Origin of the sequence: Paenibacillus sp. FSL H3-0286 (assembly GCF_045040705.1) — a bacterium.
GTDB classification, from domain to species: domain Bacteria; phylum Bacillota; class Bacilli; order Paenibacillales; family Paenibacillaceae; genus Paenibacillus_AQ; species Paenibacillus_AQ odorifer.
Genome location: NZ_CP150285.1, coordinates 6,219,135 through 6,334,477, shown reverse-complemented (window position 1 = coordinate 6,334,477; position 115,343 = coordinate 6,219,135). Strand labels below are relative to the sequence as shown.

The window sequence follows — 115,343 nt, the reverse complement described above, 5'->3', positions numbered from 1 at the left end:
TAAGGCAGACTGTTCAACTTTTTGGAGGAAATAAAACATATTATTTAGCGTTCAATTCATTTTTAGCAAATTTATAAGTGGAAGCACCAGAGGACAAGTCACTTTTAATATGTGATTTGTCTTTTTTATTAGAATTCTCAGCACGAAATATTCAATATTTTGGAAGGTGGATGGAATGTTGAAAGCGAATTTATACACGTTAGTTCAACCTGTTATGCGGAGCAGGCAGACAATCCGAGGAGACTACGACCCGGTGCTGGAACGCCTTAAGCCACTAGTATTCCTGAACGCGGAAACGTTTAAGAGGTCAGGGTATTGCTGCGATTCTAGATGTCAGAAGAAAATGTATTACGCATTTGCAACTGCAAGTGTCGTAAACGCAACCTCAATCATATAGCATAGACTCTATTGTTTTTCTATAATTAAGGCAAGATATAGCAAAGGAGAGCAAGCAAATGTCTTTCAGTGAAAAATTGTTGCAACTTAGAAAAGAAAAAGGTTATTCCCAGGAAGTGCTGGCCGAAAAACTGTGCACAACCAGACAGGCAGTCAGCAAGTGGGAAAACGGACAGGGGTTCCCCGAAACCGAAAAATTGCTAATGATTGGAAACCTGTTCGAGGTGTCCATTGATTATTTGCTAAAGGAGGGCGAGGTAAAGGGCGGCGTTGAAGAGCGTGGGTATTATGTCAGCCAAGAGATGGCGGAAGGGTATTTGATTCATCAGCGAAAGTCATCCAATCGCATTGCGACAGGTGTGTGCCTTCTAATTATGTCTTTTTTGCCGTATTTGATGCTTCGGAAGGAACAAGTCATTTATTCTTTTCTTATTATCATTTTGTTGGCGGCAGCGGGTGTCGTTGTTCTTGTGTCCGCCATACTGAAAGACGAGGAAAGGTACCATGTGCTGGATAAAGAGGCTCTTATGCTGGATCAAGGTTATGTGAAGCAATTAACAGAACGTTTGAATAGATTGAAGAGTAGGTACGCAACTGTGATCATTGTGGGTGCTGGCATGTTGGCGGTAGGTGGAATGGGCTTTTTGCTAGAGAGAAAGGGGATCTCCAAAGGCGTGTTAATCCCTTATTATCCTATTTGCGTCATTTTGATTGCTATAGGCACATATGTAATTATTAGAACATCTACTTTGTTGTCCTCCTATAGTCTGCTGATCTACAATGAGAAGCATATTAATCGAAGGAATGACGGCTTTTGGAGTAAAATAAAAAAGAAGTTGGCAGAATAATAAGTTAGGCTCTTAAATCAATGTATAATATTTGACAGATGTCTATTGTTAACAATATGTAACGAATCCTGATTAAGAAAGCAAATAAGTTAAGGAATATTATGTAATGGGGAACTTTAGTTCAATGAAACAGCGACAGTTTAGGACTTTATTTTCTCGTCCATTGCTGTCGCTGTTTCAATTTCTAGGGTCAGTTTAAAACTTATTTTATGAAGTCAGACGGTATAATAATTAGAAGAGCAGCGTGGAATGGAGAGCCTATAAGACGCTAAAGAGTTTGATGATACTAAATTCATACAACAAGATTAATCTATGAGGCTATTGCGGAGATAATAAACAATCCAAGGAGAGGAACCTATGAACAAATTAAAGGTAATCATAGTTCCGTTATTCTTAATCTTTTTATTTGGATGTAGTAAGGAGCAAATTAGCGATAATTCAAAAAAAGAATATAGCAAAGCTGAACAATTTATTACCGATATGGGCTATCTGATCATTAGTAATGAAGGAATTGTTTCTGAATATTTATTAGATAAAAAACTGCTGACGGAAATGCCATACATACAATATTGGAGTGTTCAAAGTGTTGATCCAGTCGATTATATAGGCAAGGAAATAACTACAAGTAAGTTCATCGTTAAAAATCACCCCTTAGATAATAAGAAGGATAATACAAAAAAACAAACCCTGATTTTTCTGCTAGAAGCAGACGATCAAGTGATAGGAGGCTATAGTTTTCCTGATTTCGATGAATTACATATGGGCTGGGTTTATACCATTGATGGGAATACACTCGAAGAATTGACCGGAGAAGCTTTCCCGAAATGGTCTAAGGAGTGGAATTTAAGATATAAATAATGGCTGGGGAGTATTTATAAAGGAGCAGATATGAAAAAACTAATCCTAGTACTTGTAGCTGTGGTTATTATTTCGAATGCGATATGGAGTTATTTATATTTCAATAAAGAGGTCGAAACAAATTTAAACACTGGTGTTCAAGTATATACACTTAAGGGTACAGGGGATACATGGGATGTTTTAGATTACAAAATAATAATTTCATCTAATAAAATTTTACGGGGACATGGGAAGTTAGTGTTCAAGGGAGACCCAAGCGCTTTAGTGAATAGTAGCTATTATAAGTATGAAGTCAATGAAAAAAACAATAATAATAAGGATGAAACAGTTCTTGTAAATGAAGCTAGGTCAACGGATGGACCCGTTTCAATATTAAGTAACACTGATATCGCGTCTATAACAGGTCCGTATTCGTATGACGAATTAAATAAAAATAGACAAAATTATGAAAATACCACTTTATCTATTACATGGAATGATAATGAAGGGGAGATTCATTCCGAAACAATAAGTTTAGATATTGAGAGTGAAATTTCTCTTAAGGATGATCTTTAAGGGTGATAAATCCAAGAGACTAAGATTGAATCTCAACGGACTGAAGGAAGATCCTCTACGCCCCAAAAGCCTGCCGGTACTTCACAGGAGACATGCCTTCAAACCTTCTGAACACTTTAATGAAATAGCTGGACTGGGCAAAACCGGACTGAGTCGCAACCTGAGCAATGGAGAGTCCTGTGGACACCAGTAAAAGCTTGGCTTTAGCCAGCCGACAATCGGTTAAATAACGGTTAGGTGTTTTACCCATAACCACCCGGAACAGCCTTAGAAAATGATAGCTGCTGTACCCGGTCAATCTTGCCATCGATTCCAGAGACCAAGGGCTGGCACATTCGACATGGATGATATCTGCAGCACTGCGGATGGACTGCCTAACCTCGTGCGGTACTGAACCGTGAAGCGGCTCGGAGTTCTGCAGCAATTTTACTAGAAGCTCATACAGCAGAGCAGATAGTCTTGGCTCACTACGGATCACGTAGGAAGCGCTTAGTATATACATTTCCTCGAATAGTTCGTCCAGCTTAGCATCCAAATCAAAAGTGAACAGGTATGCACGAGACTGGTCCACTTCTTCTAATAAGGGAAGGACAATTTCAGTGTTAAAATGAACCCAGCGGACATCCCAAGGCTCGCCTGGGTCAGAGCCGTATTGCTGATAAGCCCCTTTGGGGTACAGAAAACCTCGTCCTCTACTCATCGGAATACGTTCGCCCTCATGGAATACATAACCCTCCCCACCAAAGATCAAATGCAGGTTATAACTCCCCAGAAACCCTTCGCTTCTTCTCTCTGTATGTTGTGGAAAGTGAGTGTAATGTCCCAAAAATTCAGGATAACAGACATATTTTGAAAAAGCCGGTGTCGGCAAATACCATTGTTTCTTCATGTTTGGCAGCACCCATTTCTGTAGCGCAACAGAGCGCAAGTTGGATTAAGGCAATGAACGCAAGATTGTTATATGATAGCAATATTTTGTTATATAAGACCTCTTATCATTGATACTACAATAGAATTATATAATATTGAAAGCATATTTTTAATACTTTGGAGGTAATGATGAAGAAACCTGTCGCAACTGAAAAATTCGAGCTTGGCGTCTGTTATTATCCGGAGCACTGGCCAGAAAACATGTGGGAGGACGATTATCGCCGGATGCGTGAACTCGGCTTTACGATCATTCGGATGGGGGAGTTTGCTTGGTCTATTTTTGAACCGGCAGAAGGGCAGTTTCAGTTCGGGCTCTTTGATCGGGCGATTGATCTAGCACATAAATATGGTCTTCAGGTTGTACTTGGTACTCCGACGGCGACGCCTCCAGCTTGGTTGACTGATAAGTATCCCGAAGTTTTAAATGTAACCTACGAAGGTGTTACACTTCAGCATGGCATGCGCCGTCATTATAATTACAGCAGTCCTAAATACCGGGAACTGTGTGCGCGTATTGCAGAACAAATGGCTGAACATTACGGCAATCATCCGGGTGTAGTTGGCTGGCAAATTGATAATGAGCTCAACTGTGAGATCAGTGAATTTTATTCGGAGAGTGACCATAAGGCTTTCCGGGAATGGCTACAGCAGAAATATGTTACACTTGAGCATTTGAACGAGGCTTGGGGAGCTGTTTTTTGGAATCAAAGCTATAGTGACTGGTCTCAGGTCTATCTTCCACGTCCGACTCCAGTACCGAAGCAACCCAATCCTCATCAGGCATTGGATGAAAAACGGTTTATTTCGGACAATACAATTTCTTTTGCCAAAAACCAAGCGGATATCATCCGTAAACTTGCCCCTAAGCAGTGGGTAACCACGAACGGTCTGTTCGGGCATCTCGATAGCCATGAAATGACGGATGAACTGCTGGATTTCTTCAGTTATGATTCCTATCCTCAGTTCTCTACTATTTTTTATGACCCGAATGAGCAGAATCCGCTGAATGATAGAGGCTGGGGATTGTCGTTATCTGTTGTTCGTTCGATATCCCCGAATTTCTGCATTATGGAGCAGCAGTCGGGCCCGGGTGGCTGGGTGAACCGGATGGATATGCCTTCTCCAAAGCCCGGGCAGATGCGGTTATGGACTTATCAGTCGATCGCTCATGGAGCAGATATGGTGTTATATTTCCGCTGGCGGACAGCTACGATGGGCAATGAAATTTATTGGCATGGAATCAATGACTATCATAATCAGCCTAACCGGAGAGTACGGGAAGCGGGGCAGATCGGTCAGGAGCTGGCAGCAGCAGGTCATGCGTTTGTCGGTACTCGTAATCAGGCTAACATTGCTATTGTTCGTGATTATGACAATGAGTGGGATGGAGAATACGATGTTTGGCATGGCCCGTTTATGTGGAAGAGCAATAAGGAGTGGTACAAGGCGCTTCAGCGGAAGCATATCCCGAATGACGTACTCTATTTACGCAAAAAAACAACGCTGGAGGAGCTTGCAAGGTACGACGTGCTTATCTATCCTCACCCAGCGATTATGACAGATGAGACAGCAGCACTGCTGGATGAATATGTTCAGCAAGGCGGCAAACTGATCTTCGGCTGTAGAACTGGCTATAAGGATGAGCGCGGTCAATGTTATATGCGTCCTTTCCCAGGTGCTGCTAAGGATCTATGCGGGATCACAGTTGAAGAATTCACAATGGTTAAGGGCAGTCGTCAGCCAACAACAATTAGCTGGTCGGGCGTGACCGAAGTCGTTACAGGAGCAGATGACTTTAATGATATTCTCAAAATAGAGGAAGCTTCGGTTGAAGTGATGGCGGTTTACGCCTCTGATTATTATGCGGGAAAACCGGCGGTAACTAAAAATCGTCGCGGCAAGGGTGAGGTTTGGTATTACGGAGCCGTATTTAATGAACAGGCAGCGGCTGAGATCATAAATTTAATTGATCTACAATCGCCAGCAGATTGGCTGGAGCTCCCAGAAGAGGTAGAGCTGCAAGTCCGTACCGGAGCTTCTTCCAGTTATGCTTTTTTGCTTAATTATAGTGAGACTCCTGTCACGATCCATCTTCGTGAGACCAAAACAGATTTACTGAGCGGCACAACATTGTCGGGCGAGGTGCTTCTGGAAGGATTTGGGGTATTGGTGTTAAACTAACGTATACATTGATCTCACATTTGAGTAGATTTGGATAATTCTCTCTTTTCGGTTATACTTTGAAGTAGCAATTATATAGTCACGGGAGCTTGGTGGGACCAGGCTGAGAGGATAGTTATAACTATCGACCGTCAAACCTGATCTGGATAATGCCAGCGGAGGAAATGGAGCTCTATTTCTATTTGTCTACTCTAAGGCCGCATCTTATACAGATGTGGCCTTTTCTATGTGTGGGGAGTAGACCGTCTCCGCTTGATCAAATCACCTTATAGGAGGAATTGAGATGACAAGCGAATTGAACAACGATCCAATCAATCTATCAGCTTTTCCAGCAAGTCAAAAAGTGTATGTAAAGGGTTCACGGTCTGATATTCAGGTGCCTATGCGGGAGATCTCACTTAGTCCAACTGCGGGCATAGACGGCGAAGAGGAGAATGCCCCAATTCATGTTTATGACACAAGCGGGGCTTACACGGATGCTAATATTCATACTGATATTCGTCAGGGGTTAGAGCCCAATCGTCTAAGCTGGATTGAGGAACGAGGGGATGCAGAAGCGTACGAAGGAAGAACCGTGAAGCCTGAAGATAACGGAAATGCAACGGGAAAAGCTGTGGCGGAAGTGTTTCCAGCGCTCCATAGAAAACCTTTGCGAGCGAAAAAGGGGCGTAATGTCTCTCAAATGCATTATGCACGCAAAGGGATTATTACTTCGGAAATGGAATACGTTGCGATTCGTGAGAATGTGGCACCGGAATTTGTAAGAGATGAAGTAGCCCGCGGCCGCGCCATCATTCCAGCGAATATCAATCATCCAGAGAGTGAACCAATGATTATTGGACGCAATTTTTTAGTGAAGATCAATGCCAATATAGGAAATTCCGCAGTATCCTCATCCATAGAGGAAGAGGTAGAGAAGATGAGATGGGCCACCCGCTGGGGTGCAGATAATATAATGGATCTCTCAACAGGTAAAAACATTCATACGACACGCGAGTGGATCATCCGTAATTCTCCTGTTCCTATTGGAACGGTGCCTATCTATCAAGCGTTGGAAAAAGTGAATGGGAAAGCGGAAGATTTAACGTGGGAAGTATACCGTGATACGCTCATTGAGCAAGCGGAGCAAGGGGTTGATTATTTTACCATTCATGCGGGGGTTCTGCTTCGTTATATCCCGTTGACTGCACAACGTATGACAGGCATTGTTTCAAGAGGTGGCTCCATCATGGCGGCATGGTGTCTTGCGCATCATCAAGAGAACTTTTTATATACACATTTTGAAGAGATATGTGAAATCATGAAGCTGTACGATGTTTCTTTTTCCCTAGGCGATGGATTACGTCCGGGTTCGATTGCTGATGCGAATGATGAAGCACAATTTGCCGAGTTAGAGACGTTAGGTGAATTAACAGCTATAGCTTGGAGTCATGATGTACAGGTAATGGTAGAGGGTCCAGGACATGTGCCGATGCACTTGATTAAAGAGAATATGGATAAGCAACTTGAAACCTGTAACGAAGCCCCTTTTTATACATTAGGTCCACTGACTACAGATATTGCGCCTGGTTATGATCATATTACCTCTGCTATAGGTGCAGCGATGATTGGTTGGTTCGGTACAGCTATGTTATGTTACGTAACTCCGAAGGAACATCTTGGCCTGCCTAATAAGGAAGATGTACGTATAGGGGTCATTACTTATAAAATAGCGGCTCATGCCGCAGATTTGGCGAAAGGGCATAAAGGAGCACAAGACCGGGATAATGCTCTTTCGAAAGCCCGTTTTGAATTTCGTTGGCGTGATCAATTTCATTTATCGTTAGATCCTGAGCGAGCGCTCGAATATCATGATGAGACATTGCCTGCGGAAGGCGCTAAAACAGCTCATTTCTGTTCCATGTGCGGGCCGAAATTTTGCAGTATGAAGATCTCTCATAATATCCGGAATACGACGAGAATTGAATCAGGAATGCAAGAGAAGGCGCAAGAGTTTCTCCAAGGCGGGAGCCTCATTTATAGATAACTTTTTCTGCTAAAAAGAAATATCTAAAAGAAGTCGTCATTGGCGGCTTCTTCTTTTATACTTTGAATAGATAGGAGTTGATGAAATGGAAGCGATTCGTTCAGAGGAAGCCATTTTAGAGGATTTAAGTAATAGTTTCTATCATTTTTTTGGATTGAAAGTCCTTCATGCTACCCCAATAAAACGTGGCTGGTTAAATCTTAAATGGAAAATCATAACGGATTCAGGACCATTTCTACTTAAACAATACAACAAAAAAAGATATAAATTGTATAACCCAGAAGAGCTGAACTTTGCTTTTTCTCAACAGAAAAGACTGTATCTACAGGGGCTCCCATGTCCCGAATTGTTGGCTTATAACCATAAAGTTTTATTGGAATCAGATATGGGAGAGACGTTTATGGTTATGGAATATTGTGAAGGGCGTGTCATAGAGCCGGGCAAAATTAACATCCTTCAAATGTTTGATTTGGGTCGTGCCACAGGTAAAATGCATCGTTTATTAAATGATGGGACCCTTAGTTTGAAAAGAACCCCACAATTTATTCCCCAAAGCCCTGAGGAACGTTTAGAACATTGGAATGTACTCCTACAACAATCAAAGGAAATGGGCAAAACTTCACTCATCACTGACCTAGAGATACAACTGAGAGCGACTGAAGAAATAGATCCGGAAATATTCGAAGGACTTGTAGCTGGATGGGCACATCGTGATTTATGGGTTGATAATCTTTTATTTCAAGATAGCCAATTGTCTGCAATTCTAGATTTTGATCGGTTCAAATATGATTATCCGCAGCTTGATGTAGCGCGAGCAGTGATGTCATGTGCTTTAGATGAAGATTTAGATGGAGCACTAGCTTCAGCATTTATTGACGGATATCGTGAGGAACGAACGGTGGAGCAGGGGTATTTAACAAAATCATTGCAGTTGTTGTGGTATATGGAAAGCCCGTGGTGGATTAATGCCGCGATGGACAAACATAGTGTACCTCCAAAACGTTTTGCAAAAGAAATGAATTGGCTGGCTAAGAACCTGAACAATTTACCTGCTATCTTAGGGAACTTATAGTGAAAACGATTGAATTATAGCCTAAAAGATGCATTGACCAGCAAAAGTTTGGCGCCTATAATCTTAACAAGGAAAATCCATCAGATATAGAGCTGTTTGTAAACGCATACAATGAGTTTTTTCCTTATTAATCATTGAAGGAGGAGATCAAACCTATCAAGTATTTCTTTTTTTTTCATTTTTGCAAACGTTTGCACCCCACGATGGCGCTTAAAATCGTAAGCTGCACTTAAAATTATGAGGAGGTTATTTACTTGGTATCCAAACAATCCAGGCGTTATATTTCGTGGTTAATTATTTTTTCACTCATTTTTAGTTTATTTGGTTTATCGGGTGGAGCATCGGCCAGCAATACGGATCATACAGTCACCTATACCAATCCTACAGCGGCAGCTGTGACCTTACATTGGACTACGAATAACTGGGCTAATACTACGGACACGGTGATGACCAAAAATGGAACCACGTTCATCGCCAACCTCAACGTTCAGGAAGGCGCCACCCTAATTTATTGTTATCACATCACGGCTCCAACGGATAGTTGGGACAATAACGGCGGGAAGAACTGGACGGTTGTTATTCCGGTCGCCGGGAAATACGAAGCAGAGAGTGCATCCCTGTCTGGTGGTGCAAAAGTAAATACGAATCACACCGGATATTCGGGCACTGGTTTTGTTGATGGATATACAACTACAGGAGCAGCCACCACTTTTAACGTCCAGGCTTCCGCAGCAGGGTCCTATAATGCCACGCTTCACTATGCTAATGCATCCGGCAGTGCTAAAAAAGTGTCCATTTATGTCAATGGAATAAAGGTTACACAGACAACATTAGCCAACCTGACCAACTGGGATACATGGGCAGACCAAACAGAAACACTCTCTTTACAGGCAGGAAATAACACGCTTGCTTATAAATATGACTCGGATGATAGCGGGAATATTAATATCGACTATGTGACCCTTTCGGCCGGAGCTACACCAACACCAACGATAACTCCTACCCCAACAGTGACACCAACACCTACGGTAACTCCTACCCCAACAGTGACGCCAACACCTACGGTAACTCCTACACCTACGGTAACTCCTACACCAACAGTGACGCCAACACCTACCATAACACCCACACCAACGCCAACGCCAACAGTGACGCCAACACCTACACCTACTTCAGCGGGGCTAACCGTTCACTTTAAGAAACCAGCAAGCTGGAATGCAGCGATCCGCATCCATTACTGGAATCTGAATCCGGCAACCGTTCCGACTAGTGGAGCATGGCCGGGAATACTGATGAAATCGGACGGGAACGATTGGTATAGCTATACTGTTCCAAATGCTACAGGGGCAAGCCTGATCTTTAATGACGGCAATGGCAAACAGACGGCTGACTTATCTCGCAGCGTAAAAGAGGGCTGGTATAACTCAGATAACGTATGGTATGACGCCAATCCAGACGTTCCTAAGGTTCCGGTGATATCCGTCTCGCCTGTGCCCAAAACCTATGATTCTGCCCAAACGGTGACCCTATCCAGTACAAATAGCGGCGATAAAATTTATTATACGACCGACGGATCAACACCTACGACAACCTCAACGTTGTATACGACTCCAATCCAAGTACCTTCTTCTTTGACTATCAAAACATTCGGCGTTAACTCTATAGGGCAAGCGGGTAATGTAGGCTCTTTTGCTTATGTGATTGATCTGAATGCCGATTTGCAAGCTCCGATTATCACTGCGAATCTGCCTGTTGGGAATTCGAGCTCAGCGGTTTCCATATCTTTTAATATAAAAGACAACAAGGCGGCAACGACCACAGCATATTACACAGATAATGGTACGGAACCAACAACGAGTTCAAAAGTCTATATTTCAGGCAATGCACTGACATCTCTTACCGGACCGTCTATCTTGATTAACAAGACGACAACCTTAAAATTCCTTGTGATCGATGGTGCCGGAAATGAAACTAAACAGAGTTTTGTTTATAACATTGGTAATAAGGGCGATTTTCGTGAAGATACGATTTATTTTGTAATCACTTCCCGGTTTTATGACGGTGATCCGAGTAACAACGAACATGCATGGGAGGATGCCAAGGCAGGAAATCCGGACTCTGATCCAGCTTGGCGAGGGGATTTTAAAGGACTGATTCAAAAGCTCGATTACATTAAAGCACTAGGCTTCAGTGCCATCTGGATTACACCTGTGGTGCAGAATGCCAGCGGTTATGATTATCATGGGTACCATGCAATAAATTTTGCAAAAGTAGATCCAAGATATGAATCCGCAGGGGCATCTTATCAGGATTTGATCAATGCAGCACACGCTAGAGGGATAAAGGTTATTCAAGATATTGTCGTCAATCATACCGGTAATTTTGGAGAAGAAAATCTGTTCCCGATGTTCAAAAAAGATCCAACGGCGGCGGACACCGTGAGTAACATGCTCAAAATTACGGATAAGCTGCCAGCTAACTATGATTCCATGACCCCGGATCAGCAATATCAGGCAAGACTTGCCTTAATGAAGACTGCGGAGACTAACAATAATATTTACCATACGGAAAAAAGTCTTTCTTGGGAGTCTTACACCGTCCAGACAGGACAGATTGCGGGAGACTGTGTGGACTTAAACACAGAGAATCCTCTAGTGAATCAGTATCTAATCGACAGCTATAATCAATATATTGATATGGGTGTGGATGCTTTCCGGGTCGATACTGTAAAGCATGTAAGCCGGTATATTTTTAACAAATATTTTGTGCCGGCATGGAAAACAAGAGGGGGCTCAGACTTCTTTGTCTTTGGGGAAGTGGCTACTCGGTACAGAGATGTGTGGAACAGTGGAATTCCGGCGATATCAACACCATTTTATACTTGGAAAAGCTCAAAACCCTATCCAGGTGACGGTCAAAATGACTACGCTTCCAACAAGCTATCGGTGGAACAAGAGTGGGCAGATAACTCTACTACAGCAGGACAACCTACCTCGAACAATGCTTTTTTAACAGGAAATACTTATCATACGCCTGATTATTCGAAGAAATCGGGTATGGATGTTATTGATTTTCCAATGCACTGGGCTTTCAAAACTGCTCAGGAAGCATTCAGTATGAGAAGCGGTGATCAATTCTATAATGATGCTACCTGGAATGTAACTTATATTGACTCTCATGACTATGCACCTGACCAAGCACCAGAAAATCAAAGATTTGCTGGCACACAGGACACTTGGGCTGAGAATCTCGCGCTGATGTTCACCTTCCGAGGAATACCTGCGATCTATTATGGTTCTGAAATTGAGTTCAAAAAAGGATCAGTCATCGATGTAGGTCCAAATGCGCCGTTAAGTACAACAGGCCGTGCTTACTTTGGCGATCATATTGAGGGTAGTGTTACTGTTCAAGATTACGGTAAATATACCAATGCTACTGGCACACTTGCAGACTCGTTAAATTATCCTCTGGCGAAACATATCAGACAACTTAATTTAATTAGAAGAGCTGTTCCTGCTTTGCAAAAAGGCCAATATTCTACAGAAAATGTATCAGGTGATTTGGCATTTAAAAGAAGATACACTGATAGTAGCAAAGGAATCGATAGCTTTGCTTTGGTTACGATCTCAGGAAATGCAACATTCACCGGAATTCCTAACGGAACATATGTGGATGCGGTCACTGGTGATACCAAAACCGTTACCAACGGTGTGATCACAATCAACTGCTCCGGGAAAGGAAATGCACGGGTGTATGTATTGAACGGTAGTGGTGGAATCGGAGAGTCAGGAACCTATCTGAAGTAGAACCTTGTATCCATTTCATAGTTAAAAAGAAGCAACATCAGCTCGGATTCCGCAACTGATGTTGCTTCAATTTCATATATGTGGAGAGATATTATGCATACTATAGACGTCGATTTAGTAGCAAGATTAATAAATGAACAATTTCCTGAATGGTCCGATTTAGAGATCAGACCTGTGAAATTCAGTGGGCATGATAATCGGACTTTTCATTTAGGTGAACAGATGAGTGTGCGATTACCAAGTGCAGTCGCTTATGTTCCTCAAGTGGAGAAAGAACAACAATGGTTACCTTTTTTAAAGAAAGGACTGACGTTACCTATTTCAACACCATTAGCGAAAGGGACACCTACCAAAGAATATCCCTGGCCTTGGTCTATTAATAATTGGCTAAAGGGAGAGACTTTATCCCATGAGAACATTAATGATCTCAATCAATTTGCGAGAGACTTGGGAAGCTTTTTAATTGAATTACAGTCTATTGATGCTAGTGGGGGACCTTTAGCCGGAGAGCATAATTTTTATAGAGGTGGGTCCTTAACTGTATATGATGAGGAATCTAGAAATGCGATTGAGCATAATAAAGATATTTTTAATGAAGGTCTATTGAAAAAGATCTGGGAACTGGCATTAGACTCTGAATGGGAGTCAGAACCAGTTTGGGTTCATGGTGATGTCGCACCTGGAAATATATTAGTCAAAGACGGACAGCTTTGTGCAGTCATTGATTTTGGCATATTAGGGGTGGGTGATCCTGCTTGTGATGCTGCAATGGCGTGGACTTTTTTTGATCAGGCTAGTAGAAGGATCTTTAAAAAGGTATTAAACATGGATGCACAAACGTGGAATAGAGCAAGAGGGTGGGCTTTATGGAAAGCACTGATCACCTATAATGGAAATCGATATTATTCTAACCCAACAGTAGCGGAAGAATCCTTGAATATTATCAATCTAATAGTAGAAGACATCGAATTGTAGAAATTGAACTACATAAAACATGTAAACTAAACCATAATAGTCAATAAGCACGAATGAGCATCAGTCAGATGATAAAGTGTTGTATTTAAATCCGAAAGAAAGGAATTTGTATGAACATTTAGCGACTGACAACGATTATCATATTAGAATTATTATAAATAACTTGACAGGCCTTAATTTGGTTAATTATAATAATTATAAATAGTATCCACTCTATTCATAAATTAAACCCAAAGGAGATTAAACAATATGTCATTAATCGGAACAGAAGTACTACCATTCAAAGCAAGCGCATTTCAAGATGGGAAATTTATCGATGTTACAGAAGAAAACTTCAAAGGTAAATGGAGTGTAGTTTGCTTTTACCCAGCTGACTTCACATTCGTATGCCCAACTGAACTAGAAGATTTGCAGAACCAATATGAAACCCTCAAACAACTAGGTGTTGAAGTATATTCCGTTTCTACTGACACACACTTTACACATAAAGCATGGCATGAAAGCTCCGCAGCAATTGGCAAGGTGAAATACATTATGATCGGCGATCCTTCCCATGTGGTTTCCCGCAACTTTGATGTATTGATCGAAGCTGACGGTCTTGCTGATCGTGGTACATTCATCATTGATCCAGACGGTGTTATTCAAACTGTTGAGATTAATGCTGGTGGTATCGGCCGTGATGCTAGCGCTCTTGTTAACAAAATTAAAGCAGCGCAATATGTACGCAATCATCCAGGTGAAGTTTGCCCAGCGAAATGGTCGGAAGGTGCAGAAACTCTTAAACCAAGTCTCGATCTTGTAGGTAAGATTTAAGGAGCGAAAGCTAAATGAAACTAGATCAAGAAATAAAAGCTCAACTAGCGCAATACCTTGAACTCTTGGAAGGCGATGTAGTACTGAAACTCAGTGCAGGCGCTGACGAGGCATCACAAGAGATGACCGAACTAGTTGATGAAATTGCCAAAATGTCACCTAGGATTACGGTGGAAAGAACCGAACTGTCTAGAACCCCAAGCTTTAGTGTAAATCGTGTGGGTGAAGATACGGGCGTAACCTTTGCCGGAACTCCGCTTGGACACGAATTTACTTCATTAGTATTGGCTCTGTTGCAGGTTAGCGGAAGAGCTCCTAAGGTTGAGCAAAGTGTAATTGATCAGATCAAAGGCATTAGTGGTGAATATAAGTTTGAAACTTATGTTAGCCTGAGCTGTCATAATTGCCCTGATGTTGTACAAGCACTGAATCTTATGAGTATCTTTAATCCGGGCATTACCCATACGATGATTGACGGTGGAGTATTCAAAGAAGAGGTAGAAAGCAAAGAAATTATGTCTGTTCCAAGCGTCTACCTTAATGGTGAATTTTTCGAAAGTGGTCGTATGACGGTTGAAGAAATTTTAGCTAAAATGGGCAGCAGTGTGGACGCATCTGAGTTTGACAATAAAGCTCCATATGATGTGCTTGTTGTCGGCAGCGGCCCAGCTGGTGCAAGTGCAGCCATTTATGCGGCACGTAAAGGTATTCGTACAGGTATTGTTGCTGAACGCTTTGGCGGACAGGTTAACGACACGCTTGGTATCGAGAACTTTATTAGTGTGAAGTACACTGAAGGTCCTCAACTCGTAGCTAAACTTGAAGAGCAAGTAAAAGAGTATGGCATTGATGTGATGAAATTGCAGCGTGTCAGACGTCTAGACAAAAATGACTTAATTGAAGTTGAACTCGAGAACGGTGCTGTTCTAAAGAGTAAGACGGTCATTCTGTCTACAGGTGCTCGTTGGCGGAATATGGGCGTGCCTGGTGAAGCTGAATTCAAGAACAAAGGTGTAGCCTACTGCCCACACTGTGATGGTCCTTTGTTTGCAGGCAAAGATGTTGCAGTTGTTGGCGGCGGTAACTCAGGTATTGAGGCAGCTATTGACCTTGCAGGTATAGTGAAGCATGTAACGGTTCTGGAATTTGCTCCAGAGCTCAAAGCTGATGCTGTACTGCAAGATCGTCTCTATAGCCTTCCTAACGTTACTGTTCTTAAAAACGTGCAAACTAAAGAGATTACCGGAACTGATAAGGTAAATGGTATTTCTTATGTTGATCGTGCGACAGAAGAGACTCACCATGTTGAATTGCAGGGTGTATTTGTACAGATCGGTCTGGTTCCAAATACAGAATGGCTAGGTGACACAGTTGAACGTACTCGCGTAGGTGAGATTGTTGTAGATAGCCATGGTGCTACTAGCTTACCAGGAGTATTTGCTGCTGGTGACTGCACTAATAGTGCTTATAAACAAATCATTATCTCGATGGGATCCGGTGCAACTGCAGCGCTAGGAGCATTTGATTATCTGATCCGTAACTAATCGATATTATTAGTAACAGCAAGAGAACGAAAGCCCTCACTTTTCACAAAGTGGGGGCTTTTTTTATCTTTTGTGAGAGAGAAATGGGTGTTTGTAAACTTTTTTGGAGGATTTTATGAAGATTTTCGCGAATACATATCTAAAATATGAATTAAGCAAAATTAAGGATTTAGATTAAATGCATGTCTGCAAGGCATAATCTGGTTAGACTTGGTGCGCTATAAATAACGTTTTGCTGGAATGGAGACTATATTTCTGTGATTAACAACATTGAATCTTTAGACAAATTTATCTCACTTATACCAATTATAAAATTATCTATCCCCGCTGATTTATCAATAGCGATATGTGATTTGGAACGGTTCGTTGCTTATTTTCCTGGCGACACCATAAATTTAAACATTAACGAAGGACAACCTTTACACAAAGAAGAACCACTTTACTTAGCGATACAAGAGAATCGTACCTTGAAGTCCGATGTTCCAGCCCACTTTTATGGATTTGAGTTTACAGGTACAGCAACACCTCTTCACGATCAAACGGGACAAGTCATTGGCGGGATTGCAGTTCAGATTCGAAGACAAAGTGAATTAAAAGCCATTGTAGAACAAATCTCGGAATCATTATCCCAAGCCAATGAGCAAATTAATAAGATTTCCTATGGCGTAAGTTCGCTTTCGGATCACTCTCAGGAACTACTCATTCAATCTCAGCAGGCTGGAAAAGATGTGGAGAATACAACAGAAGTCCTATCCATTATAAACAGGGTTGCTGATCAAACGAATTTACTTGGGCTGAATGCTGCAATAGAAGCAGCGCATGCAGGTGAGAAAGGTAGAAGTTTTGAAGTCGTAGCCAAGGAAATCCGGAAATTTTCAAGGGAAACCGTCGCCTCGACGCAAAACATAAATAAAACCATGTTACAGATTAAGGGAATTACGAATCAAATGGCTAATTCGATAGAGAAGATAGCAGCTATCGGCCAAGAACAGGCGGCATCTGTTCAGCATACTTCTACATTTATTGAGGAAATAAAAATAATGTCCCAAAAACTTAATGAGTTTGCTAATAAATTATAAAAAGAGATTCAGTAGCAGTATTTTTGTCGCAATAAAAGAAAATTTTAAACGTATATTTAAAATCATGAATGGTATAGTAAGATAGTAATGAGTAATCAACATAGGAGGAATAAATTATGTCAACGCCGCACAATGCAGCACAAAATGGTGAAATCGCCAAAACAGTATTAATGCCAGGAGATCCTTTGAGAGCGAAGTATATTGCAGAAACCTATTTGGAGAACCCAACCCAATTTAATACGGTACGTAATATGTTTGGATATACAGGAACTTATAAAGGCAAAGAGGTTTCGGTAATGGGTTCGGGAATGGGAATGCCAAGTATCGGTATTTATTCTTATGAACTATACAAAAACTATGGTGTGGAAAACATCATTCGTATCGGTAGTGCTGGAGCATACACTGATAAATTGAATTTATTTGACGTGGTGTTGGCGGATAGCGCGTGGAGTGAATCTACATATGCCTATGTGCAAAGCGGTGTAGAAGGAGATATCCAGCTGCCAAGTAAAGAATTGAACGAAGTCATTGAAGCAGCGGCTACAAGTATTAACAAGCCAGTTCTGACGGCGAGAATTCATTCCAGCGATGTATTCTATCATGAAGACAATGTGCCTGGAGTTAATGAATTTTACAATGAACATGGCTGTGTTTGTGTAGAAATGGAGAGTTATGCGTTGTTCCATAATGCGAAAGTGTTAGGTAAACAAGCTGCATGTATTCTTACCATTTCCGATTCGTTAGTTACTCATGCTGTAACCACGGCAGAAGAAAGACAAAATTCTTTCAACGGCATGATGGAAGTAGCTTTAGAAGCAGCGATTTCTATTTAATAAAAAAGATTAATCAGCTTAAAAAGTTCTACGAGAAAAAGCTTGAAAGCCTATTAAATTCAGGATTAAGTCCTGATATTTAATAGGTTTTTTTCTCATTTGTAAGGTTGTGGAAATGGATAGGTGAAGCGTGTAAATTATTGTTGTTTTTAATCAAAATTTAATGTTAAATTCGTAATAATTCTCTCGGATTATACCGATATAAAAATCAAACCAAATGGCTACAAATCTTAGAAAAGACATCTAATCTCCATATGGTGGAAGTATTTATATTTTGGTGTAATGCCAAAGGGGGAAAATTGTGATTAAGCGGAGTGGCAATCTTTTATTAGCAATAAGTTTAGTATTCTCTATCGTCAGTTCTCTGTTTATGCCTGCAGTAATTTATGCAGCACCCAGCAATAGCAATATCATAGATCAAAGCTCCACATCAGCTGGAAATTTGAGCAGTGTTGCTTTTGGTAACAATGTTTTTATAGCGGTGGGCCAAGGAGGGATATCTACATCATCAAATGGCGTAGATTGGTCTATCTCAAAAAAGGCGGGGAACCCCAAACTAACTTCTATTGTGTTCGCTAATGGGCTGTTCTTAGCTATTGATGGTAGCGAAAAGGCAGTATACAATTCACTCGATGGTGAAAATTGGACAAAAAAAACGTTAGCTATCACACCGGAAAGGTTGAAAGCGGTCAATGAAAAGTTTTTTGTATGGCAGTCAGTATATAAACCTGGCACCAATCCACCTTCTTATGATGTAACTCTACTACAATCCTCGGATGGCATTAACTGGACAGACACAGGAATCACTTCTACCAATGCAATATTCGGAATGCAAAGCTTAACGGATATTGCTTATGGCAACAACAAATATGTGGTCTCTGCTAACAATGCTGTCTATTATACCTCAACGAATCTGATCAATTGGACAACGGTCACCTTAACCGATCTTGTGATCAACCACTATAACTCTAGTTGGCCTTATGTTACGAATGTAATCTATTTAAATAATCGTTTCTTTAGTTATATCGTGACTCCTTATGCTAAAAAAGTATTCACCTCTACAGACGGTGCTAATTGGACCGTTGATGCCTCATGGGATAACAAGCAATTTTATGGGGGAGGTTCTTTAAATGGGAGCTATTTGTTGTTTGGGCAGGGTGTAATTTATAAATCTTCTGCGGCTCCGCTGGACAGCACCCAGTGGACATCTTCGGATACCCATACAACAATGATGATGAACAATATGGTTTACGGAAATGGAAAATATGTTGCTTCAGGGGGCAACGGCTTACTGGTTTCTTCTGACCTATCGGCGTGGAGTAATGTCAGCGGTAATCTGAAAAGTATTGCTAAGGATGGTAATGGCAATTATGTTGCCGTCTCATCCGGGGAATATGGCTCTATTTACAAATCTAATAGCTCCGCAGTATGGAACGATGTCACACCCTCCAAGCTGCCGGGAATGAATGCGGTCACTTATGGAGCAGGGAAGTTTATTGCGGTTACAGATAAAGAAAACTACAATCTTAACGCCAAAGTGGTGACCTCGACCAACGGTGATACTTGGACTATGACAGATACCGGAGTGCAGGACAATCTGACTGGCGTTGCTTTTGGCACAAATCAGTACGTTGCTGTTTCCGATTATGGCGGAATTTATTCTTCAGTTAACGGAACCTCATGGACAGAGAGATTTAAAAATGGGGATTTTGCATTTAATACAGTAGCTTACTTGAATAATCAATTTGTAGCTCTTGGGATGAAATACAATAGTACTACTTATGAGCAAGAGAGCGTTGTTATCGCAAAATCATCAGATGGAATACAGTGGAATGTGCCCTTAGAGATTGGGTTCCCCAATACTTCTTTAAAGGGAATTGCCTATGATGGTAGAGCTTATATTCTGGTTGGAGAAGATACACTTAGCCAGCAGGCAGTAATTCTAACCACAGAAGATTTGGTAACTTTTACGAAGGTTACAATGTCAGCTAGCGCACTAAATAATATCAGCTTTGGTAATGGAAGTTTTCTGGCTGTTGGATTGAAGGGGGAGTTATTCTCTTCGGCAGACGGATCCACGTGGACTCAGGAAACATCTGATCTTACCTCTAATCTTAATGGCATTATTTACGATGGTACTAACTTTAAGGTCGTGGGGGATTATTTCACTAAAATGACCCTGAACCTAGGACCTACTCTTGCATATAGCATCACCGCCTCAGCGGCGACGTTGACACCTGTCGTAGGTGTGGATAATGGGATTACGCTGACCGTGAAAAATTCGCTGGGCGATACGGATACAACGTTCACCGGAACGAAAGAAGTGACGGTAACGGGTTATGGTGTTGCGCCGGACGGAACGTACGGAAGCTTAGGAAGCACCGCTTTAGCGGCTTCACCGAGCAAGATCAACGTTAATTTCGTTGAGGGTGTAGCACAGGTGAACCTGAAGCTGAATAAAGCGGGAGCACAGGCTGTTGTGTTCAGCCAAGCAGGCGTAACCTCGCCAGCAGCAACAGGGCTGAACATTACACCTGTCGCAGGTAGCACAGCGACAATGAAGCTGACCACAGGCGTAAGTGCTCCGCAAGCCAATGGCGGCAGCTTCGCGCAGCAGCCAGTAATTACTTTGCTGGATCAGTTTGGGAATGTAAACCTTGGCGACAACAGTACGGTTGTTACTGTGTCGAAGAAGGACACTGGAAGCTGGACGTTGACGGGGAATACGACATTGACGGCAGTAGCGGGTGTCATTTCCTTTACGGATCTGGGAGCTACGAATGCAGCTGGAATCACCGGAGCGCAACTGGCATTTGATGCGACAGGACTTCCACAGATCACTAGTGTAGCGTTGAATCTTCCACAGCCACAGGGAGCACAAAGCATCACCGCCTCAGCAGCGACCTTGACGCCTGTCGTAGGTGTAGATAATGGCATTACGCTGACTGTGAAGAACTCGCTGGGCAATATGGATACAACGTTTACCGGAACAAAAGAAGTGACGGTAGCGGGTTATGATGTTGCGCCGGACGGAACGTACGGAAGCTTAGGAATCACCGCTTTGGCAGCTTCAGCGAGCAAGATCAACGTTGATTTCGTTGCGGGTGTAGCACAGGTGAACCTTAAGCTGAATAAAGCGGGAGCTCAGGCTGTTGTGTTTAGCCAAGCAGGCGTAACCTCGCCAGCGGCAACAGCGCTGAACATTGCACCTGTCGCAGGTAGCACAGCGATAATGAAGCTGACCACGGGCGTAAGTGCCCCGCAAGCCAATGGCGGTAGCTTCGCGCAGCAGCCAGTGATAACGCTGCTGGATCAGTTTGGGAATGTAAACATTGGCGACAACAGTACGATTGTTACTGTTTCGAAGAAGGATGCAGGAAGCTGGATGTTGACGGGGAATACGACGTTGACGGCAGTAGCGGGTGTCATTTCCTTTACGGATCTGGGAGCTACGAATGCAGCTGGAATCACCGGAGCCCAACTGGCATTTGATGCGACAGGACTTCCACAGATCACTAGTGTAGCGTTGAATCTTCCAGAGCCACAGGGAGCGCAAAGCATCACCGCCTCAGCGGCGACGTTGACACCTGTCGTAGGTGTAGATAATGGCATTACGCTGACCGTGAAAAATTCGCTGGGCGATACGGATGCAACGTTCACCGGAACGAAAGAAGTGACGGTAGCGGGTTATGATGTTGCGCCGGACGGAACGTACGGAAGCTTAGGAAGTACCGCTTTGGCAGCTTCACCGAGCAAGATCAACGTTGATTTCGTTGCGGGTGTAGCACAGGTGGATCTGAAGCTGAACAAAGCTGGCGCGCAAGCGGTTGTGTTCAGCCAAGCAGGCGTAGCCACGCCAGCAGCAACAGCGCTGAACATTACACCTGTCGCAGGTAGCACAGCGACAATGAAGCTGACCACAGGCGTAAGTGCGCCGCAAGCCAATGGCGGTAGCTTCGCGCAGCAGCCAGTGATAACGCTGCTGGATCAGTTTGGGAATGTAAACCTTGGCGACAACAGTACGGTTGTTACTGTGTCGAAGAAGGACACAGGAAGCTGGACGTTGACGGGGAATACGACGTTGACGGCAGTAGCAGGTGTCATTTCCTTTACGGATCTAGGAGCTACGAATGCAGCTGGAATCACCGGAGCGCAACTGGCATTTGATGCGACAGGACTTCCACAGATCACTAGTGTAGCGTTGAATCTTCCAGAGCCACAGGGAGCGCAAAGCATCACTGCCTCAGCGGCGACGTTAACGCCTGTCGTAGGTGTAGATAATGGCATTACGCTGACTGTGAAGAACTCGCTGGGCAATACGGATACAACGTTTACCGGAACAAAAGAAGTGACGGTAACGGGTTATGATGTTGCGCCGGACGGAACGTACGGAAGCTTAGGAAGTACCGCTTTGGCAGCTTCACCGAGCAAGATCAACGTTGATTTCGTTGAGGGTGTAGCTCAGGTGAACCTGAAGCTGAATAAAGCGGGAGCACAGGCTGTTGTGTTCAGCCAAGCAGGCGTAGCCACGCCAGCGGCAACAGCGCTGAACATTACACCTGTCGCAGGCAGCACGGCGACAATGAAGCTGACTACGGGCGTAAGTGCGCCGCAGGCTAACGGCGGCAGCTTCGCGCAGCAGCCAGTAATTACTTTGCTGGATCAGTTTGGGAATGTAAACCTTGGCGACAACAGTACGGTTGTTACTGTGTCGAAGAAGGACACAGGAAGCTGGACGTTGACGGGGAATACGACGTTGACAGCAGTAGCGGGCCTCATTTCCTTTACGGATCTGGGAGCTACGAATGCAGCTGGAGTTACCGGAGCGCAACTGGCATTTGATGCGACAGGACTTACAGAGATCACTAGTGCAGTTATTGACCTTACCTGGCCTGAACTTGCTGCGCCAAGTATTGAGTCTGTAACAGCAGGAAACGGACATATTCGTATTACTTGGAGTCCCGTATATGGTACCGATAGTTACGCTGTATATCAGTCTACAGCTTCAGGTGTTTATGGAGCTGAGGTAGCTACTATAAGTGGCTCTGAGAACAGTTACGATGCTGTAGGATTAATTAATGGAACTGCTTATTATTTTATTGTTAAAGCTGTTAATCCTGATGGTATCAGTGCGGCTTCCAATGAAGTAACTAGAACGCCTCAGGTTCCAGCGCCGGGCGCGCCAATACTTCATTCACCTGTGGCAAGTAATGGCCTCATCGGCTTAACATGGGATCCGGTGAAGGGTGCGATTGGATACACTATATATCAAGGTATCACTTCTGGAATCTATGAGACCCAAGTGGCTACAGTAAGCGAATCTGTCTACAACTATGATGTGACAGGGTTAACTAATGGCCAATCTTATTATTTCGTAGTTAAGGCATCTAATCCGGGCGGGGAGAGTGCAGCTTCTAACGAAGTCAGCACGAAACCAAGAACATCACCATCTGCACCTACGGACTTAATAGCGGTAGCGGGAGATGGCGAGGCGACTGTGACATTTGCAGTTCCTGATTCGAACGGGGGAACTCCAATTACGAATTATGAGGTTACTGCTTCTCCGGGTAATATCGTAACGGTTGGGGCAACAAGTCCAATAACGGTAACAGGTCTAGCGAATGGAACCACTTATTCGTTTACAGTTAAAGCGATTAATAGCGCTGGTAGTAGTGTAGCTTCTGAAGTTTCGAACTCCGTGACACCGAAGTCATCAACGGAGGTTGAGGTTACACCTACACCGCCAACACCAACGCCAACGCCAACGCCAACAGAATCACCGACATCAACACCGACTGCACCACCTTCAACAACTGCACCAACTGCAACAGCAGGATCCACTGCTACAGCTACAGCTACACCATCTAGCAGCATGGTTGAGGTATTGGTGAACGGTAAGGTTGAAAATGCCGGAACAGCAACGATATCTGAGCATAACGGGCAGACGGTTACCACGATTGTTGTAGATCAGGCAAAAATAGAGCAACGTATCGAAAAGGAAGACCAGAATGCAATTATAACTATCCCTGTGACTGCGACTTCAGATGTGATTATTGGCGAGCTTAATGGCCAAATCATCAAAGATATGGAGCAGAAGCAGGCGCTGCTAATCATTCGTACTCCAAAAGGTACTTATACAATATCAGCAGCACAGATTGATATCAGTGCAATTTCAAAACAGTTTGGCACAGACATTGCTCTACAAGATGTGAAGGTGCAAATTTCAATTTCTGTTCCGACTGCGGATGCACTGAAAAGAATAGAAATGTTGGCAGCCAATGAAAAGCTAACGTTGGTAGCTCAGCCATTAGATTTCACGGTGAAGGTTACTTACGCTGGGAAAACTGTTGAACTCACTAAGTTTAATACCTATGTGGAAAGAACTATTCCTCTAGCGGATGGTGTAGACCTTAAGAAGATCACGACTGGGCTAGTGCTTGAAGCGGGGGGGACATTCCGCCATGTACCCACACAGATTGTTGCCATTGATGGCAAACACTTTGCGAAAATACACAGTTTAACGAACAGTACGTATTTTGTAGTTCAAGATCCACAGAACTTCAAGGATGTCGCCACCCACTGGGCTAAGGACATTGTCAATGAGATGGCTTCCCGTAAGGTTATTAATGGAGTCGGCGACGATTTGTTTAACCCTAATCTGGAGATTACACGTGCAGAATTTGCGGCGATTATCGTACGTGGATTGGGATTGAAGTTGGAAAGCGGGACAACATCCTTTGCGGATGTAAAGGTCTCAGATTGGTATAATGATGCGGTGCAGACAGCTTACTCCTATAAGCTAATCAACGGTTTTGAAGATGGAGCGTTCCATCCAACAGACAAGATTACTCGGGAACAGGCGATGAGTATTATTGCTAAAGCTATGGTGATTACCGATCTGAAGACAAAACTTCCGGCCAAAGAAGCAAGCGAGCTGCTGAGCATTTACACGGATGCGAATGAAGCATCAGACTGGGCGAAGAGTGGCATCGCAGACAGCCTGCAAGCAGGAATCATCACGGGCAGAAGCGGAAATGTACTTGCCCCACAAGCCTTCATTACGAGAGCAGAAGTTGCGGCTATCATCCAAAGATTGCTGCAACAATCAGATTTGATTTAATACACGGTTCTGATTCGAGAGGATCCTTCATGCAGGAAGAGCTGCGGAGGGTCCTCTTTATTTTATTAGGTCAGAGACAATCATTTGTTGCTTTTTTATTGACAAGAAGAAGAATCCAGTTAATAATAACATATGAACACATGCTCATATGTTATTATTAACTGGAGCTTTTGAATGTAACTGCGCAGGGCTACGAATACTATCTAGCTGAAGGTAATAGGAGGTTAAGCATGATGAACAAGAAGAACAAACGCAATCATCAGGTCGAGAATGTACACGGGCAACAGTCCAATCACGATCACAGTAACCACGACCACGCTCATGAAGGACACAGTCACTCCCATGGTTCTCACGGGCATCAACATTTTGATCCTAGTGGAAATAAAAAAGGGCTTTTGATTGCGTTGATCATTACGGTTGGAATTATGTTTTTGGAGTTTTTTGGTGGGTTGATTACTAACAGCTTAGCCCTGTTATCGGACAGTGGGCATATGCTAAACGATGCAAGCTCTCTAGCATTAAGCCTAGTAGCGGTCTGGTTTGCAACTAAACCTGCTTCTCCGAACAAAACGTATGGTTTTCATCGATTTGAAATTTTGGCGGCACTCTTAAACGGAGTTACTTTATTTGTAGTTGCTGGATTTATCATTGTAGAAGCTTATGGGCGGTTTTTTGAGCCGCCGACAGTTGCCAGCGGATCTATGATGCTGATCGCAAGTATTGGTCTTTTAGCCAATGTGGCTAGTGCATGGTCGCTTATGAGAAAAGGGGATGTGAAAAATAACATTAATCTCCGTAGTGCTTATCTCCATGTGCTTGGTGATGCTTTAGGTTCAGTAGGGGCAATTATTGCCGGTTTAATCATGATGATTTTTGGCTGGTATGTTGCTGATCCAATCATAAGCGTACTGGTTGCTCTATTGATTCTTAGAGGGGCATGGGGAATTATCAAACATACCGTTCACGTCCTTATGGAAGGCACCCCGATTACAATTAATCCAGCTGAAGTAAAGGAAATCCTCGAAAGCATTGAGGGGGTTAAAAATGTCCATGACCTGCATATCTGGACCATAACTTCGGGATTAGATTCACTCAGCTGTCATATCTTAATTGAAGAGGAAGCAGATGACCAACGCATTTTGCAGCAAGCGATTCGGTTAATTGCCGATCATTTCAAAATTCAACATACAACCATTCAGGTTGAAACTTCAGCTATAGTTCATGAAGAATTGAAAATCTAATCAATGATTTATTTTTTGAATAGAATAGGGGGGCTATAGTATAATAAAAATACGAGGAAAGGGGTGATCGGTGCATGGATAATCTGACTCACGAGCATGAATCATGCAGTACGGATGAGCGGAAAAGTCATCACTCAGATAAAACTAAAAAGAATTTGATTAGCCGGCTCAATAGAATTGAAGGTCAAGTTAGAGGGCTAAAAGGGTTAATTGAAAAAGACACCTATTGTGATGATGTGTTGCATCAAATCTCCTCGGTCCAATCTGCATTGAACGGCGTGGGCAAGCTTTTGCTGGAGCATCATATGAAAAGTTGTGTAGTGGAACGTATCCAGGAAGGTGAGAACGAGGTACTGGATGAACTATTAGTTACCATCAATAAATTAATTAGATAATTGATCAATCGGAAGGATTCCCCGGAATCCTTTTTTATTTGCTCAAATTGGGTATATATAGAGTAGGGGACTATCCTAATTAATGAATTGAGAGGAGAATGTGTTATGGCACATCAAAACTACAAAGAGTGTATCGATGAGTGTTTAAAATGTATGATAGCTTGCAATCACTGTTACTCAGCTTGTTTGGATGAGGATCATGTGGGGATGATGAAGGAGTGCATTCGCCTGGATCGTGAATGTGCAGATATATGCGAGTTTGCAGCTCATGCCATGTCGATGAACAGTAAATATGCAAAAGAGATTTGTTTAGCTTGTGCAGAAGCTTGTGAAGCCTGCGGCAACGAATGCCAAAAGCATGATCATGAACATTGCCAGCAATGTGCAGAAGCTTGCTTAGCTTGTGCAAAAGTTTGCCGTGAAATGGCGGCGTAATTTAAAGCTTGAAACTGAAAGGGCTGCTGCGGCAGCCCTTTATTCATGAATAGGAAGCCAAATCTAAGGGCAACTAGTGAGGTTTTGTAAAATTATTAAGCAATATAGGTAAATATAGTGTTAAAATTTATTGAAATAATACCTTTATAATCAAGAGATATAGATGCCATAGGGGATGGCTGAGAAAAATAAACAGTTATGAGAGGGATGTTAACGACGGTATGATCAATCTTAGTCCAGAACGACTCCAGCAAGTTAGCTATATAGGGATTACTGAGGCTGATTTAGAATTATTAAAAAGCAAGGAGAAAGAATTTAACTTAATCGTTAGCTCATTGGTTGAGGAGCTGTATAAACAGATGACGATGGAGCCAGAGCTGCTCCACATCATTGAGCAGCACAGTACACTGGATCGATTGAAAGAAACACAGCAGTGGTATTTTTTATCTATGGCCGCTGGTGTGATCGATGAAGCATTTATTGAAAGACGTTTGCTTATCGGGAAAACCCATTCCCGTATTGGATTAACAACGAATTGGTATTTGGGGACGTACATATTATATCTGGATTTGGCTACTGCTTATTTTGAACGGATATTACCAAACGAATGGAAGCCTGTTATTCATGCCTTAACCAAGATGTTTAATCTCGATTCACAGCTCGTTCTTGAAGCCTATGAAGTGGATGAAAAAGCAAAAATAGAAAACTTGCTGGAGAAGCAAAATCACCTGCTTACAGGAGTGAGTTCAGCCGTTCAGGAGCTGGTATCTTTGATGGTTCAATTAAAGGATAGCAGTGAATCGATAGAAAGTTTAGCTAGTAAAAATGCTGATTATCAAGAGAAAACGCATCAAACGGTATTATATTTGGACAAAGAGGTGGAGTCTATTCATCAAGTGGGTACGATGATTAGAGAAGTGGCTGATCATACGCATCTTTTAGGCCTGAATGCGGCTATTGAAGCAGCCAGAGCTGGGGAGTTTGGAAGAGGTTTTGAAGTTGTGGCTAATGAAGTTCGTAAGCTAGCCCGTCGCTCAAAGGATTCACTGGTAACCATTGACCAGAAACTCGACAATATCAATGCCACCCTTTCCAAGGTGAAAAAAGAATCGGAACATAACTCCATGTATTCCAAGGATCAGGTCAAAAGCTCTCAAGAGCTGGCTTCCTTCGTGAACTTAATTGAAAAAGTGACTGCTGAGTTAGAGAACTTGAAATGAAGCTGCTACGGATTGAAACACTCCTTCAGAAAATTCTGAGGAGTGTTTTTTGATTGAAGAAGTTATTAGCGGTATAGCTTAAACATCAGTTTTGGAGACACCGTTTAAGCTGGGCACATAATCAGCAGCCTTATCGATGTTCACCATCTGAGCGGCTTCATTGAAATTGTTGTTATTCTCCGCATTGTTTTTCTTACTTGGTTGATGTTTTCCTGGAGCTTCTTTGGGATTGGCACTATTTTTGGGCATGACATTCACCTCCATATTCTTCACCTAGTATGAGAAGGTAGTTTGAATTTTATGCCAGCAGTTGACAAGTGTATCATTAAAAGATATAGTTCATTTAATGATATATCTTTTAATGATACATATGAGGAGGTGATTAAGTGTCAAGAACGGACTCATTGGAAATGGGAGAGCTCACAGACACTGCATTTTATATTCTCTTGTCTTTAGTCGAAGCCAAACACGGATATCTGATTATGAAATCAATCGAAACGATGACGAACAATCAATTTTCAATTGGGCCTGCTTCCATGTATACAACCATTAAGAAGCTGTTAGCGGCTGAATTTATTGAGCTGTATAAAGAAGAAGAGGACGACAAACGAAAAACGTATATTGCAACGGAAAAAGGAATTGGATTGCTAAGAAAAGAAGTAGAGCGCCGAAAAGAAATGATTAGACATGCAGAACAAATTCTCAAATAAAAGGTGGGGAATAGGCATGAAGAATACAAAATATGTGACCAGCGGGGGCTTAGCTTTTACTGAAAAAGGAGATATGCAGAAATTGAGTAAGTATGCCAAAAGGGGCTGGCTCCTGGAGAGCTTTGCACCTTTGGGTTATAAGTTAAGAAAGGGAGATCCCCAGAATCTTGAGTACAGTGTAGATTATCACACAAATGTCGATGAGGAGTATTATTTGATTTTTGAAGATGCCGGATGGACTTATGTCTGTTCTGCCGGAAATGGGTTTCATATCTTTCGGGCAGCTGCAGGTACGGCGCCTATCTACTCGGACACAGGGACCCTCATTGACAAATATGAACGTGAAAAGAAAACGATGGGCAAAGTAGCCTTGCCATTGCTTATAGCTTTGATTGCTTTTATCTTCCTAGCGATCTTGGGCGTTAATGGATGGTTACCTGAGATCGTGAGGAATATCAGCCTGGTGTTAGTAGTGGTCACACTTTGTATGTTGGTCTTTCCGGGTCTTCCATACATTGCGTATCGATTCAAATTGAATAAATTACGAGAATAGCGAATGGATTTTTATCTAAAGGATGTTTGCACAGCCATGAATGAAGTTGGTTGTGGAACCATCCTTTTTTTAGTTGAGGAGTGAGAACAAATCTAAGTCTCAGGTATATAGTACTAATGATCTATTAATGGAATTGCTTATATATTAATTCCATATTCTGTATTACAATGATAGTGAATACGAATTAGCTTGCTGTTTTCTTTCAAATTTATTACCACAATTGAAGAGGAGGCAATGAATGATGAAGAAGGATGCAAAGCTTAGGTTGAGTTGGAAAAGCCTTATTGTCGTATGCTTGGTAATTAGTATTCTTCCTGCCGGTTCCGCGTTTGCAGCAGTGAACAACCCTTTTCCGCAACACACCACCTACACGAGTGGATCTATCAAGCCAAACAATGTAACCCAGACCAGTATGGATAATTCAGTGAAGACCAAATGGGATGCGTGGAAAACGGCCTATCTCAAACCAGCTGGCACTGGCAAATATTACGTTAAGTATAATTCTGATGGAGAAACGGTATCTGAAGCACATGGTTACGGGATGTTGTTCACAGTTTTGATGGCTGGTTATGACAGCAATGCTCAGAATTATTTTGACGGCTTATATAATTATTACAAGGCTCACCCAAGTGCAATTAACCCTTATTTGATGTCCTGGAAGCAAAACAGCAGCTTTCAAAATATTGAAGGCGAGGACTCTGCTACAGATGGAGATATGGATATAGCGTTCTCATTGCTGCTTGCGGACAAGCAGTGGGGAAGTAGTGGTACGATCAATTATTTACAAGCTGCAAAAGATATCATTAATGCGATTATGGACAATGAGATTAACCAGACACAGTGGACGATCCGTCTAGGTGACTGGGCGAATAGCGGCTCGTATAATACGGCAACTAGACCTTCTGATTTCATGCTAAATCATTTAAAAGCATTCCAACAGGCTACAGGAGATACCCGCTGGACGAATGTTATCGATAAAACGTACACGATTATAAATAGCCTTTATACGGGTTATAGCTCTAGCACTGGGCTCTTGCCTGATTTCGTAGTTTACTCTGGGGGTGTGTATAAACCTGCTGCGGCGAATTTCCTTGAGGATGCCAATGACGGGAATTACAATTACAATTCTTGTCGTACCCCATGGCGGATCGCAACAGATTATTTGATTACTGGAGACAGCAGGGCGCTTACGCAGCTCAATAAGATGAATAGCTGGATTAAGACTAAAGTAAGCAGTACACCTGGTAGTATAAAAGATGGGTACAAGCTAAACGGAACCGTATTTGGAAGTTACAATAGCGGTGCCTTCTATGCTCCATTTGGAGTCAGTGCGATGACCTCATCAACTTACCAAAGCTGGTTGAATTCTCTCTGGAGCCACACAGCAAGCAGTGCTGCAGAAGATTACTATGAAGACAGCATCAAGCTGTTTTCGATGATCGTTATGTCTGGTAACTGGTGGACCTATTAAGAGAACGTATAGTTAGAAAAAGGCTGTCCCCAAAACGTTCATACCCAAAACCATAAAAGTCAAACAGAACAGCGATTCTCCTAATATTGGAGAATCGCTGTTTTGCATTTTTGGTCAACTACTGTTTGTTTCAGTAGATTAGGGGCAAAAGTAAAGCCACCTGATCTCTAATGTTACGGTGGAGCATCCTTTATTTGATAACCAATTGAATCAAGGGGCGTACCTATTGATGCTCCAAAGGATGCAATAAGTGAAGCACTTATACAGCAATTGGGGAATTTCTCCCTAAAATTCAGAGATTTCTGTTCATCAGACTTATAATTAGGGAAAACTTCCCTGAATTTTGGCCGATTCAGTAACTAATAAAGAAATCCCCCTGATTATTAGGGAGGAATTCCCTGATTCCGTCCTTTTAGAGCCAAAATCGGCTATTTTCAGGGAGTATTTCCCTAATTAGTTTACACTTACGCTGCACATCGCACATCGCACATCGCACATCGCACATCGCACATCGCACATCGCACATCGCACATCGCACATCGCACATCGCACATCGCACATCGCGCATCGCTCACCATTTCACTATTTTTAGGACAACCTTACTGAAGACTTTGCGGCATACAGATATGCAGTACCGCAAAAGAATTGTGGTTTTAACGAACGTTGTTTTCGGTGAAACGTCCTGCCTGGTTATATACAATTGGATTAAATAGGAAGATATAGTTCCTTATATCTAAAAAGGGTAGGTGATAATATTGCTCTCAGACAAGAAACAATCTCTTCTATTTATTATTTTCGTATGGGCAATGGCGTTAGGGATGTTGCTGCTTCCGGAATCGGCGCAAGGTCTGTATGGATTTACTCCTTTTTTCACAGTATGTATCATGATGTTTCTGATTGTGAGAGATGGATACAGTGCTGAGGGATGGAGAAGGTTGGGCTTCAAATTTAGGGGAGGCAAAGAATACATATTGGCTTTAGTTATTCCCTTAGGTTCACTGGGAGCGGGATATGCTGTCTATTGGATGGGATGGAACTCAAGCTTAATTTCTCCAGATTCATGGATCAAGACTGCTATATATTTGCTCGTTTACATTGTTCTTGGTTCATTATCTGCTTTGGGGGAAGAGATCGGTTGGAGGGGTTGGCTGCTCCCGCGTTTTCAATGGATGGGAAGAGTAAGTTCTAGTGTAACAATGGGCTTAATCTGGGCTATATGGCATTATCCGGCGATTCTTGGGCCGCGTGCTTATCATTCCTCTGGAAGCCGCTGGCTCGTGGTGGTGCTCTTTACCTTATCTGTTATGTTTGCGGGCATCATTATAAATGAACTGCGTCTGACCTCCGGTAGTATTTGGCCGGCAGTGCTTTTACACGGAACTAATAATGCTGTAGATAGTGTTTTGCACAATATTACTGTCAGTTCTTCACCTATGTTGGAGTATGTAGCCGGGGAGAGTGGTTGGGTTCCAGTGATTTTATATGGCTGCGCAGCGATATGGATTCTGGATCGAAACCACAGAGTGAAGCAGCAAAAAGCCAGGATAGAGCTATAATTCAATGCGGATATTTAGAGGAGAAGGAATATCATGCATAAAAGTATATAATTTCCTTTGTGATTCATATAAAATGGTAGGGGAATACCAAATAAGAATAGAGATATGTATAATTTTGTTCGTTCGGGGGATTTGAAATGACAGTAAAACTCCGCCAGTTATTCATATCAGGGTTACTTTGCCTTTTTGTTTTTCTTATTATTCATTTTGTGTGGGTCATTCACTCTAACATCTTGCTTGGCGTTGGTCTGGAGCAGAATGAAGAAGGGCAATATTATATTGCTGAGGCAGACGTTTCAAGCGAAGGGTATAAACAGAATCTAAGGGAAGGGGATATCTTATTACGGGTTAATGGGAAGCCGATTGATAAAGTGGATGAAGCTGTGAGATATGGAAGCTTAACTCAGGTTCAATCCGTTGACCTTCTTCGTAACTCCAAAGGGGGGGCTCCACTTGCTTTGCATTATGATATTGAGAATAAGTCCTCCATCTATCATACGTTTACCCAGCTTGTAGTCCCTGGAGCGACATTTGTTTTTTTGGCAGTGTTAAGCCTTCTATTATACCGCAGGAAAAGCGGGGATCGCTCAGCAGAGCTGCTGATTTTATTCTTTTTATTAGTCGGAATAACTTACTTTGCGGGATATGCCTCAAGTAGATCTGATCTTATAGGTAGAATCGCGATGGGTAGCGTGTTGCCTTTAATTCCACTGGTTTTTATTCACTTTCTCCAAGTATATCTGAAACGATTTGATGTATTAGTTCTATCTACTACTGTAATCAAAATATACTATGGCCTGGTCATTTTACTAAGCCTATTTTCCACCTCCAGTCTAATGGTTTACTCCTGGGATAGATCCTTGTATTCCTTTGTAAGGTTAATTATTATTGGGTTCTTTGTTTTTGGGATTTTTTACAGCATATTTAAGCTGCTATATTTATACATTACTTATCGAAGCACAGCGCTTAAATCGATGTTTAAAATTATGCTTACCGGACAAATCCTTGCGTTTACACCGTTTGTTCTCTTCTCAGCTGCACCCATTGCTGTTGGGGTCAACCTGATTCCTTACGAAATTACTACGATCTTTTTGTTTTTGATGCCAGTTACTTATTTTTATCTGCTGACGGCTAGGCAACTATTTGATATTGATTTCGCTTTTAATCGGTTTAAATATTATTTATTAATTGCTTTTTTTCCGGCGCTAATGATTGTAGCCGTACTTGCGATCATTCAGAGCAGGCAAGAGTATGATTGGATCAAATGGATTCAGATGTTTTTGGTTGTATATTTATCTATTACAATCTTTTTATTCTTTAAGGAGAAAATAGATTATTATTTCCGGCCTAAACTGTTCCGTGAGCTTTATCATTATCAAGGTAGTCTGGAGCGATTCTCGAAGCAAATCTCCAAGGTTATGATGCGGTCTGATTTTGAGGCTGCAATTTACAAGGAAATCAATGAGATTTTACCGGTTAGTCGGTCTGCTTTTTTTGAGAGAGATGAGGATATGAGTAACCTCGAACAAATAGTCGACAATTCGGGCCAAGAGATCAACATAGAATTTGTATCGAAATCTCCAGTTTTTAAGGTAGGAGAAGTAGTTCAACTCAAACAGGGGATCTTACTCGTAATCGGACGTCACCAAAAAAAATTTCATCTCCTCTGGATTGATCATAAGAAGAACCATACAAAGCTTAATTCGGATGAGCTTAACTGGTTAAATACCCTCGCAAATTATGCGAGTATTGTCTATGAGAATTTATATCTTATTGAAGGCTTGATTGAAGACCTTGAAGCAGAGATGAAAAAAGAGCTACATGCAGCACCATGGGTTCTACGCCTGATCTTTAACTTATCAGAGAAAGAACGCAGAAAGCTGGCGGCGGATTTACATGATTCTGCTCTTCAGGATCAGCTCATTTGGCTTCGCAGGCTGGAAACACTGATCTCCGATCATGATATTGAGGCGGATATTTTGCCAGAGCTGCTTCAGATTAAAGAGGGACTTCTGGATGTGATATATCAGATTAGGGAGACCTGCAATGAACTGCGTCCACCGCTGCTAAGAGAGACCGGAATTGTGAAGGCACTGGAACTATTGTTTGAGTATGCCCAGCTGCAGTCCAACTACATTATCACTTTTACATCCAGTCCGATTGGTGAGCTAAGTGATGACCTGGTGATTGCGTTGTATCGAATAGTACAGGAGCTCCTGCGGAATGCCGGGAAACATGCCAAGGCGAATCAGATTGAAATTGAGCTGGACCAGCAAGAGCATCTCTATTTTCGATATAAGGATGATGGGATTGGCATGAATATAGTTGATATCAGGGAATCTTTTCAGCATATGGGCCTGTCTGGAATCAAAGAACGTGTTGCTAGCTTAGAGGGGGAGTGCACTTTTACCTCGGAGAAAGGGAAGGGACTGGAGGTTATTATTTATTTACCGACAATGGCTTTTGTAGAAGAAAAGCACAGAGGAGGCGATGACGATGATACGTATCTTGTTGGTTGATGATCATCCTTCAGTCGGAGAAGGAACCAAAACTATGATTGAGCAGGACGCGGATATGGAGGTTACTTTTGTTTTGTCAGCGATGGAAGCTTTGGATAGGCTGGAGCAACAAGAATTTGATGTGATCTTATGCGACCTCAACATGCCTACGATCAGCGGACTTGAATTCGCCAAAAGAGCCGTTCAACGTGATCCTGAATCTAAAGTGGTGATTTATACCGGATATGAGATCAGTGCTCATTATAATCTTTTGATGGAGTCAGGGGTCATAGGATTTATCTCTAAAACAGCTTCCCGAGAACAGTTGTTAAATACCATTCGTTGTGCACTAAGGAATGAGGCGGTCATTCCGGTGTCTTTACTTAAACAGCTACGAAGAAATGATATCAAGATTTCTAATCACCGGGATAATCGGCTGCTTGAAGAAGTGTCCATTAATCAAAGAGAACAGGAAATACTCCAAGAAGTAGCTAGTGGAAAAAGCAATAAAGACATAGCCAGCAAGCTTTTAATGTCACAAAGGACTGTAGAGTATAACCTGACGAGAATCTTTGAGAAGCTTAGTGTACATTCCAGATCCGAAGCTATAGTGGAAGGGAAGCGACTAGGTCTTGTTAGGATGGAGACTTTCTAAGTTGAAGCCCATACAACCCAATACATAGTTTTGTTAGTTTTATTCATGGTGTTAAGCACCTCACTTTTGCATCTTGATCGTCATTACCTGTAATTCATAATTCTGAACCATTCAGGTATTTAGAGTATTATTCTGAAGAAATCAAGGAGGAACATCCATATGATTGACATGAACCAAATATTTTTGATTACAGATATCCCAGGTTACTCCCCGCAAATCAGCCGACTTTTATCCATGATGAACTATGCAAGATATACAACATTAGAAGCCGTTAAGGGTCTAACTGTGGAACAACTGGATTATTTATTGGATGCTCAGAGTAACTCTATTGGAGCGTTATTATTGCACTACGCTGCTGTAGAATATGCATATCAAGTGGCAACGTTTGAGCAAAGAGATTTGTCTGAAGAAGAGCTAACGAGATGGGGGCCAGCATTAAATTTAGGAGACGAAGGACGAGCCAATATTAAGGGGAATGACCTGAGCTATTATTTAGATCGCCTAAATGAAGTTAGACAAAAGACTTATGAATTATTCGCAACCGTCGATGATAATTGGTTATATACTGAAGAGGAATTCTGGCATAACAAACCTGCGAACTACTATTTTATGTGGTTTCACGTTTTTGAGGATGAAATCAATCATAGAGGCCAGATTAGGCTGATCCGAAAAAGAGCACTAGCTTAAGAAAGGAGGCGCGCGAATGGAGTACATAGAGAAAAATATAAAGCCTTTATTTAAGAAATATCCGCTGCTCTCGAAATTTGTATTAACAGTGGTGATTATAGACATCGTTTATTACGCCGGAAAACAAGTTGGAGGATTAGCTTATTACCTCATGCACTAATTTCTTTTGAAAATAAGCCGAATAGAAAAGGCGAGTTCCACTCATTTTGAGTGTGAATTCGCCTTTTTATATTGCTTAACCTAAATATCTGCTGTAGCTCTGACTCTTCCATGTGGCTATCCAGTTCATTATCAGTTCACACAAATTTGTTAGGGTATGAAACATCAAAAGAGATATAGAGCATGACCAGGAGAGGAAGAGAAACAAATGAAAATATTAGAAGTTAAACATGTAAAGAAATCATATACTTTGTACGGTAAAGAAAAGGTGCCAGTACTCCATGATGTGAATCTAAGCTTTGAGACAGGTGAATTCGTCTCTATTCTAGGTGAGTCTGGCTGCGGAAAGTCCACACTGATGAACATCATTGGGGGAATGGACTCCGATTATGAGGGCGAGGTCCTTGTCCGCGGAAAGAATTTAAGCACGATGACCGAAAAGGAAATGGATGATTATCGCAAGAACAATATTGGCTTCGTTTTTCAAAATTTCAATCTGATCCCACATCTGTCAGTTTTGGAGAATGTTACAGTGGCGATGCAGATGACGGATACCAGTGAGAAGGACCGTAATAAACGTGCTATAGATATTTTGACTGAGGTAGGCTTGAAAGAGCACCTGAAAAAACGTCCCAATCAGCTGTCCGGTGGACAGAAGCAAAGAGTGTCCATCGCCCGCGCGCTAGCGAATAATCCTGATATTATTTTGGCAGATGAACCTACAGGGGCCTTGGACAAGGATACCGGCGATCAAATTTTAGCCTTATTGGACAGCATAGCCAAAAGAGGGATATTGGTCATTACCGTGACCCACTCACAGAAAGTAGCCGACTCTGGTACCCGTATCGTAAAGGTGGAAGAAGGACGGATTAAAGATGATATTCAGTTAAAGGACCGCTCTTTGATTAGTTACGATGGAGGAGAGGGGTCATCCCGGAATCTCAGTTTATTTGCATCTTTTAAAATGGCTCTGCAGAACATGAAACTCAACGCCAAACGTAATGTATTGGTAGCTTTGGGTGGGTCTATTGGTATTTTAAGCGTACTGTTGATGCTTTCCTTAGGGAATGGAATTACGAACTATATGAATGACGAAATTAATTCAAGTATGGATCCTTTACTCGTGGATATAACTAAACCCAGTGAAGAAGCTAAAGGCATGCAAGGTCCAGAGGCAATGATGTTGCCCGGCGAAACGTTTACGGCTGCCGATATTGAAACCATCCGAAATATTCCAAATGTTGATTATGTAGAAACCATCACTTCCATTTCGGGCAAATCTACTATGGTTTATGCAGATCAGACGGTTAGTCTTACACAATTAACAACCTTAACGGATGCTTTTGCTAAAGAGACGATTACCGCAGGAGCTTTTCCAGAGGGCAAAGAGATATTATTACCCGTGAAAACGGCAAGTAAATTAAGCGGAAATGACAGTCCAGAGTCTTTAGTAGGGAAATCGATTTATCTATATATTAATGAAATGGATGCTAAGCATAAACCGATCACATTGGAACAAGAAGTCACTATCTCTGGTATTTATGAAAGCACTGATCCAAGAGCGCAAATGCAACCCACGGGTTATCTTCCAGCGCAGACTCTGGAGCAAATGTATGTTGACAAGGGGATTACAATAGGTCCAATTCAAGTTAATGCTTTTGCAACCGATATGAAATATGTGAATGATATTAATGCAGCCGCTGTTGATGCTGGATTCTCAGGTTCTCAATCGGCAAAAATCATGGAGCGAATCACAACTTATGTGAATATGGCTACTATAGTTCTCTCTGGTATTGCCGGGATTTCACTTCTCGTATCAGGGATCATGATATTGGTTGTGCTATATATCAGTGTAGTGGAACGGACTAAGGAAATTGGGATTCTTCGGGCAATTGGCGCAAGGAAAAAAGATATCAAACGTATATTCTTTTCTGAATCAGCTTTATTAGGTGTATTCAGCGGTATCTTTGCGGTACTCTTTGCCATTGTCATTAGTTATGTGTTAAATATTCTCTTGGACAATGCTTTTGGAGTGAAACTTATTAATCTATCCGGTTATTATGTGTTATTTGGGATCGTTGTGAGTACCCTGATTAGTATTATCGCCGGTTTGATGCCATCCTCTAAGGCTGCCAAACTGGATCCAATGGAATCTCTACGATATGAATAAATAGGTTAGCGGAGAGGAAAATTGAGAGATGAACACGATTCTAGTGGCGGATGATGATTCTCATATCCGTAGATTAATACGATTATATCTTGAAAAAAACCAATTTTCCGTAGTGGAAGCAGCAGACGGTCAAGAGGCATTAGACATTCTAGCGCATACAAAGATCGATTTGGTGATTGTAGATGTGATGATGCCAAATGTAGATGGTATTGAATTGACCGAAGATATCCGATCTTATATCGATATTCCAATTCTGATGGTTACAGCTAGAGGAGAATCTAAGGACAAAGTCAGAGGATTTAATGCCGGATCAGATGATTATTTAGTCAAACCGTTTGATCCCATTGAATTGGTCCTGAGGGTAAAATCACTATTAAAAAGATATCATTTAACCTCCTCGAGTGTGATTCAACTAGGCGCAGTGATGATTGATCTGGGGAATTTGAACGTTGTTACGGCTCAGAGAACGGTGGAGTTGAAGAAAAAGGAATGTGAGTTGTTATTTGCTCTGGCGGGTTCGCCAGGGCAAATATTCACGCGTTCTCAGCTCATAGAAAATATTTGGGGTGTCGATTATGAAGGCGACGAGCGTACGGTAGATGTGCATATCAAACGTCTGAGAGAAAGACTTGAATCGATTCCCGAGCTAATTATTTCTACGGTAAGAGGACTTGGATACCGTCTGGAGTTGGCCTAAATGTTAAAAAAAAGCCTGCGTCTGCGTATTGTCATTACGTTCATTGGGATTGTGATCGTCAGCTTAATGATCTCTTTTTTGCTAAATGTACGGTTTTCCGAAAATAATGTGACCCCAAACCATATCTTCATTAGAGTAGCTGGAGACGTAGCCAAAGTGCTTACCCTAATCGATGATCCGGAAAAAGCACAGGCATTTACTAAACTGCTCAATAAATATGGGGTCGATATTGCGAAAGTGAGAGTGAATGAGTGGAGTGATGCTGTTTTTTCAGTGGATAAGGAGAAGGTTGCCGCTCTATTTAAGCCAGATTCCACAGACGCAGTGATGCTTAATGATAAGTCTGGTGTTGCTATTGTTGGCATTCCCATCGTAGATAAGGAGAAAGCTGCGCTCATCATTAAAATTGATTTTTCGTCGAGCTTGATCACATTCAGACGCAACGTGTTTTTTACACTTCTAACGGTTTTAGTCATTGGAAGTTTACTGATTCTCTTGATGTCCGGATTCATTGTTAAGCCTATCAAACGTCTGACGGAAGCAGCTAAAAAAATGGCATCAGGCGATTTATCTGTGCGCTTGACGCATAAAAATCAAGATGAGTTTGGGGAACTGATGGAAAGCTTTAATCATATGGCTAGTGAGCTGCAAAAGATAGATTCAGTTCGTGATGATTTTGTCAGCAATGTCTCCCATGAAATGCAGTCTCCACTTACGTCGATTAGAGGGTTTACTAGAGCGCTGCAAGATGGTGTCGTTCCAGTAGAAGAGCAAAAAGAACATCTGGATATTATTTATCAGGAAACGCTGCGCTTATCCCGCCTAAGTGACAATCTGCTTAGATTAGCCTCGCTTGATTCAGAACATCATCCGGTTAATCTCACCACTTTTCAGCTGGATGAACAGTTAAGAAGAGCGATCGTTCTGGCGGAGCCACAATGGGCACAGAAAAACATTCAGATAGAATTAGATTTATTGCCCTGCGAAATTACGGTGGATAAAGATTTGTTTGATCAAGTCTGGCAAAACCTAATTAATAATGCTATAAAATATACAAGCCAAGAGGGTATCATTCATGTCGAAATCGAGCGTTCTATAGCGTTTGTGAAGGTTTCTATTAAAGATTCTGGTCAAGGCATACCAGAGGCAGCATTGCCCCGCATTTTTGATCGTTTTTATATGGTGGATAAAGCGCGGAGCAGCGTTCATAAAGGGAATGGACTTGGATTATCCATTGTTTTAAAAATTCTAAAAATGCATGATTGTAAAATAGAAGTGGAGAGCAAGGTTGGGGAAGGAACTCAGTTTATTGTCTCGATCCCTGTCTCTCAACCCTATGAATAGTTAACGGGCTGAAGCTTAAGGCAAACGCAGACCCTTTCATTTGTGAACCAAGCAATAGAAGACTCTCAAAAAGTTCCCAGAACTCGGTTCGCGCAAGCCATAGTTGCAGTAGGAACTGAACATTTGATCGGCATGATTGAATTAAATATTAGAAGCCATACGGACAGAAGCGGCGAAATCGGCTATATTGTCCATCCTGATGCCTGGATTCTTTGATGTTCAGTATGTTGGAGCATGAGTGGACGATAGCCCGCTAAAAATCAACTCTTGCTTCCGACTGGTAGATTCACTAGAATATAAGTATTAGCTTATATACTTTCAAGAGGAGGAGAGAAGGAATGCAGACACTAACGGAAATTGCTGAAGACTTGAAGCTGTTCGGAGATAAGACACGATTGGCAATGCTTTCTCTTCTGAAAGAGCGGGAATGGTGCGTGTGTGAATTCGTTGATATCTTTGACATTTCCCAGCCGGCGATTAGCCAGCATTTACGGAAATTGAAAAGTAGAGGAATCGTTCGGGAAAGCAAGCGGGGACAGTGGGTACATTATTCGTTAAATGTCGAGGATAAACCACATCTTAAAGCTGTTCTTCAACAGATGCCTAGTTCCAAATCGATATTGGCTGAACTGAATAAAGAGGCTAAAGAGCCATGCTGCGACTAAATTTCAGGTAAGAATTTTTATGACTTATATATAACTATATAGTTATATGATGATGTTGGATTGAAGTCACATGCTTATATAGGAGTGTTGAAAAAGATGTGGATTGGCAGTAAAAGGGGGATGGCACTTTGGCTATTGTAGCTATCCTTATATTTTTAGTAACTTTAATCCTTGTAATCTGGCAGCCCCGTAATTTATCGATTGGATGGTCAGCCTGCGGTGGCGCGATCATAGCTTTGCTAGCTGGGGTAGTCAGCTTTAATGATGTTCTGGATGTAACGCAGATCGTGTGGAATGCTACTTTAGCGTTTGTGGCTATTATTCTGATTTCTTTAATTCTGGATCGAATCGGATTTTTTGAATGGGCTGCTTTACATATGGCGCGGGCTGCCCGCGGGAATGGCAGACGAATGTTTGTGTATGTCATCGTTCTTGGTGCGTTAGTGTCTGCATTTTTTGCGAATGATGGAGCGGCTCTGATTCTTACGCCTATTGTGCTTGCGATGGTAAGGGCGCTGCATTTTGATGAGAAAAAAGTATTTCCGTTTATTATCGCCAGCGGTTTTATTGCCGATACCACCTCATTGCCGCTCGTGGTCAGCAATCTGGTCAATATCGTATCAGCGGATTTTTTCGGGATTACGTTTATGGAGTATGCAGGCAAGATGATTATACCTACGCTGTTCTCACTTGTGGCGAGCATCGTAGTGCTCTATTTCTTTTTTCGCAAAAGTATTCCCAAGCACTTTAACGATTCACAGCTAAAAGATCCGCATGAGGCGATTAAAGACAAAAAAATGTTCCGGCTGTCATGGATTGTATTGGCTGTTCTTTTGGTAGGGTATTTTGTCAGCGAATTTTTGGGTATTCCGGTATCTGTGGTTGCGGGGATCATAGCTATTTTGTTCCTGCTTCTCGCGAGAAGCAGCCCTTACGTCAAGGTGAAAGAAGTGATTACCGGAGCGCCTTGGGCGATTGTGTTCTTTTCTATCGGAATGTATGTCGTAGTATATGGACTTCGAAATGTTGGGCTGACGGATTTACTTGCTAAGATGATTGGGTCTATTGCTGATCAGGGCTTATTTGCCGCAACGATGGGTATGGGCTTCATAGCTGCATTGATCTCATCGCTGATGAATAATCTGCCTACCGTTCTGATTGACGCGCTTGCCATTGATGCGACGCATACCACTGGAATCATTAGAGAGGCTTTAATATATGCGAATGTTATAGGCTCGGACTTAGGACCGAAGATCACTCCGATTGGCTCACTCGCCACACTGCTGTGGCTACATGTACTTTCGGCTAAAGGCGTGAAGATTTCTTGGGGAACGTATTTTAAGACAGGTATTATTTTAACCATTCCAACGTTATTTATTACGCTTTTAGGTCTTTATATGTGGTTGTTGATTAACTAATTTGGACAGGGGAAGATCAAGATGAACAAGAGAACGATTTATTTTTTATGTACAGGGAATTCCTGCAGAAGTCAGATGGCTGAAGGCTGGGCTAAGCAATATCTAGGAGAAGAATGGAGTGTGTACAGTGCAGGTATTGAAGCTCACGGTCTAAATCCAAAAGCTGTACAAGCGATGAGCGAAGTAGGCATAGATATTTCCGGCCAGACTTCGGATATTATTGATGCTAATCTGCTGAACAATGCCGATCTGGTCATTACCTTATGCGGAGATGCTGCGGATAAATGTCCAATGACCCCTCCGCAGGTCAAACGGGAACACTGGGGCTTCGATGATCCGGCAAAAGCGCAAGGGAGTGATGAAGAGAAGTGGGCAGTGTTCCAGCATGTGCGTGACCAGATTGGTGAAAGAATCAAACAATTTGCGGAGACGGGTGAATAAGCAAAGGGAGAAAGTAACCTATTCTTTTAACTTAGGGTATTTCACCACTGGCCATTTCACTTTCCGTAAGGCATTGATCACTTCGGGCCCAACGTTCAAATTACTTTGAACCAATTCATGGGGAGTGAGAGCCATCCATTGGTTCAGAGAGACGTCGGCAAAACGGTCACTTTTGAACATTTCGAGGAACCACAACGATTCTTCTCCTGTATTCTGAATATAATGTCCAAATGCAAAAGGAACATACCCAACATCGCCAGCCCTGTAATTAAAGGTACGTGCTGCACCGTTTCCGGCAAACACAGTCATCCGTCCTTTTCCGGTAAGATAATATTGCCACTCATCGTTGTTGGGGTGCCAGTGGAGCTCTCTCATTCCTCCAGGTTCAATCTCTACCAGTGCAGCAGCCACGGTCTTGGAGACCGGAAAGTTGCTGGAGTCAACGATTCTGACGCTCCCGCCAGGAGTCTTCAATGGAGGCTGTGCCAACAGCGAATGTTTGAAGCTCTGTGGAATTTCTCCATACGGCGATTGCACCTTTTGGCTTTGTAATGAGCCGGGAACTTGATCCTGATAAATGTAAACCTGTTCAGTGGGGATGGAGTCGAAGGCCTCGGCAGGTATTCCAAAGTTAGCTGAAAGTACCTCTTTGGGCGTATGGGCGAACCAATCGGAAATAGACAAGGTATTCAGATCAGAGAAGCTTCCGTCGTCGAAGACAAGGAGAAATTCACAGCCTTCTTCAAGACCTTGTATAGAGTGAGGAATACCCGGCGGAAAATACCATAGATCACCAGGTCCTACATCTGCTATAAAGTTCCTTCCATTCTGATCCACAGCAGTAATCCGAGCGCGGCCTAACAGCATATAAGACCATTCCGCTTGCTGATGCCAGTGAAGCTCTCGTACTCCACCGGGGGTCAGGCTCATATTCACACCTGCCAGTGTAGTTGCGATAGGGAGTTCTCTGACGGTTACTTCTCTGGACCAGCCACCATGATTAAGCTGCATATGCGCATCAGAGAAAGAAAATTTCAAATTGGGAACCAGGCCCGCATCAGTCACCGGAGGTACGAACATATCCGGATTCTCAAGATCCCGCATAACATCGCGGGGTCCTTTATCTAATCCCCCTGTGCCATCGCTTCGGATGGGCTGGGGGATGTTTGTTTTGTTTGCCGAATCCTGTCCAGCAGAAGTCATAAGATGTTCTCCTTTCTTGTTCCTTAAGAGTTCAATGAAAATATATGCGGAATGCTGTCTTTTATGATGGATAGCAGAAGTGGTACAAGTTGACATGTGTAGGGTCATCATTGATTATTACTAATAGAGGCTAAGGTTCTACATGAACTGGAGAGGGGTTTGTGATGATTCACATCAAGGAGTCCTTACAACGATTAGGGAAAATAAAAGCTTACGTAATAGGTCTATTAGTGATTATGTTCGCCGCGGGATCTGCGGTTACACCTACATCGGTGTCGGCAGCTGTCCAGTTAGGGACACAGGTAATGCCACTGTCATACGGGGGATATTACGTGCTTTTTCCAGGTAAACTCGCCCCTTATTTCAAAGCAGGTAAATTAATGGTGCCGATTCGAGCCTTCTCCAATGCGATTGGCGCAGATTTGCTCTATGACGCTCTGAGCAAGAGTATTACTGTTTCACTGCTGGACCGATCGGTAGGAAATATTAAAGCAGGGCAGCTAGAGGCAGATTTTAATGGGGAGACCGTAGATTCATTAGGCGTTGCTCCAGAGATAAAGGATGGCACTCTGTTTGTTCCGGCGTCCCCCATTTTAGAAGGGCTTAAGTCTTTTCGCTGGGAAGTGCAATTTAATAATGTGAATAAATTAACCCTTGGTATTGGAGCCAGAAAAGGGGAGGAATGGGTGAAGCCTGAGGCAGATCGTGTGCTTGCTCCTTATCCACTCGAAACGACAGCACATCCGTATCCGTTATATCCTACTATGCTAACGCAGGCTCAATCCGGGAAAGAATATAGATTGACCTTAGGCGTGCAAAATACCTCCGGATTCATCATCCCTAAAGGAAATGCGGAATTAGAGCTGGTGAGTGTGGACAGTAAAGGGAATTCTTTTTATCAAACGTTGAAAGGACCTGATTCCTCAACCTCCAAGGCGGCATTATTATCATTTTCCGTTACCATTCCAACAGAGGCTGAATACGTCATTTTCAGGTCACGCACATTGAGAGCGCAATAAGGCAATTGCTATAGATTATTCCAACAAGCTAGACAGAGAGCGGGTAAAGAAACAGATGACAGGTAACAAAGAGCAGCAATATCGCTTCAGCGAAGCACCGATTTGGGAATTGCAACGAACATATTATGAAGAGCAGGGATTAAAGGCTTGGAATAATGATCAGGTCCCGCAGTACATCACGAGTAACCCTATGATTGCGACAGCATACGCAGAGATGATCTTTGGATTTCTGCAAGACCGGGCTGGACAAGGGCATCTCTCAGAGACCGTTACGATTCTAGAACTTGGAGCGGGAGCAGGCCGGTTAGCCTTCCATGTGCTTAAAAAGTTATGTGAAATCGTAGACTACGCAGATATTCCTCTTCCTCCTTTTCGTTATGTGATGAGTGATTTGCCTTCCAAAAATATATCCAGCTGGCAGCAGCACCCGAGCCTACTTCCTTACGTAGAGCAGGGTATTTTGGACTTCGCTCGTTTTGATGCTGTGCAGGATGTAGAACTACATTTAGTACACGCTAAGCTCAGCATTCGGCCGGGTGATTTACAGCAGCCATTGGTGATTGTGGCAAATTACTTTTTTGACAGCATTCCGCAAGAATTAATTTATGTGGATGAAGGAAAAATATATGAATGTGAGGTTTCGATCCAGTATTCGGCGGAAGTTGATCCGGATAACCCCTCCGATGCGCTCGGCAAAATCATCCCGCAGTACCATTATAGGCGTGTGGCTAGTTATGAAGAGGAGACTTATCCCTATCATGACGTTATAGCGCTTTATCAGCAGAAGCTGGAGGATTCACATATACTCTTTCCGGTGGTGGGGCTTACTTGTCTGGAGCGGCTTGCGCGGCTCTCTACAGAGGGATTCGTGCTGCTTACAGCGGATAAGGGAGACCATCGCTTAGAGAACTGGGAATTTGCAGAACCTCCATTGCTGATTCATCACGGAAGCTTCTCTTTGACCGCGAATTATCATGCGATAGAGCATGTGCTGAAACAAAAAGGGGCGCATTCAATATTCACCAGTCATCACTATAAAAACCTGAACATCGGCTGTATTCTTATGCTTCCAACACCGCTGAGCTATACAAACACTCGGCTGGGTTACAAGCGGTTTATAGAACGTTTTGGCCCGGATGATTTCTTTAGTATGAAGGAATGGATGGATCAGCAATTAGATACGATGGGGCTGCAGCAAATTTTGGCCTTTTGGCGTTTGGGTGGGTATGATGCTGAATGGTTTATCCATAGCGCTGAACAGATTTCGGAGCTGCTGCCGGGTGCCAGTGATGAAGAAATGCTGGATCTACAGCGAGGTATACAGTTGATGTGGACGGGCTATTATCCGATGGAACAGAGTTATGATCTGTCGCTAGATGCGGGGTTGCTGCTGTATGAAATGGATAAATTCGCGGAAGCATTGGGTTACTTAGAACGCTCCATGCATGCGATCACGGAAGAACCATTGGCATCAGTGCTTTATAGCATGGCAATTTGTAACTACGAGCTAGGAGCTGAAGCTGCTGCATTGGAATACGCGCGTAGAGCTTTGGCTGCAGAGCCTGACAATGAAGTAGTATTGGAACTTCTAGCGGCGCTGAGCGGGGAATAAGCACATTTACATAGGGTTATCTTTTTGGTATCCTATACAAAATAATCAAACGCGATGACGAGAAGAGTACATGAAATCATTCCTTCACAGAGAGCCCTGGATGATGAGAACAGGGTAAGGGGGATTTTATCGAAACAAGCCTCTGAGCGGCATATCGGAACCGGATTAAGGGGATGGTATGACGGGAGCTCCTGTTATAGAGCTAGAGTATAAGCACTGCGTAAGATGTTTTGCCGTACTTGATGAGATTAATATGGCGACATATTAATGAACCTGGGGTGGTACCGCGAGAATTTCGTCCCCAAGACCATAAGTCTTGGAGGTGAGGTTCTTTTTATTTTGCAGATTAAGCAGGCGGATATCACTTATAAACAGGAGGTAACACCAATGAACGAGGAACCGGAAGTATTAGCAGAGAGTTACATCGACAGATTGATTCAAGAAGAGCTGGAAGCAGGGACTTACAGTAGAGATATTTGCACGAGATTCCCACCGGAGCCTAACGGGTATCTGCATATTGGCAGTGCGTATGCTATTCATACGAACTATACGACTGCGAAAAAGTATGGCGGGAAGTTCCATTTGCGCTTTGATGACACCAATCCTTTAAAAGAGGATCTGGAGTATGTAAATGCCATCATCGAAGATATTCAATGGATGGGCTATCCACCGGACTATATTTTTTATGGATCAGACTATTCTGAGAAAATATACAATAGCGCAGTTACGTTAATCCGAAAAGGAAAGGCGTATGTCTGTGATTTATCACCTGAAGAGGTGACAGCCTATAGAGGGACGCTTACGGAGCCGGGAAAAAACAGCCCGTTCCGGGAGCGTTCTGTGGAAGAGAATTTGCGGTTATTTACGGAGATGAAAGCTGGAGATTATCCAACGGGAGCCAGAGTGTTGCGGGCTAAAATAGATATGAGCTCACCTAATATCAACTTACGTGATCCGGTGATTTACAGAATCATTCATGCGGAGCATTATAGAACGGGTAACGAATGGTGTATCTATCCGATGTATGATTTTGCCCATCCTATACAAGATGCTATCGAAGGGATTACGTATTCCTTATGCTCGATTGAATTTAAGGATCATCGGCCGCTCTATGAGTGGGTATTGAAGGAGCTGGATATCCCTGAGGCTCCTAAGCAAAGAGAGTTTGGACGGGTGAACATCACCGGAGTTGTGACGAGTAAACGGTATATCAGACAGCTGGTTACAGGCCATTATGTGGATGGCTGGGATGACCCGAGACTTCCTACGCTTCGCGGTTTACGCAGAAGAGGTTTTACGCCGGAGAGTATCCGGAATTTTGTGAAGGAAATTGGCTTTGTCAGAAATAGCACCATTGTGGATATTGCCATGTTAGAGCATGCGCTTAGACAAGATTTGAAGGCAAAGGTTCCAAGTGTGATGGCTGTTCTTAAGCCTTTAAAAGTGGTCATTACTAATTATCCTGAAGATCATAATGAATGGCTGACGATTGAGAATAACAGTGAAGATAAGTCACTTGGAGAAAGAGAGGTTCCTTTTTCACGAACCCTTTATATTGAACAAGAAGATTTCATGGAGGAGCCGCCAAAAGGGTATCACAGGCTGACTATGGGGAACGAAGTAAGGCTGAAGGGTGCTTATTTCATAAAGTGCAATGAAGTAATCAAGGATGAAGTTACCGGAGAAATCCTAGAGCTTCGCTGCACCTATGATCCGAGAACGAAGAGCGGAAGCGGGTTTAATGAACGGAAGGTTAAGGCAACCATTCACTGGGTATCGGCAGACCAGGCTATCAAGGCTGATGTTCATCTATATGAGCGTCTGCTGAAAGATAACGACGGTCCTAAAGAAGACGGTGAGCGCTGGGACGCGTATCTTAATCCAGATTCCTTAACGGTCCTGAAGGATTGTTTGCTGGAGCCATCGATGGGCAACGCAAGACCAGAGGATAAGTTTCAATTGATCCGGCATGGATTTTTCTGCGTGGATAAGAAGTATACCACGGCAGATAAGCTGGTGCTGAACCGGATAGTACCGCTGAAGGACACATGGAAGAAAAATTCATAAGCAGCTTAAGCTGGGCGAAGATCGGGTAATTCCTGATCATCGTCCAGCTTTTTTTGTGCCTAGTCGTTGGTGAACAAGCAAATGAAAATTCCATATGAAACATGTTTACATTTTTCAGAAATAAGCATATACTTTAAATATAAGTTGCACAGGGGAAACTTTCGTGTATATAGACAACTTTTTCAGGGCAAGAGGAGGAATTGAAATGCTCGAACAAACTTTAGTAGAACAACCACATATAAAACAACATAAGAACTCGATTTCAGCACAAGCCGTACTTAACGGGGAGATCAAAGGGATTAAACGATTACTTCCTTTTCTAGGCCCAGCTTTTATCGCTGCTGTTGCTTATCTGGATCCAGGTAATTTTGCCACCAATATTACGGCGGGCTCCAAATATGGATATCTCTTATTGTGGGTGATCGTGGCCTCTAATCTAATGGCTGTGCTAATCCAAGCGTTATCCGCCAAGCTGGGGATTGCGACAGGCAAGAACTTGCCTGAGATCGCCCATGATCGTTTTCCGAAGAGTGTATCGATCTTCTTATGGATTCAAAGTGAGCTAGTGATTATAGCTACGGATCTGGCAGAGTTTATCGGGGCGGCATTAGGACTATATCTCTTATTTGATATTCCGATGCTGCCAGCAGCACTGATTACTGCGGTGGGCTCATTTGCTATCTTAGAGCTGCAACGCCGGGGATATCGCTCCTTAGAGGCAGGGATTGCCGCGATGATCCTTATAGTCGTATTAGCCTTCGCTTTTCAAGTTATTGTAGCTAAACCGGATATGGGAGCAGTTGCCGTAGGCATGTTTACACCTAAGTTTGAAGGGGTGGACAGCATCCTATTGGCCGCAGGAATTCTAGGTGCAACCGTGATGCCACATGCGATTTACCTGCATTCATCACTTACACAGAACCGTATCGTCGGGGTGAATGAATCGGAGAAAAAACAGATTTTCAAAATGGAATTTATAGATATTATTATTGCGATGATTATCGCAGGTGCAGTAAATCTGGCTATGGTTATTGTCTCCGCGGCATTGTTTTTCAAAAATGGTCTCGTGGTTGAGGATCTGGATGTCGCGTTTCAACAATTTGGTCACTTAGCTGGGCCAGTAACGGCGATCTCGTTTGGGTTGGGACTACTCATTGCGGGACTGTCGAGTTCCTCCGTAGGGACTATGGCTGGCGATGTGGTTATGCAAGGCTTCATCAACAAAAGAATTAACCTGTACTTGCGCCGTGCGATTACCATCATTCCGCCACTAGCGATCATTGGTTTTGGTGTGAATCCAACCAAAGCACTCGTGATCAGTCAGGTGATCCTGTCCTTTGGGATTGCGTTCGCGTTGATTCCGCTGGTTGTGTTTACAAGCAATCGCCAGATTATGGGCGGGTTAGTGAATCGCAAAATGACAGCCACTCTGGGCTGGATTATCTCCGGTCTGGTTGTATCGTTGAACTTGTTCTTGGTCTATCAAATGCTCGTATAAGGAAGCAGTCAAAAGAGCCCGACCCACAGATCTCCTCAGATCATACCTGAGAGATACATGGGTCGGGCTTTTTTTGGAGTGTTGTTCCAGCCAGTTATTTAAAATAATCCGCAACGCCTTCAGCGATGGCTTTAGCCGCTTTTTTCTGATAGGAGGCCTTGCGGACAATGGACTCGTCTGTAGGATTGGTAAGGAATCCAAGCTCAACCAAGGTAGCTGGAATCCGATTCTCCCTTAGGATGTGATAATCGCCAAAGGACAACCCGTTGCTTTTCAGACCGATGCCTTGCCCCAGCCGGGTTTCAATCGCCCGCGCCAGCTTCAAATCATCCGCTTCTGAATAAAAGAAGGTCAACGTTCCGGACACATTTTTAGGTGAAGAATTATAATGAACGCTTACAAAAGCATCAGCACGCAGGGCTTGGCTCATCTGAACACGACGAGCTAACGTCGGCTTCTGATCGTCTCGGGTGCGCGTCATCTCTACCCGTGCTCCTTTAGCAACAAGAGCATCGCGGACATAAAGTGCAGTATGCAGATTCAAATCTTTTTCCATGGTGTTATATGTAGTGCCAAGCATGCCCGGATCACTGCCGCCATGACCAGGATCGATGACGATCAGCTTTCCTCGTAGTCCGCCTTTATGCTGGACGGTGCTTATGCTGCTTGTACTGCTTGTACTGCTTGATGTGCTTCCACTTCGGATATACTGCTCTGCCACCCAACCAGTTTCACCGCTGACTGTGCGAATTCGAGCCCAGCCGTTCTGATGAAGAAGGAGAGTGACTGTATCCTTGGCTTTTAAAGAACCGAGCACCTTATAGTGAGTTCCTGGGCCACTTCGGATGCGCAGAGAATCAGCCGTGACTGTAGCCTTTGAAGTTCTACTAGAAGTATTGGCTGATGTTGACGAGGCAGTATTGGTTTTAGTAGCAATAGACGTTCCAGAAGCGCTGGATTGCAGGGAGTTGCTGTTCACCTTTTTTAGGTAATAACCCGCTACCCAGCCAGAGGTGCTCCCCGCCTTAACCATTAACCATCCGTGCTGCTCATCAGTCACAGTAACCCGAGCCCCATTCTTAATTGATCCTACAACAGTTGCATTCTTAGCCGGTTCATCGCGTACATTTAAAGAACTCGCATATACCTGTGCGGTATAACTTCCCGCTGCTGTCTTTGCTTCAGCAGACTGTGGCGCTGCTATACCCAAAAGGCAAGCTGTGAGCAGGGTGACACCTATCATTTTGTTCATAGTATCCTCGCTTTTTGAGAGTAGTCGTAATTCCTTACCCAATTTACGAGGTTTAGAATAATATTTTTTGAGAATATGGCCTCTTTTCTGGTGGTCTAAAGACTTGTATAATTATTACATATCGGGAAAGAGGATGAAGGAGCATTGCCGTGACTAAACCAAAGCTATTCATTGGATCTTCCAGGGAGTCTATACGTTATGCAAGAGCGATTCATGAGCAGCTGAAGAGGGATGCTGAAGTGCATCCTTGGTATGCCAACGCTTTTCGGGCGAATGAATACACTATGGAGGCGTTGGAGCGAAATTTGGATGAGAGCGATTTTGCCGTATTTGTGTTCTCGCCAGATGATGTTGCCAAAATCCGTGGTAAATATTATTATGTGACCCGCGATAATACGGGGTTTGAAATGGGTTTGTTTTGGGCTAGATTACGGCGCAGCCGTGTTTTTTGTCTAGTGCCTGATCAGGTAACTGCGCGTGATGATCTCATCCCTGGAGAAAATGTAGAAGAATATCATCTGCTATCTGATTTAGCGGGAATTACATCTTTAGAGTATGAAGTGCATCACGATAATCCTACGGCTGCTGTGGATGTGAGCTGTGGTAAGATTATTGATAGTATTCAAGAACGTGGAAGATTCCGTGACCCGCTTAAAGATTTAGAGCAGCTAAAGATGGATTTAAGGCGCAAGGAAAGTATCCTTCATTTTTTTTGGCAATATAATAGTAATGTGACCATCTCCGAGAATGGAGATAAATATCACGCACTTAGTGAGGCGATACGCAATTCCTTTTTACCTCCGAAGCATTGTCGTGTAATCGGTGCAGCCATCTGGCAGGCACAAGAGAAGGAACAACTTGTTCAGGTGGGGGGGAATGTCGGACGCGGTCACTCCTATCCCTTGTCTGTAACGAAAGGGAATGAGAAGCAGCCTAGTGTGGTAGATGCATTTTTATCGAGTAAATGGACTTTTTTTCAACGCACGGAAGTTGCAGAGGTATATATCCTATGCTATCCTCTAGGTAAGAAGTATGTTCTTTCCGTTCATTTCTCAGGAAGTGATGGATTATCTGCAGATGATCTTAAGGCGGTAGTTGGGAATAATCAGGATTTATTCCGTACCATCAATCATTTAGTAGGAGAGGATTCAGCATGAAGAGAATAAAAGGTATTAACAGCTTATCCGATGCTGTTCTCCGATCTGCGAGTGGTGGGAGCAGGAGTGCAGGCGGCGATGACAAAAGCACCAAAAGAAAAGCGGGCTCGAGTCATTCTGCTCAGCAGCCAGCTTCAGCTCAGATTTATACTGCACCTTCTTTGGACGGCGGAGACGACGAATATAAGAAGCTTATCAGCGGAAAAGTAGATAATAATAAACCATCCTTTGCGTGATTTTTTTTATAAAAAGGGGGCCTCAGCCGTTGGCTTGAGGGCCCCTTTTTGGTATTCCATTCTAACGGCTGTTCTTCTTGGCGATCTCACGCCGTACTACAGGTGCAACCTCTGTTGCCAAAAGTTCAATGGCTTTGGCTACCTGAGCGTAAGGAAGGCCGCCGATATCGAGCTGAGTCATAAAGCGGCTATGACCGAACAGCTCATGCTGATAGAGAATTTTTTCGATAATTTGCTGCGGGCTGCCCACAGCCATCGTGTTATCAGCAGATACATATCGCCCAAAGTCATCACGAGACACCTTGTACTCTTGACCCGGTTTTGGACTGATAGAGTTACGGTAACTATAGTAGTAAGGGTAATATTCATCCAAAGCCTGCTGTGAGGTTTCAGCAATGTAACCGTGGCTAGTGATCGCAATCTTTAGATCCTCAGGTGGATGTCCTGCTTGAATTCCGGCACGCCGATAGGTTGCGGCAAGCTCTTGAAAAGGCTCTGGACTGCCGCTTAGGATGGCGATAGCCATTCCGGTCCCGAGCATCCCGGCCTTCTCCGCGCTTTCTGGAGAACCGCCTACACCAATCCAGAGCGGAAGATTCTCCTGTAATGGACGTGGAGCAATCTCCGAATTCTTCAGCGATGAACGGAAGGCGCCCTCCCAGTTCATAACTTCATGTTTGTTAAGCTCCAAGAGTAAATTGATGTTCTCGGAAAATAGACGGTGATAATCTTCAAGCTCATACCCGAAGAGCGGAAAAGACTCCACAAAAGCACCACGCCCCGCAATAATCTCTGCACGTCCATTCGACAGCAAATCAAGTGTGGCGAAATCCTCGAACACCCGTACAGGATCAATGGTGCTTAATACGGTTGTTGCGCTCGTTAGTTTAATTCTGTTAGTAACCTGAGAAATGGCAGCCAGCACCACTGGCACCGAAGAAATTACAAAATCAAGACGATGATGCTCACCTACACCAAATACATCAAGTCCCGCCTCATCTGCCAGCTTAGCTGCAGCTACAACTTCGTCGAGACGTTGTTTTGGACTGATCTTCTTCCCTGTATGACAATCCGCTACGATGTCTCCTAAGGTATAGATACCAAATTCAAAATCGGATGCTGGTGCTGCGGTTGCTTCGTTACTCATGCTCACAAACCCCTTGTTATTCATATATTTGCTAAAGCCTGTCCGTGTATGGAGGAATGTGATTATTATAACACAATGACTTACAAAATGTAAGTTTGTGAGTAAATGTTTTGATTTCTTCTGTTGTTTTTGACAAAATGGAATAATAATCCATAAGGATTGTGTCCTGCTCGTCCAATATTATTATATTTGATTTTAACAAGCTATCCAAATGAGGCAGTTACTTATATGAGGAGGAGTTTGGTGGTGAGAGGAACAATATTGAAATCTTATCTTCGTACTGCAGTTATTGGTTTAGGGGTATTGCTTATGGTAAATCCGGTACAAGCAGCTGCGGTTGATCCACACACCTCTTTTATAGGCTCGAATGGTGATGATTACTATGCAAACCTGCCTGCTGCGAAGGTTGAATGGTCAACAACAATGGATTTGCCAGCTTTGAAAGATGTGCCGTCGGATTATATCATGGGTAAGGGTGTTGTTGCAGTCGGAGCGGGCAAAGCTTTTATCCTTCAAAAGGGTCAGCTTTTAGCGATTAACGTCCAGACTGGAAAAGTAATGTGGAAATACGGCTCCAAATTAACAACGCCGCTGCTCTATCAGGATGGCGTGGCTTACGTCACTTCGGAGGCAGGTACGATCTATGCAGTTAACGCGGCTACGGGCAAAAATAAATGGAGCTCATCGGCAACCAGTAAAGGTGTCAGTAAATTGTTAATTGATAAAGAGCAGTTATTCGCTGCTAATGGCGATATTCAAGCCTACAATCTGAAAGATGGCAAGTTGCAGTGGCGCGATAATTTCAGCGAAATGCTGTTTGAACCATTTATGGTTGAGGGGAATCTGGTGCTAGCTCAAAACTCAGAATCCGGAGCGTATACGTATGACATTTTACATGCGTTTGATCGAACAACAGGTAAAGAGCTTTGGAATAGTGGTAATCATAGTCTTCCGATTGCAGCAGAGGGGACTACGCTTATCTCACAACGGGAAGCTACATTGGTAGACCCTCTTCCTTTGACGACACTCGATCATTTGGATGTGAAGACAGGTAAGCTTGTAAAGGCTGTAGAGTATAACCCCGCTCATATAGATCCTAATCATCCGAAACCAGAAGAAGAATATATGACTAGCGGAGGCAGAGCCTGGATCATTGGGGACAGGATATATATTGGGGGACAAAAAGGAGTCTATGGCTACCCAGTAAATGTTGATCCAGCTGCCGTAACACGAGATAATTATTCGTATGAATCCATCGGAGATAAGTTATCCTACGCGGCGGGTCCTTATGATGGAAGAATTCTTTTTAGTAACGAACAGAGCATCTATGGTGTTAAAATGTCTAATAAATCTGTGTTCCAGTACGGAGGAATCAGCAATCCGATTGCCCGCTTCGATCTGCTCGGACATGGCATGTATGTTGCCCAGACCGATGGGAAATTGGTTGCTATTGATCTAATTACCGCCAAACCTATCGTGCAGCTCAAAACATCAGGTAGAGTATTCGGCCCAACCTTGCTGGAGGATGGGATGATTATTGTGCAGAGTAAAGGGAAGTTAACTGCTTTCAAGGAGCCTCAGGCTCTGAAAATGAAATAATCGAATCCACAACGGCTCTCCGATAAACATCCGGCAGAGTCGTTTTTTAGTGGAATGATTCCACAAACCCAGTGCGAAAAATACAAATCTATTTTATGATAATAAGGTTATAGGATGAGTAGACTGTAAGTTAACGAAATTACATAGAAGGACCGAGGGATATTATGGAACAGCAAGCGGTTTGGGCGATAGGCATTTTTCTGCTGATTTATGGACTTATTATTTCCGAAAAGATTCACCGTACCATTCTGGCGATGTTAGGAGCTATCGTCATGATAGCGATGGGCATTGTGGATCAGGAGACGGCACTGCAGCACATCGATTTTAATACTATAGGATTGCTTGTAGGAATGATGATGATTGTAGGGATTACCGCTGACACGGGGCTCTTTAAATACGCAGCTGTGAAATCAGCTAAGTTGGCGAAGGGGAAGCCGAAGAGAATACTGATTGCTTTGTTTGTGATTACCGCAGTGGCTTCAGCCTTTTTGGATAATGTGACGACAGTGCTGCTTATGGTGCCAGTCACCTTCAGTATTACAAGACAACTGCGCATACATCCGCTGCCTTTTTTGATGTCACAAATTATCGCATCTAATGTAGGCGGAACGGCAACCTTGATCGGAGACCCGCCTAATATCATGATTGGCAGTGCGGTTAAGGAGCTGACCTTCATGGCTTTTATTAGCAATCTGACACCCGTGATTATCATCATTGTTTTGGCGTATATCCCGCTGCTGTTATTGATGTTCGGTAAACAAATTAAAACTACACCTGAATTGCAGCAGAGCATCATGGACATGGATGAGAAGGTTATGATTACAGATCATAAGTTGCTGCGAAAATGTTTGATCGTACTGGCAATTACGATTGCCGGGTTCTTTTTACATCAGGCGTTACATTTGGAGTCCGCTACGGTTGCACTGGCTGGTGCATTTTTACTGCTGCTGCTGACCGGAGGGGAACATATGCTGGAAAAAGCTTTTCACAGCGTGGAATGGATTACGATCTTCTTTTTTATCGGACTGTTCGTGTTGGTGTCAGGGCTTGTAGAGACAGGTGTGATTGCAGAGCTGGCAGCAAAAGCGATTGAAATAACGAATGGTGATGTGCTGATGAGCTCAATGATGATTTTATGGGTCAGCGCCATTACCTCGGCATTTCTGGATAACATCCCTTTTGTAGCAACTATGATCCCGCTGATTCAGGAGATGGGCAATATGGGGATCAGCAATTTGGAGCCGTTATGGTGGAGTTTGGCCTTAGGCGCTTGTCTGGGTGGCAATGGCACATTGATTGGTGCGAGTGCTAATTTGATCGTGGCGGGTTTGGCAGGAAAAGAGGGGTACCCGATTACATTCATGAAGTATTTGAAGGTCGGATTTCCTTTAATGCTGTTATCCATTGTGATCTCCAGCGTGTATTTATATTTAAGATATCTGATGTAAGCAGCGTTGCTAAGAGCCGGGGGAGCGATATGCTTGAAGTGATATTTTGAAACGGCAGGTAGAAGTTGTGGAGGAAGTAGAAGGAGTAGAGGAAGTAGAGGAAGTAGAGGTAGTAGATGGAGTAGAGGAAGTAGAGGAAGTAGAGGAAGTAGAGGAAGTAGAGGAAGTAGAGGAAGTAGAGGAAGTAGAGGAAGTAGAGGAAGTAGAGGAAGTAGAAGGAGTAGAGGAAGTAGAGGAAGTAGAGAAAGTAGAGGAAGTAGAGAAAGTAGAGGAAGTAGCGGAAGTAGTGGGAGTAGTGGAAGTAGATGCAGGAGTATAAGTAACAAGAGGAGGCAAAATGCAGATTTTGAAGCGGTGACATATGTTGAAGTTACGGTGGGAGCATATAAGTGTATTTTGTACAGTTATAACTCATCGAATAAATTGTCCCCCAAAAATAGCTGTATTCAGTACACTTATTTTCATGATTTCCTCAGCTAAAGGTGGTTTTTCTGGATTTTAATTGTATAGAATACAGTTATATTTAGGACAACCCCTTTTTTATACGAAATAAGTGTACAGAATGCAACTAAATCAAAGATTTGATCTAGATTCGGCGATTAAAATATACGGGGGATCCGGAGGAGTTATTCCGAGGTTTACCCAAAGTCGACTTAACGCTACGCAATGCAGATAATCAAGCAGGCATTGATTCTCCAATATCTGGAGGCTCACTGCCTGCTTGTTTTTTCATTAGAAAGGGCTGTTTAAGGAGTATGGCTTCCAAAATACTGGTAAGTTCCTTTGGAATATTGATTCCACTCGCCCTCAAGTGAATACTGCTGTGATCCAGTGTATATACCAGATTTACGGACAATAGTTCCACCTGTGGAGAGGAATTGCTGAGTAGAGGTAGGGTCACCGAGAACATCCACGATTTGGCCGTTTTTCTTCAGTACTAATGCTGTAATATTATATGTTTTTGGATTATATAGACTCAGTTCATCATTGTAATAGGAGATATTCATTAAATCAAATGCGTCCCCAAAAGTAGAATCTATAAACATATACGGCATTGCTACAGGTACAGGGAATAATGGCCGGGAATAAACCTGTTTGGTTTGGGTGGCTTTCATAAATTGGTGAACTTCAAGGGTGTAACCTTCTGCTTTTCCTGCGGGATTACCATTTCCTTTATAGTACAGCTCAACTGCGATTCTGCCGTCACCGCCGTCCAGATACTCTGAGAAGAATAGCTCAGAGGTACCCTGTGAAGCCACGCTTATAGATAATACAACCGCTTTGCCATCAGAACCTATTATCCATACCGTTCCTGGACTTGTAGGACCATTCCATATAGCTCCATTCAGAGTTGCAGGTCCGCTCAATGAACCTGTGCTGCTTTCTGTATACACTTTAAATTGACTCTGATTAGGAATCAGCTTGGAAATATCGAAGGAAATATTGGATACACCTTGCTTGGTGGTTATTGGCACAAAGCCGTTGTTTACAAGCTGGGCTGTAATCAAGGTGAAAGTTGAGGTAGCTGAACCTCCTTTATCATCCGTTGCTGTGAGGGTCACTAAACCACTAGCTGAACTATTAGCTGCCGGAGTTATCGTCAGAGTGTTGCCATTAAGGCTAAGTGTACCAGCATTTACGTTATCTATAGAAGCTGAATAAGTAAGCATGTCATTGTCGGGATCTTGAAAAAGCTGGGCCAGATCAAATGTACGTGGTGCAGTGATACCTGGTGTTAAGAGTTGAGTAGTGATTCCAGATATCGCAATTGGTGGCTGATTAGACGTTACAGTGAATGCAAAAGTAGCAGTGTTAACGCCACCTTGGCCGTCCATTGCTGTTATTGTAATCATGGCTGTGCCTGAATCGACCGGCACAAGGTTGAGATGATTCCCATTTACAGATACAGTGGCAACGCTAGCGTCAGAGGATGCAGCTGCGAATGTAAGCGGGTCGCCGTCCGGATCAATGAACACATTACTGATGTCGACGTTTTGGACACCACTTGTGATCAGAGCAGATATTGGATCAATATTATTTTGCACGACTGGTGCATGGTTCACCGGAGTAGGACTAGGAGTCACGACCGGAGTAGGACTAGGAGTCGCCACGGGAGTAGGCTCAGGAGTCGGCGCCGGAGTAGGCTCAGGAGTCGTCACCGGAGTAGGGCTAGGAGTCGTCACCGGAGTAGGACTAGGAGTCGTCACCGGAGTAGGACTAGGAGTCACTACCGGAGTAGGCTCAGGAGTCGCGACCGGAGTCGGCTCAGGAGTCGCTACTGGAGTAGGACTAGGAGTCGCCACCGGAGTAGGACTAGGAGTCGCTACTGGAGTCGCCACCGGAGTAGGACTAGGAGTGGCCACCGGAGTAGGACTAGGAGTCGGCGCCGGAGTAGGACTAGGAGTCACTACGGGAGTAGGCTCAGGAGTCGCGACCGGAGTAGGCTCAGGAGTCGTCGCCGGAGTAGGCTCAGGAGTCGCCACCGGAGTAGGACTAGGAGTCGCGACCGGAGTAGGCTCAGGAGTAGGCGCCGGAGTAGGCTCAGGAGTCGTCACCGGAGTAGGCTCAGGAGTCATCACCGGAGTAGGCTCAGGAGTCGTCACCGGAGTAGGACTAGGAGTCGCCACCGGAGTAGGACTAGGAGTCACTACGGGAGTAGGACTAGGAGTCACTACGGGAGTAGGGCTCGGAGTCGTCACCGGAGTAGGGCTAGGAGTCGCGACCGGAGAAGGACTAGGAGTCGCTACGGGAGTAGGGCTCGGAGTCGGCGCCGGAGAAGGACTAGGAGTCGCAACGGGAGTAGGCTCAGGAGTCGGATCGCTCACGGAGTTAGCAGACGTGGACGAAGTATATGCAGGAGCAACGGCTCCTGATGCATTTTGAACCTTTTGGATATTATCTTGAATGGCTGTGTAATTTGTTATGAAATGTGAAGGCAGACTGTTGCCAGGCAACTGCAGATTTTGAATAGACAAGGAGGGATCGATGGTGATCCTAGCGCCGCCTTCGACTATTTTTAAGGTTTGCAGGGGACCGCTGCCATGAATAGTAACTGGAGTTATAGAGTCCACAATGATCTGCCCAATTTGGCCCTGAAAAGTTATACTCGAAACGCCATTTTTAATCTTTAGATCACCGGTAACATTACCTTTAATAACAACATCATTTCCAGAAATATTGAGCAAAGAACCGGAGGGAAAGCCGGAGGTATTTAGTTGAACCCCTTTTTGTACAATTTCAAGCTCTTGCAAACCATCTACATGACGATTCAAGGAATTGAACTTAAGGACAGCTCCTCTTAAAGCATCATGGTTGCTATCACCCATTAATTCTTTGAGTGTACCTTCAATGAGGTAAGGCGTGCCATTGATCGTTACGAAATCTCCATCTATATTGTCGATCGTTGCAGTTTGTTGTTCTTCTTTAAAAATATTCAGCAGAAAAGAAGCCATATCCTGCCGCTGAACAGTACCTTTGGGGCTGAACATATCTTCGGGAGAGTCTATAAGTTTAAGACGTAGTGCGACATCAGTATACTCTTTTGCCCAATTGCTGATTGTGGATTCGTCATTAACCTTGTTGGCTTGTCCGCCTTGTGCTCCAGTTCCGCGGATGGCACGTACAAATATAACTGCAAGCTCTTCCCTAGTTACAGGTCTGGATGGATTAAAATTACCTGTAAGATCACCCTCCATAAATCCTGCCTTTTTAACAGCCTCAATAGCGGAGACACTCCAACTGGAATCAGATACGTCTCTAAAGGAAAAAGCGGAATTCACTGAGGAATCTAGCTTTAAGGTCTTCGCTAAAATGGCTGCCAGCTCTTGGCGAGTCATAGTCGCAGTGGGTCTGAATTGTCCATTGGGATCGCCTTTAAGCAATCCTAGACGAGCAGCCTCGAGGATTGCGGCACTTTTCGTCTGTTGTATTTCGGTTAAATCGGAGAACGGTGGAGTGATTTCAGCTGCAGATGCATAGAGAGTACCACCGAACAAGGTGTTAAGGGCAACAAGTGTTGCTCCCCATTTTAATGATATGCTTTTCAAGCAAAAGCCCCTTCCTTAGAACCAATTTGTCATAAGCTTACTTCATTATATCGACGCAAAAGCAAAGTTTTTTAATACTTTCATCCTACTAAAAGTGATTAAATTCATTGCTTTTCAAACTTATGAACTAGAAATAACTCCACTTCTGTTCCATAAAAGGGCTTGTTTTTTGTTGACAGCTTATAAAATCGATGATATTTTAAATATTATAATTCCAATTGATTTACTTTGAATAATGATTGCCGACTGTTCCTACAGAGGTATTGCGAATGTAAAAACGCAATGCCTCTGTTTTTTTTGTCCATACAGATTAAAGGAGGGGTCAAGGTGGGAGAAGCGTTGCTGTCTATTTCGAACCTAAATAAACGTTTTGAGTCTGCCGGTGGTCATGTTCAAGCACTCCATAATGTAGATCTCCATGTACAGGAGGGCGAATTTATTACAGTCATCGGCCCCAGCGGCTGTGGAAAAAGTACACTATTACGCATCGTAGCCGGTCTGGATAGCGGGTACACTGGCAGTGTCACCCTGGAAGGGGCGGAGATTGGGGGTCCTGGGATCGATAAGGGTTTTATTTTTCAGGAGCATCGCCTCTTTCCCTGGCTTACCGTTGAGAAGAATATTGCCTCTGATTTACCGCTAGGGAACAAGGAGGTTAGGCGGAAGGTCGATGAATTGATTGATCTGGTGAAGTTAAATGGATTTGAGAAATCTTATCCCCGCGAGTTGTCGGGAGGGATGGCCCAGCGGGTGGCAATAGCTCGTGCACTTCTGCGCAATCCGAAAATACTGCTGCTGGACGAACCGTTTGGTGCACTGGATGCATTCACTCGGGCTCATATGCAGACGGTATTGCTGGACATTTGGTGGGCTAACCAAACAACCATGATTTTTGTGACACATGATATTGATGAGGCTGTGTTCTTGGGGAATCGGGTAGTGATTCTAGAGCCGCGTCCCGGGAAAATACGTAAAATTGTACCGATAGATTTACCGTATCCACGGAAAAAAACAACGACCTCCTTTCAAGAGCTGCGTTTGAAGGTGTTGAATTATTTTGAAAAGGTAGATGAGCTAGAGCTTACAGACGGAGCCGGAATATAAAATAGGTCGACCATACCCATGGAGACTTTCGAAGGCATTACATTCGAGGGTCTCTTTCCGTTTATTTAAAGTGATTGTAAAGCTGAAAAAAGGTGGGTTCAAAGTATGACAAATCGGGCTGTAGCCATAAGAACTTCCGGAAGACCCGGAAAGGTGGCAACACTAGGACTTGGTCTTTTGCTGCCGGGCAGTGTGCTAATTCTGTGGCAGACGCTCGGGCATTATGGAATGATCTCGGAGATGCTGTTCCCTACGCCGTATACGATTGCGGAATCTTTTGTAACTTTAGCGGCTTCAGGCGATCTGTGGCCGAACTTTAGAATCAGCTTGGTCAGAGCCTTTTCTGGATTCCTGCTAGGTGGTGGACTGGGTCTGCTGTTAGGACTTCTCGTAGGCCTGTTCCGCAGATCGGAGAAGCTGTTAGATCCTTCCCTGCAAATGATCCGCATGATTCCCAGTCTGGCGGTAGTACCGCTGTTCATTTTATGGTTCGGGATCGGTGAGGAGTCGAAGGTGCTATTGATAGCTAAGGGAGCTTTTTTCCCGCTTTATATCAATACGTTCATGGGAATTCGCGGCGTGGATAACAAGCTGTTCGAAGTTTCCCGGGTACTTGGCTTCAGCCGATTGAAGCAGATTGGCAGGTTAGTACTTCCAGCAGCGCTGCCGAACATTATTCTTGGAGTGCGTCTCTCTCTAGGGCTTTCTTGGCTGGGGTTAGTAGTGGCAGAGCTTATTGCATCTACCTCAGGCATTGGATACATGATGTCCGACGCGCGTCAATTCGCGGACACACCAGTGGTGTTCGTGGGAATTATTATTTTTGCCGTAGCTGGATTGTTGAGTGATTCCATTGTTCGTTACATTGAACGACGGTTGTTGAGATGGCAAGACAGTTATCGCGGATAACCTTGAACGCTCATTAAACAAAAGGGGGATGCACCATGAGCGATGTAGTAGAAGCTATTATCAAAAATACTAAAAGAGCCAGAGAAACGCTGGATAGCAGCGGCACAGCTCCTTTATCCAAGAAGACACCGAAGAAACCTGCAATACAAGTTGCATGGAAACCCCTGCTCTCTGATTGGGGAATGGGTGCAATTATCCCGGTGGTGACGTTAGTCCTTTGGCAGCTGGCAGGGAGTACGGGGCTGGTCTCAGCAACCTTTTTGCCGACTCCGCTTTCGATTGCAAGAGCTTTTACCGACTTGTTGGTTACTGGAGAGTTAACTCATCATCTGGGTGTCAGCATGGGTAGGGCGGGCATCGGATTTCTTATTGGAGGTGTGTTGGGTCTTCTATTCGGCGTACTGACTGGCTTGTTTCGCAGTGTAGAATATGTGCTCGATCCTAGCGTACAAGTGCTTAGGCTTGTTCCCCATTTAGCTATAGCGCCGCTCATTATTCTCTGGTTCGGGTTTGGAGAGATGTCAAAAGTTGTGATCATTATGACAGGCTCATTTTTTCCGCTCTATATTAATACGTTTATGGGCATCCGCAATGTGGACAATAAATTGTTCGAAGTAGCTCGTGTATTGGGATTCAGTCCATATCAGAAGCTGCGCAGGCTTATACTCCCGGCGGCGCTGCCTGGAATTTTGTTAGGGCTAAGGTTGTCGCTGGCTGTAGCTTGGATTGGTTTGGTTGTAGCAGAGCTTATTGGATCACAGTCAGGTATTGGGTTTCTTATCAATGAAGCGAAGCAGAACTCTAATACAGAGGTTGTATTCGTAGGCATTATTATTTTCGCAATTGTCGGTAAGCTGATCGATTCCTTGTTCCGGATTATTGAACGAAAGTTCCTGTTCTGGCGCGATAGTTACGAAGGCTAAACAAACTGAGGAGGTCTTAAACATATGAGTGGATCGGTGAAAAAAGGATCGGTGAATTTGGTGGCAGACGTGCTCGTTATCGGAGGAGGTCCGGCAGGAACGTGGGCAGCCCTTACTGCATCAGCGAAGGGGGCCAAAGTAATCCTTGCAGATAAAGGGTACTGCGGTTCAAGTGGGGCAACGGCACCGTCGGGAACGGGAGTCTGGTATGTGAAGCCGGATGAGAAGCTCCGGAAAGAGGCAAAAGCAAGTCGTTATGCGCTTGGCGGGCAGCTGGCTGAATCTCGCTGGATGGACCGGGTGCTGGATCAAACCTATGCCAATATGAACAAGCTGGGTGTTTCCGGTTATCCATTCCCTGTAGATGAGCAGGGCAATCAATTCCGAAGAAGTCTGCAAGGACCGGAATATATGAAATTAATGCGTAGGCTGGTGAAAAAGGCAGGCGTTAAAATTCTAGATCACAGCCCAGCCTTGGAACTCCTGGCAGATGAGCATGGCGTAGCTGGAGCGGCTGGAGTTCATACCCAGAGTGGAGAAACCTGGACTGTTCAGGCAGGAGCAGTCGTTATTGCTACCGGAGGCTGCGCCTTCCTAAGCAAGGCACTTGGCTGCAACGTGTTGACCGGAGATGGTTATCTCTTCGCTGCTGAGGCTGGGGCGAATCTGTCCGGCATGGAATTCTCCAATGCCTATGCGATCTGCCCTACGTTCTCTTCGGTGACCAAGACGGCGTATTACAGCTATGCCAGCTTTTATTATGAGGATGGAAGCATTGTGGAGGGAGCCGGTTCCAAGAAAGGCCGTTCTGTAATTGCCCGGAATCTGTTGGCAGGTAATCAGGTGTACGCCAAGCTGGATGGGGCACCAGAGGATTTAAGACCGCTGCTGCGGGTGGCGCAGACGAACTTTTTCCTTCCTTTTGACCGCCAGGGAATTGATCCGTTCAAGGATGCGTTTCCGGTTACTTTGCGGCTCGAAGGCACGGTTCGGGGGACGGGTGGCATCCATATTACAGATGAAAGCTGCGGCACAGGTGTTCCCGGACTTTACGCGGCAGGAGATGCTGCTACCCGCGAGCTGATTTGCGGAGGTTTTACTGGCGGTGGCAGCCATAATGCGGCGTGGGCGATGTCTTCAGGTTCTTTTGCTGGTGAAGGAGCTGCTGTCTATGCACAGAGTCTGGGGTCGCACGCTGCGCAGCGTAGTCCAGTCGGCTTATCATCATCACCACTGGTGCATCAGGAAGTGAAGCCGGGAGTGGCAGCCCAAACAGCAGAGTATGTGTCTGCTGTACAGGCTGAGGTGAAGCCGTATGATATCAATTTGTTCCGGACAGAACAAGGGCTGACGTCTGCACTAGATCGTCTGGATGGATTGTGGAAAGAGCAACGAAGCCGCGAAATTCAGCGTACGCCAGAAGGGGTCAAGGCACGGGAAGCCGAAGCCATGACCGCAACAGCCCGCTGGATGTACAATTCTGCACTTGCTCGTACAGAGACGAGAGGCATGCATAAGCGTGAGGATTTCAAGGCTACAGATCATGGCCAGCATCACCGCTTGATCAGTGGCGGATTAGATCAGGTATGGGTGAAGACGGAAGCCGTGGCTAAGGAGGGTGTTCTATCGTGATTGAGGTGATCAGCGCTGCCAGATGTGTAGAGTGCAACCAATGTGTATCTGTCTGCCCGACTAATGTTTTCGAACGGGTAGAGGATGGCATTCCTGTTATTGCCCGGCAGAGTGATTGCCAGACTTGCTTTATGTGTGAGCTGTATTGTCCTGTCGATGCTCTCTACGTTGCACCAGACTCTGAGAATATTATTGGTGTGACAGAAGCGGAACTTCAGGAGCAGAAACTACTTGGCGGTTATCGTGAAAAAGTAGGCTGGGGTAAGGGCAGGCAGCCGGTGGCAAGCCATGACTTTATGTATAAATTGGCGTCGAGGGCAGGGTTCTGAGCTGGATCAAGATTTAAATAAATAGCATAAACCTAGGGGGAGAAACAATGAAACAAGCGTACAGAGAGATTCAAGGGAAACGTTCTAGGAAGATTCGGTTTGCACTTTTAACTACAATTATGATGGCCATGCTGGTGCTTCAGGCTTGCGGAAATAATACGGGCGGCAATGGAGCATCTGCCTCCGGGGGATCAAATACGGAGAAGGCGGGAGAAGGGGCCACGAGCACGAGCAATGTTCCAGCGGTATTGAACTTTGGGTTTATCGGTTCCAACAAATTGAATGTGCCCGGCGGTGCAGAGGGTTGGGGCTTTTATAAAGGGATTATTCAAGAAGAGTTGAAGAAATACGGCATTACTGAAGTGAAGCTTACTGGCTTTCCAAACGGTCCGGATCAGACAGAATCCTTGATTAGTGGTCGGCTGGATATCGGCAGCCTTGGAGATACACCTGCTATTATTGCCTACGCTTCTGGAGCCAAGACCCGTCTGATTTCACAATCTTCCGCGAACACGATTGGTTATTTGATCGGCAAGAAGGATGGGCCCAAGACGGTGAAAGATCTGCAAGGTAAAACTATCGCGATTCAAAAAGGCTCCTTCATGCACCGTTATGTAGTTGGATTACTACAGGAAGAAGGCGTGACCGACTACAAACTCGTGCATATGCTCATTCCTGATGCTACTGCAGCTTTAGCCCGTGGAGATGTAGATGCTACAACAAATCTAGGTGTTCCTGCGCTGAAGCTGATTGACCAAGGTTACACTCACTTGGATGATGCCTCGAAGCACCCGAACCTGCTTGGTTCTAGCGCAACAGTTGTGTCTGAGGATTATCTGGCGAAATTCCCTGATTTTCCGAAGGTATGGAACGAAGCTAGAGAGAAAGCCTTGGCAGACTTGAAGCAGCATGAAGATGAGTATTATCAATTTCTGGCTGAAATCGGAGATACAACGCCTGAGCTGGCGAAGCAAGTGAATCCGATTAGTGATATCAAGGATACTGCGTTCACTGATGAAGGAACAAAGCTGCTGGACGGTACCAAAAACTTCCTCGTCGAAGAGAAGTTAGCGAAAAAAGACTTCAATATTAGCGATTGGCAGCTGAAATAAGTTGCTTAAAGGTTGCTTTAATTGAACTTAAGATTCTTCTGTAAAGGTAATTGAGTGACTGCGGTGAATGTTTGGACTTTCGGCCGCCTCTCCGCCACTCCTCCCTTTAGTGATTTTTAAGTTCAACTAACTCAGCTAATGGTGTAGGAGGAAAAAATATGTCGCAGCTTAAGAAGGAAATGACAGTGGATGTCCTCGTGCTTGGCGGAGGTCCTGCTGGGGCGTGGTCGGCATGGAGTGCAGCCTCGCAAGGTGCAAAGGTAGTCCTGGCGGATAAGGGCTACTTGGGCACTAGTGGCGCAACTGCACCGGGAGGAACAACGTTGCTAGTTATTCCTCCCATTGCCGAGCTGCGGGAGCAGGCAGTGCAGGCCAGACTTAAGGCCGGCGGATATTTATCGGAGAATGCTTGGATTCACCGGGTGCTGGATCAGGTAGAGCAGAACCTGGCTCAAGTGGAGCAGTGGGGGTATCCGTTTCCGAAGGATGAAGAAGGAAACTCACTGCGTACCCATCTCCATGGACCAGAATATATGCGGATTATGCGAAAAGTTGTGCGCAAAGCAGGGGTCACAATTCTTGATCAGTCACCAGCGCTGGAACTTCTTCACGATGAACACGGTGTTGGTGGAGCGCGTGGGATCAACCGCCTGACAGGAGAGTCCTGGGAAGTGAAGGCAAATGCCGTTGTGATGGCTACCGGCGGCTGTGCTTTTCTCAGCAAAGGTCTTGGTTGCAACGTGCTGACAGGGGAAGGATTGTTGATGTCCGCAGAGGTGGGAGCTGATCTCTCGGGCATGGAATTCAGCCGCCAATATGCGCCAAGCTTTGCGGACGGAACCGTAACACGTGGACGCATGCTGGCTTGGGCCACTCTCTATGACGCGGACGGTCATCCGTTGCATAGAGGGGATCGGACCTTTGGCAGCATTCCTGAGCTGATGCTGAAGGGTCCGGTTTACGCTTCGCTGGATCTGGCAGACACCGCGGAGAAACAGGATTTCCTGCGCAAAGCGCATCCGATTTTCTTTATGCCGCTGGAGCGGGCGGGAATTGATGCGTTTAAGCAGAAATTCCCGCTCACCCTGCGCTATGAGGGCACGATGCGCGGGACTGGGGGTCTGCGCTTGAGCGGTACGGATTGCCAGACGACCGTGCCCGGACTCTATGCGGCCGGTGATGCCGCATCTCGCGAGAAAGTGACCGGCGCCATCTCCGGCGGCGGGGCTTATAACGCTTCCTGGGCCATGTGCAGCGGAAGCTGGGCTGGACAGGGAGCCGCGCAGCATGCGCTGTCCTGCCGAGGACAGGCGAACAGCCGCAAGCTGACCGCAGCGGGACGCTACGGGCTGGCGGCTGGCGCCGATGCCTCGGAAACGCTGGAGGTGAAGCCGCTAATCGCGGCAATCCAGCGTGAAATCTTGCCGCTGCAGATCAATTATTTCCGCAGCGAGCCGGGCATTTCTTCAGCCTTGAAGCGGCTGAATGCCTTGATGCCCTATTTGAACGGGCAGGCTCCTGCCAGCGTTCAGGGCATCGTGCAATCGCGTGAAGCCGCGGCTATGCTCGCGGTCGGCAGGTGGATGTACACCGCGGCACTCGCCCGGAAAGAGACCCGCGGACTGCAAAAACTAGCGGAATATCCGGAGCTTGATCCGCGCCAGACTCACCGGCTGATCTTATCCGGTATTCAACATATAAGCGTCAGTACAGAGGCTGTGCCCCATGCTCATGAACTGAATGCGCTGAAGGAGGGGCAAGCGATATGATCGAATTAATCAGCTTGGAGCGTTGTGTTGGTTGTAAGCTGTGTACGAAAGTATGTCCGACGAACGTATTCGAAATGCAGGGGAAGATTCCGGTCATTGCCCGTCAGGAAGATTGCCAGACCTGTTTCATGTGTGAAGCTTATTGTCCTGTAGATGCTTTATACGTGGCACCACAGGCGGATCAGCTGATCGGTGTAAATGAGGAGGCGCTGATTCAGTCAGGTGTGTTGGGAAGCTGGCGTGCTGAAATCGGCTGGGGACCTGGTGCGAATGGTTCGATGGCGGAGAGGGACACGACTCCTTATTTTGAAGTATTTACCGAGCAGTACCGTACATGATTAAGCAGATGCTTAAACCCAAAAAATCCGCCCGAAAGCTGGGCGGATTTTTCATATATTAGAAACTTATAGCAGGGCTTCGATAGCTGGTTCAATATCCAGCGGGTCCACCGTAGATTCGAATCTAGTGACCACATTGCCTTCGCGATCAATCAGGAATTTAGTGAAGTTCCACTTGATTTCGTCATTGTTCAGAGCCTCTGGATCTTTGTCTTCAAGCATGCTTTGCAACAGCTTTCCTGAAGAATGGTTGATATCGAACCCTTCAAATCCAGCCTGTTCTGTCAGGTAGGTGAAAAGAGGGTGTTTAGCTTCGCCTTTTACGTCAACCTTTTCAAAGAGTGGGAAGGTTACCCCGTAATTGATTTGGCAAAATACATTAACCTCTTCATTGCTGCCGGGTTCTTGCTCTCCAAATTGATTGGAAGGAAAGCCGAGAATTTGGAGGCCGCGTTCCTCGTACCGCTCATAAAGCTTTTGCAGATCTGAATATTGGTGGGTAAATCCGCACTTACTTGCTGTATTCACTATCAGTAGCACTTTACCTTTGTATTGCTCTAGCTCGATATCTTTTCCCCGAATACTGCGTGCTGAATATTGATAAATGCTCATGGCTGCTACATCCCTTCAGTTATCTATGCTTTTTGAAAAAGAACAGGAAATATTTATAATAATTAAATTGTAAACAATTCAATTATCGCTGTCAAACAATACAGCTTGAAGGAATTGGAACCGTAATTGCCAGGTTGGAATAGGATAGATAATGGGTATGGATCAGTCAAAAAAATTTATTGCGTTAAAGCTACTCTGCGTTCCATTATTATCTTGCATCGGGGACGTTTTTTGATTAAGATAGCAGAAACCAGCGCAAAAGCCGCGCTGACATAGATAAGGACTATGACGAAGAGAGTAAGCATTATAGCGGATCTTAACAGGGAAGGCGTGCCGGAGACTGAGAGCACCCTCATGAGACGATTAATGCCGAAGTTCACTTCCGAGTCGGCCCCTGAAGTAGTTTGTCACAGGTTGTGGCAGGTATGAGTAGGGAGGCCCGCGCCCCGCGTTACCGGGTGAAAGACAGAATTAATTCTTAGTCAGGGGAATATGAGATTCTATTCCTTTGTGCTAGTATTCGGGTTAATTCTAAATAAGGGTGGTACCACGGCTCCTCGTCCCTTGCGACGGGGGGCCTTTTTGCGTTCCAAATTATAACAAAAAGAGGGAGTGGAAGGGTAATGAGTAACGTGGAATTGGATGTTCTTAGAGGTCGTCTGGATGAAATTAATGGGCAATTGCTGGAGCTGATCTCCGAGCGGGCTAAGATTGTTCAGGAGATTGGAGGAGTTAAAGAAAAACAAGGTGTCCCTAAATTTGATCCAGAACGGGAAAAACAGATGCTGGATAAGCTCGTAGCGAGCAACAAAGGCCCTTTCACTAACGGGACGATCCGTAGCCTCTTCAAACAAATTTTCTCAGCTTCTCTGGACTTACAAACAGATGATCATAAAAAAACTTTACTGGTAGCCCGCAAGAGCCACAAAGAGGATACAGTGATTGTTCTGCCGGGAGATGTAACGGTTGGCGGTGCTTCTTCACTGATGGTAGCCGGTCCTTGCTCCGTGGAAAGTGAACTGCAGACTCGTACCGTAGCTGCCGCCCTGCAAAAAGCCGGAGTACGTGTAATGCGTGGCGGTGCCTTCAAGCCTCGGACTTCACCTTATGATTTCCAAGGACTGGGAATGGACGGTTTGAGAATATTACGAGAAGCAGCAAATGAATATGGACTGCTGACCATCAGCGAAATTGTAGATCCAAGACATATTGAAGAGTCACTTGATTATGTGGATATCATCCAGATCGGTGCACGTAATATGCATAATTTCGAGCTGCTAAAAGCGGTCGGAGAAGTCGACAAGCCGGTACTGCTGAAACGTGGATTGGCTGCCACACTCGATGAATTCATCCATGCAGCGGAATATATCATGTCTCGTGGAAACACACAGATCATGCTGATTGAACGTGGAATTCGTACCTATGAAAAAGCGACCCGCAATACGCTTGATATCTCAGCAGTTCCAATTCTCAAACAGGAATGTCATTTGCCAGTATTGGTTGATGTAACTCACTCGACAGGCCGCAAAGACATCCTTATTCCATGTGCGAAAGCCGCACTCGCAGCTGGAGCTGACGGTATTATGGTGGAAGTGCATCCTGATCCTGCAACGGCATTGTCTGATGCCGCTCAGCAGCTGAACATTGATGAATTCAACACCTTCTTTAATGAAGTGAAAGCTTCCGGATTGTACCGGTAATCTAGAAATATAGAATTTGCATGATATTTTAAGGATTCGCTAGAAAATGAGGTGTATAAGCGCTTACAAGTCTAACTAATCTTTTTGTGAAGGTGAAGGTGGGTCGAGTACAATAAGCAACATTAGCGTTGCACCGGCCCCGGGTCTTTTCTGACAAAAGATCCACACATTTTAATAGTCACAGGAGGAAAATAGATTTTGAAGCAGCTTACCTTAAATAATGGGTGGTTTTCTAACACTCGAACCGATATTTTATCGGGGATGACCGTAGCCGTTGCGCTGATTCCTGAAGCGATCGCTTTTTCGATCCTGGCGGGAGTAAGTCCGATGGTTGGTTTATATGCCTCTTTTTGCATTGCGATTGTAACGGCACTTGCCGGAGGCAGACCCGGAATGATCTCGGCGGCTACGGGAGCTATGGCTCTGTTAGTCGGAAGTCTCGTACTAGAACACGGAATAGAGTATCTGTTCGCGGCAACTGTACTGGCTGGCGTGTTTCAGATATTGATGGGGATGCTAAAGCTGGGGCGGTTTATCACGTTTTTGCCACAGCCGGTCATGACGGGTTTTGTCAACGCGCTGGCGATACTGATTTTTATGGCACAGCTTACCCATTTTAAAGGACAAGGCTGGGTGATGTACGGACTGGTAGCTCTGACCTTGCTTATTATCTACACGGTTCCTCGGTTTACCAAAGCCGTACCTTCGGCACTTGTAGCGATTGTTATTGTTTCTGTTCTTAGTATCGCTCTTCATCTGGACGTAAGAACCGTAGGCGATATGGGGAATATTACAGCAACTTTGCCACTATTCCATCTCCCGCAAATCCCGTTCACGCTGGATACGCTGCTTATTATTTTGCCATATTCACTTTCGCTGGCCGTAGTTGGGCTATTGGAATCCCTGATGACTGCCACCTTAATAGATGATATTACGGGCACAGGTAGTGATAAGAACAGAGAGGCGAAGGGACAGGGGCTTGCGAATGTAGTCACTGGTTTTTTCGGAGGGATGGCAGGCTGTGCGATGATTGGCCAATCGATGGTTAACATGAAGTCAGGAGGACGCACGCGTCTGTCCACGTTTGTATCAGGGATCTTTTTATTATTCTTAATTATCGTACTTGGCGATGTGGTGAAGCAGATCCCGATGGGCGCGCTCGTCGGCGTAATGATAATGGTCTGTATCAGCACCTTTGAATGGGGCTCACTCAAAACTTTAACCCGTGTTCCGCTAAGCGATGCGCTGGTTATGATTGTGACGGTGGTCACTGTGGTGGTTACGGACAACCTTTCTATTGGGGTTTTGTTTGGAGTTCTGCTAAGTGCTTTAACGTTTGCTTGGAAAATAGCTTCGATCCGCCTAACTGTTCAGGAAGCAACCTCTTCCAAAACATATGCGGTATCCGGCCAGTTGTTCTTCGGCACGACAAGCCACTTCATTCATGAATTCGCCTACGATAGCGATCCGGATCATATTATTATCGATTTTTCACACTCCCATGTGTGGGACCAATCCGCTGTCCATGCCATAGCGAAGACGATGAGCAAATACGCCGAGCATGGTAAAAAAGTCACCATTACCGGACTTAATGACCAGAGCTCACAGCTGGTTCAGCGGGTGGGATTATCCATATGAAAAAAGATTGCGCTATATGCGCGATCTTTTTTTTATAGCAGATATTAACTGAAAGAAAGGCCAGCAAGGTTTTACTTTTGGTGCAAACTGATATAAAGTATAAAGTGGATAATGTTTATCCGCTTTATACGCGGATGGTATTATCTACAGTTTGAATCAAGCTATTTACGTAAATCGAGGTGCTGTACATGCATATGAAAACAGGGGTAGAACAGTCGGTATATGCACTGGTTCTACTCAACATGCTGCCGGATAAGGCGGTGTTGTCTGGGGAAGCGATTAGCCAGCAGCTCGGAGCATCGGCGACCTATTTTCAGAAACTGTTAAGAAAGCTGGTAACCGCAGACATCATCACGTCTGTTCCCGGCATTAAAGGCGGTTTTAAATTAAAGAAAAGCCCTGAAGATATTCGTGTATATGACGTTTACCTCGCGGTGGAAGGCCAGCAGTCGCTGTATTCATCGAATGGTATTCTGGTAGATATGTTGGATTTAGAAAAAGAAGACAGCTGCTGCCTGTTATCGAATCTGATGGAAGAAGCTGAATCCTCTTGGAAAGCCGTATTAAAGCGGGAGACTATTGCTTCGTTGTCGGAGGAAATGCGTGGTGAACGCTTTAAAGATAAGATTGCAGCCCTAGAGGAATGGGTCAGTAATAAAATGGTCATCTAACCAAAGAAGGGATGTATTCGCATGAGATTAAGCATATTGGATCAGGCACCCGTGACAAGCGGCAACACTGCGGAAGGTGCCCTGAATAAAGCAGAAGAACTCGCTATTTTAGCAGATGAGCTGGGATATAGCAGAATGTGGATGGCAGAGCACCATGGCGGAAATACATTTGCTAGCTCAGCTCCGGAAGTAACGGCTGCCCGTTTAGCCGCCAAGACCAACCGTATTCGAATCGGCACCGGCGGTGTAATGATGATGCATTATTCTCCGCTTAAGCTGGCTGAAGTATTTAAAACGTTAAGTGCTTTTTCCCCGGGGAGAATTGATTTTGGTGTGGGACGAGCTCCTGGTGGCGATACAAGCGCCATGTACGCTTTATCTGAAGGCCGTGAGTTAATGCTGCATAATATGTATGACAAGCTTGGCATTACCATGCAGCTGCTTAGTGATCAGATTCCGGAAGATGAGCTATATGCCAAAAATCTCGCTGCTCCAACGAAGGTGGCGCTCCCAGAAGTATGGTTGTTAGGCTCGAGCGGCAATAGCGCGCGAAAAGCTGCACAAATGGGAGTCGGATACTCCTTCGCACAATTTTTTAATGGTGCGATGAGTAATGAAATCTTGGACCATTACCGGAATAACTACCAGCCTTCTATCTTTATGGACAAACCAGAGATCAGTGTATCCTATATGGTGACCACAGCAGAAACGAAGGAAGAAGCTGAGTATGAAGCATTACCGCAGGATATTTTTCGGTTGATGATGAGTAAGGGCCGGATTACTCAGGTGCTGACACCAGAAGAAGCTCAGAACATTTCGCTATCGGAAATTGACCGGATGTCAATCAAGGAAGGGCGCAAGATTCATTTAGTTGGTGCGGTTAAAGACATCGCCGTACGTTTGCAAGAAGAACAAGCACAATATGGATTCCAAGAAGCAATGATATGCAGCATCCCACATTCGCAGGAGAAACGGCTAGAGGTTTACCGACTACTGGCGCGTGAACTGCTAGGCTCTTGATTCTGGATAGCTAACCTTAACCCGCATTTGATGCGGGTTTTTTGTATGCCAATTTAATTTTTTTGATCGAAGTTGGTCCTCAAAAGACAATAAATTAACCCTCCCGCCTCCTAAAAGTAACATTTGAATGCCTAACTTCATCTATGATTAGTGAAAGATTTATTTTTAAAAAGAGGTTAGGAAGTGATCAAGGATGTTTCCTTTACATAAATCCGTTACGCTGACAGCCTTGCTTCTAATGAATCTACTGGCAGGTTGCCAACATCAGGTGGACCCATCCCCCGCTCAATCGGCTAACGACTACCACACCTCAAGACCGAAGCCAACAAACACCGCTGCTAACCTCATTAAGCTGGAGTGGAACCTGGTGGATACAATGCCCATAGTCTCTCAACTAAGTGCTCCACCCACAGGCGCTACTTTGATTACAGAGAAGAAGCTGGAGGATTTTGGAGGAGTCAAAGTGAGTGTGTATACGATGGCTAGTGACGAAGACTATGTGTATGCCAGAACTTCTACTTCCAAAGGACAATACAGTCTAGGGGCGATAGGAACTTATAATTATCGTCAACCGGAGGATATCAAGGTAGAAGTAGTGCGGCTATTTAGCGAAAAGGTGTTGAAAATCACCGGGGGACTAGGAGCAAATAACTCGCTCAGTAACTATTATTTAATCGACGAGAGCGGTAACCCCTCGGGTTTGCTGCAAATTGATATCGGACATTCCAAAGAGCTGGATGTTGATCAGGATGGATCTTTTGAGGGTGTAGCCGCACATGGAAATCCGATGAGTGCCTATATTTACCGCTGGAATGTTGATCACGCTGAGATAACTTTTGTTAATGATGCTTTAAAGGCGGACTCCGTGGTGCTAACGGATGAAGGAATATATGAAGCTTCTAACATCGGGGACAAGCAGAGCAAGAAATTCCGGTTGACCGTAGAAGGACTGATCCCAGAGCGGTAACGCCATGACCACTGCTGTTGAAATATTTCCTGCGACCATTTACCCTAAACCTCCGTATAGACGGTTAAGCTTGAATGATTATCCATAATCTAGGAGGGGTATTGGATGAATATGCAAATGAATCCGAAATTGAAACAGCTGCGTCCGGGAAAAATAGTCACCGGTATTGCAGCGGTGCTTATTGTATTGTTGATCGGCGCGAACTCTTTTGTATCAGTGGAATATGGGCATGTAGGTTTATACAAAACCTTTGGTAAATTAAATGACAATACATTGTCACCCGGCATTCATTTTAAAATTCCATTTATTCAGACGGTGATTCAGGTCAATACACAGGTAACGAAGGCGGAGACCGATACTTCAGCCTCTTCAAAAGATCTTCAGCCCGTGTCCACACATGTGGCGGTGAACTATTCCGTAAATAAGGCTTCCGCCTTTAATCTGATGAACAATATCGGAGGTAATTTTGATAGTGTAATTATCAATCCGGCCATTCAAGAAATCGTTAAAGAAGTGACAGCCAAATATCCAGCAGAAGATTTGATTACGCGTCGTGATGTAGTGTCGAGTGAGATTAGTGAGCACTTAACCGCTAGGCTGGCAAAATATGACCTGATCGTCAACGATATTAACATCGTTAACTTTAAATTCTCGGAGGCATTTAACCAGTCGATTGAAGCAAAGCAGGTCGCCCAGCAGCAGGCATTGAAGGCCGAAAATGATCTCCGGCGGATTGAAATTGAAGCGAAGCAAAAAATCGCCCAGGCGCAAGCAGAGGCTGAATCTTTAAGACTTAAGAAGCAAGAGGTTACACCTGAGCTGGTGCAGCTGAAGCAAATTGAGGTTCAGGAGAAAGCGCTGGAAAAATGGAACGGCGTGCTGCCATCTGTAACAGGGGGAGCCACACCTTTTGTGGATGTTCAATCCCTGACTAAATAATTCATTATTGGGTTTCTGATTTATTTCCTCTGATGAAAGCCCTACTTCTATAGAAGTAGGGCTTTTTATGCTATTAATATTGATAAAGCATCGTAGGAATTTGCCAGCCAGCGCCAACTGACCAAAAGAAGACATAATCGCCACGTTTAATTCGTCCGTCCTCGACTCCGCGTTGAAAGGCGATAAAAGGACTGCTTGTGGCTGTGTAGCCGAACTCGTCGCCTACATAAATGAACTTTTCTGCGGTTAGCCCAAGTCCGATTTGGATGAGCTCGATATTTTTCAGTGAGAATTGTGAAAGGCAGAATGCAGAGATATCATCCGTAGTCAGACCGTTGCGTGAGAGAAGCTCCTTCATATCCGCTATAGCCGCATCCACACACACTGTACCGTCAAAAGGGGTCCACCGTATCCGAATCTGCTCTGGGGTCATACCCTCTTGATAAATATTGGACAGGCCGCAGGCCGGGAACATAATATTTTCGGAGCCTTCAGAATCGGTGTAATAAAGGGAATCTATGAAGCCTGCATGCTCACTGCTGCGCTCTAGAATCACTGCTGCTGCGGCGTCCCCAAAGTTAGGGTAAGTAATTTCATCATCTGTATTGCAGTTTACTGAGCTGTAGTCGCTTCCTACAACGAGTGCGTACCTGATGCTGGGATTGGCTTGCATATAACGACTTGTCTGCTCCACGGCGGAGACCATTCCTGCGCAGTTAGCATTGGAATCCTGCGTAATGGTCCGGTGTTTACCTTGAAGCATACGGTGTAGGAGAAGTGCATTGGTAGGATAGGTGTACTCTGGCGTCTGTGAAGCGAACATGATCATGTCCATATCCTCACCTTGCAAATTCGCTTCGCTAAGCACTTTTTGGGCAGCCTTTAATCCCATCGTCAGAGCATTTTCACCCTGTTCTTTTACGATGTATCTCCGGTCGCGACCCATGACTTCTAGGAATCGTTTGATGTCCTTGCCCATACTCTGAAAATGCTTCAGATAATATTCGTTATCTACGATATGCTCTGGGTGGTAATAAGCAGCTTGGCGAATCGCTATATGTCCCAAGTGGCGCCTCCTATGCTTCAATAATTTCGTAATTTTCTAATTTCGTTGCCCGTGCCACTCGGCTTAACTGCATTTTTAGGACAGGGCTTTTGGCAATAATAAAGGTTACTTTTTTAAATCCGGATTGTTTGTACAGTATGTAGCATTGCTCAAGCATGGGAAGTGTGTCCTTTGAGGATACATTCAATGTCTTGCAATCTAGGATGATCTCATATTGTTTCGGGTCGAATGCACTTATGATTTGGTTGTACTCATTAATGAAACGTCCTGCATCTTCTGGCGACATAGTTCCTTCCACTTGTACATTCAGTTTTTGATCGGCAGCATTTGTGGCGAAATTGAAGTTTCCCATTTTTGATTAATCTCCTCCTAAGTTTTATCTAAGAAAAATTTTGATGAATAGGATAAAAAAACCTATTTATCTAAGACTATTATCGTATTTTTAATTGGGAAAGTTTAGGGGATTAAACCTTTATTTTTTTAAAAAGATAATTTAGGGAATGATAAACTACTTAAAATCCATAAAATCTGCACAAATTAAGGTTTGAGGTAGGCATGCCCACCCTGTTTGCTTTGCAAAGCACAGTTCTATTGGTATGATTACAGAGATGAAAAAAACTACTATCCAAATCATGGAGGAATAATAAAAATGAGCGAAATTACACTATCGGGGATCATTGATCATACACTGCTTAAAGCAGATGCACGGAAAGAAGACATTATTAAATTGGCGGAGGAAGCTAAAACTTATAAGTTTGCTTCTGTTTGCGTAAACCCTGCTTGGGTAGCTACTGCCCATGAAGTGCTGAAAGATACGCCTGAGGTTAAAGTATGTACAGTAATCGGCTTTCCGCTGGGGTCATCGACAACAGAGAGCAAAGCATTCGAGACTACCGATGCTATCGCTAAAGGTGCAGGCGAGGTGGATATGGTCATCAATATCGGAGCATTAAAAGATGGCAACGATGAGCTGGTTAAACGTGATATTGCAGCTGTTGTAGATGCAGCGCGCGGCAAAGCCCTGACAAAAGTCATCATTGAGGCTTGTCTGTTAACGGAAGAAGAAAAAGTTCGTGCCTGCAAGCTATCTGTTGAGGCCGGAGCAGATTACGTAAAAACATCCACTGGATTCTCTACAGGCGGGGCAACGAAAGAAGATATCGCGCTTATGCGTGCTACAGTTGGACCTAATATCGGTGTAAAAGCTTCCGGTGGTGTACGTAGTGCAGAAGATGCACATGTAATGGTACAAGCAGGTGCAAGCCGTATTGGAACTAGTGGTGGTGTAGCGATTGCTAAAGGCGAAACAAGCCAAAGCAATTACTAAGCCGAAGGGCTGAATCGGAAGCGGCGAGTGAGGAGGACAAGCTCATTCGCCGCTGTCCTGATTCAAACTATTAACCGATCAGCTTGATTAGCGATTGTGTTTTATACATAAGGTTGAGGTTTTTATTAATTTATATTGAAAGCGTTATCCAGTAGGTAGAGGACACTAGCAGAAGCATTTGACCAAAGTACAATAATTCACACCGGAATAATGAGATTTTTTTCTTTTCAAATGACGTGGTTTGTGAGAGAATGGGTACAATTCAAAATTGTTAATCATTTCTATACTTAATTATAGGGGAGGAAATACCTATGTCAGAAGATCGCAAGCTGTCGTTTGAAACTTTGGCTGTCCATGCAGGCCAGGAAATTGATCCAACTACTTTCTCACGTGCTGTACCGCTTTATCAGACCACTTCTTACGGGTTCCGTGATGCTGATCATGCAGCGGATCTGTTCGCGCTTAAAGAATTCGGTAATATTTATACTCGGCTGATGAACCCAACTACGGATGTATTTGAACAGCGTGTGGCAGCACTTGAGGGCGGGGCAGGTGCGCTTGCTACAGCTTCCGGGGCAGCGGCTATTTCCTTTTCCATTCTAAATATTGCGGGCGCTGGGGATGAAATTGTATCTGCAGCAAGCCTATATGGCGGGACTTATAATCTATTTTCGACAACACTGCCTAAGCTTGGTATTAAGGTACATTTCGTAGATTCGGATAATCCTGAGAACTTCCGTGCTGCGATTACAGATAAGACCAAAGCCTTGTATGCAGAAACAATCGGCAACCCACAGGGGAATGTTCTGGATATTGCGGCAGTTGCAGCGATCGCCCATGAACATGGGATTCCTCTCATCGTAGACAATACGTTCCCAAGTCCATATTTATTGCGTCCGATTGAGCATGGCGCGGACATTGTTGTCCATTCGGCAACCAAATTCATCGGTGGACATGGTACATCCATTGGCGGGATTATTGTTGACGGCGGTAAATTTGATTGGAAGGCAAGCGGTAAATTCCCAGGTCTTACGGAGCCAGATCCAAGCTATCATGGAGTGGTTTATACGGAAGCGGTGGGCCCGATTGCTTATATTATTAAAGCCCGCGTTCAATTGCTTCGCGATTTAGGGGCGGCGATTTCACCGTTCAACTCTTGGATGCTGCTGCAAGGTCTGGAGACTCTTCATTTGCGGATGGAACGTCATAGCCAGAATGCGCTGAAGGTAGCGCAATATTTGGAGGCACATTCAGATGTGGAATGGGTAAGTTATTCGGGACTTCCTACGCATCCATCTCATGAATTAGCGCAAAAGTATTTGCCTAAAGGCCAAGGTGCGATCCTTACTTTTGGTATTAAAGGTGGAAGTGCTGCGGGACGTAAGCTGATTGAGAATGTGAAGCTGTTCTCTCATTTAGCGAATGTTGGGGATTCCAAGTCATTGATCATCCACCCAGCGAGCACAACTCATGCACAGCTGTCGGATGAGGAGCAAATCACAGCCGGAGTAACGCCGGAATTGCTGCGTTTGTCGATCGGGACGGAGTCCATTGATGATATTATCTATGATCTGGAGCAAGCTATTGCTGCCAGTCAACAATAGAAGTTTATATTTCGAAAAGCATTACTGCTCTGCGGTAATGCTTTTTTTGTTGCCTAAAAAAGTTGGAATATTCATCGGATTTGGCAACGCTTGCATATTTCAGGTGTGGCTCCCGTATTTATAAGTGAGGTAGGTAAATGAAATGTCGGTCGCTTATGTTATATAGCTTGGCATACCGGCAGCAATCCAAAGATAAAGGGTGGGTGCGAGGATGAAGGGTGAACGTCAGCAGGATGGTTTGCGGAGTAGTGAAGAGCGCCCGTTCAAGTTCATGTATAAGGCTGGTGATCGGACTGTGGGAATGGAAATGAGCCAAGCTGGATCCGTAGCCTCCGCTGCCGCAGAATTTATCGCTGGAGTAGAGCAGAGGGATGTCATTGAGCCTTTGAAGCGGTCTTATTTTAAGCGGCCGGGGGAACCATCGACATTCCTAGTGCTGCGTGAAGGAAGAGAAGAACGTCTTGCTGGACGGGAAGGAACAAGGACTGTTCAAGCGGGCCCGTGTTTGATACGGAGTGAGGAATGGCTGCTGGAACCAGAGCTGTTCTGTCTTTATGAGAACTGGTTATCTAGCGAAGATGAACTCCAAACAGCGCGTATTCTGCAGCGAATCTCTTATCGTCTGCGTGCAGCTGTTGCCGAGCTGCTCGAATCGCCGGATGGCGAATGGGCAGCGGTCACCCTGCTGCATCCAGAGTCGCTTGCGGTGGCGCAGCCCGCCAAGCTTGCCGCGCTTCAGGACGCGCAGCTCGAAGCGCTGTTCGCTGCGGTGGCGGAGAGCCAGCGGCAAGGCGGCGATTGCCGCCTTGACCTGCTGGTCGCCTACACCGCAAGCGCAGCCGAATTCGCTGCAAAGCGCGAATTCATCGAAGACGTGGCCGATCAGACACTCGGCCACGCTTATGCGGCGGCATGCCGCATCGGGGCGCTGATCGCGCCCGATGTGGAGCCTGCCGCCGCTGCGGAAATCGCGCGTATCGCCGATTTCCTAGTGCTGGACGGCGCGGCGGGCGAACACGCGCCGGAAGAGACCGCCGCGGAGGAATTCGCCCTGGCGGCGGGGAAGATCTTTGCCGCCGTGACGAGCGTGAAGCCGGCGGCGGTGGTGCTCGCCGCGGGGACACCGGCGGCGTCGGCTTTGGCCGATCTGTATCAGATCGGGCTCAGCGGGATCTTTTGCAGCGCCGGTCAGCGGACCGAAGCGCTGCTGAGAGCGGCCTGCCTGATCTGGATCGCCAGGCAGCGAGAAACGCTGGATACTGCCGCCGGGGGAAGGCAGTAAGCTTTTTCTGCTGAACGATACGGTGCAGTTCATATAAGAATCGAAAAAAGACCTCAGAGCAGCGATTATCCGGTTATCGGAGAATCGTTGCTTTGTTTTTTTGGTCGTTAGCTGCCTGCTTCAACAGTGTACATATATCCCTTTACTCAATCACTATACTCAACCTCCGTGCTCAATACTGTACTCAACCTCCGCCCCCTGATGCTTAAGGACCCAGATGACGCTATTTGCCTGATTTTAGCTTTTTAAGCATGGTTTCGGACACCAGAGACACTATTCGTTAGGAAGAGGTACATATTTGGTGCTTTTCAGGTCAATAGCTGCAATGGAGTCCGTTAGAATACCAAATGTGTTTAAAATCAGCGATTAGGGTCAGCTGAGTCCGATAATAGCAACATACGCGAGCAACTTGCATCATACGCTCATCAATCGTGTCGTACTCATACTTTGAACTCAACCTCCGTACTCAACCTCTGCACTCAACCTCCGTACTCCCACCCTGTGCCCAACCTCCGTTCTTAAACTAATCTGGCACTCATGCTTTTGGATGCAACCTCCGCACTCCCACCCTGTGCCCAACCACCGCACTTAAACTAATTTGCACTCATGCTTTGCATTCAAACTCTGAACTCAACCTCTGCACTCCTCCGCCCCCCGATGCTTAAGGACCCAGATGACGCTATTTGCCTGATTTTAGCTTTTTAAGCATGGTTTCGGACACGAGAGACACTATTCGTTAGGAAGAGGTACATATTTGGTGCTTTTCAGGTCAATAGCTGCAATGGAGTCCGTTAGAATACCAAATGTGTTTAAAATCAGCGATTAGGGTCAGCTGAGTCCGATAGTAGCAACATACGCGAGCAACTTGCATCATACGTTCATCACTCGTGTCGTATTCATACTTTGCGCTCAATCTCCGTACTCAACCCCCGCACTCAACCCCCGCACTCAAACTAATCTGCACCGATCCTTTCTACTATCACCAGTAGCTACAGACAACATTAGTTTTAGGACATCCACATACGTTTCCAGCTTCTCCTTACATTTTACATAAACAGGATAATGGCCGCAGCCGCTCGAATTTAATTAGCATCTTGCTGAATAGGGGTGCTGTAGATGTCTACAAATTTTAGAGTTGGCCTGCAAAAGGTCGTAGATCATTCTTACGATATTGAGATTGGGGAAGGTCTTTTTGGTGCTCTGATCGAGGATTTGAAACATGGAATTGTCGAAAATGTAAGCAAATTCGCGATTGTTACAGATTCAAAAGTTGAAGCCCTGTATGGACAAGCCTTGTTAGAACAACTGCATCAGAATGATTTTCAAGCGGAGTTATTTTCTTTCCCTGCTGGAGAGAAGTCTAAAACCCGAGAAACGAAGGCACAGCTGGAGGACCGGCTATTAAGCCGGTCTTATGGACGGGATTGCTGTATCCTTGCCATCGGAGGTGGAGCGGTAACGGATTTGGCAGGTTTTTTGGCTGGAACATTTGGTCGGGGAGTGCCAAGTTTGAACTATGCAACTACCCTTTTAGCAGCAGCGGATGCTTCTATTGGTGGTAAAACGGGCGTGAATACACCGGTTGCAACCAATCTAATTGGTGTTTTTCATCAGCCTAAAAAGGTCTACATTGACCTAGCCACTTGGAGAACGCTTCCGGTACGTGAGCTTCGTAGTGGGTTGGCTGAAACAATCAAACATGCCTGCATCGCGGATGCTGATTTTTTTGAGTTTCTTGAACAGAATATGGAGCGAGTGGTTTCCTCAGAAGGCGATCTTGTATTAGATCGAGAGGTTTGCGAACGGATTGCTTTTCATAATTGTGAGATCAAGTATAGCGTGGTGGAAAAGGATGAACTGGAGAGCAACCTGCGCCAAATTCTAAATCTGGGGCATACTGCTGGCCGGGCGTTAGAGGCATTAAGTGGTTATGAATTATTACATGGTGAGGCTATTGCGATTGGACTCGTGGTTCAGGTGCAGCTGGCAGAGCAGTTGGGGTATGTAACGGCTGACCAAACTCAGCGTGTGATTGCTTTGTTGAAGAAGGCGGGACTTCCGACTGAAATACAAGCAACCATTACAAATAGAATGCTGATTGATAAGATGTATACGGATAAAAAGGTTCGCAAAGGGCGTATACGGTTTGTGTTCCAAGCTGGAATTGGAGCGATGAAGTCTTTTGAAGGTGGAGCTTATTCGACGCCAGTCGAAGAGCAAGTCCTATCCGAGCTTTTAAATAAAATACGCAGCTAAGATAGGAAAAAGTTATTCTAAATTTATGACGAATAGCCCAGAAGGTAGGGTTTACTTTTTCATTCAAGGTGGTATTATTAAAATATAAGTTGCACTAAGGAAATATAGTTGTACTGTTGCAACAATGATTATCATTCTCACTACTCATAGTTATCATTCATGCTGTCCCGGCTAAGCCGGGGCAGCATGTGTCATTTTAGGGGTCTTAAGAATGGCTCTCATTATCATTTAGACAAAACAAAACGTATGCTCCCGAAGCAAGTTTTGTTGCGAAGAGAAGTCAATGAAGTAATCCTACACAAAACTTTCAGGATGGTGATTATTATGCAAGCAACATCAAAACATTTACCCCAGCAAACCTCAATCTCCGGCAGCATGAAGAAACCAGGCGCTCCAAAACGCCGGTTCGATCTGAGAGCCATGCTCAGCAACTCCGAGATGCAGGCTGCGCTTGGCAGCGGAGTGCTTATGCTTTTTGCTTGGGTTATGGGCAGCTGGTCAGAAGTTTTCTCTATAGTACTTTATGTTATTTCGTATACCATTGGTGGCTGGAACAAAGCCAAAGAAGGCGTTGAGACGCTCGTCAAAGAACGTGATCTCGATGTGAACCTGCTGATGATTGCGGCCGCACTAGGCGCAGCTACCATTGGGTACTGGAATGAAGGTGCTATGCTCATCTTTATTTTTGCGCTTAGTGGAGCTTTAGAGAGCTATACGATGGAACGGAGTAAGAAGGATATTTCCTCACTTATGGCCTTGAAACCTGCCACAGCCATGCGGATTGAGAAAGGAAGCATGAACGAGGTAGCTATCGATCAGTTAGTAATTGGAGATCTGTTGCTTGTACGTCCAGGGGATCTTATTCCTGCAGATGGTAAGGTGTACAGAGGAGAATCGGCAGTAGATCAGGCTTCCATTACAGGAGAGTCAGTGCCTGTTGAAAAATGTGCCGGCAGCGAAGTATTCGCAGGTACGGTCAATGGAGAAGGTCCACTTTATATTGAAGTAACGAAATCAGCAGAGAACACACTTTTTTCCAAGATCATTAAGATGGTAGAAGAAGCAGAGTCGGATGTTCCAAACTCACAGCGATTCATTAAAAGACTGGAAGCCATCTATGCACGGGTAGTCGTTGCCTCGACTGTGGCTCTTATTTTCCTTCCACCCTTTTTGCTGGACTGGAGCTGGAGCGCAACCTTTTATAAAGCGATGGTTTTTCTTGTAGTAGCCTCGCCTTGTGCGTTGGTCTCATCGATTATGCCTGCGATGCTGTCGGCCATTTCCAAAAGTGCGCGAAAAGGGATTTTATTTAAAGGCGGGGTCCACCTCGAAAATATGGCTCGGACCTCTGTTGTAGCTTTTGATAAGACAGGGACCCTTACAGAGGGAACTCCGCAGGTGACAGACTTTATTGCAGCTGAAGGCTACAACCGGGAAGAATTACTGGCGATTAGCGCATCCATTGAGCATATGTCACGCCATCCATTGGCGGAAGCCATTGTGCGTAAAGCTGAGGAAGAATATCTGGAGCTGCGGGGAGTGCAGGAAAGTAAAACCATCACTGGCTGGGGAATTGAAGGTCAAGTTGACGGGCATCTCTGGAAAATTGGAAAGTCCAATTTACTGGATGAGCTGATTTCATCTGCGATGAACTCTGAGCTTGCATTCTGGAGAACTAAACGGCAGCAGTTGGCGGAAGAGGGGAAGACTGTCTCCATTATTTTGGACGGTGAGCATATTGCAGGTATGATTGCATTGCAGGATACAGTTCGCCCACAAGCAGAAGCCGCAGTGCGGAAGCTGCAGGAGCTGGGGATTAAAGTGGCTATGCTTACGGGTGACCGGGAAGCTACAGCAAAGGTTATTGCGGCTTCAACCGGAGTAGATTTAGTATTTGCCGACCTTTTACCAGAGGATAAAGTAAAGCATATTAAGGCGCTTCGTGAAGAGCACGGTAATGTTGTGATGGTGGGTGACGGTGTGAATGATGCGCCTGCTCTGGCTACAGCGACTGTTGGTATGGGAATGGGCATGAAAGGCAGTGGTGCAGCGCTTGAGATCGCCGATGTAGTGCTTATGAATGATAATATTGAAGAGATCGCCTCGACCATTTCATTGGCACGGCGCTCACAGCGTATTGTGAAGCAAAATATGATTTTTGCTGTAACAGTAATCGCGGTTCTGATGATCAGTAACTTTGTGCAGGGCATCGCCCTTCCTTTTGGCGTGATCGGTCATGAAGGCAGTACGATATTGGTTATTCTTAATGGGCTGCGATTGTTGCGGTAAGAGGTCAGTGATGTTACTGTGTATTATTTATTGCCAAAAATTAAATTGTTCACAAATGATTTTTCCCTGAGGGAGTCTGGCTTATTGACATTTTTGCTTTCAGTTAGCATAATTAAGACTACATTATAATTATTTTAAATAAGAAGCGACGTCACTGCCGTCTAACTCAAGGAGGATATAGATATGTATAAATCAATAATTGTTGGAACCGGACCGGCGGGGTTGACTGCTGCTATCTACTTGGCTCGTGCCAATTTGAACCCACTAGTAATCGAAGGACCTCAACCTGGCGGACAATTGACCACCACTACAGAAGTGGAGAATTTCCCGGGATTTCCTGATGGAATTATGGGTCCAGACTTAATGGATAATATGCGTAAACAAGCTGAACGTTTTGGTGCGGAATTCCGTACGGGTTGGGTGAACAGTGTAGAACTTGGAGAGCGTCCTTTTAAGCTTAATGTTGAAGGATTGGGTGTTCTTACGACGGATACCCTGATCATTTCGACTGGCGCTACGGCAAAATACCTCGGTATCCCAGGCGAGCAGGATAATGTGGGACGCGGTGTGAGCACCTGTGCTACCTGTGATGGATTCTTCTTCCGTAATAAAGAGATCGTGGTTGTTGGCGGTGGAGATTCTGCGCTTGAGGAAGCGGGTTTCTTGACTCGTTTTGCCTCCAAAGTAACGCTGGTACACCGTCGTGAAGAGCTACGTGCTTCCAAGATCATGCAGGATCGCGTTCGCGATAATGTTAAAGTAGCTTGGAGCCTGAATCGTACTCCTCTGGAAGTAACTTCTGGAGACAAAGGCGTGAGTGGACTAAAAGTGCTGAACAATGAGACCGGACAAGAAGAAATCATTGAAGCAAGCGGAGTGTTTGTGGCGATTGGCCACCATCCTAACACTGCATTTTTGGGTGGACAAATCACAACTAATACTGAAGGTTATATCATGACTAACCCAGGTACTTCTGAAACTAATATCCCAGGCGTATTCGCTTGTGGTGATGTGCAGGATACCCGTTATAGACAAGCAATTACAGCAGCAGGCAGTGGATGTATGGCAGCTATGGATGCTGAGAAATACATTGAAAGTCTGGAACATAGCGCGGTTATTCTGTAACATAACTGTAATCTTCCATAGGAGGTCTAATGATGGAAAATGTAATTGTATATACATCAACAAATTGTCCACATTGCCGTCAGGTGAAGAGCTTTTTGAGCGAAAAAGGCGTAGCCTATGAAGAGCGTAATATTGAGCAGAATGATGATTACGCGCAGCAGGTTTGGGATATGGGAATGAGAGCTGTTCCTGTAACTGTAATTGGTGAGCACAAAATCGTGGGGATGAATAAAACTCAGTTCGACAAAGCATTGGCGACTGTTTAATTAAATATATTTCTGTGAGGAAATTGCAAAAGGTCGCTTCCATTTTGGAGGTGATCTTTTTGTGGTCTAAGTATACAAAAATAGCCTGACGCTAATATGCGCAGGCTATTTTTTATGATGTAAATCGCAAAGTTCAATTTAAGCTTGAGTGAAAGAGGTAATGATCTGAAATAGGACGTATACAGCAACACCGCTGCCGATCAGAATGAACCCTGATTTCTTTTTGGCTTGAAAAAAACGGAGCACACCGAGACTGATCAAAGGGGCAATAATGAGCAGAAAAAGCAACACAGTGATGAACATCTGTGCCGAGATATCAGACGTATCAACATAGGTCATGGACTCGCTCTCCATTTCAAAAAAGGGGTTGTAGTGATAAATGTCACACTAACTTATCCTTTATTATATAGGATTTAAGTTGCTTTTACTGCACTTTTGATCCACCTAAATGCGGCAATTTTACGTCAATTCTATCCGCTCTTGAATTTCACCCGTGAAACTGTCCCGCAAAACGTTGTCCATTAGACTACCTTAAACGGTCACCCGAATATCGCCTAGAAAATGCATAACTGCAGAGAACCCCGCGCCTATCATCGTGCCTCGGCTGCCCAGCTTGGAGAAGGTAATCTCGAGCTGCTGCTTATGATAAGGAAGTGTACGCTCGGCTACAACCCGGCGAAGGGGCTCCCCTAACCAGGCTTCTGCTTCGGATAAGGCTCCACCGATGACAATCAGCTCTGGATTAAAGCTATTGATTAGATTCGTTACTCCGATGCCGAGATATTCACCCATAGATGAGAAGTGGCGCAAGGCGTCTTCTTGTCCAGCGGCTGCATAACGGACCAGTTCTTGTGTAGTATGAGCAGGGAGGGAGAACTCGGAATGGTCATAGGTTTTCTCCGAGGCATATAGCTCCCAACAGCCACGACTCCCACAACTGCACGGCTTGCCTTGTGCTTCAATCGTCATATGTCCGGTCTCGCCGGCATATCCTCTTGCACCTTTGTACAGCTCTCCGCCAATAATAATACCGGATCCGATCCCTGAACCCGCACTGATGTAGAGCAGATGTCTAACGTCTTTTGCCGCCCCAAAGTTCAGTTCACCTTGTGCACCTGCGTTAGCTTCGTTATCAATAGTGACTGGAACCGCGAATTCCGCCTCCAAAATACCCCGCAGGTCGACCATTTCCCAGCCAAGGTTGGGAGCAAAAAGAACAACCCCGTTCTCATCCACCATCCCGGGGACACCTACTCCGATGCCGACGATACCGTATGGGGATTCAGGTGCTTTATCAATCAAGTCTGAGATTATTTTTTTCATCCGTTCCAGTACATAAGGCAGCGCATGATTATCCAGAGAGAAATCGCTTTCGAAAAGAATGCCACCACTTAAATCACATAAGACGGCTGTCAACTGCTTCACTCGCAGCTCTATGCCGATTACGCTGCCAGCCATGCTGTTAAAATGCAGCATTAGCGGTTTACGACCGCCACTGGATTGACCTGGTCCAACTTCAGTCACTAATTCTTGAGCGCATAGCTCTGCCACCAGATTGGATACGGTAGCTTTATTCAGTCCGGTCATCTCTGAAACCTTGGCGCGCGAGAGCGGAGAGTTCCTTCGAATAGTATGTAGTACGATCGATTTATTGATTTTTTTGACCAGCGCCTGATCTCCGGTAACCTTCACGAATCACACATCCTTTTTAGCATAGTTCCCTTTTGTTGTATGCCACTTAGTCTAGAGTGATGTGCTGGAAATTGCAATACATCGGCAGAAAAGAGGAAATCTATGTTTGTTGGATTTTTTGAATATTAAACGGATAGGCAAGGGAGACTTAAAGAGGCGGAAATTTTATAAAAAAACTTTGTTTAACCAATATACAAAGTCAAAAAGATGTGTTAAGATGATGCTGTAAACGCTTGCTAGCGTAGCACAATATGAGGAGGATTACACAATGGCTTATTTTGAGACAGTGAACAAAATCTCTTACGAGGGAAGCCGTTCCACCAACCCTTATGCATTTAAATTCTACAATCCTAAAGAAGTCGTAGCCGGCAAAACTATGGAGGAACATCTGAAATTTGCAATGGCTTATTGGCATACATTAACTGCTGGCGGTTCTGATCCGTTTGGCGCTGAAACTGCAATTCGCAGCTGGGACAAATTGAGTGGTCTTGATAAAGCTAAAGCTCGCGCTGAAGCAGCATTCGAATTTATGGACAAGATGGATCTGCCTTACTTCTGCTTCCATGATGTAGATATCGCACCAGAAGGCGCATCTTTGCGTGAGTTCTACAGCAACATCGACACTATTGTTGATATCCTTGAACAAGGCATGAAGACTTCCGGCAAGAAATTGCTGTGGAATACAGCTAATATGTTCACTAACCCGCGTTATATGCACGGTGCAGGTTCTACACCTAACGCTGATGTTTTCGCACATGCAGCAGCACAAGTGAAGAAAGGTCTGGAAGTTGGTAAACGTCTGGGCGCAAGCAACTATGTATTCTGGGGCGGCCGTGAAGGTTACGAAGAATTGCTGAATACAGATATGGGTCTTGAACAAGATAACATTGCACGTCTGTTCAGCATGGCCGTAGATTACGCTAAGGAAATTGGCTTTGATGGTCAATTCCTGATCGAACCTAAACCAAAAGAGCCTACTAAACATCAATATGATTTCGATGCAGCAACAACAATTTCGTTCTTGCAAAAATACAACCTCGACAAGCACTTCAAGCTGAACCTTGAAGCTAACCACGCTACGCTTGCAGGTCATACTTTTGAACATGAACTTCGTGTAGCTCGTATTAATGGCATGCTTGGATCACTTGACGCTAACCAAGGGGATACACTGCTTGGTTGGGATACTGATGAATTCCCAGTAAACATCTACGATGCAACACTTACTCTTTATGAAGTATTGAAGAATGACGGTCTTGGCAAAGGCGGAATTAACTTCGACGCTAAAGTACGTCGTCCTTCCTTCGAGCCACAAGATCTGTTCTTGGCACACATCGCTGGTATGGATACTTACGCAAAAGGCTTGAAAGTTGCTGCTAAATTGATCGAAGATCGCGTATTCGAAGATTTCATTGACAAACGCTACAGCAGCTTCACAGAAGGCGTTGGTGCAGACATCGTTTCCGGTAAAGCAACATTGGCTTCTTTGGCTGAATATGCTTTGAACAATGAGAACCCACGTCCTAACCAATCCGGACGTCAAGAATACCTGAGAGCTACCCTTAACCAATACATCTTGGCTGAGTAGTCCTTATAGGGAGCTTGAAGCTTAGGCTTTGAGTCGAGTTTGAACAAATGCAACGGGGGTTGCTGAAGAGAGCATTCTTCGGCAGCCCCCTTTTTGTAGTAAAAACTAAGCAAGATGCTTACGAAGTAAGTTTTGCTCGAAGTAATTCAATGAAGTCTATGCTAACAAAACTTTTAGGAGGTCAAAAATGAAATACGTTATAGGTGTTGATTTGGGGACTAGTGCAGTGAAGACTGTTCTAGTGGACCCGCAGGGGAAGGTGGCTTTTGAGCATTCTGAGTCCTACCCGCTAAGCAGACCCCAACCGAACTGGAGTGAGCAAAATCCTGAAGATTGGGTAAAGGGCACGCTGGTCAGCCTGCGCCGTCTGATTGAAGTATCAGGCATAGACCCGTCTCAAGTAGACGGTCTAAGTTTCTCCGGACAAATGCACGGATTGGTACTGGTAGATAAAGAAGGGCAAGTGCTGCGTCCAGCTATTCTTTGGAATGATACCCGTACTACTGCACAATGCCGTAAGATTGAGAAGACGCTTGGAACGAAGTTGATCGATATCGCCAGAAACAAAGCATTGGAAGGTTTTACACTGCCTAAGATTCTGTGGGTTCAAGAGAATGAACCAGAAGTATTATCACAGGCGCATCAGTTCCTGCTGCCAAAAGATTATGTTCGTTATCGGTTGACGGGTGATTATGCAATGGATTACTCCGATGCTGCCGGAACGTTGCTATTGGATGTAGGTTCTAAAGAATGGAGTGCAGAAATCGCAGAGGCTTTTGAACTTCCGCTTTCTCTTTGTCCTAGATTGGTAGAATCCTTTGAACAGACTGGAACTTTATTGCCGGACATTGCTGAAGCGTCAGGTCTTTTATCTTCAACGAAGGTATTTGCTGGTGGTGCAGATAATGCTTGTGGCGCGCTCGGAGCGGGTGTATTGGGAGAAGGCCGGACCATGTGCAGTATTGGTACATCTGGTGTAGTTCTTTCTTATGAGAGCAATAAAGATTTGAATCTCGAAGGCAAAGTCCATTTCTTTAACCATGGTGAAAAAGATGCCTACTATATTATGGGGGTTACACTAGCTGCTGGTCATAGCCTTACGTGGTTCAAAGAAACCTTTGCGGCGGACAAAAGCTTTGATGAGCTGTTAAGCGGAGTTTCCTCTATTCCAGCTGGCAGCGGAGGCCTGTTATTCACACCTTATATTGTAGGAGAACGTACACCACATCCAGATGCGAATATTCGAGGAAGCTTTATTGGTATGGATTCAGGGCATACGTTGACGCATTTTACACGTGCAGTATTAGAAGGCATTACCTTCTCACTGCGTGAATCCATTGAGATTGTACGTGAGTCAGGCAAAGAGATTACAGAGATCATTGCAATTGGTGGTGGAGCTAAAAATGAGGCTTGGCTGCAAATGCAGGCTGATATTTTCAATGCATCCATCGTGAAGCTGGAAAGTGAACAGGGTCCGGCAATGGGAGCAGCTATGCTGGCGGCTTATGGAAGCGGATGGTTCACATCCCTTGCGGAATGTGCAGAAGCGTTTATCCGTCCTGCTGATGTTTATAAACCAGATCCGAAACAAACGGCAATCTATGATGGTCTATTCAACCTCTATCAGGAGGTTTACGGCCAGACCCGCGAATTGAATAACAAGCTGGCTGCATATCGCCAATAAAACGCCATTTATCAATCTGTCTGATATAAAAAAGGTCTTTCGCATCTGGCGGAAGGCCTTTTTAAAGACCATCTTCTTTATAGAGGTGATGAACGGCAATATTCAAAAATGTTGCCGTTTTCATTTTTCTTCTGTAAAGTATGGAATATCTCCAAGGTAGTGGCAGCCTGTACATGAGATAGTGAAGGTTTCGGGGGGCGAAAGGCCATGTTTCAATGGTTTGTTAAGGTGCTGAATGACATCAAAATCCGCAATAAGCTGCTGCTTGCTTTTTTACTGACTACACTTTTACCGGTATTACTGGTAGGTGGTTATCTTACGATTGAGATGAGGACCATGGCGTTTGAGAACGCACTGGAGCAAGCTTCAATTAACGTAGATCGGGTAAAAAAAAGAACAGAAGAAGTCATCGGTGTATCGCAAGATATAGCGTATCGATTGTCCAATGATGCCCGGCTGAAAAAACTCGCCATACGCCAGTATGTAAGCACTTATGATGTGGTTGAGGCTTATCGGGATTACACTGATATGCGTGAATACCTAAGATTATATAAAGACATATCCAACATACGTTTATACACTGATAATGCTACGCTGCTTAACAACTGGGAGCTGATCAATCCTTCGTCTGCCATTAAGGAGAGCCAGTGGTATCAAAGAGCACAGCGGTACGATAGCCTCGTCGGTTGGGAATATATAGAGGATGAGCGTGATCAGCGGAATTATTTAAGTCTTGTCCGCAAAATCGAGCTGGAGGGCTCCAGTAAAATTGGCGTGCTCGTTATTAATGTAAACAGTCACCAGCTAACCTCAATTCTGAGCCAGGAATCATTTGATACCATGATCGTGGATGATCAGGATAATATCATTGCTGCGAACCGGAGCGATCGGACAGGAAAGAAACTGGCAGATGTTTCTTTTGATACAAAGCTTTTGGGGCAAGGAAGCGGGAGCTATGAGGCAGAAGTAGATGGTGAAGCCTCCAAAATAGTGATAGAAGAACTTAAACCACAAGCCAGCCGTAACGCCCTGCGAATTATTTCTGTTTTTTCTATTGATAGTATAGTCAAAGAACCTAATCGGGTGATTAAGCTTTCGATTACCGTGATTGCCGTAAGCGTTTTATTGGCCTTTTTAATCATATATAGTTTCTCTTCATTATTTTCACGTCGATTATTGCAGTTAAGCAGACATATTAACCGCGTTAGTACGGGTGATTTTGACACTTCATTAAAAATTGATGGCAAAGATGAAATTGCTCTGTTAGCTCGTCAGTTCAATTCTATGGTACGGAGTATTAACGATTTGATGTACGAGGTACAGGAATCTAATGACCAGAACAGTCTGCTGGAACAGAAACAGAATGATATCCGTTTTAAAATGCTGGCAAGCCAGATCAATCCTCATTTCTTGTTCAATGCGCTGGAATCTATTCGTATGGAGGCCCATATGAAAGGGCAAGTGGAGATTGCACGGGTAGTGCGTCTTCTTGGCAAAATGATGCGCAGTAATCTGGAGGTAGGCCGAAGTAAAATTTTGCTTAGCCAGGAGCTTGAAGTGGTTCGTTGTTATTTGGATATTCAGCAATTCCGTTATGAGGATCGTTTGAAATATCAATTTATTGTAGACCCTGCCGTCGAATCACTCTACATCCCGCCGCTGATTGTGCAGCCGCTTGTGGAAAATGCGGTGATTCATGGGTTAGACAACACGATGGATGGAGCAATGGTTACGGTGAATATCAAGCGTGAGCAGAATCATGCGGTCTTTACCATTACCGATAATGGAGCCGGGATCACTCCGGACAAGCTGGAGCAGATCCGTTATACCCTTGAGGTTCGTGATGAGCAGGAAGAGGCACGCATCGGGCTGCGCAATGTACACGACCGTTTGAAGTTATCCTACGGTGTTGAATATGGACTGAATATCGAAAGCCGGATGAATGAAGGAACATCTATTACGTTTCGTATTCCAATGGAGGACATAAATCTATGATCAAAGTATTGATTGTTGATGATGAGCCAAAGCTGCGGGAAGGCCTTCGGGCTCTAATCCCTTGGGAAGAGCTAGGGTATACGGTGGTGGCTACGGCCGCCAACGGCTTGCAAGCTCAGGAGAAATATCATATTTTTTATCCGGAACTGATTGTGGTGGATATCCGCATGCCTGGTATGGACGGGCTGGAGTTAATCGGTGAGCTGCGCGAGGAAGGCTCGACCAGCCATGTGCTAATTTTAAGTGGTCATGCGGATTTTGAGTATGCCAAACGAGCCATTTCTTACCGCATTGACGGCTATTTACTGAAGCCGGTGGATGAGGAAGAGCTAATCAACTATTTGGAGGAACTCAGAGTCACGATCGCTCAGGAAGATCGCTTTAGCCGCTGGAATGAAGAGGAGCCTGCCCGTAATCGCGAAAGCCTGCTGCGTACATTGCTGCAGCCTTCAACTGCGGAGGAGGGGGAGAATGATCCTGCTAAGCAGGCGGCAGCACTGGGTCTTAAATCAGACCGTGTCGAAGTGATCCTACTCGAATTACTCGCGCCTGCGGGCGGCAGTGAGGAAGGGGAGCGGGCCGTTAAGGCCGCGGTAGAACAGTATTTTGGCAGCAGTGAAGAGCGGATGTTTTTCACGATGCCGCCATATATTGGATTCCTGCTGCAAGAGCCGCTGCCAGGAAAGCAGGAACAGGAGCGGCTGATGGAAGAGCTTGCGTCCTTAATTTGCCGCGAGGGATACAACTTCAGCGCAGCAACGGGAGGCCCTGTAGCTGGACCAGAAGAGGCGGCACAGTCTTTTCAAGTGGCGCGTGAACTGCTGCGCCGGGCATTCTTTTACCGCAAAGGGATTCTGATCAGCGCCGATCTCTCCGGTATGTTGTTTCCTGGAGTGGCGGAGGCGTACACCGAAGAAGGGCAGGATGCGGAGAGCCGCCTAATGCTTGCTGTTGAAACCGGAAGCCGCGCGGCCATTGAACCGCTGGTGGATACGATCTGTGCGGAGCTACTGGCTGCGGGCAGTGAGGAGCAGCAGATCAAAGATACATTTGTGCGGATTCTCAGTACGGTGTTGGCCCGTCTCGAACCGGTCTATCCAGAGATTCGCAGCAATGCCGCTAAGCATTCCCCGCCGATCGGTGAGCTCTACCATAGTCATTATCTGGCAGACCTGCAAGAGCAGGCCGTTAATTTCATGGCGGAGATCGCCGATCAAATGTCCAGTGGCAGCAAAGGGAATGAGATCAAAAAAATTACGGAGCTAATCAACCGCCGTTACAATGAGAACCTTAAGCTTGAGACCTTATCTGAGTTATTTAATTACAACAGCGCATATCTAGGTAAAATGTTCAAGAACACTACCGGGGAATACTTCAATACGTATGTGGACAAAGTGCGGATTGAGAAGGCGAAGCAATTCCTAGCGCAAGGCATGAAAGTATATGAGGTGGCCGAGAAAGTTGGGTACATGAACCCCGATTACTTCAACGCCAAGTTCCGTAAATATGTAGGACTCTCCCCAAGTTCTTTTCGCAAAAACATCTAAAATAGAAGCCCAAAAAGCCACAGTTGCAGTTCAGGTATAACCTGAGCTTTAGCTGTGGCTTTTTTTCTTACATTAAAGCTACTTCACTAATAATAAATCTAATCTTTGTTGCAATTCTTGATTTGCAGGGTCCTTTTGAAGGGTCAGAAGTAACTCTTGAATTTGATCCATCTCTTTAAAAGGTTCATTTTGTACATATTTGTCATGTATTCTGGTTTCCAAGGTATATCCATAATCGAACCCTAATGTTGAATACGTCGAAAGGGCGGCAACTTTACTCGCTTGCTCTACAGCAAGAATGTTTGGTGTTGAGGATCGTTCTAATTCCACTCTTAGACCGTCGAGTTCTGATGTCAGATTCAGGTCCAGCCTATCCATTAATCTGTTATGGCTTACGTTGTTATTGAATTGAAATAAATTTAGTGTCAATAATACTGCGGCGATAATCAATAATAATGTCTTGATGTTTTTGTTTTTCATTGCTCTCCTATTACCCTCCTTTAGGAAAATAAATTGCAGGTACAACAGATAATGTCGACTCGGCATGTGCGTATAAGGAATATGTATCTGAAATAGTTGAAGTACTGATGTATCAGGTAATATTTTCTAGCTAAGATGATATTAAAGTAATTAATTTTAATTGAACCATACGGAGGTTTTCGTTGAGGAGCAGGGCAGGGGTTACGGGTATACTTGTTACGCCTCATCTGAGAGCATATTATAGTTTTCATTCGCGGGTATGACGGACTCCAGAGTCGTTATTTGGGCTATTTCGAGTCCAATTTCGATTTATCGGACTCCATGTACGTTATTAGCTGCAAATGTTCTCCAAAAGGTGGTTTTTTAAGTGAATAAGGTCTTTATAGTCCGCCTAACCCAATAAGATGTGCAATTTGCTTAAATAAGGTCATTTCAGTCCGCGCCTTCGCTTCCGGCCACGTTCACTTATAGAACGTTAGCTCGGGGCGTTTTTTAATTATGGGATGAAGTATTAATTGTGTGAAATAGACAGGGGATTAAGTATCGTATTGATTTATGAAATCAAATAATTTCACTTAATTTTATTTTCAGTAAATTCATGTTTGTTTTCAGTGTTTTCAACGATGTATCCGCTTTATTTGGGCTCTAAATCTCTAATTTTCACCTGATTTTAGGTCGAATTTATAGGGTACTGCAATCGCTTACAGAGATTTAGAATATAGACATAGAGAGGAGGGGCTTTATGAAAGCGGACACAGTAACTTCTCAAATCCCGCCGGATACCCGAACACGCAACAAAAAGCCTGCTTCAGGAGGACGGTTTTGGAGAAGCTTTAAGAATCAAAAGTACTTATGGATGATGTCGATACCTTTTGTGATCTGGGCATTCGTCTTCAGTTATCTCCCGTTATGGGGCTGGACGATGGCTTTTCAAAAGTACAAGCCCGCACGTGGCTTTTTTGAACAAGAATGGGTAGGTTTTGAACACTTTAAGACACTGTTCAGTGACTCGCAATTCCTTCTGGCGCTGCGTAATACGCTGGCGATGAGTGGAATGGGCTTAGTCGCAGGATTTATCTTTCCAATAACGTTTGCAATATTGCTCAATGAAGTGCGTCTTGGCTTCTTTAAAAGATTTGCTCAAACAGTCTCGTATTTGCCCCACTTTGTATCATGGGTGGTTGCAGCGGGGATTGTAACTAAAATGTTATCTGGTGAAAATGGTCTTGCAAACGATATCTTGTTAGGAATAGGATTCATAGACGCACCTATCCAGTTTATGGCCCAGGGCCATCTCTTCTGGGGAATCGTTACCTTATCGGATGTCTGGAAAGAGACCGGATGGAACGCCATCATCTACCTTGCAGCTATCGCAGGTATTGGGCCTGAATTGTACGAAGCGGCCCGGGTAGACGGTGCCAGCAGGCTTCGTCAGGTATGGCATATTACACTTCCGGGTATTCGCCCAACAATTACTGTACTACTCATTATGTCGGTGGGTAATTTGCTCAATATCGGCTTTGAGAAGCAATTCTTGCTCGGAAACAACCTCGTTACCGACTATTCTCAAGTGCTAGACTTGTATTCACTGAAATACGGACTGGGCATGGCGAGATATTCCTACGGTACTGCGATCAATATATTCAACTCAGTGATCAGTGTAATTCTACTGTTTACGATTAATGGAATCTTCAAACGTACAACAAAAGAGAGCCTTCTGTAGCACAGAAGGCCCTTCTACCCAATCGTGGCAGTAAATTGCCCTTTTCATGAAAGGAGAGCGTTACAGTGGGAAATTCAGCTATCACCGGAAAGTCATGGTCAGACCGGATCTTTGATTTCTTTGTATATTTTGTAGTACTGTTCGTGGTTGTAATCACGATTTATCCGTTTTTGAACGTGCTTGCCATCTCACTGAATGATTCAGTGGACAGTGTGCGCGGTGGAGTGACCATCTATCCCCGGGATTTTACCTGGGACAATTACCTAAAGATCTTCACTTTCTCCGGATTAATCACCGGGTTTAAAATATCCGCTTTGCGGACAATTATCGGTACTTTGTTCGGACTGATCAGTGCCTCGATGCTGGCGTTTACGATCAGCCGCCCTGACTTTGCAGGTCGCAAGTTTGTCTCCACATTCTTGGCAATGACCATGTATATCTCAGGAGGAATGATTCCAATCTATATGCTGATCAAGGATCTGCATATGATGAACAGCTTTGCAGTCTATGTATTGCCTGGACTGGTTAGTGCCTTTAACGTCTTCGTTATCCGCTCCTTCATCGACGGCCTGCCGTATGCGCTGCAGGAATCGGCGAAGCTGGATGGAGCCAATGACTTTACTATCTACTTCCGCGTTATTCTGCCATTGATGAAGCCAGCGCTAGCAACGATCGCGCTGTTCCTAGCAGTAGGTCAATGGAATGCTTGGTTTGATACTTATCTGTACAATGGTTCAAGCCCTAACTTGACCACATTGCAATATGAATTGATGAAGGTTCTACAGACCACAACCAGTGGTAACGGAGGCGACTACCGCTCCAACATTGCTTCGCTGGCTTCCAATCAGGTCTCGCCGGAGTCGCTCAAAATGGCGATTACGATTGTCGTAACCGTACCGATCCTGTTGGTTTATCCGTTCATTCAGAAGTATTTTGTTAAAGGTATGACACTTGGTGCTGTGAAGAGCTAATCACAGTTTAACGGGGGAGCTTAGTCTCCCCTATGCTTAAAACCTATTGTGTATCCGTTTTCTTTTGGCAAGCTGGGTAAAGTATTAACAGGTCTTCACCTGTGATACGATAGATAAACAATTTTAAGGAGGGTTTATTTAATGGGAAGTAATAGAAAGATAAAAGCCAAAGCTACGGCATTAACGCTCACTTCTATTATGCTGCTCGGTGTGCTTGCAGGCTGCGGCGGTAACAATGGCAACAATGGTAATGCTGCAGCTGGAAATACAGGCGGCAATGCAACTAATGCTGGAAATGCGACCAATGCGGCTGAGGATATTTCCCCGCTCACGATGACCTTCTTCAGTGCAGACCCTAACCCGAACTGGACAGGTATGCAAGATGAAGTTGGTAAAGTGATTACGGAAAAAACGGGAGTAACCCTAAATGCTGAATATGCAGTTGGTGATCCTCAACAAAAAGTAGCCTTGATCGCAGCGAGCGGCGAATATCCGGATTTGATCAGTGCTAAGACTGATGTCAGTAAGCTGGTGGATGCAGGCGCAATGCTTGATCTAACAGACCTGATTGAAAAATATGCTCCGAATATCAAAAAAGTATTGGGCGAAGAAGGCATGAAACGTTCACGTTACAGTGACGATGATCATGCGATTTATGCTATCCCTACCTATGCAGGTGTGGACAACAAATATTTTGATGCTGGTGGCGGATTTGAACTACAGCACCGTGCTGTTAAAGAAGCTGGATATCCTGCAATCAAAACTGTTCAAGATTATGAGAACGTAATCAAGGCTTACCTGGAAAAACATCCTACCGATGAAAATGGTAACAAAAACATCGGCCTGACTTTGAATGCAGATGATTGGTACATGTACATTACAGTAACTAACCCAGCATTTATTACTACTGGTTCTCCTGACGATGGTGAATATGCGATTGATATTGACACCCAAGAAGTAACTTATCACTTCCGTCGTCCGGCTGAAAAAGAATATTTCCGCTGGCTCAACCACATGAACGATATCGGATTGCTTGATCCAGAAAGTTTCGTTCAAAAGTATGATCAGTACAAAGCTAAAATCGCTACCGGCCGCGTTATTGGTTTGATTGACCAAGACTGGGGTTATGGCGATGGAGAAAAAGCATTGAAAGCTGAAGGCAAGCTGGATCAAGGCTATGGACACTATCCTGTAACCTTGTCTGAGGAGTACAAAGAAACCTCCTTCTGGCCTACAGGCTTCATGGGTGGTAACGGAATTGGGATCAGCGTAGATGCTAAAGATCCAGTTCGTGCAATTAAATTCCTGGACTACCTAGCTTCCGACGAAGGTCAAGTATTGGTTAACTGGGGTATTGAAGGCAAACACTACAATGTTGTTGATGGCAAACGTGTCATTCCTGAAGATGTGAACGACCGTAAATATAATGACACTACCAACTTCCAAAAAGAAACTGGTTTGGGTAATGTCGGATCAAACTATGCATTGCTGAGCGCTCACTATGGCGACGGTGTATTGGATCCATCTGGTAACTACTACACAACTCGTTTCCCTGAGCAAGTAACTGTAGGTTACAATGCGGTTGAAAAAGAAACACTTGCTGCTTACAAAGCAACAACTTGGAAAGACCTCTTCCCAAGTGAAGATGAGTTCAAAGTTAAACCTTGGGGCGCAGCATGGAACATCACGATTCCTGGGGATAGCGAAATTGTCGTTCTTGACAACAAGCTGAAGGATATCAGTTGGAAACGGATCCCAGAAGCAATCTTGTCTAAACCAGCTGATTTCGATAAAGTTTGGGATGCTTACATGGCTGAGCTTGATAAAGCTGGTGTAACGAAAGCTGAAGATTTGCGTGAAGAGCTGGTTAAACAACGCGTGAAACTTTGGAATGATTAATTATTAAATTTCGTCTAATCCAATAAAAGCATGAAGATGGCGGGAAGTCCGAACGAAAGTCCGGGCCTCCCGCTGATTGCTTTTCACCGTTAATAACAGGACAGGAGGAATATACATGGGAGAGAGCAAGAACTCCGGACGGCATGAGTTATGGTACAAGCAGCCGGCGGCTGGATGGGAAGAGGCGCTGCCCGTAGGTAACGGCAGGCTGGGCGGCATGGTCTTTGGTGGAATCGAAGAAGAACGGATTCAATTAAATGAAGACACTCTATGGTCAGGTTTCCCGCGGGATAAAGCCAACTATGAGGCACTGCGGCATTTGGCTCCAGCTAAACAGCTAGTTGCAGAGGGGAAATACAAGGAAGCAGAAGCACTGGTGGACGCCAAAATGTTAGGCAGCCGGACGGAATCCTATCAACCGCTTGGAGATTTGCGATTGAAGTTTAATTTTGCAGGTCCTGTAGAGGATTACCGGAGAGAGCTTGATCTGGATCAGGCGTTGGCTACGGTAGCCTATACTGCCGGTGGTGTAAGGATCGTACGTGAAGTATTGGCCAGCAGACCGGATGACATTATAGCTCTTCATATCCGTGCTGAGGGGGGGGAGGGCCAAGCTACTCTGCCAGATTTCTGGGCGGATCTGGCATCACCACATCCTTTCAACTCGGAGATTACTCCGGATGGCATGCTGATTATGACTGGCCGTGCCCCGTCGCATGTGGCTGATAACTACGTAGGGGATCACCCGCGTGCCGTATTATATGAAGAGGGGCTTGGCATAAGTTTTGCTGCGGTTATGGAGATCCAGACGGAAGGTGGGACTTGTGTAGCGGAGAACGGCTCGCTGTTGATTTCTGGCGCGCACTCCATTACCCTTCGTCTGGCTGCGGCAACCGATTATGCCGGGTATGACCGGATGCCGGGAAGCGGTGGCAAGCTGCCAGCGGAGTTGTGCCTAGTGCAGTTAGCTTCAGCCTCTAAAGCATACGCAGAGCTTAAGCAGCGCCACTTAGAGGATCATCAATCCTTGTTCCACCGTGTGGAATTGACGCTTGCATCTGCTGCTTCCCGAGGAGAGCTTCCTACTGATGAGCGCCTGGCACAATACCGCGAAGGACAGGCAGATCCTGAACTGGAAGCGTTGCTGTTCCAGTATGGCCGCTACCTGATGATTGCTGGCTCACGGCCGGGGACGCAAGCCCTGAATCTGCAGGGCATTTGGAATCCCTATATTCAGCCACCATGGAACAGCAATTATACGACAAATATCAACACCGAAATGAATTATTGGCCAGCCGAGTTATGCGGATTGGGCGAATGCCATGAACCTTTAATAGATTTTATCACGGAGCTTAGCGTGGCTGGCAGCCGTACAGCGAATATTCATTATGCCGCACGTGGCTGGACAGTACACCATAATACCGATTTGTGGCGGATGACTTCTCCATCAGACGGTAAGGCGATGTGGGCTTTTTGGCCTATGGGCGGGGTATGGCTCTCTCGCCATCTATGGGAGCGTTACGCTTTTCGTCCAGATGAGGACTATTTGCGCACAGCTTATCCCATACTAAAGGGAGCCGCATTGTTTTGTCTGGATTGGCTAGTAGAGCTGCCTGATGGAAGATGGACGACAGGTTTGTCTACCTCGCCAGAGAATGTATTTCTGACTGCTGACGGCACACCATGCAGTGTCTCGGCTGGCTCAGCTATGGATTTATCGCTTATCGCTGAGTTGTTCAAGCACTGCATTCAGGCTGCTGATATTTTAAATACCGATGTAGAGCTGCGTCAGGAGCTTATGCAGAAACAGAAACAGCTTGCCCACCAAGGGATCGCACCGGACGGAACTGTCCGCGAATGGAATGAGGATTTTGCTGAACAAGAGCCTGGGCATCGTCATGTTTCTCATTTGTATGACCTGTACCCTGGGAACGTAATTAGCCCTTCCTCCACACCAGAGCTAGCGGAGGCGGCAGCCTTAACACTGAAGAAACGTATAGAACATGGAGGTGGCCATACAGGCTGGAGCGCAGCATGGTTGCTTAATCTTTATGCGCGTCTGAAGGATGGCGAGAGTGCGGTTAGCTGTCTACGTCGCATTTTGCAAGATTCCAGTTTGCCGAACCTGTTCGGAAATCATCCTCCGTTTCAGATTGATGGAAACTTCGGCACTACAGCCGGAATAGCAGAAATGCTTTTGCAGAGTCATCAGGAGGGTCTGGAACTATTACCTGCTCTTCCAGAGGAATGGTCTGAAGGCAGCGTGAAAGGGTTGGTGGCACGTGGTGGCTTTGTCATGACTATAGAATGGAGCGGGGGCTGTTTAACTAGGGCAGAGGTTACCTCGACTCATGGCCGATCCTGCAGAATTGTTCAACACCAGCCTTTGCTCATTCAAAAACCGGATGGTACACAGATTGAAGGAGCGGGGCTGGAATTTGAAACAGTAATAGGAGAGACCTATATCATTACACCCCTAAAGAAATAATTCATATTGATCTGGCTTAGAGGCTGTTCTCAGAGTAGAATTATTCTACAGAGAACAGTCTTTTTTTGCCCAAGTCTTCATTATCTATTAAATGGAGGGTTTTGAATAAGTCTGTAGGAGCCGGAGGATCAGAATAATTATGTGGAAAAAACGCTTCACGTTGGCAAAAGTCATTCTTGGAGGAGTGATTATTTGCGCAGCCATTCCCCCGACATTGTATTGGACCTGGGGGCATGCTTATGCGGCCACGACTTCACCGACCGTTCGTTCTGTGAGTGAAATTGCCCAGAAGCTAACCGGTGCGATGAATAATCGTAGAGAGACTATCACTTTTACTTATGAGGGGAAAACCTCGAATTTAAAAACACAGATACAAACGGGTCTAGATCAAGCGATGAATAGCGATCCCTATTTGTATTACATCATAGATAGCTACGGATACACTTATCGAGGGAGCAAAAGTTCTGTAAAGGTTACGGTAGAAGTGAAATACTTGGAAACGCTGGAGCAGACCGCTTTTGTGAACAAAGAAGTAAAGGCAACGCTCAAGAAGATCATTACACCGGGCATGAATAATCATCAGAAGGTTAAGGCTATCCACGACTGGGTGGTGCTGCGTCTGAAGTATGATACCTCTTATCGTAAATATACGGCTTATGAAGGCCTGAAGAGTGGCAGTGCCGTTTGCCAAGGGTATTCGCTGTTGACCTATAAGCTGCTCAAGGAAGCGGGATTCAGTAATAAAATCGTCGAGGGCACTGCAAAACAGCCGGGAGGACGCAGCCAGTCTCATGCTTGGAATCTAGTGCTGCTCGAAGGGAGATGGTATCATCTCGACACAACTTGGGATGACCCGACACCTGATAAAGCCGGCGTGGTAAGCACCGCGTATTACTTGAAGACGGATGCACAAATGCGTCAGGACCATAGCTGGACGAAGTCTTATCCGGCAGCTTCGGTTGCCTATTATAAGACCTTGTCAGCACTTGTAGAGCGTGGAGGACAGAACGCCGGGGTGTATAAGCAGCTTCAGAAGGACCTTAATTATGAGCTGTATGCCGAGGAACGGATTGTACGTTCAGCAGCAGATTTAATTCAGCTGGCGAATAAGGCTGTCGCTTCAGGAGAGGGATCTTTATTATTCCGTTATCACGGTAGTGGAACCCAGCTGAAGAATGATCTACAGGAGTTATATAAACTTGGACTAGAGGAAGTGTCTTATTCTAGCACTTCTTTTGATAATACGGGTGATCTAAAAGTGTATGTGACTTGGGAATAGGCAAAGGGCTAAGTAAAATCAGGAGTTGAATATACTAGATTGATTTATATAAAAATGGATATCCCGCAGCCTTTCAGGCTTCTGGATATCCATTTTTGCGGAGTCTATTTATTCTGGGTGAGTACTAAGATCGCATTTTTCCAAAGGAATAATATTACTCTTGCGGAAGAAGCGATAGCCGGCCCAAATCAAGACGAATAATGGCAGGCTGATATAGGAAACGGCAATACCGTACCAGTCGATGTTTCCACCTGAGAAGGCACCCATATTCTGGCCAAGGATGGCTACCGTACAAAGTACTAAGGCAAATATAGGCCCAAACGGGAACCATCTAGCCCGGTAAGGCAGCTCATCAAGGGAATGACCTTGAGCTATAAAGGCGCGTCTGAAACGATAATGGCAGACAGCGATGCCGAGCCAGTTAATAAATCCACACATACCGGAAGCATTAAGCAACCAGTTGTATACAGCACCATCACCAAAGAATGATGCTAAAAAGGCTAACATACCAACGGCTGTGGTCACGAGCAAAGCACCAACAGGAACACCGCGGCGATTAAGCTTGCCTAGAGCACGTGGAGCCATTCCATCCTTAGCCATAGCGTACAGGACGCGGGTGGAGGCGTACATTCCCGAGTTCCCGGCTGACAATACGGAGCTGAGAATGACAGCATTCATGACGGATGCGGCAATAGCAAGTCCTGCTTTATTAAATACGATCGTAAACGGACTGACTCCGATATCATCAATACCACCGCGCAGCAGATCTGGATTCGTGTAAGGAATCAGCATTCCGATTACTAGTATAGCGAGGATATAAAAGATTAATATACGCCAGAAGACTTGGCGAATAGCAATAGGTACGTTACGGCGAGGGTTCTCACTCTCACCTGCTGCAACACCGATTAGCTCGGTGCCTTGGAAGGAGAATCCCGCAGCCATAAAGACACCGACGAAAGCGAAGAAGCCACCGTGGAACGAGCTGCCCCCGATCTGGAAATTGCTGAAGCCTACGGCTTTTCCGCCCATGATTCCGAAAATCATCAAAACTCCGACAATAAGGAAGGCGATAACAGTAATAATTTTGATAATGGCAAACCAATATTCTGATTCTCCGTATCCACGAGCAGATAGGAAATTAAGACCGAACATCAGCAGCAGGAACACGAGACTCCAGAGAAAGGAGGGACTGTCCGGGAACCAATATTTAATAATGACGGTGGCGGCAGACAATTCTGCTGCAATCGTAACCGCCCAGTTATACCAGAAGTTCCAGCCGATGGCGAACCCAAAAGCGGGGCTGACGAAACGCGTGCCGTAAGTGCTGAATGAGCCCGAATCCGGCAAATAGGTAGCGAGCTCTCCCAGACTGGTCATGAGGAAATAAACCATAACACCAACAGCCGTATAGGCTAGAAGTGCTCCACCGGGTCCGGCTGAAGCGATAGCGCCACCACTGGCCAGGAAGAGTCCAGTACCAATAGATCCTCCAAGCGCAATCATGGTCAAATGCCTTGCTTTAAATGATTTTTTTAGCTCAGGCGGGTTACCTACGTTGCCTTGTGCTAGATTTTGCTGCTTGCCCTGCATGATTTGACACTCCTTATGATCTAATCTTTCAATTCATGAACGGGGAGTGCTGAGCTGCTTCCTCCCGCAGAGCGGGAGAGTGTATTTGGTGGTCTCCATAAGGTTATGGACAAACACTAAATATACAAATTCTGTAAACGCAAAGAAACCGCAGACTATATCTGCGGTTTCCATCTATACAGCTCCGCATCATACTCCCTGTGAAGATAGCGCAACACATTATGACCTGCTGCTATGCAGGTTATACAATGTGACAGTTCCGTGCCTTTCGGCAACGGCCCCAGCCTGCACCGCTGTAAGAGCGACAGTGCAGACTTCGGCAGATATTCCTTTCGACGCGATTCATAGACGGCTCTAACGTCTCCACGCGCGTACTCTTTATATCCGCGACCTCTACCTCATCTTAGTATGACGAGGCTATCTTTACTTCATTCATTTATAAACAACAGGAATTAGTATAAAGCAAGTTCGCAAGTCAAGCAATGACAAAATCCGGTAGGGAATGTTAGCTGCGACGACGCTCTGACATTTGCTGCCAAACGGTACCCGCCGCTGCTTCACCGGAAGCGATACGTTCCAAAGCCATTTTGGCCTGAAGTCCAACCTCGAATTCCGGATCTTCCGCCGCAACTGACAGCGCTTCTTGGGCATCGGATGTGCCCACCTCATAGAGGAAACGAGCTGCGCGCCAGCGGACAAGCTTGCTCTTATCTGTCAGTGCTGCCGTCATCACTGGCGTGGCGGCAGGATCGCCGATGTCGGACAGCGTATCGCCTGCCGTACGTCTCACGGCTGGCGCGCTGTCTGCCATCGCCTCATAGAGCAGCTCCATCGCTTCAGGCGTGCGAAGGTCGCCTAGATACACGACCGCAAGCCTGCGAATATGCAGCTTGGGATCGTGCAGCGCCGCCTTAAGCTCCGGCAGGAGCTCCGCCGTCGGCGTAAGATCCTCCAGCGCGGCGTAACGCACGCGCCAATCCTCATGCTTCAGGTCTCGCAGCAGCTCATCCTGACTGCGGGTTCGTCTCTGCTCGACGAACTCGCCTTCGGCGCCGTGCGCAATGGCTTGCTGCACGAGAGAGTCGAGGCGTTCCTGCGGATACGCCGCTTCGACCTCTTGCTCCACCTCGCGTGCAATCTCCGCGGGCTCGCCATAACGCACGCCGTAATCAGTGAGCTTACGCTCTTTAATCATCACGGCGCTAGCCACATCCATAACCGCCTTCGTGAAGCGGTTTGCTAAGGAGATGCGCTCTTCATTCGCGCCGGTCTTAACGCGGATCTGCAGCGGAATTCCGCGGAACATCTGGACGAAGACTTGAGCTTCGCCGAAATGAGCGCCAGCGTTCTCATCGGCAAGATTCCAATCGTCATTTAAGCCTTCGCTGTTGCCGAAGCGGTTCTGGACTTCTCTTAGAATCGCTGCCCAATCCGCATTGCTCTTGCGTTCGAGCGCTGCAAAGTCAGCAGCGTGATAGATGCTAATAACGCCCGGTATCGTTAACATTTCGCGTGCCCAGGCCGGTGCGGAACGTTCACTTTCTGGTGTATAGGTTCTGCGAATTCCAGGTTCCAGACTTTCGTCCAAATGAAGCTTCATCGTATTTGGACTTGGAGTCGGTTCAATAAAAGTAATCTTCATACGTAGCTCCCCCTTGAACGGTATATGCACCGCCATACTTTATACACATATTATCTCATTTCTGGCGTGAAACACAAAAGGGTACTTAGATATTTTGCGGAAAAAGGGCGCACCATTACCAAGTAACTTGTATATTTTGCAAAATACTCTGCCGTTCAATATAGTTGTATTATATTCGCTAAAGTAAAGCATGCTCTGCAAACTTCTAAAGATGAGGTGCTCTATGGCTAAATTTCGCTACAATAACCTCGACAATGTGAGTACCGATAAAACACTTAAAGAGTTTCGTAAGTGGCGGGAGGAACGTCGACGGAAGAAAAAAGATTATTCATATGTAGTGCCAAGTACGCCGCCGAGGTTAGCTTATCTGGCGGAGAATCGCCTGGAGACCACCATTACGTGGATTGGGCATTCAACGTTTTTCCTTCAATATGAAGGGATGAATATCATTACTGATCCAATCTGGGCGAGAAGACTAGGCTTTGAGAAAAGATTGGGGCAACCCGGGATTCCGCTCAGCGAAGTGCCTCCCATTGACCTGATTCTGATCTCGCACTCTCATTATGACCACTTGCATATGGCTTCTATCCGTAAATTATATAGAGCAGGGACAACCCTTGTTGTTCCTATAGGCTTGAAACGAAAGATGCTCCGCAAAGGATTTCATAACTGCATAGAAATGGAATGGTGGCAGGAAAATACGCTAGGTAAAATTAAGCTTACCTTCGTGCCGACTCAGCACTGGACGCGGAGAACGCCTTGGGACACGAATACTTCTCATTGGGGAGGATACATTCTGCAGCCGATCGAATCGGATAGCGACAAGCTGCCTCCTAACCTGTATTTCGCAGGAGATAGCGGTTATTTTCCGGGTTTTAAGGAGATTGGGAGCCGCTATAAGCTTCATGTTGCACTCATGCCGATTGGAGCTTATGAACCGGAGTGGTTCATGACCTCGCAGCATGTAACCCCTGAAGAGGCTATACAAGCATTTGTAGATGTTGGAGCGGAGACCATGATTCCGATGCATTACGGCACCTATAGACTTGCTGATGATACGGCCCGGGAAGCGCTGGATCGTATGGAAAGTGCCCGGCTTAAACAGGGTATTTCTGAAGAACGAATCCGTACGCTCAGCTATGGCGAAACGCTTATTATACAACCCAAGAATCGCATAACTGGACAATAATTGAAAAAATTCCTCCTAACTGGCGACCTCTGTACAGCAGCTGGAATAACTTTAGTATTGGAGAGAACAGCTGAAAAGGCTATTTTACGGGCTTTTTGCTCTCTATTTATGCTATAATGAGCCGAAACCCTAAGTGAAAAGGATGGTAATGCGTAATGATTAGCACAAGCGGCGTAACACTCCGCTACGGAAAACGCGCTCTCTTTGAAGATGTAAACATAAAATTCACCCCTGGTAACTGCTACGGTTTGATTGGTGCCAATGGTGCCGGTAAATCAACCTTTCTGAAAATTCTGTCTGGTGAGATCGAAGCAAATACCGGTGAGGTACATGTTACACCGGGCGAACGTCTCGCAGTACTCAAACAGAACCATTTTGAGTATGATGAATTCCCAGTACTTGAGACCGTAATTATGGGTCATACACGTCTTTATGAAATTATGAAAGAAAAGGATGCGCTTTATGCGAAGTCCGATTTCACAGAAGCGGATGGCCTGCGTGCAGGGGAGCTTGAAGGTGAGTTCGCTGAGCTTAACGGCTGGGATGCTGAGCCAGATGCAGCTGCCATGCTGATTGGTCTCGGAATTATGCGTGAACTGCATGACAAAAAAATGGCCGAACTGAGCGGCAATGAAAAGGTACGGGTACTCTTGGCGCAAGCCTTGTTTGGCCGTCCAAATAACCTGCTGCTAGATGAGCCTACCAACCACTTGGATCTCGAATCTATTGGCTGGTTAGAGAACTTCCTCATGGACTATGAAGGTACTGTTATCGTCGTATCCCATGACCGTCACTTCCTGAATAAAGTATGTACGCATATTGCGGATATTGATTTTGGCAAAATCCAGATGTACGTCGGCAACTACGACTTCTGGTATGAGTCCAGTCAGCTTGCGCAAGCTTTGCAGCGTGATTCGAACAAGAAGAAGGAAGATAAAATCAAGGAATTGCAGGCATTTATCCAGCGTTTCTCGGCCAATGCTTCCAAGTCTAAACAAGCGACATCACGTAAGAAGCAACTTGAGAAAATTACACTGGACGACATTCGTCCGTCCAACCGTAAATATCCGTTCCTTAACTTCAAACCAGAACGTGAAGCGGGTAAACAATTGCTGACAGTCAGCGGATTGTCCAAAGCGGTTGAAGGTGAAAAGCTTCTTGATGAAATTAGCTTTGTAGTAAATAAAGGGGATAAGATTGCGTTTGTAGGCCCTTACTCCCAGCCTAAATCACTGCTGTTTGATGTGATCATGGGTGAGCAAGAAGCGGATGCGGGCGAATATACATGGGGAGTAACTACAACTCAAGCGTATTTCCCGAAAGACAACTCCAGCTATTTCGATGGTGTGGAAATGAATCTTGTAGAATGGCTACGCCAGTATTCTAAAGATCAGGACGAAACTTTCCTGCGTGGATTCTTGGGCCGTATGTTGTTCGCCGGAGAAGAAGCACTGAAGAAAGCAAGTGTGCTGTCCGGGGGCGAGAAGGTTCGCTGTATGCTGGCCAAAATGATGCTCAACGGCGCGAACGTGCTTGTGTTCGATGAACCAACCAATCACTTGGATCTGGAATCCATCACGGCACTGAATAACGGGCTGATCGATTTCGATGGCACGATTCTATTCACTTCCCATGACCATCAGTTCATCCAAACCATTGCTAACCGCATCATCGAGATTACACCTACAGGTGTAATTGATCGCTCCATGAGCTACGATGAATATTTGGAGAATCCAGAAATTAAGGAAATGCGCCAGCGCATGTATCCTGTAGAAGTATAATATTTAATTTCCGCTATGCGGAAGGAATCCATGAAGCAGCTACACTAATCCTTTTAGGATCAGGGTAGCTGTCTTTATAATTTCAATTTTGAAAAGTTATTCACAAGTAGAATTCTACGGGGTGTATGCGGGGTTTCCAAGACAGGAGTCTTTAGCCCTTGAGGTTTCCCAAAGCGCATGTTTTCAGCTGGCTAATCGTACATTAAAGAAAAGCAGTTATGAATTTGAAGAGTTCTAATCCATCCTATCAGGCAGGACGAACGTATAAACGGCTGCGTTTCCCCGAGGGATTCGCAGCCGTTTATGTTTAAGTATAAGTAAATACTAAGATCCGCCAGTACGACGGCGTTGGTTGTTAGGCTTTTTGTTATTTTGGCTTTTTAGCGGTTTGGCGGAACCGGCCTGAAATGTGGATCCAGGCTTGGAGGAAGATTGTTGCTTCTTCTGTTCCAGTTTTTTACGGATAGCTTCCGCTAAGTTGATTTTTCCTTTATCGTTGCTTTCGCTCATTATGATAACCTCCTTCGAAGCAAGTCCTTACACTTTATTCTAATTGTTTTTAAATGCTGCCACAAGGGCAAGAATAATTGAAAGAATTCTTTTCCGTATTTAAAATAATCGGGGAAAAGAGGGGGAGCCAAGAATGACTGATATTTACGAAGATATACGTAAAGGTGAACGAGGAGCTTGGGTGAGCATAGCGGCTTACCTCATCCTATCATCATTCAAGCTGGTTTGTGGTTATTTATTTGCATCTAGCGCACTCGTAGCGGACGGGGTCAACAATTTAACAGATATCGTAGCATCCATAGCTGTACTGGTGGGGTTACGGATTTCGCGGAAGCCACCTGACTCTGACCACGCTTATGGGCACTTCCGGGCAGAGACCGTAGCGGCGTTGTTGGCTTCTTTTATCATGGCGGTAGTGGGCCTTCAAGTGATTGTGGAGGCGGTGCGTTCCTTTTTCGATCGTACAAAAGAAACGCCGCAGCTCTGGTCGGCAGGGGTGGCTATTGTATGTGCAGTAGCTATGATGGGGGTATACATATATAACAAAAGACTGGCCAAACAAATTAACAGTGGGGCACTTATGGCAGCGGCTAAGGATAATTTTTCTGATGCAATGGTCAGTGTTGGAGCCGCAGTTGGGATTGTGGGTGCACAGTTTGGTTTGCCATGGATTGATTCCGCAGCAGCTGTTCTTGTCGGACTCATTATCTCCAAGACCGCTTGGGATATTTTTCGTGATTCGACCTATCGGCTTACCGATGGCTTTGATCAAGATAAATTGATGGATCTACGCAGTACGATTGCTCGAACGCCGGGAGTAGAAGAGATTAAAGATGTGAAGGCACGGGTTCATGGTAATCATGTGCATGTGGATGTTGTAGTGGAAGTGGATGCGAATATTTCTGTGACGGAAGGTCATGAAATAAGTGATTCCATCGAAGAAAGAATGAGCAAAATGCATAATATTATGAATGTGCAGGTGCACGTGGAACCTAAAAAATAAATCGCGAAATGCTATATTAAGGAAAAATAACACATATTCAAGGAGAAATCGAGACTTTAGACCTGTGTGTTACCATAAAGTGGCATGATTATATGTGAAATTTGGAGCATGTTCCAAATCCCGGGCAAGCCTATAATGAGGGCATAAAGGAATAATGTAGTACAATCCTTTATTGAAATCTCATCATGGAATTTGGGGGAACGTATGATCAAATCACATAAGCAAATTACAGCATCTTTGTTAGTATCTGCTGCAATTGTTGCAGGTTTAGGAGTATCTGCTCCTGGACAAGCAGCGGCAGCCTCAAGTTCATCTAATTCAGTTACAGCAGCTTCAGCCGTTCAAACAGGTGTGATCGAGGCTAGTGTTCGCCTTCGCAGCACCCCTTCTACTGACGGAGAAATAGTGAAGTACTTGCAAAAGGGAGATCAAGTGCAGATCCTTTCGCAGCCTAACAGCTATTGGTATCAAGTAAAAACGGCTGATGGTTCAGTGGGTTATACAAGTGCAGGAGATAAATATATCAGTGTATCCTCTGCTTCAGTAACGACACCATCGGCACAAACTGGCACCATTAAGTATGGTGTGAATCTTCGAGTTTCACCTTCAACAAGCGGGAAAATAATGAAGCTTTTGAATAAGGGAGAAAAAGTAGAAGTTCTGGCGCAGCCTAACAGTTACTGGTATCAAGTTAAAGCGGCGGATGGTAGCATCGGATATATAAGTTCAAGTGAACAATATAGTACACTTTCAGGAAACGGTGGGGGATCTGGAACGGTAACACCAACACCAACACCAACACCAACGCCTACACCCAATCCACCTGTAACCACACCGGGGGCTTCAGCCCAAATCGAACGGGTGATTGCTGCAGGCATGGGATATCTAGGAACGCCTTATGAGTATGGCTCCAGCAGAAATGATACAAGCACCTTTGATTGCTCGGACTTCATCCGGCAAATTTTTATGGATGCAGCCAATCTCAAACTGCCGGCGGATTCCCGTCAACAGGGAGATTGGGTGAAGTCGAATAGTACGGTGGTTACGTCTATTTCCAATTTGAAGCGCGGCGACTTAATGTTCTTTATGGATTATAAGGGGAATTCTGCTTCTGCTTATGAGGGAATCGACAAATCTACAGCTAGAATATCGCATGTTGCAATGTATCTAGGAGATGGACAAGTTCTACAAACTTATTCCGTAGCTTCAGGCGGGGTAAGAGTAGATAAACTAAGCGCTTCTTGGATGAATCGTTTTCTCTACGGAGGTTCGGTCATTCGCTAAATATATGAAAATGCAGGAAGCGACAGCATCGCATGTTTGTGACGGGTGAACGATGGCGGGCGTACGCGCAAGAGGGCTATCCTTTTAGTAGAATTCTCTACTGAAGGGGTAGCTCTTCCTGTTTATCTGTTCAGAATATGTACTCTCCACATAAAAAAAGGGCAGTACCATCGGCCATTTTCTTGGCTCTTGGGACACCCCTTCTTCGCTTATTGATTAATTATGGCAAAATCACATTGGCTGATACAGGAACCTTAACCCATGCTTTTCCTAGCCAAGTGTAAATTTCTCTCCATTCATTACCCCAAGTATCCGAAATGACTTCACCTGTTGTATCAAGAGTCTGAACGCCAAGCCAGCCTGCTGGAATTATACCTCCGACTGAAAAGTAGAAAGGTGTTTTCTCAGTCAGCACTATTTGCGGTGTAGCTGGACTCATATCCGCTGGAGTTATAATGGTTTCAAAAGAATTGCTGTAAGTGCTTCCA

The 115,343-nt window shown here is 44.8% G+C and carries 91 protein-coding genes, 2 riboswitches and 1 other annotated feature (2 of these 94 cut by a window edge); of the genes, 75 read left to right on the top strand and 16 right to left on the bottom strand.

What is annotated here, in order from left to right:
* From MHB37_RS28180 to MHB37_RS28165, 4 genes are all read left to right on the top strand, one after another.
* On the top strand, positions 1 to 34 hold the final stretch of the coding sequence (locus MHB37_RS28180) for an iron chaperone (protein ID WP_341171117.1). Its footprint begins 338 nt before the window's first position; 34 of the gene's 372 nt are visible here — the last part of the coding sequence; the start codon falls outside the window, past its left edge; the stop codon is at positions 32 to 34.
* Between the two features lie 421 nt (positions 35 to 455).
* Positions 456 to 1,244 (top strand): helix-turn-helix domain-containing protein, encoded by a 789-nt coding sequence (locus MHB37_RS28175; RefSeq protein ID WP_248549682.1) that lies wholly within the window; start codon positions 456 to 458, stop codon positions 1,242 to 1,244.
* A 357-nt stretch (positions 1,245 to 1,601) separates the two neighbouring features.
* Entirely contained in the window at positions 1,602 to 2,102 is a 501-nt protein-coding gene (locus MHB37_RS28170) for a hypothetical protein (protein ID WP_405168746.1), read from the top strand.
* Positions 2,103 to 2,132: 30 nt separating this feature from the next.
* On the top strand, positions 2,133 to 2,657 hold the full coding sequence (locus MHB37_RS28165) for a hypothetical protein (protein ID WP_076303171.1): 525 nt from the start codon (positions 2,133 to 2,135) through the stop codon (positions 2,655 to 2,657).
* A 55-nt stretch (positions 2,658 to 2,712) separates the two neighbouring features.
* On the opposite strand, the gene MHB37_RS28160 is transcribed toward MHB37_RS28165, so the two are convergent.
* Entirely contained in the window at positions 2,713 to 3,546 is an 834-nt protein-coding gene (locus tag MHB37_RS28160) for an AraC family transcriptional regulator (protein ID WP_076303172.1), read from the bottom strand.
* Between the two features lie 170 nt (positions 3,547 to 3,716).
* On the opposite strand from MHB37_RS28160, the gene MHB37_RS28155 reads away from it, so the two are divergent.
* The 14 genes from MHB37_RS28155 to MHB37_RS28090 all read left to right on the top strand — a co-directional run bounded on the left by MHB37_RS28155 (position 3,717) and on the right by MHB37_RS28090 (position 28,327).
* On the top strand, positions 3,717 to 5,768 hold the full coding sequence (locus MHB37_RS28155; RefSeq protein ID WP_405169628.1) for a beta-galactosidase: 2,052 nt from the start codon (positions 3,717 to 3,719) through the stop codon (positions 5,766 to 5,768).
* Between the two features lie 71 nt (positions 5,769 to 5,839).
* A riboswitch (TPP riboswitch) is annotated at positions 5,840 to 5,948 on the top strand.
* Positions 5,949 to 6,051: 103 nt separating this feature from the next.
* The gene (gene thiC / locus MHB37_RS28150) at positions 6,052 to 7,794 is read left to right on the top strand and encodes a phosphomethylpyrimidine synthase ThiC (RefSeq protein ID WP_076282691.1); all 1,743 of its coding nucleotides are present in this window, start codon (positions 6,052 to 6,054) and stop codon (positions 7,792 to 7,794) included.
* Positions 7,795 to 7,879: 85 nt separating this feature from the next.
* Positions 7,880 to 8,866, top strand: a complete 987-nt coding sequence (locus MHB37_RS28145) for a phosphotransferase (protein ID WP_339169894.1) — start codon at positions 7,880 to 7,882, stop codon at positions 8,864 to 8,866.
* A gap of 254 nt (positions 8,867 to 9,120) precedes the next feature.
* Positions 9,121 to 12,672, top strand: coding sequence for an alpha-amylase family glycosyl hydrolase (locus MHB37_RS28140; protein ID WP_405168745.1), 3,552 nt, complete (start codon positions 9,121 to 9,123; stop codon positions 12,670 to 12,672).
* A gap of 93 nt (positions 12,673 to 12,765) precedes the next feature.
* A complete protein-coding gene (locus MHB37_RS28135) occupies positions 12,766 to 13,647 on the top strand; it encodes an aminoglycoside phosphotransferase family protein (protein ID WP_405168744.1) in 882 nt (293 codons plus the stop codon).
* 249 nt (positions 13,648 to 13,896) lie between these two features.
* Positions 13,897 to 14,460, top strand: a complete 564-nt coding sequence (ahpC, locus tag MHB37_RS28130; RefSeq protein ID WP_036681373.1) for an alkyl hydroperoxide reductase subunit C — start codon at positions 13,897 to 13,899, stop codon at positions 14,458 to 14,460.
* 14 nt (positions 14,461 to 14,474) lie between these two features.
* Positions 14,475 to 16,004, top strand: a complete 1,530-nt coding sequence (ahpF, locus tag MHB37_RS28125) for an alkyl hydroperoxide reductase subunit F (protein WP_076277814.1) — start codon at positions 14,475 to 14,477, stop codon at positions 16,002 to 16,004.
* Positions 16,005 to 16,261: 257 nt separating this feature from the next.
* Entirely contained in the window at positions 16,262 to 17,083 is an 822-nt protein-coding gene (locus MHB37_RS28120) for a methyl-accepting chemotaxis protein (protein ID WP_405168743.1), read from the top strand.
* Between the two features lie 116 nt (positions 17,084 to 17,199).
* Positions 17,200 to 17,916, top strand: a complete 717-nt coding sequence (gene deoD, locus MHB37_RS28115; RefSeq protein ID WP_280753568.1) for a purine-nucleoside phosphorylase — start codon at positions 17,200 to 17,202, stop codon at positions 17,914 to 17,916.
* 301 nt (positions 17,917 to 18,217) lie between these two features.
* The gene (locus tag MHB37_RS28110) at positions 18,218 to 25,036 is read left to right on the top strand and encodes an S-layer homology domain-containing protein (RefSeq protein WP_405168742.1); all 6,819 of its coding nucleotides are present in this window, start codon (positions 18,218 to 18,220) and stop codon (positions 25,034 to 25,036) included.
* A 233-nt stretch (positions 25,037 to 25,269) separates the two neighbouring features.
* The gene (locus MHB37_RS28105; RefSeq protein ID WP_076280278.1) at positions 25,270 to 26,277 is read left to right on the top strand and encodes a cation diffusion facilitator family transporter; all 1,008 of its coding nucleotides are present in this window, start codon (positions 25,270 to 25,272) and stop codon (positions 26,275 to 26,277) included.
* 74 nt (positions 26,278 to 26,351) lie between these two features.
* Positions 26,352 to 26,672, top strand: a complete 321-nt coding sequence (locus tag MHB37_RS28100) for a metal-sensitive transcriptional regulator (RefSeq protein ID WP_076128794.1) — start codon at positions 26,352 to 26,354, stop codon at positions 26,670 to 26,672.
* Between the two features lie 105 nt (positions 26,673 to 26,777).
* Positions 26,778 to 27,107, top strand: a complete 330-nt coding sequence (locus MHB37_RS28095) for a four-helix bundle copper-binding protein (protein WP_076193614.1) — start codon at positions 26,778 to 26,780, stop codon at positions 27,105 to 27,107.
* 221 nt (positions 27,108 to 27,328) lie between these two features.
* Positions 27,329 to 28,327: a protoglobin domain-containing protein gene (locus MHB37_RS28090; protein ID WP_405168741.1), complete on the top strand. Its 999-nt coding sequence runs from the start codon at positions 27,329 to 27,331 to the stop codon at positions 28,325 to 28,327.
* Between the two features lie 78 nt (positions 28,328 to 28,405).
* On the opposite strand, the gene MHB37_RS28085 is transcribed toward MHB37_RS28090, so the two are convergent.
* On the bottom strand, positions 28,406 to 28,576 hold the full coding sequence (locus MHB37_RS28085; RefSeq protein WP_155288200.1) for a hypothetical protein: 171 nt from the start codon (positions 28,574 to 28,576) through the stop codon (positions 28,406 to 28,408).
* 137 nt (positions 28,577 to 28,713) lie between these two features.
* Between MHB37_RS28085 and MHB37_RS28080 the strand changes: the two genes are divergently transcribed.
* The 14 genes from MHB37_RS28080 to arsC all read left to right on the top strand — a co-directional run bounded on the left by MHB37_RS28080 (position 28,714) and on the right by arsC (position 43,351).
* Complete coding sequence (locus MHB37_RS28080; RefSeq protein ID WP_036681391.1) at positions 28,714 to 29,037, top strand: PadR family transcriptional regulator; 324 nt, start codon at positions 28,714 to 28,716, stop codon at positions 29,035 to 29,037.
* 16 nt (positions 29,038 to 29,053) lie between these two features.
* Positions 29,054 to 29,590, top strand: coding sequence for a DUF2812 domain-containing protein (locus MHB37_RS28075; RefSeq protein ID WP_076193619.1), 537 nt, complete (start codon positions 29,054 to 29,056; stop codon positions 29,588 to 29,590).
* A gap of 241 nt (positions 29,591 to 29,831) precedes the next feature.
* Complete coding sequence (locus tag MHB37_RS28070) at positions 29,832 to 31,061, top strand: glycosyl hydrolase family 8 (RefSeq protein WP_405169627.1); 1,230 nt, start codon at positions 29,832 to 29,834, stop codon at positions 31,059 to 31,061.
* A 755-nt stretch (positions 31,062 to 31,816) separates the two neighbouring features.
* A complete protein-coding gene (locus MHB37_RS28065) occupies positions 31,817 to 32,617 on the top strand; it encodes a CPBP family intramembrane glutamic endopeptidase (protein WP_076303116.1) in 801 nt (266 codons plus the stop codon).
* Positions 32,618 to 32,754: 137 nt separating this feature from the next.
* Positions 32,755 to 35,136 carry an ATP-binding protein gene (locus MHB37_RS28060; RefSeq protein ID WP_405168740.1) on the top strand — a complete coding sequence of 794 codons (2,382 nt, stop codon included), beginning with the start codon at positions 32,755 to 32,757 and terminating at the stop codon, positions 35,134 to 35,136.
* Positions 35,114 to 35,770, top strand: a complete 657-nt coding sequence (locus MHB37_RS28055) for a response regulator transcription factor (RefSeq protein ID WP_248549609.1) — start codon at positions 35,114 to 35,116, stop codon at positions 35,768 to 35,770. The genes MHB37_RS28060 and MHB37_RS28055 overlap by 23 nt, the downstream gene beginning before the upstream one ends.
* 168 nt (positions 35,771 to 35,938) lie before the next feature.
* Positions 35,939 to 36,457 carry a DinB family protein gene (locus MHB37_RS28050; RefSeq protein ID WP_076128815.1) on the top strand — a complete coding sequence of 173 codons (519 nt, stop codon included), beginning with the start codon at positions 35,939 to 35,941 and terminating at the stop codon, positions 36,455 to 36,457.
* Positions 36,458 to 36,473: 16 nt separating this feature from the next.
* Entirely contained in the window at positions 36,474 to 36,617 is a 144-nt protein-coding gene (locus MHB37_RS28045) for a hypothetical protein (protein WP_162636847.1), read from the top strand.
* A 207-nt stretch (positions 36,618 to 36,824) separates the two neighbouring features.
* On the top strand, positions 36,825 to 38,786 hold the full coding sequence (locus MHB37_RS28040; RefSeq protein ID WP_076128781.1) for an ATP-binding cassette domain-containing protein: 1,962 nt from the start codon (positions 36,825 to 36,827) through the stop codon (positions 38,784 to 38,786).
* Positions 38,787 to 38,814: 28 nt separating this feature from the next.
* On the top strand, positions 38,815 to 39,483 hold the full coding sequence (locus tag MHB37_RS28035; RefSeq protein WP_076128780.1) for a response regulator transcription factor: 669 nt from the start codon (positions 38,815 to 38,817) through the stop codon (positions 39,481 to 39,483).
* On the top strand, positions 39,484 to 40,827 hold the full coding sequence (locus MHB37_RS28030; protein ID WP_405168739.1) for a sensor histidine kinase: 1,344 nt from the start codon (positions 39,484 to 39,486) through the stop codon (positions 40,825 to 40,827). It begins immediately after the preceding gene.
* Between the two features lie 338 nt (positions 40,828 to 41,165).
* Positions 41,166 to 41,492 (top strand): helix-turn-helix transcriptional regulator, encoded by a 327-nt coding sequence (locus MHB37_RS28025; RefSeq protein ID WP_076128778.1) that lies wholly within the window; start codon positions 41,166 to 41,168, stop codon positions 41,490 to 41,492.
* Positions 41,493 to 41,620: 128 nt separating this feature from the next.
* On the top strand, positions 41,621 to 42,910 hold the full coding sequence (locus MHB37_RS28020; RefSeq protein WP_405168738.1) for an arsenic transporter: 1,290 nt from the start codon (positions 41,621 to 41,623) through the stop codon (positions 42,908 to 42,910).
* A 21-nt stretch (positions 42,911 to 42,931) separates the two neighbouring features.
* The gene (gene arsC / locus MHB37_RS28015; RefSeq protein WP_076280270.1) at positions 42,932 to 43,351 is read left to right on the top strand and encodes an arsenate reductase (thioredoxin); all 420 of its coding nucleotides are present in this window, start codon (positions 42,932 to 42,934) and stop codon (positions 43,349 to 43,351) included.
* Positions 43,352 to 43,369: 18 nt separating this feature from the next.
* On the opposite strand, the gene MHB37_RS28010 is transcribed toward arsC, so the two are convergent.
* Entirely contained in the window at positions 43,370 to 44,554 is a 1,185-nt protein-coding gene (locus MHB37_RS28010; protein ID WP_076128773.1) for an oxalate decarboxylase family bicupin, read from the bottom strand.
* 164 nt (positions 44,555 to 44,718) lie between these two features.
* On the opposite strand from MHB37_RS28010, the gene MHB37_RS28005 reads away from it, so the two are divergent.
* The 4 genes from MHB37_RS28005 (at position 44,719) to MHB37_RS27990 (ending at position 50,750) form a co-directional block, all read left to right on the top strand.
* Complete coding sequence (locus MHB37_RS28005) at positions 44,719 to 45,573, top strand: copper amine oxidase N-terminal domain-containing protein (RefSeq protein WP_405168737.1); 855 nt, start codon at positions 44,719 to 44,721, stop codon at positions 45,571 to 45,573.
* A gap of 55 nt (positions 45,574 to 45,628) precedes the next feature.
* On the top strand, positions 45,629 to 47,185 hold the full coding sequence (locus MHB37_RS28000) for an SAM-dependent methyltransferase (protein WP_405168736.1): 1,557 nt from the start codon (positions 45,629 to 45,631) through the stop codon (positions 47,183 to 47,185).
* A 45-nt stretch (positions 47,186 to 47,230) separates the two neighbouring features.
* Positions 47,231 to 47,491, top strand: a binding site (T-box leader).
* A gap of 81 nt (positions 47,492 to 47,572) precedes the next feature.
* Positions 47,573 to 49,252 carry a glutamine--tRNA ligase/YqeY domain fusion protein gene (locus MHB37_RS27995; RefSeq protein WP_405168735.1) on the top strand — a complete coding sequence of 560 codons (1,680 nt, stop codon included), beginning with the start codon at positions 47,573 to 47,575 and terminating at the stop codon, positions 49,250 to 49,252.
* 205 nt (positions 49,253 to 49,457) lie between these two features.
* Entirely contained in the window at positions 49,458 to 50,750 is a 1,293-nt protein-coding gene (locus MHB37_RS27990) for an Nramp family divalent metal transporter (RefSeq protein WP_405168734.1), read from the top strand.
* Positions 50,751 to 50,844: 94 nt separating this feature from the next.
* Here the strand turns inward: MHB37_RS27990 and MHB37_RS27985 are convergent, their stop codons facing one another.
* Positions 50,845 to 52,002, bottom strand: a complete 1,158-nt coding sequence (locus MHB37_RS27985; RefSeq protein WP_312151008.1) for an N-acetylmuramoyl-L-alanine amidase — start codon at positions 52,000 to 52,002, stop codon at positions 50,845 to 50,847.
* 149 nt (positions 52,003 to 52,151) lie between these two features.
* Here MHB37_RS27985 and MHB37_RS27980 point away from each other — a divergent pair, with 149 nt between their 5' ends.
* Complete coding sequence (locus MHB37_RS27980) at positions 52,152 to 53,159, top strand: TIR domain-containing protein (protein ID WP_175617364.1); 1,008 nt, start codon at positions 52,152 to 52,154, stop codon at positions 53,157 to 53,159.
* Positions 53,156 to 53,395, top strand: coding sequence for a hypothetical protein (locus MHB37_RS27975; protein WP_036680302.1), 240 nt, complete (start codon positions 53,156 to 53,158; stop codon positions 53,393 to 53,395). The genes MHB37_RS27980 and MHB37_RS27975 overlap by 4 nt, the downstream gene beginning before the upstream one ends.
* 61 nt (positions 53,396 to 53,456) lie before the next feature.
* Here MHB37_RS27975 and MHB37_RS27970 read toward each other — a convergent pair whose 3' ends face one another.
* Positions 53,457 to 54,542, bottom strand: coding sequence for an LLM class flavin-dependent oxidoreductase (locus MHB37_RS27970; RefSeq protein ID WP_076128762.1), 1,086 nt, complete (start codon positions 54,540 to 54,542; stop codon positions 53,457 to 53,459).
* A 246-nt stretch (positions 54,543 to 54,788) separates the two neighbouring features.
* Between MHB37_RS27970 and MHB37_RS27965 the strand changes: the two genes are divergently transcribed.
* From MHB37_RS27965 to MHB37_RS27955, 3 genes are all read left to right on the top strand, one after another.
* A complete protein-coding gene (locus tag MHB37_RS27965) occupies positions 54,789 to 56,141 on the top strand; it encodes a PQQ-binding-like beta-propeller repeat protein (RefSeq protein WP_076128760.1) in 1,353 nt (450 codons plus the stop codon).
* A 164-nt stretch (positions 56,142 to 56,305) separates the two neighbouring features.
* The gene (locus MHB37_RS27960) at positions 56,306 to 57,589 is read left to right on the top strand and encodes an SLC13 family permease (RefSeq protein WP_076128758.1); all 1,284 of its coding nucleotides are present in this window, start codon (positions 56,306 to 56,308) and stop codon (positions 57,587 to 57,589) included.
* 67 nt (positions 57,590 to 57,656) lie between these two features.
* Positions 57,657 to 57,908, top strand: a complete 252-nt coding sequence (locus MHB37_RS27955) for a hypothetical protein (RefSeq protein WP_405168733.1) — start codon at positions 57,657 to 57,659, stop codon at positions 57,906 to 57,908.
* Positions 57,909 to 58,335: 427 nt separating this feature from the next.
* On the opposite strand, the gene MHB37_RS27950 is transcribed toward MHB37_RS27955, so the two are convergent.
* Entirely contained in the window at positions 58,336 to 61,635 is a 3,300-nt protein-coding gene (locus tag MHB37_RS27950) for an S-layer homology domain-containing protein (protein WP_405168732.1), read from the bottom strand.
* 282 nt (positions 61,636 to 61,917) lie between these two features.
* On the opposite strand from MHB37_RS27950, the gene MHB37_RS27945 reads away from it, so the two are divergent.
* The 8 genes from MHB37_RS27945 to MHB37_RS27910 all read left to right on the top strand — a co-directional run bounded on the left by MHB37_RS27945 (position 61,918) and on the right by MHB37_RS27910 (position 69,751).
* Complete coding sequence (locus MHB37_RS27945) at positions 61,918 to 62,739, top strand: ABC transporter ATP-binding protein (protein WP_405168731.1); 822 nt, start codon at positions 61,918 to 61,920, stop codon at positions 62,737 to 62,739.
* A 105-nt stretch (positions 62,740 to 62,844) separates the two neighbouring features.
* On the top strand, positions 62,845 to 63,648 hold the full coding sequence (locus MHB37_RS27940) for an ABC transporter permease (protein WP_038573373.1): 804 nt from the start codon (positions 62,845 to 62,847) through the stop codon (positions 63,646 to 63,648).
* Between the two features lie 35 nt (positions 63,649 to 63,683).
* Entirely contained in the window at positions 63,684 to 64,571 is an 888-nt protein-coding gene (locus tag MHB37_RS27935) for an ABC transporter permease (protein WP_341143565.1), read from the top strand.
* 24 nt (positions 64,572 to 64,595) lie between these two features.
* Positions 64,596 to 66,203 carry an FAD-dependent oxidoreductase gene (locus MHB37_RS27930; RefSeq protein WP_036680291.1) on the top strand — a complete coding sequence of 536 codons (1,608 nt, stop codon included), beginning with the start codon at positions 64,596 to 64,598 and terminating at the stop codon, positions 66,201 to 66,203.
* Positions 66,200 to 66,532: a ferredoxin family protein gene (locus MHB37_RS27925; protein ID WP_076307272.1), complete on the top strand. Its 333-nt coding sequence runs from the start codon at positions 66,200 to 66,202 to the stop codon at positions 66,530 to 66,532. Before MHB37_RS27930 ends, MHB37_RS27925 begins: the two co-directional genes overlap by 4 nt.
* 47 nt (positions 66,533 to 66,579) lie before the next feature.
* Positions 66,580 to 67,644, top strand: coding sequence for an ABC transporter substrate-binding protein (locus tag MHB37_RS27920; RefSeq protein WP_076282670.1), 1,065 nt, complete (start codon positions 66,580 to 66,582; stop codon positions 67,642 to 67,644).
* Positions 67,645 to 67,802: 158 nt separating this feature from the next.
* Positions 67,803 to 69,413 (top strand): FAD-binding protein, encoded by a 1,611-nt coding sequence (locus MHB37_RS27915; RefSeq protein ID WP_076099943.1) that lies wholly within the window; start codon positions 67,803 to 67,805, stop codon positions 69,411 to 69,413.
* The gene (locus MHB37_RS27910) at positions 69,410 to 69,751 is read left to right on the top strand and encodes a 4Fe-4S binding protein (RefSeq protein WP_076099941.1); all 342 of its coding nucleotides are present in this window, start codon (positions 69,410 to 69,412) and stop codon (positions 69,749 to 69,751) included. Before MHB37_RS27915 ends, MHB37_RS27910 begins: the two co-directional genes overlap by 4 nt.
* Positions 69,752 to 69,817: 66 nt before the next feature.
* On the opposite strand, the gene MHB37_RS27905 is transcribed toward MHB37_RS27910, so the two are convergent.
* Positions 69,818 to 70,363 (bottom strand): glutathione peroxidase, encoded by a 546-nt coding sequence (locus tag MHB37_RS27905; RefSeq protein WP_038573366.1) that lies wholly within the window; start codon positions 70,361 to 70,363, stop codon positions 69,818 to 69,820.
* Positions 70,364 to 70,986: 623 nt separating this feature from the next.
* Between MHB37_RS27905 and MHB37_RS27900 the strand changes: the two genes are divergently transcribed.
* The 6 genes from MHB37_RS27900 to MHB37_RS27875 all read left to right on the top strand — a co-directional run bounded on the left by MHB37_RS27900 (position 70,987) and on the right by MHB37_RS27875 (position 77,298).
* Positions 70,987 to 72,063 carry a bifunctional 3-deoxy-7-phosphoheptulonate synthase/chorismate mutase gene (locus tag MHB37_RS27900; protein WP_076185451.1) on the top strand — a complete coding sequence of 359 codons (1,077 nt, stop codon included), beginning with the start codon at positions 70,987 to 70,989 and terminating at the stop codon, positions 72,061 to 72,063.
* A 195-nt stretch (positions 72,064 to 72,258) separates the two neighbouring features.
* The gene (locus tag MHB37_RS27895) at positions 72,259 to 73,701 is read left to right on the top strand and encodes a SulP family inorganic anion transporter (protein ID WP_076277140.1); all 1,443 of its coding nucleotides are present in this window, start codon (positions 72,259 to 72,261) and stop codon (positions 73,699 to 73,701) included.
* Between the two features lie 188 nt (positions 73,702 to 73,889).
* Positions 73,890 to 74,372: an Rrf2 family transcriptional regulator gene (locus MHB37_RS27890; RefSeq protein ID WP_076137019.1), complete on the top strand. Its 483-nt coding sequence runs from the start codon at positions 73,890 to 73,892 to the stop codon at positions 74,370 to 74,372.
* A 21-nt stretch (positions 74,373 to 74,393) separates the two neighbouring features.
* Complete coding sequence (locus MHB37_RS27885) at positions 74,394 to 75,392, top strand: LLM class flavin-dependent oxidoreductase (RefSeq protein ID WP_076128737.1); 999 nt, start codon at positions 74,394 to 74,396, stop codon at positions 75,390 to 75,392.
* A gap of 193 nt (positions 75,393 to 75,585) precedes the next feature.
* The gene (locus tag MHB37_RS27880; protein ID WP_405168730.1) at positions 75,586 to 76,359 is read left to right on the top strand and encodes a hypothetical protein; all 774 of its coding nucleotides are present in this window, start codon (positions 75,586 to 75,588) and stop codon (positions 76,357 to 76,359) included.
* A gap of 105 nt (positions 76,360 to 76,464) precedes the next feature.
* Positions 76,465 to 77,298, top strand: coding sequence for a prohibitin family protein (locus MHB37_RS27875; RefSeq protein WP_076128733.1), 834 nt, complete (start codon positions 76,465 to 76,467; stop codon positions 77,296 to 77,298).
* A gap of 73 nt (positions 77,299 to 77,371) precedes the next feature.
* Here the strand turns inward: MHB37_RS27875 and MHB37_RS27870 are convergent, their stop codons facing one another.
* Positions 77,372 to 78,364, bottom strand: coding sequence for a ketoacyl-ACP synthase III (locus MHB37_RS27870; RefSeq protein WP_076277142.1), 993 nt, complete (start codon positions 78,362 to 78,364; stop codon positions 77,372 to 77,374).
* A 10-nt stretch (positions 78,365 to 78,374) separates the two neighbouring features.
* A complete protein-coding gene (locus tag MHB37_RS27865) occupies positions 78,375 to 78,716 on the bottom strand; it encodes a hypothetical protein (RefSeq protein WP_076099934.1) in 342 nt (113 codons plus the stop codon).
* Positions 78,717 to 79,013: 297 nt separating this feature from the next.
* Here MHB37_RS27865 and deoC point away from each other — a divergent pair, with 297 nt between their 5' ends.
* The 7 genes from deoC to MHB37_RS27830 all read left to right on the top strand — a co-directional run bounded on the left by deoC (position 79,014) and on the right by MHB37_RS27830 (position 88,513).
* On the top strand, positions 79,014 to 79,691 hold the full coding sequence (deoC, locus tag MHB37_RS27860) for a deoxyribose-phosphate aldolase (protein WP_036680262.1): 678 nt from the start codon (positions 79,014 to 79,016) through the stop codon (positions 79,689 to 79,691).
* 311 nt (positions 79,692 to 80,002) lie between these two features.
* On the top strand, positions 80,003 to 81,295 hold the full coding sequence (locus MHB37_RS27855; RefSeq protein WP_036680260.1) for a homocysteine synthase: 1,293 nt from the start codon (positions 80,003 to 80,005) through the stop codon (positions 81,293 to 81,295).
* 211 nt (positions 81,296 to 81,506) lie between these two features.
* Positions 81,507 to 82,577 (top strand): hypothetical protein, encoded by a 1,071-nt coding sequence (locus MHB37_RS27850; RefSeq protein ID WP_076128725.1) that lies wholly within the window; start codon positions 81,507 to 81,509, stop codon positions 82,575 to 82,577.
* A 1,116-nt stretch (positions 82,578 to 83,693) separates the two neighbouring features.
* Positions 83,694 to 84,833 carry a 3-dehydroquinate synthase gene (aroB, locus tag MHB37_RS27845; RefSeq protein ID WP_405168729.1) on the top strand — a complete coding sequence of 380 codons (1,140 nt, stop codon included), beginning with the start codon at positions 83,694 to 83,696 and terminating at the stop codon, positions 84,831 to 84,833.
* Positions 84,834 to 85,157: 324 nt separating this feature from the next.
* Complete coding sequence (locus MHB37_RS27840) at positions 85,158 to 87,122, top strand: heavy metal translocating P-type ATPase (RefSeq protein WP_405168728.1); 1,965 nt, start codon at positions 85,158 to 85,160, stop codon at positions 87,120 to 87,122.
* A gap of 183 nt (positions 87,123 to 87,305) precedes the next feature.
* Positions 87,306 to 88,247 carry a thioredoxin-disulfide reductase gene (gene trxB / locus MHB37_RS27835; protein ID WP_076128718.1) on the top strand — a complete coding sequence of 314 codons (942 nt, stop codon included), beginning with the start codon at positions 87,306 to 87,308 and terminating at the stop codon, positions 88,245 to 88,247.
* Positions 88,248 to 88,279: 32 nt separating this feature from the next.
* On the top strand, positions 88,280 to 88,513 hold the full coding sequence (locus MHB37_RS27830; protein ID WP_076128716.1) for a glutaredoxin family protein: 234 nt from the start codon (positions 88,280 to 88,282) through the stop codon (positions 88,511 to 88,513).
* A gap of 138 nt (positions 88,514 to 88,651) precedes the next feature.
* On the opposite strand, the gene MHB37_RS27825 is transcribed toward MHB37_RS27830, so the two are convergent.
* Both MHB37_RS27825 and MHB37_RS27820 read right to left on the bottom strand, forming a co-directional pair.
* Complete coding sequence (locus MHB37_RS27825) at positions 88,652 to 88,852, bottom strand: hypothetical protein (RefSeq protein WP_036680251.1); 201 nt, start codon at positions 88,850 to 88,852, stop codon at positions 88,652 to 88,654.
* A gap of 192 nt (positions 88,853 to 89,044) precedes the next feature.
* Positions 89,045 to 90,205: an ROK family transcriptional regulator gene (locus tag MHB37_RS27820; RefSeq protein ID WP_076185439.1), complete on the bottom strand. Its 1,161-nt coding sequence runs from the start codon at positions 90,203 to 90,205 to the stop codon at positions 89,045 to 89,047.
* A gap of 268 nt (positions 90,206 to 90,473) precedes the next feature.
* Between MHB37_RS27820 and xylA the strand changes: the two genes are divergently transcribed.
* The 4 genes from xylA to MHB37_RS27800 all read left to right on the top strand — a co-directional run bounded on the left by xylA (position 90,474) and on the right by MHB37_RS27800 (position 97,016).
* Positions 90,474 to 91,790 carry a xylose isomerase gene (xylA, locus tag MHB37_RS27815; RefSeq protein WP_076128712.1) on the top strand — a complete coding sequence of 439 codons (1,317 nt, stop codon included), beginning with the start codon at positions 90,474 to 90,476 and terminating at the stop codon, positions 91,788 to 91,790.
* 187 nt (positions 91,791 to 91,977) lie between these two features.
* Entirely contained in the window at positions 91,978 to 93,474 is a 1,497-nt protein-coding gene (gene xylB, locus MHB37_RS27810; protein ID WP_076128710.1) for a xylulokinase, read from the top strand.
* Positions 93,475 to 93,681: 207 nt separating this feature from the next.
* Positions 93,682 to 95,469 carry a sensor histidine kinase gene (locus tag MHB37_RS27805; RefSeq protein ID WP_076128708.1) on the top strand — a complete coding sequence of 596 codons (1,788 nt, stop codon included), beginning with the start codon at positions 93,682 to 93,684 and terminating at the stop codon, positions 95,467 to 95,469.
* On the top strand, positions 95,466 to 97,016 hold the full coding sequence (locus tag MHB37_RS27800; protein WP_076185438.1) for a response regulator transcription factor: 1,551 nt from the start codon (positions 95,466 to 95,468) through the stop codon (positions 97,014 to 97,016). Before MHB37_RS27805 ends, MHB37_RS27800 begins: the two co-directional genes overlap by 4 nt.
* Before the next feature lie 78 nt (positions 97,017 to 97,094).
* Here the strand turns inward: MHB37_RS27800 and MHB37_RS27795 are convergent, their stop codons facing one another.
* On the bottom strand, positions 97,095 to 97,496 hold the full coding sequence (locus MHB37_RS27795) for a hypothetical protein (protein WP_405168727.1): 402 nt from the start codon (positions 97,494 to 97,496) through the stop codon (positions 97,095 to 97,097).
* A gap of 742 nt (positions 97,497 to 98,238) precedes the next feature.
* Here MHB37_RS27795 and MHB37_RS27790 point away from each other — a divergent pair.
* From MHB37_RS27790 to MHB37_RS27770, 5 genes are all read left to right on the top strand, one after another.
* Complete coding sequence (locus MHB37_RS27790; RefSeq protein ID WP_405168726.1) at positions 98,239 to 99,219, top strand: ABC transporter permease; 981 nt, start codon at positions 98,239 to 98,241, stop codon at positions 99,217 to 99,219.
* Between the two features lie 65 nt (positions 99,220 to 99,284).
* Entirely contained in the window at positions 99,285 to 100,190 is a 906-nt protein-coding gene (locus MHB37_RS27785) for a carbohydrate ABC transporter permease (RefSeq protein ID WP_076128700.1), read from the top strand.
* Between the two features lie 141 nt (positions 100,191 to 100,331).
* A complete protein-coding gene (locus MHB37_RS27780; protein ID WP_405168725.1) occupies positions 100,332 to 102,089 on the top strand; it encodes an ABC transporter substrate-binding protein in 1,758 nt (585 codons plus the stop codon).
* 115 nt (positions 102,090 to 102,204) lie between these two features.
* Entirely contained in the window at positions 102,205 to 104,577 is a 2,373-nt protein-coding gene (locus MHB37_RS27775) for a glycosyl hydrolase family 95 catalytic domain-containing protein (protein ID WP_405168724.1), read from the top strand.
* A 139-nt stretch (positions 104,578 to 104,716) separates the two neighbouring features.
* Positions 104,717 to 105,856: a transglutaminase domain-containing protein gene (locus tag MHB37_RS27770; protein WP_076128696.1), complete on the top strand. Its 1,140-nt coding sequence runs from the start codon at positions 104,717 to 104,719 to the stop codon at positions 105,854 to 105,856.
* Between the two features lie 108 nt (positions 105,857 to 105,964).
* Here MHB37_RS27770 and MHB37_RS27765 read toward each other — a convergent pair whose 3' ends face one another.
* Both MHB37_RS27765 and MHB37_RS27760 read right to left on the bottom strand, forming a co-directional pair.
* Positions 105,965 to 107,446, bottom strand: a complete 1,482-nt coding sequence (locus tag MHB37_RS27765) for an amino acid permease (RefSeq protein WP_076128694.1) — start codon at positions 107,444 to 107,446, stop codon at positions 105,965 to 105,967.
* Between the two features lie 199 nt (positions 107,447 to 107,645).
* Positions 107,646 to 107,850: riboswitch (Lysine riboswitch) on the bottom strand.
* A gap of 101 nt (positions 107,851 to 107,951) precedes the next feature.
* The gene (locus MHB37_RS27760) at positions 107,952 to 109,088 is read right to left on the bottom strand and encodes a virulence factor (RefSeq protein WP_405168723.1); all 1,137 of its coding nucleotides are present in this window, start codon (positions 109,086 to 109,088) and stop codon (positions 107,952 to 107,954) included.
* Positions 109,089 to 109,311: 223 nt separating this feature from the next.
* On the opposite strand from MHB37_RS27760, the gene MHB37_RS27755 reads away from it, so the two are divergent.
* Both MHB37_RS27755 and MHB37_RS27750 read left to right on the top strand, forming a co-directional pair.
* Positions 109,312 to 110,277, top strand: coding sequence for an MBL fold metallo-hydrolase (locus MHB37_RS27755; protein WP_076128690.1), 966 nt, complete (start codon positions 109,312 to 109,314; stop codon positions 110,275 to 110,277).
* Between the two features lie 155 nt (positions 110,278 to 110,432).
* On the top strand, positions 110,433 to 112,058 hold the full coding sequence (locus MHB37_RS27750; RefSeq protein ID WP_036680232.1) for an ABC-F family ATP-binding cassette domain-containing protein: 1,626 nt from the start codon (positions 110,433 to 110,435) through the stop codon (positions 112,056 to 112,058).
* 324 nt (positions 112,059 to 112,382) lie between these two features.
* On the opposite strand, the gene MHB37_RS27745 is transcribed toward MHB37_RS27750, so the two are convergent.
* On the bottom strand, positions 112,383 to 112,568 hold the full coding sequence (locus MHB37_RS27745; RefSeq protein ID WP_036680230.1) for a hypothetical protein: 186 nt from the start codon (positions 112,566 to 112,568) through the stop codon (positions 112,383 to 112,385).
* A 133-nt stretch (positions 112,569 to 112,701) separates the two neighbouring features.
* Between MHB37_RS27745 and MHB37_RS27740 the strand changes: the two genes are divergently transcribed.
* Positions 112,702 to 113,571 (top strand): cation diffusion facilitator family transporter, encoded by an 870-nt coding sequence (locus MHB37_RS27740; RefSeq protein WP_076128688.1) that lies wholly within the window; start codon positions 112,702 to 112,704, stop codon positions 113,569 to 113,571.
* A 204-nt stretch (positions 113,572 to 113,775) separates the two neighbouring features.
* Entirely contained in the window at positions 113,776 to 114,855 is a 1,080-nt protein-coding gene (locus tag MHB37_RS27735) for an SH3 domain-containing C40 family peptidase (protein ID WP_076185433.1), read from the top strand.
* Positions 114,856 to 115,075: 220 nt separating this feature from the next.
* On the opposite strand, the gene MHB37_RS27730 is transcribed toward MHB37_RS27735, so the two are convergent.
* Positions 115,076 to 115,343 carry the 3' portion of a hypothetical protein gene (locus tag MHB37_RS27730; protein WP_076128684.1) on the bottom strand. The gene runs 110 nt beyond the window's last position, so only the last 268 of its 378 coding nucleotides appear in the window; its start codon lies off the right edge, out of view; the stop codon is at positions 115,076 to 115,078.

Bases quoted from the DNA above. Each gene is read 5' to 3' on its own strand.
- MHB37_RS28175 (WP_248549682.1), top strand. From the start codon at position 456: ATGTCTTTCAGTGAAAAATTGTTGCAACTTAGAAAAGAAAAAGGTTAT.
- MHB37_RS28170 (WP_405168746.1), top strand. From the start codon at position 1,602: ATGAACAAATTAAAGGTAATCATAGTTCCGTTATTCTTAATCTTTTTA.
- MHB37_RS28165 (WP_076303171.1), top strand. From the start codon at position 2,133: ATGAAAAAACTAATCCTAGTACTTGTAGCTGTGGTTATTATTTCGAAT.
- MHB37_RS28160 (WP_076303172.1), bottom strand. From the start codon at position 3,546: ATGAAGAAACAATGGTATTTGCCGACACCGGCTTTTTCAAAATATGTC.
- MHB37_RS28155 (WP_405169628.1), top strand. From the start codon at position 3,717: ATGAAGAAACCTGTCGCAACTGAAAAATTCGAGCTTGGCGTCTGTTAT.
- thiC (WP_076282691.1), top strand. From the start codon at position 6,052: ATGACAAGCGAATTGAACAACGATCCAATCAATCTATCAGCTTTTCCA.
- MHB37_RS28145 (WP_339169894.1), top strand. From the start codon at position 7,880: ATGGAAGCGATTCGTTCAGAGGAAGCCATTTTAGAGGATTTAAGTAAT.
- MHB37_RS28135 (WP_405168744.1), top strand. From the start codon at position 12,766: ATGCATACTATAGACGTCGATTTAGTAGCAAGATTAATAAATGAACAA.
- ahpC (WP_036681373.1), top strand. From the start codon at position 13,897: ATGTCATTAATCGGAACAGAAGTACTACCATTCAAAGCAAGCGCATTT.
- ahpF (WP_076277814.1), top strand. From the start codon at position 14,475: ATGAAACTAGATCAAGAAATAAAAGCTCAACTAGCGCAATACCTTGAA.
- deoD (WP_280753568.1), top strand. From the start codon at position 17,200: ATGTCAACGCCGCACAATGCAGCACAAAATGGTGAAATCGCCAAAACA.
- MHB37_RS28105 (WP_076280278.1), top strand. From the start codon at position 25,270: ATGAACAAGAAGAACAAACGCAATCATCAGGTCGAGAATGTACACGGG.
- MHB37_RS28100 (WP_076128794.1), top strand. From the start codon at position 26,352: ATGGATAATCTGACTCACGAGCATGAATCATGCAGTACGGATGAGCGG.
- MHB37_RS28095 (WP_076193614.1), top strand. From the start codon at position 26,778: ATGGCACATCAAAACTACAAAGAGTGTATCGATGAGTGTTTAAAATGT.
- MHB37_RS28090 (WP_405168741.1), top strand. From the start codon at position 27,329: ATGATCAATCTTAGTCCAGAACGACTCCAGCAAGTTAGCTATATAGGG.
- MHB37_RS28085 (WP_155288200.1), bottom strand. From the start codon at position 28,576: ATGCCCAAAAATAGTGCCAATCCCAAAGAAGCTCCAGGAAAACATCAA.
- MHB37_RS28075 (WP_076193619.1), top strand. From the start codon at position 29,054: ATGAAGAATACAAAATATGTGACCAGCGGGGGCTTAGCTTTTACTGAA.
- MHB37_RS28070 (WP_405169627.1), top strand. From the start codon at position 29,832: ATGAAGAAGGATGCAAAGCTTAGGTTGAGTTGGAAAAGCCTTATTGTC.
- MHB37_RS28060 (WP_405168740.1), top strand. From the start codon at position 32,755: ATGACAGTAAAACTCCGCCAGTTATTCATATCAGGGTTACTTTGCCTT.
- MHB37_RS28055 (WP_248549609.1), top strand. From the start codon at position 35,114: ATGATACGTATCTTGTTGGTTGATGATCATCCTTCAGTCGGAGAAGGA.
- MHB37_RS28050 (WP_076128815.1), top strand. From the start codon at position 35,939: ATGAACCAAATATTTTTGATTACAGATATCCCAGGTTACTCCCCGCAA.
- MHB37_RS28045 (WP_162636847.1), top strand. From the start codon at position 36,474: ATGGAGTACATAGAGAAAAATATAAAGCCTTTATTTAAGAAATATCCG.
- MHB37_RS28040 (WP_076128781.1), top strand. From the start codon at position 36,825: ATGAAAATATTAGAAGTTAAACATGTAAAGAAATCATATACTTTGTAC.
- MHB37_RS28035 (WP_076128780.1), top strand. From the start codon at position 38,815: ATGAACACGATTCTAGTGGCGGATGATGATTCTCATATCCGTAGATTA.
- MHB37_RS28030 (WP_405168739.1), top strand. From the start codon at position 39,484: ATGTTAAAAAAAAGCCTGCGTCTGCGTATTGTCATTACGTTCATTGGG.
- MHB37_RS28025 (WP_076128778.1), top strand. From the start codon at position 41,166: ATGCAGACACTAACGGAAATTGCTGAAGACTTGAAGCTGTTCGGAGAT.
- arsC (WP_076280270.1), top strand. From the start codon at position 42,932: ATGAACAAGAGAACGATTTATTTTTTATGTACAGGGAATTCCTGCAGA.
- MHB37_RS28010 (WP_076128773.1), bottom strand. From the start codon at position 44,554: ATGACTTCTGCTGGACAGGATTCGGCAAACAAAACAAACATCCCCCAG.
- MHB37_RS28005 (WP_405168737.1), top strand. From the start codon at position 44,719: ATGATTCACATCAAGGAGTCCTTACAACGATTAGGGAAAATAAAAGCT.
- MHB37_RS28000 (WP_405168736.1), top strand. From the start codon at position 45,629: ATGACAGGTAACAAAGAGCAGCAATATCGCTTCAGCGAAGCACCGATT.
- MHB37_RS27995 (WP_405168735.1), top strand. From the start codon at position 47,573: ATGAACGAGGAACCGGAAGTATTAGCAGAGAGTTACATCGACAGATTG.
- MHB37_RS27990 (WP_405168734.1), top strand. From the start codon at position 49,458: ATGCTCGAACAAACTTTAGTAGAACAACCACATATAAAACAACATAAG.
- MHB37_RS27985 (WP_312151008.1), bottom strand. From the start codon at position 52,002: ATGAACAAAATGATAGGTGTCACCCTGCTCACAGCTTGCCTTTTGGGT.
- MHB37_RS27975 (WP_036680302.1), top strand. From the start codon at position 53,156: ATGAAGAGAATAAAAGGTATTAACAGCTTATCCGATGCTGTTCTCCGA.
- MHB37_RS27970 (WP_076128762.1), bottom strand. From the start codon at position 54,542: ATGAGTAACGAAGCAACCGCAGCACCAGCATCCGATTTTGAATTTGGT.
- MHB37_RS27960 (WP_076128758.1), top strand. From the start codon at position 56,306: ATGGAACAGCAAGCGGTTTGGGCGATAGGCATTTTTCTGCTGATTTAT.
- MHB37_RS27945 (WP_405168731.1), top strand. From the start codon at position 61,918: ATGCCTCTGTTTTTTTTGTCCATACAGATTAAAGGAGGGGTCAAGGTG.
- MHB37_RS27940 (WP_038573373.1), top strand. From the start codon at position 62,845: ATGACAAATCGGGCTGTAGCCATAAGAACTTCCGGAAGACCCGGAAAG.
- MHB37_RS27935 (WP_341143565.1), top strand. From the start codon at position 63,684: ATGAGCGATGTAGTAGAAGCTATTATCAAAAATACTAAAAGAGCCAGA.
- MHB37_RS27930 (WP_036680291.1), top strand. From the start codon at position 64,596: ATGAGTGGATCGGTGAAAAAAGGATCGGTGAATTTGGTGGCAGACGTG.
- MHB37_RS27920 (WP_076282670.1), top strand. From the start codon at position 66,580: ATGAAACAAGCGTACAGAGAGATTCAAGGGAAACGTTCTAGGAAGATT.
- MHB37_RS27915 (WP_076099943.1), top strand. From the start codon at position 67,803: ATGTCGCAGCTTAAGAAGGAAATGACAGTGGATGTCCTCGTGCTTGGC.
- MHB37_RS27910 (WP_076099941.1), top strand. From the start codon at position 69,410: ATGATCGAATTAATCAGCTTGGAGCGTTGTGTTGGTTGTAAGCTGTGT.
- MHB37_RS27905 (WP_038573366.1), bottom strand. From the start codon at position 70,363: ATGAGCATTTATCAATATTCAGCACGCAGTATTCGGGGAAAAGATATC.
- MHB37_RS27900 (WP_076185451.1), top strand. From the start codon at position 70,987: ATGAGTAACGTGGAATTGGATGTTCTTAGAGGTCGTCTGGATGAAATT.
- MHB37_RS27890 (WP_076137019.1), top strand. From the start codon at position 73,890: ATGCATATGAAAACAGGGGTAGAACAGTCGGTATATGCACTGGTTCTA.
- MHB37_RS27885 (WP_076128737.1), top strand. From the start codon at position 74,394: ATGAGATTAAGCATATTGGATCAGGCACCCGTGACAAGCGGCAACACT.
- MHB37_RS27880 (WP_405168730.1), top strand. From the start codon at position 75,586: ATGTTTCCTTTACATAAATCCGTTACGCTGACAGCCTTGCTTCTAATG.
- MHB37_RS27875 (WP_076128733.1), top strand. From the start codon at position 76,465: ATGAATATGCAAATGAATCCGAAATTGAAACAGCTGCGTCCGGGAAAA.
- MHB37_RS27865 (WP_076099934.1), bottom strand. From the start codon at position 78,716: ATGGGAAACTTCAATTTCGCCACAAATGCTGCCGATCAAAAACTGAAT.
- deoC (WP_036680262.1), top strand. From the start codon at position 79,014: ATGAGCGAAATTACACTATCGGGGATCATTGATCATACACTGCTTAAA.
- MHB37_RS27855 (WP_036680260.1), top strand. From the start codon at position 80,003: ATGTCAGAAGATCGCAAGCTGTCGTTTGAAACTTTGGCTGTCCATGCA.
- MHB37_RS27850 (WP_076128725.1), top strand. From the start codon at position 81,507: ATGAAGGGTGAACGTCAGCAGGATGGTTTGCGGAGTAGTGAAGAGCGC.
- aroB (WP_405168729.1), top strand. From the start codon at position 83,694: ATGTCTACAAATTTTAGAGTTGGCCTGCAAAAGGTCGTAGATCATTCT.
- MHB37_RS27840 (WP_405168728.1), top strand. From the start codon at position 85,158: ATGCAAGCAACATCAAAACATTTACCCCAGCAAACCTCAATCTCCGGC.
- trxB (WP_076128718.1), top strand. From the start codon at position 87,306: ATGTATAAATCAATAATTGTTGGAACCGGACCGGCGGGGTTGACTGCT.
- MHB37_RS27830 (WP_076128716.1), top strand. From the start codon at position 88,280: ATGGAAAATGTAATTGTATATACATCAACAAATTGTCCACATTGCCGT.
- MHB37_RS27825 (WP_036680251.1), bottom strand. From the start codon at position 88,852: ATGACCTATGTTGATACGTCTGATATCTCGGCACAGATGTTCATCACT.
- xylA (WP_076128712.1), top strand. From the start codon at position 90,474: ATGGCTTATTTTGAGACAGTGAACAAAATCTCTTACGAGGGAAGCCGT.
- xylB (WP_076128710.1), top strand. From the start codon at position 91,978: ATGAAATACGTTATAGGTGTTGATTTGGGGACTAGTGCAGTGAAGACT.
- MHB37_RS27805 (WP_076128708.1), top strand. From the start codon at position 93,682: ATGTTTCAATGGTTTGTTAAGGTGCTGAATGACATCAAAATCCGCAAT.
- MHB37_RS27800 (WP_076185438.1), top strand. From the start codon at position 95,466: ATGATCAAAGTATTGATTGTTGATGATGAGCCAAAGCTGCGGGAAGGC.
- MHB37_RS27795 (WP_405168727.1), bottom strand. From the start codon at position 97,496: ATGAAAAACAAAAACATCAAGACATTATTATTGATTATCGCCGCAGTA.
- MHB37_RS27790 (WP_405168726.1), top strand. From the start codon at position 98,239: ATGAAAGCGGACACAGTAACTTCTCAAATCCCGCCGGATACCCGAACA.
- MHB37_RS27780 (WP_405168725.1), top strand. From the start codon at position 100,332: ATGGGAAGTAATAGAAAGATAAAAGCCAAAGCTACGGCATTAACGCTC.
- MHB37_RS27775 (WP_405168724.1), top strand. From the start codon at position 102,205: ATGGGAGAGAGCAAGAACTCCGGACGGCATGAGTTATGGTACAAGCAG.
- MHB37_RS27770 (WP_076128696.1), top strand. From the start codon at position 104,717: ATGTGGAAAAAACGCTTCACGTTGGCAAAAGTCATTCTTGGAGGAGTG.
- MHB37_RS27765 (WP_076128694.1), bottom strand. From the start codon at position 107,446: ATGCAGGGCAAGCAGCAAAATCTAGCACAAGGCAACGTAGGTAACCCG.
- MHB37_RS27760 (WP_405168723.1), bottom strand. From the start codon at position 109,088: ATGAAGATTACTTTTATTGAACCGACTCCAAGTCCAAATACGATGAAG.
- MHB37_RS27755 (WP_076128690.1), top strand. From the start codon at position 109,312: ATGGCTAAATTTCGCTACAATAACCTCGACAATGTGAGTACCGATAAA.
- MHB37_RS27750 (WP_036680232.1), top strand. From the start codon at position 110,433: ATGATTAGCACAAGCGGCGTAACACTCCGCTACGGAAAACGCGCTCTC.
- MHB37_RS27745 (WP_036680230.1), bottom strand. From the start codon at position 112,568: ATGAGCGAAAGCAACGATAAAGGAAAAATCAACTTAGCGGAAGCTATC.
- MHB37_RS27740 (WP_076128688.1), top strand. From the start codon at position 112,702: ATGACTGATATTTACGAAGATATACGTAAAGGTGAACGAGGAGCTTGG.
- MHB37_RS27735 (WP_076185433.1), top strand. From the start codon at position 113,776: ATGATCAAATCACATAAGCAAATTACAGCATCTTTGTTAGTATCTGCT.